The sequence below is a fragment of the Companilactobacillus nantensis DSM 16982 genome (genome assembly GCF_001435815.1).
GTDB classification, from domain to species: Bacteria; Bacillota; Bacilli; order Lactobacillales; family Lactobacillaceae; genus Companilactobacillus; species Companilactobacillus nantensis.
In genome coordinates this window covers 57,672-142,131 of sequence record NZ_AZFV01000002.1, presented here as the reverse complement: position 1 = coordinate 142,131, position 84,460 = coordinate 57,672, and the positions used below count along the sequence as shown (strand labels likewise).

96 protein-coding genes and 2 riboswitches (1 of these 98 running past the window's edge) are annotated in these 84,460 nt (G+C 35.9%); of the genes, 12 read left to right on the top strand and 84 right to left on the bottom strand.

Features of this window, described 5'->3' with window-relative positions:
• Positions 1-84 precede the first annotated feature (84 nt).
• The 4 genes from FD31_RS01695 to parE all read right to left on the bottom strand — a co-directional run bounded on the left by FD31_RS01695 (position 85) and on the right by parE (position 6,561).
• Positions 85-1,020, bottom strand: a complete 936-nt coding sequence (locus tag FD31_RS01695) for a manganese-dependent inorganic pyrophosphatase (RefSeq protein WP_057891036.1) — start codon at positions 1,018-1,020, stop codon at positions 85-87.
• Between the two features lie 31 nt (positions 1,021-1,051).
• Complete coding sequence (locus FD31_RS01690; protein WP_057891042.1) at positions 1,052-2,008, bottom strand: LysR family transcriptional regulator; 957 nt, start codon at positions 2,006-2,008, stop codon at positions 1,052-1,054.
• 97 nt (positions 2,009-2,105) lie between these two features.
• The gene (parC, locus tag FD31_RS01685) at positions 2,106-4,547 is read right to left on the bottom strand and encodes a DNA topoisomerase IV subunit A (RefSeq protein WP_147007262.1); all 2,442 of its coding nucleotides are present in this window, start codon (positions 4,545-4,547) and stop codon (positions 2,106-2,108) included.
• A gap of 10 nt (positions 4,548-4,557) precedes the next feature.
• A complete protein-coding gene (parE, locus tag FD31_RS01680) occupies positions 4,558-6,561 on the bottom strand; it encodes a DNA topoisomerase IV subunit B (RefSeq protein ID WP_057891035.1) in 2,004 nt (667 codons plus the stop codon).
• A gap of 208 nt (positions 6,562-6,769) precedes the next feature.
• On the opposite strand from parE, the gene plsY reads away from it, so the two are divergent.
• From plsY to FD31_RS01660, 4 genes are all read left to right on the top strand, one after another.
• A complete protein-coding gene (plsY, locus tag FD31_RS01675) occupies positions 6,770-7,408 on the top strand; it encodes a glycerol-3-phosphate 1-O-acyltransferase PlsY (RefSeq protein ID WP_057891034.1) in 639 nt (212 codons plus the stop codon).
• A gap of 114 nt (positions 7,409-7,522) precedes the next feature.
• Entirely contained in the window at positions 7,523-8,227 is a 705-nt protein-coding gene (locus FD31_RS01670; RefSeq protein ID WP_057891033.1) for a DUF3862 domain-containing protein, read from the top strand.
• Positions 8,228-8,521: 294 nt separating this feature from the next.
• Entirely contained in the window at positions 8,522-9,172 is a 651-nt protein-coding gene (locus FD31_RS01665; RefSeq protein ID WP_057891032.1) for a hypothetical protein, read from the top strand.
• A gap of 213 nt (positions 9,173-9,385) precedes the next feature.
• Positions 9,386-10,348 (top strand): hypothetical protein, encoded by a 963-nt coding sequence (locus FD31_RS01660; protein ID WP_057891031.1) that lies wholly within the window; start codon positions 9,386-9,388, stop codon positions 10,346-10,348.
• A gap of 72 nt (positions 10,349-10,420) precedes the next feature.
• On the opposite strand, the gene FD31_RS01655 is transcribed toward FD31_RS01660, so the two are convergent.
• From FD31_RS01655 to FD31_RS01600, 12 genes are all read right to left on the bottom strand, one after another.
• The gene (locus FD31_RS01655) at positions 10,421-11,299 is read right to left on the bottom strand and encodes an aldose 1-epimerase family protein (RefSeq protein ID WP_057891030.1); all 879 of its coding nucleotides are present in this window, start codon (positions 11,297-11,299) and stop codon (positions 10,421-10,423) included.
• Positions 11,300-11,309: 10 nt separating this feature from the next.
• Positions 11,310-12,743 (bottom strand): ATP-dependent protease ATPase subunit HslU, encoded by a 1,434-nt coding sequence (gene hslU / locus FD31_RS01650; protein ID WP_057891029.1) that lies wholly within the window; start codon positions 12,741-12,743, stop codon positions 11,310-11,312.
• Positions 12,744-12,762: 19 nt separating this feature from the next.
• A complete protein-coding gene (gene hslV / locus FD31_RS01645) occupies positions 12,763-13,287 on the bottom strand; it encodes an HslVU peptidase proteolytic subunit (protein WP_057891028.1) in 525 nt (174 codons plus the stop codon).
• Between the two features lie 15 nt (positions 13,288-13,302).
• Positions 13,303-14,202, bottom strand: coding sequence for a tyrosine recombinase XerC (gene xerC, locus FD31_RS01640; RefSeq protein WP_057891027.1), 900 nt, complete (start codon positions 14,200-14,202; stop codon positions 13,303-13,305).
• Positions 14,203-16,290 (bottom strand): type I DNA topoisomerase, encoded by a 2,088-nt coding sequence (topA, locus tag FD31_RS01635; RefSeq protein ID WP_057891026.1) that lies wholly within the window; start codon positions 16,288-16,290, stop codon positions 14,203-14,205.
• 113 nt (positions 16,291-16,403) lie between these two features.
• Positions 16,404-17,222 carry a DNA-processing protein DprA gene (dprA, locus tag FD31_RS01630; protein ID WP_057891025.1) on the bottom strand — a complete coding sequence of 273 codons (819 nt, stop codon included), beginning with the start codon at positions 17,220-17,222 and terminating at the stop codon, positions 16,404-16,406.
• A gap of 50 nt (positions 17,223-17,272) precedes the next feature.
• Positions 17,273-18,046: a ribonuclease HII gene (locus FD31_RS01625; protein ID WP_057891024.1), complete on the bottom strand. Its 774-nt coding sequence runs from the start codon at positions 18,044-18,046 to the stop codon at positions 17,273-17,275.
• Entirely contained in the window at positions 18,036-18,890 is an 855-nt protein-coding gene (gene ylqF / locus FD31_RS01620) for a ribosome biogenesis GTPase YlqF (RefSeq protein WP_057891023.1), read from the bottom strand. The genes FD31_RS01625 and ylqF overlap by 11 nt, the downstream gene beginning before the upstream one ends.
• 23 nt (positions 18,891-18,913) lie before the next feature.
• Positions 18,914-19,144 carry a YozE family protein gene (locus FD31_RS01615; RefSeq protein ID WP_147007261.1) on the bottom strand — a complete coding sequence of 77 codons (231 nt, stop codon included), beginning with the start codon at positions 19,142-19,144 and terminating at the stop codon, positions 18,914-18,916.
• A gap of 6 nt (positions 19,145-19,150) precedes the next feature.
• On the bottom strand, positions 19,151-19,762 hold the full coding sequence (locus FD31_RS01610) for a YpmS family protein (protein ID WP_057891021.1): 612 nt from the start codon (positions 19,760-19,762) through the stop codon (positions 19,151-19,153).
• Positions 19,747-20,595 (bottom strand): DUF459 domain-containing protein, encoded by an 849-nt coding sequence (locus FD31_RS01605; protein WP_057891020.1) that lies wholly within the window; start codon positions 20,593-20,595, stop codon positions 19,747-19,749. Before FD31_RS01605 ends, FD31_RS01610 begins: the two co-directional genes overlap by 16 nt.
• 45 nt (positions 20,596-20,640) lie before the next feature.
• Positions 20,641-21,483 (bottom strand): DegV family protein, encoded by an 843-nt coding sequence (locus tag FD31_RS01600; protein ID WP_057891019.1) that lies wholly within the window; start codon positions 21,481-21,483, stop codon positions 20,641-20,643.
• Positions 21,484-21,674: 191 nt separating this feature from the next.
• On the opposite strand from FD31_RS01600, the gene trhA reads away from it, so the two are divergent.
• A complete protein-coding gene (trhA, locus tag FD31_RS01595) occupies positions 21,675-22,325 on the top strand; it encodes a PAQR family membrane homeostasis protein TrhA (RefSeq protein ID WP_057891018.1) in 651 nt (216 codons plus the stop codon).
• A 127-nt stretch (positions 22,326-22,452) separates the two neighbouring features.
• Here the strand turns inward: trhA and FD31_RS01590 are convergent, their stop codons facing one another.
• The 62 genes from FD31_RS01590 to FD31_RS01300 form a co-directional block, all read right to left on the bottom strand.
• Entirely contained in the window at positions 22,453-22,941 is a 489-nt protein-coding gene (locus tag FD31_RS01590) for a dihydrofolate reductase (protein ID WP_057891017.1), read from the bottom strand.
• Positions 22,942-22,955: 14 nt separating this feature from the next.
• Positions 22,956-23,906, bottom strand: a complete 951-nt coding sequence (locus FD31_RS01585; protein WP_057891016.1) for a thymidylate synthase — start codon at positions 23,904-23,906, stop codon at positions 22,956-22,958.
• A 10-nt stretch (positions 23,907-23,916) separates the two neighbouring features.
• Entirely contained in the window at positions 23,917-25,821 is a 1,905-nt protein-coding gene (locus FD31_RS01580; RefSeq protein ID WP_057891015.1) for an ABC-F family ATP-binding cassette domain-containing protein, read from the bottom strand.
• A gap of 85 nt (positions 25,822-25,906) precedes the next feature.
• Positions 25,907-26,077, bottom strand: a complete 171-nt coding sequence (locus tag FD31_RS14270) for a hypothetical protein (protein WP_164480479.1) — start codon at positions 26,075-26,077, stop codon at positions 25,907-25,909.
• Between the two features lie 70 nt (positions 26,078-26,147).
• Positions 26,148-26,612, bottom strand: a complete 465-nt coding sequence (locus FD31_RS01575; protein WP_057891014.1) for a hypothetical protein — start codon at positions 26,610-26,612, stop codon at positions 26,148-26,150.
• 53 nt (positions 26,613-26,665) lie between these two features.
• Complete coding sequence (locus FD31_RS01570) at positions 26,666-27,868, bottom strand: CCA tRNA nucleotidyltransferase (RefSeq protein WP_057891013.1); 1,203 nt, start codon at positions 27,866-27,868, stop codon at positions 26,666-26,668.
• A gap of 460 nt (positions 27,869-28,328) precedes the next feature.
• Positions 28,329-29,165, bottom strand: coding sequence for a metallophosphoesterase family protein (locus tag FD31_RS01565; RefSeq protein WP_057891012.1), 837 nt, complete (start codon positions 29,163-29,165; stop codon positions 28,329-28,331).
• On the bottom strand, positions 29,158-30,249 hold the full coding sequence (locus tag FD31_RS01560) for an ABC transporter ATP-binding protein (protein ID WP_057891011.1): 1,092 nt from the start codon (positions 30,247-30,249) through the stop codon (positions 29,158-29,160). The genes FD31_RS01565 and FD31_RS01560 overlap by 8 nt, the downstream gene beginning before the upstream one ends.
• Positions 30,250-30,258: 9 nt before the next feature.
• The gene (locus FD31_RS01555; protein WP_057891010.1) at positions 30,259-31,077 is read right to left on the bottom strand and encodes a carbohydrate ABC transporter permease; all 819 of its coding nucleotides are present in this window, start codon (positions 31,075-31,077) and stop codon (positions 30,259-30,261) included.
• Positions 31,070-31,954, bottom strand: coding sequence for a carbohydrate ABC transporter permease (locus FD31_RS01550; protein WP_057891009.1), 885 nt, complete (start codon positions 31,952-31,954; stop codon positions 31,070-31,072). The genes FD31_RS01555 and FD31_RS01550 overlap by 8 nt, the downstream gene beginning before the upstream one ends.
• A complete protein-coding gene (locus tag FD31_RS01545; RefSeq protein ID WP_057891008.1) occupies positions 31,938-33,215 on the bottom strand; it encodes an ABC transporter substrate-binding protein in 1,278 nt (425 codons plus the stop codon). Before FD31_RS01545 ends, FD31_RS01550 begins: the two co-directional genes overlap by 17 nt.
• A 198-nt stretch (positions 33,216-33,413) precedes the next feature.
• Positions 33,414-34,835, bottom strand: coding sequence for a Na+/H+ antiporter NhaC (nhaC, locus tag FD31_RS01540; protein WP_057891007.1), 1,422 nt, complete (start codon positions 34,833-34,835; stop codon positions 33,414-33,416).
• Between the two features lie 778 nt (positions 34,836-35,613).
• On the bottom strand, positions 35,614-36,864 hold the full coding sequence (locus FD31_RS01535; protein WP_057891006.1) for a tetratricopeptide repeat protein: 1,251 nt from the start codon (positions 36,862-36,864) through the stop codon (positions 35,614-35,616).
• A gap of 69 nt (positions 36,865-36,933) precedes the next feature.
• Positions 36,934-37,209: an HU family DNA-binding protein gene (locus FD31_RS01530; protein ID WP_010019909.1), complete on the bottom strand. Its 276-nt coding sequence runs from the start codon at positions 37,207-37,209 to the stop codon at positions 36,934-36,936.
• Between the two features lie 189 nt (positions 37,210-37,398).
• A complete protein-coding gene (der, locus tag FD31_RS01525) occupies positions 37,399-38,712 on the bottom strand; it encodes a ribosome biogenesis GTPase Der (RefSeq protein WP_057891005.1) in 1,314 nt (437 codons plus the stop codon).
• Between the two features lie 15 nt (positions 38,713-38,727).
• Positions 38,728-39,387, bottom strand: coding sequence for a (d)CMP kinase (gene cmk / locus FD31_RS01520; protein ID WP_057891004.1), 660 nt, complete (start codon positions 39,385-39,387; stop codon positions 38,728-38,730).
• Between the two features lie 65 nt (positions 39,388-39,452).
• A complete protein-coding gene (locus FD31_RS01515) occupies positions 39,453-40,625 on the bottom strand; it encodes a LysM peptidoglycan-binding domain-containing protein (RefSeq protein ID WP_057891003.1) in 1,173 nt (390 codons plus the stop codon).
• Positions 40,626-40,707: 82 nt separating this feature from the next.
• Positions 40,708-41,259 (bottom strand): ECF transporter S component, encoded by a 552-nt coding sequence (locus tag FD31_RS01510; protein ID WP_057891002.1) that lies wholly within the window; start codon positions 41,257-41,259, stop codon positions 40,708-40,710.
• A 70-nt stretch (positions 41,260-41,329) separates the two neighbouring features.
• A riboswitch (FMN riboswitch) is annotated at positions 41,330-41,450 on the bottom strand.
• Positions 41,451-41,934: 484 nt separating this feature from the next.
• Positions 41,935-43,059, bottom strand: coding sequence for a GH25 family lysozyme (locus FD31_RS01505; RefSeq protein ID WP_235805317.1), 1,125 nt, complete (start codon positions 43,057-43,059; stop codon positions 41,935-41,937).
• Positions 43,040-43,474: a phage holin family protein gene (locus tag FD31_RS01500; RefSeq protein WP_057891000.1), complete on the bottom strand. Its 435-nt coding sequence runs from the start codon at positions 43,472-43,474 to the stop codon at positions 43,040-43,042. The genes FD31_RS01505 and FD31_RS01500 overlap by 20 nt, the downstream gene beginning before the upstream one ends.
• 42 nt (positions 43,475-43,516) lie before the next feature.
• Positions 43,517-43,660 carry an XkdX family protein gene (locus FD31_RS14025; protein ID WP_147007260.1) on the bottom strand — a complete coding sequence of 48 codons (144 nt, stop codon included), beginning with the start codon at positions 43,658-43,660 and terminating at the stop codon, positions 43,517-43,519.
• A 15-nt stretch (positions 43,661-43,675) separates the two neighbouring features.
• On the bottom strand, positions 43,676-44,137 hold the full coding sequence (locus FD31_RS01495) for a hypothetical protein (RefSeq protein ID WP_057890999.1): 462 nt from the start codon (positions 44,135-44,137) through the stop codon (positions 43,676-43,678).
• Positions 44,138-44,150: 13 nt separating this feature from the next.
• Positions 44,151-45,386: a hypothetical protein gene (locus FD31_RS01490; RefSeq protein ID WP_057890998.1), complete on the bottom strand. Its 1,236-nt coding sequence runs from the start codon at positions 45,384-45,386 to the stop codon at positions 44,151-44,153.
• Positions 45,386-46,423 carry a hypothetical protein gene (locus tag FD31_RS01485; protein ID WP_057890997.1) on the bottom strand — a complete coding sequence of 346 codons (1,038 nt, stop codon included), beginning with the start codon at positions 46,421-46,423 and terminating at the stop codon, positions 45,386-45,388. Before FD31_RS01485 ends, FD31_RS01490 begins: the two co-directional genes overlap by 1 nt.
• Entirely contained in the window at positions 46,423-47,097 is a 675-nt protein-coding gene (locus FD31_RS01480) for a hypothetical protein (RefSeq protein WP_057890996.1), read from the bottom strand. The genes FD31_RS01485 and FD31_RS01480 overlap by 1 nt, the downstream gene beginning before the upstream one ends.
• Before the next feature lie 12 nt (positions 47,098-47,109).
• Positions 47,110-49,263 (bottom strand): phage tail protein, encoded by a 2,154-nt coding sequence (locus tag FD31_RS01475; RefSeq protein WP_057890995.1) that lies wholly within the window; start codon positions 49,261-49,263, stop codon positions 47,110-47,112.
• A gap of 9 nt (positions 49,264-49,272) precedes the next feature.
• On the bottom strand, positions 49,273-50,091 hold the full coding sequence (locus FD31_RS01470) for a phage tail domain-containing protein (protein ID WP_057890994.1): 819 nt from the start codon (positions 50,089-50,091) through the stop codon (positions 49,273-49,275).
• Between the two features lies 1 nt (position 50,092).
• A complete protein-coding gene (locus FD31_RS14355; RefSeq protein ID WP_057890993.1) occupies positions 50,093-56,296 on the bottom strand; it encodes a phage tail tape measure protein in 6,204 nt (2,067 codons plus the stop codon).
• A 38-nt stretch (positions 56,297-56,334) separates the two neighbouring features.
• Positions 56,335-56,979 (bottom strand): Gp15 family bacteriophage protein, encoded by a 645-nt coding sequence (locus tag FD31_RS01460; RefSeq protein ID WP_057890992.1) that lies wholly within the window; start codon positions 56,977-56,979, stop codon positions 56,335-56,337.
• Positions 56,924-57,487 (bottom strand): hypothetical protein, encoded by a 564-nt coding sequence (locus FD31_RS01455; protein ID WP_057890991.1) that lies wholly within the window; start codon positions 57,485-57,487, stop codon positions 56,924-56,926. Before FD31_RS01455 ends, FD31_RS01460 begins: the two co-directional genes overlap by 56 nt.
• Before the next feature lie 65 nt (positions 57,488-57,552).
• Positions 57,553-57,834: a hypothetical protein gene (locus FD31_RS01450; RefSeq protein ID WP_057890990.1), complete on the bottom strand. Its 282-nt coding sequence runs from the start codon at positions 57,832-57,834 to the stop codon at positions 57,553-57,555.
• Between the two features lie 23 nt (positions 57,835-57,857).
• Positions 57,858-58,673 (bottom strand): phage tail tube protein, encoded by an 816-nt coding sequence (locus FD31_RS01445; RefSeq protein ID WP_057890989.1) that lies wholly within the window; start codon positions 58,671-58,673, stop codon positions 57,858-57,860.
• A gap of 13 nt (positions 58,674-58,686) precedes the next feature.
• Positions 58,687-59,136, bottom strand: a complete 450-nt coding sequence (locus tag FD31_RS01440; RefSeq protein ID WP_057890988.1) for a hypothetical protein — start codon at positions 59,134-59,136, stop codon at positions 58,687-58,689.
• A complete protein-coding gene (locus FD31_RS01435) occupies positions 59,114-59,479 on the bottom strand; it encodes a minor capsid protein (RefSeq protein WP_057890987.1) in 366 nt (121 codons plus the stop codon). Before FD31_RS01435 ends, FD31_RS01440 begins: the two co-directional genes overlap by 23 nt.
• Positions 59,472-59,828 (bottom strand): putative minor capsid protein, encoded by a 357-nt coding sequence (locus FD31_RS01430; protein WP_057890986.1) that lies wholly within the window; start codon positions 59,826-59,828, stop codon positions 59,472-59,474. Before FD31_RS01430 ends, FD31_RS01435 begins: the two co-directional genes overlap by 8 nt.
• The gene (locus tag FD31_RS01425) at positions 59,822-60,226 is read right to left on the bottom strand and encodes a head-tail connector protein (protein WP_057890985.1); all 405 of its coding nucleotides are present in this window, start codon (positions 60,224-60,226) and stop codon (positions 59,822-59,824) included. The genes FD31_RS01430 and FD31_RS01425 overlap by 7 nt, the downstream gene beginning before the upstream one ends.
• A gap of 16 nt (positions 60,227-60,242) precedes the next feature.
• On the bottom strand, positions 60,243-61,253 hold the full coding sequence (locus FD31_RS01420) for a phage major capsid protein (protein WP_083483553.1): 1,011 nt from the start codon (positions 61,251-61,253) through the stop codon (positions 60,243-60,245).
• Positions 61,254-61,267: 14 nt separating this feature from the next.
• A complete protein-coding gene (locus FD31_RS01415; protein WP_057890984.1) occupies positions 61,268-61,831 on the bottom strand; it encodes a hypothetical protein in 564 nt (187 codons plus the stop codon).
• A 75-nt stretch (positions 61,832-61,906) separates the two neighbouring features.
• On the bottom strand, positions 61,907-63,025 hold the full coding sequence (locus FD31_RS01410) for a phage minor capsid protein (RefSeq protein WP_057890983.1): 1,119 nt from the start codon (positions 63,023-63,025) through the stop codon (positions 61,907-61,909).
• Entirely contained in the window at positions 63,015-64,553 is a 1,539-nt protein-coding gene (locus FD31_RS01405; protein WP_057890982.1) for a phage portal protein, read from the bottom strand. The genes FD31_RS01410 and FD31_RS01405 overlap by 11 nt, the downstream gene beginning before the upstream one ends.
• 50 nt (positions 64,554-64,603) lie before the next feature.
• A complete protein-coding gene (locus tag FD31_RS01400; RefSeq protein ID WP_057890981.1) occupies positions 64,604-65,920 on the bottom strand; it encodes a PBSX family phage terminase large subunit in 1,317 nt (438 codons plus the stop codon).
• Positions 65,904-66,749 (bottom strand): phage terminase small subunit, encoded by an 846-nt coding sequence (gene terS, locus FD31_RS01395; protein WP_057890980.1) that lies wholly within the window; start codon positions 66,747-66,749, stop codon positions 65,904-65,906. The genes FD31_RS01400 and terS overlap by 17 nt, the downstream gene beginning before the upstream one ends.
• A gap of 53 nt (positions 66,750-66,802) precedes the next feature.
• A complete protein-coding gene (locus FD31_RS14445; protein WP_268872406.1) occupies positions 66,803-66,928 on the bottom strand; it encodes a hypothetical protein in 126 nt (41 codons plus the stop codon).
• On the bottom strand, positions 66,925-67,146 hold the full coding sequence (locus FD31_RS01390) for a hypothetical protein (protein WP_157049138.1): 222 nt from the start codon (positions 67,144-67,146) through the stop codon (positions 66,925-66,927). The genes FD31_RS14445 and FD31_RS01390 overlap by 4 nt, the downstream gene beginning before the upstream one ends.
• 434 nt (positions 67,147-67,580) lie before the next feature.
• On the bottom strand, positions 67,581-68,030 hold the full coding sequence (locus FD31_RS01385) for an ArpU family phage packaging/lysis transcriptional regulator (protein WP_057890978.1): 450 nt from the start codon (positions 68,028-68,030) through the stop codon (positions 67,581-67,583).
• A gap of 71 nt (positions 68,031-68,101) precedes the next feature.
• Positions 68,102-68,470, bottom strand: coding sequence for a hypothetical protein (locus tag FD31_RS14520; RefSeq protein ID WP_307724936.1), 369 nt, complete (start codon positions 68,468-68,470; stop codon positions 68,102-68,104).
• Positions 68,467-68,802, bottom strand: coding sequence for a hypothetical protein (locus tag FD31_RS01375; RefSeq protein ID WP_057890977.1), 336 nt, complete (start codon positions 68,800-68,802; stop codon positions 68,467-68,469). The genes FD31_RS14520 and FD31_RS01375 overlap by 4 nt, the downstream gene beginning before the upstream one ends.
• Positions 68,799-69,188 carry a hypothetical protein gene (locus tag FD31_RS01370; RefSeq protein WP_057890976.1) on the bottom strand — a complete coding sequence of 130 codons (390 nt, stop codon included), beginning with the start codon at positions 69,186-69,188 and terminating at the stop codon, positions 68,799-68,801. The genes FD31_RS01375 and FD31_RS01370 overlap by 4 nt, the downstream gene beginning before the upstream one ends.
• The gene (locus tag FD31_RS01365; protein WP_057890975.1) at positions 69,166-69,636 is read right to left on the bottom strand and encodes a site-specific integrase; all 471 of its coding nucleotides are present in this window, start codon (positions 69,634-69,636) and stop codon (positions 69,166-69,168) included. Before FD31_RS01365 ends, FD31_RS01370 begins: the two co-directional genes overlap by 23 nt.
• The gene (locus FD31_RS01360) at positions 69,623-69,829 is read right to left on the bottom strand and encodes a DUF6877 family protein (protein ID WP_201782107.1); all 207 of its coding nucleotides are present in this window, start codon (positions 69,827-69,829) and stop codon (positions 69,623-69,625) included. Before FD31_RS01360 ends, FD31_RS01365 begins: the two co-directional genes overlap by 14 nt.
• Complete coding sequence (locus FD31_RS01355; protein WP_057890973.1) at positions 69,813-70,046, bottom strand: hypothetical protein; 234 nt, start codon at positions 70,044-70,046, stop codon at positions 69,813-69,815. Before FD31_RS01355 ends, FD31_RS01360 begins: the two co-directional genes overlap by 17 nt.
• Before the next feature lie 18 nt (positions 70,047-70,064).
• Complete coding sequence (locus FD31_RS01350; RefSeq protein WP_057890972.1) at positions 70,065-70,304, bottom strand: hypothetical protein; 240 nt, start codon at positions 70,302-70,304, stop codon at positions 70,065-70,067.
• Positions 70,297-70,731 (bottom strand): hypothetical protein, encoded by a 435-nt coding sequence (locus FD31_RS01345; RefSeq protein WP_057890971.1) that lies wholly within the window; start codon positions 70,729-70,731, stop codon positions 70,297-70,299. The genes FD31_RS01350 and FD31_RS01345 overlap by 8 nt, the downstream gene beginning before the upstream one ends.
• 15 nt (positions 70,732-70,746) lie before the next feature.
• The gene (ssb, locus tag FD31_RS01340; RefSeq protein ID WP_057890970.1) at positions 70,747-71,172 is read right to left on the bottom strand and encodes a single-stranded DNA-binding protein; all 426 of its coding nucleotides are present in this window, start codon (positions 71,170-71,172) and stop codon (positions 70,747-70,749) included.
• Complete coding sequence (locus FD31_RS01335; protein ID WP_057890969.1) at positions 71,173-71,928, bottom strand: phage antirepressor KilAC domain-containing protein; 756 nt, start codon at positions 71,926-71,928, stop codon at positions 71,173-71,175.
• A complete protein-coding gene (locus FD31_RS01330; RefSeq protein WP_057890968.1) occupies positions 71,925-72,407 on the bottom strand; it encodes a hypothetical protein in 483 nt (160 codons plus the stop codon). The genes FD31_RS01335 and FD31_RS01330 overlap by 4 nt, the downstream gene beginning before the upstream one ends.
• A 97-nt stretch (positions 72,408-72,504) precedes the next feature.
• The gene (locus FD31_RS01325) at positions 72,505-73,311 is read right to left on the bottom strand and encodes a Lin1244/Lin1753 domain-containing protein (RefSeq protein WP_057890967.1); all 807 of its coding nucleotides are present in this window, start codon (positions 73,309-73,311) and stop codon (positions 72,505-72,507) included.
• 15 nt (positions 73,312-73,326) lie between these two features.
• Positions 73,327-74,118, bottom strand: a complete 792-nt coding sequence (locus FD31_RS01320; protein ID WP_057890966.1) for an ERF family protein — start codon at positions 74,116-74,118, stop codon at positions 73,327-73,329.
• 65 nt (positions 74,119-74,183) lie between these two features.
• Positions 74,184-74,444: a hypothetical protein gene (locus FD31_RS01315; RefSeq protein WP_057890965.1), complete on the bottom strand. Its 261-nt coding sequence runs from the start codon at positions 74,442-74,444 to the stop codon at positions 74,184-74,186.
• 12 nt (positions 74,445-74,456) lie between these two features.
• Complete coding sequence (locus FD31_RS01310; protein ID WP_057890964.1) at positions 74,457-74,732, bottom strand: hypothetical protein; 276 nt, start codon at positions 74,730-74,732, stop codon at positions 74,457-74,459.
• A 13-nt stretch (positions 74,733-74,745) separates the two neighbouring features.
• Complete coding sequence (locus FD31_RS01305; RefSeq protein ID WP_057890963.1) at positions 74,746-75,099, bottom strand: hypothetical protein; 354 nt, start codon at positions 75,097-75,099, stop codon at positions 74,746-74,748.
• Positions 75,100-75,112: 13 nt separating this feature from the next.
• Positions 75,113-75,580 carry a helix-turn-helix domain-containing protein gene (locus FD31_RS01300; protein WP_057890962.1) on the bottom strand — a complete coding sequence of 156 codons (468 nt, stop codon included), beginning with the start codon at positions 75,578-75,580 and terminating at the stop codon, positions 75,113-75,115.
• Between the two features lie 59 nt (positions 75,581-75,639).
• Here FD31_RS01300 and FD31_RS01295 point away from each other — a divergent pair, with 59 nt between their 5' ends.
• Entirely contained in the window at positions 75,640-76,164 is a 525-nt protein-coding gene (locus FD31_RS01295; protein ID WP_057890961.1) for a hypothetical protein, read from the top strand.
• Here FD31_RS01295 and FD31_RS14010 read toward each other — a convergent pair.
• Positions 76,147-76,305, bottom strand: coding sequence for a hypothetical protein (locus FD31_RS14010; RefSeq protein WP_157049137.1), 159 nt, complete (start codon positions 76,303-76,305; stop codon positions 76,147-76,149). The two genes, FD31_RS01295 and FD31_RS14010, sit on opposite strands and share 18 nt — an antisense overlap.
• A gap of 244 nt (positions 76,306-76,549) precedes the next feature.
• A complete protein-coding gene (locus FD31_RS01290; protein ID WP_057890960.1) occupies positions 76,550-76,783 on the bottom strand; it encodes a helix-turn-helix transcriptional regulator in 234 nt (77 codons plus the stop codon).
• A 140-nt stretch (positions 76,784-76,923) separates the two neighbouring features.
• Here FD31_RS01290 and FD31_RS01285 point away from each other — a divergent pair, with 140 nt between their 5' ends.
• From FD31_RS01285 to FD31_RS01260, 6 genes are all read left to right on the top strand, one after another.
• Entirely contained in the window at positions 76,924-77,427 is a 504-nt protein-coding gene (locus tag FD31_RS01285; RefSeq protein ID WP_057890959.1) for a helix-turn-helix domain-containing protein, read from the top strand.
• Between the two features lie 12 nt (positions 77,428-77,439).
• The gene (locus FD31_RS01280) at positions 77,440-77,868 is read left to right on the top strand and encodes an ImmA/IrrE family metallo-endopeptidase (RefSeq protein WP_057890958.1); all 429 of its coding nucleotides are present in this window, start codon (positions 77,440-77,442) and stop codon (positions 77,866-77,868) included.
• 58 nt (positions 77,869-77,926) lie between these two features.
• Positions 77,927-78,886 carry a hypothetical protein gene (locus FD31_RS01275; RefSeq protein WP_057890957.1) on the top strand — a complete coding sequence of 320 codons (960 nt, stop codon included), beginning with the start codon at positions 77,927-77,929 and terminating at the stop codon, positions 78,884-78,886.
• A 148-nt stretch (positions 78,887-79,034) separates the two neighbouring features.
• Positions 79,035-79,514: a DUF6978 family protein gene (locus FD31_RS01270; protein WP_057890956.1), complete on the top strand. Its 480-nt coding sequence runs from the start codon at positions 79,035-79,037 to the stop codon at positions 79,512-79,514.
• A 21-nt stretch (positions 79,515-79,535) separates the two neighbouring features.
• Positions 79,536-80,339: a DUF1828 domain-containing protein gene (locus FD31_RS01265; RefSeq protein ID WP_057890955.1), complete on the top strand. Its 804-nt coding sequence runs from the start codon at positions 79,536-79,538 to the stop codon at positions 80,337-80,339.
• A 155-nt stretch (positions 80,340-80,494) separates the two neighbouring features.
• Entirely contained in the window at positions 80,495-81,622 is a 1,128-nt protein-coding gene (locus FD31_RS01260) for a tyrosine-type recombinase/integrase (protein ID WP_057890954.1), read from the top strand.
• A gap of 121 nt (positions 81,623-81,743) precedes the next feature.
• Positions 81,744-81,884: riboswitch (FMN riboswitch) on the bottom strand.
• 394 nt (positions 81,885-82,278) lie between these two features.
• Here FD31_RS01260 and FD31_RS01255 read toward each other — a convergent pair.
• The 4 genes in view from FD31_RS01255 to FD31_RS01240 are tightly spaced (at most 2 nt apart) and all read right to left on the bottom strand, a layout consistent with a single transcriptional unit that may run on beyond the window.
• Positions 82,279-83,004, bottom strand: coding sequence for a pseudouridine synthase (locus FD31_RS01255; RefSeq protein WP_057890953.1), 726 nt, complete (start codon positions 83,002-83,004; stop codon positions 82,279-82,281).
• A complete protein-coding gene (scpB, locus tag FD31_RS01250) occupies positions 82,991-83,536 on the bottom strand; it encodes an SMC-Scp complex subunit ScpB (protein WP_235805316.1) in 546 nt (181 codons plus the stop codon). The genes FD31_RS01255 and scpB overlap by 14 nt, the downstream gene beginning before the upstream one ends.
• Before the next feature lie 2 nt (positions 83,537-83,538).
• A complete protein-coding gene (locus FD31_RS01245) occupies positions 83,539-84,264 on the bottom strand; it encodes a segregation and condensation protein A (protein ID WP_057890952.1) in 726 nt (241 codons plus the stop codon).
• Positions 84,264-84,460: the 3' portion of a hypothetical protein gene (locus tag FD31_RS01240; protein WP_057890951.1), read on the bottom strand. Its footprint extends 190 nt past the window's final position; 197 of the gene's 387 nt are visible here — the last part of the coding sequence; its start codon lies beyond the right edge, outside the window — the gene reads right to left on this strand; the stop codon is at positions 84,264-84,266. The genes FD31_RS01245 and FD31_RS01240 overlap by 1 nt, the downstream gene beginning before the upstream one ends.

The following is an 84,460-nucleotide window of genomic DNA, read 5'->3' as shown; positions in this document are numbered from 1 at the left end:
GTAACCAAGTTTAAGAAAGAACCTAATTAAAACTGAGGGTTTATTTTCACCACATATGTGAAAGTGGTTTCATAATATTTTTAATTAGAATAATTCGTTTAGTGGAGGAACAACTTGCTTCTTACGTGATACGACACCAGGTAAAGCAGCCTTGTTATCTTCAACCTTAGTATTAAGAGCTTGTTCAAACTTAGCGATTGGATCAGTATCACCGATAATAACACCAGTTGTGTCACTTGTAAGAATGTTTGTAATCAATAGGACAAACAAGTTGTAGCCTTTGTCAGCATTTTCAGCCTTGATATCTTTGATAAAGTCGCTTTCACGCTTCAAAGTATCGTCAACATCAACAGTATTAACTTGGGCAACACGTACACTAGTCCCGTTCATGTCAAAGCTCTTAGCATCCATGTCAATCAATTCTTGAGTTGATTTGCTGTCTAGGTTAGTACCAGCTTTCAACATTTCAAGACCATATGATTCATAATCGATACCAGCAGTTTCAGCTAAGCTCTTCAATGCAACACGATCTTCATCAGTAGTTGTAGGTGATTTCAATAGCAATGTATCAGAAATGATTGATGAAGCCATGATAGCAGCGATTTGACCAGGAATCTCAACATCTTCTTCAAGATACATCTTCCAGATAATTGTACTTACACAGCCAAGTGGTTCAGCACGGTAATACAATGGCAAGCTAGTTTCAAAGTTAGCGATTCTGTGGTGATCAACAACGTGTGTTACTTCAACATCATCGATGTCACTAACACTTTGTTGTCTTTCATTGTGATCAACTAACATAACTTTCTTAACTTCACCGTTAATAGCTGAAATAATACGTGGGTATTTAACGTTGAAATGATCATAAACAAATTTTGTTTCTAGGTTTGGTTCACCTAAAGCAACGGCTTCAGTGTTGTAACCTAGTTGATTTTGTAAATATGAATAAGCAATAGCTGCTGAAACAGCATCTGTATCAGGATTCTTGTGTCCGAAAACTAATTCTTTTTCCTTTGGCATGTGTACTATACCCCTTTATAGTTTATAAAATTTATCTTGAAGATTTAAGACGGTCAATATAGCCCGACTTATCTAAGAAATTATCCCATTCATTCAAGAATTCTTGAATTCGTGGAATCTTTTCTTTATCTTCTCGATATACAAATGATAAATCACTTGATATGGCTGGTTCAAGTGGTGTTTGATAAAGTTTAAACATTGATTGATGTGCAATACAAAAGCTCAATGGCAAAACCGTGAAAACATCCTCTGATTCTTGTGCAAACTTCAATAGTTGATAAGGTGAAGAAAATCTAGCGACAACTTCCGGTGAATCAATTAGTGCATCCCGGAAACGTTCTCTCAACAATTCAGAGAAATAGTAAGTCTTCAAGTAAGTTGCCCAAGGTTTGCTGATAGCATCCTTATAACAAACAGATTTTTTCTTACTAAATTTCTCATTATTGTGAATCAACATAATATTATCACTGATAATTTTTTTCGACTTGTAAATCTTCCAACTTTTGATGTTTTTATCTGGCAAATACATGATTGCCAAATCTATTCGGTTGTTTTGAATATTGTCCCACAGTTCTTTACGTGTCAAAAGATTCAAATCAATTACCACGTTAGGATTAATCCGATTATATTCCACAATAAAATCTTCAATGACGATTGATTCAGCCGTCGACAAGAGTCCGATACTGATTGTACCGCTCTTCTCTGAAGATTCTTGTTGAATTTGATCAGTCACATTATTAATCAAGTCAAACATTTGATGTGTGGCTTTAAGTAATGAATTTCCTGCGTCAGTTAAATAAATCTTCTTTCCTACGCTATAAAACAGTGGTGCTCCGACGACACGTTCGATTTTTTTGATTTGTTGTGTCAGTGCCGGTTGGGTAATGCCTAACAATTGGGCCGTCTTTGTATAGCTCATATTCTTAGTTAATTCATCAAAATAATTTAAAGCTTTGGAGCTAAAGACTCTTCGCGATTTTTCGTCCAGCAATAAAAGAATCCTCCTAAGTATTTATGAAAGTAAAAAATAATGTATTTAATAAGTTAATAATACTATATAAAGATAAACAATGCTGTTCATATCATTATTTTTCTGCAATTTCTTTCACAAATCTGACAGGATTACCGTCAGTTGCTGGATCCATAATGAAGGATCCATTCGAATAACGATCAGTACTCTGATGACTTGCTCGATCAATTTCAATTTTCTTATTAGTATCGGTGATAATTGAGACTTCCATCTCATTAGAAATATTTGTTACTAAGGTAATACGATGTGGCTGACGTTTCAATTCACGTAAGGTCAACACACCACGACGAGCCCGACTAGTTATCGGAATCTCTGACAACTTCATTTGCTTATATGAACCACGTTGCGTTAAGACAATGATCTTATCGTTATCGTCAGTTGCCATAAAGTAACCAGCTATCTCATCATCATCTTTCAAACTAACAAACTTAACACCCATTGCTTTCCCACTGACAACTGGTACTTCCGTAATTGGGAAAGCTGAAGCATATGAATGCTTTGTAAAGACATAAATCAAATTCTTCGCATCAGTAGCAACATAGTAGACATCCATTACGCGAGCTGTGGCAGTTTTCAACTTACAGTACTTCGAAGCACGTGACTTATAAGTCCGACCTGGTAAGAGATCAGTAAACGCCACTTGCTTAATGTAATTTTCAGTCGTTGCTGCCAAGAAATTACCGGTTTCTTTCAAGTCTTTAAAGACAAATGCTTTCAGAATTGATTCATCAGCATCCAAACCAATCTCTTGTGATAGATGTGAACCCATATCTTTCCAGCGACTGTCTTCAATTTCGAAAATCTGACGGTAAATCATATTTCCTTTATCGGTAAAGACAAACAGGTGATCCAATGTATTTACATTTTGGTCGATGATTGGATAATCTTCGTCCTTTAGTCCATTGTCATCCCCAGTAGAAGCCTGATATGAACGTAAGCTACTACGTTTAACGTAACCGTCATGACTGACAAGCAAACGTACATCTTCACTGGCAACCATGACACTCGTATCAACTTCGATTTCTTCAATCTTAGCCTCAATTTTAGTCCGACGATTGTCAGCATAGTTCTTACGGACTTCTAACAATTCCTTCTTGATAACGTTCATCAAAGTCGTGTGATCATCAATAATCTTACTTAGTGAAGTAATCTGAGCTTTTAGACCCTTGTCTTCCTTCTCTAATTCAGTTACATCAGTATTTGTCAAACGATAAAGTTGTAAGGATACGATAGCTTCAGCTTGTTCCTCTGTAAACTTATATTCTTTAACTAAGTTGTTCTTAGCATCTGACTTATTCTTACTGCCACGAATTGTAGCAATAACCTTATCAAGAATTGATAACGCCTTAATTAAACCTTCAACGATGTGCAGACGTTTCTTAGCCTTAGCTAAGTCAAATTGACTACGACGTAAGACGACGTCTTGTTGATGTTTAATATATTCCTGCAGTATTTGAACCAAACCGACCTGTTGAGGACGCATGTCAGCAATGGCAACCATGTTAAAGTTGTATGAAATTTGTAAATCAGTGTTTTTAAACATGTAATTTAAAATTCCGTTAGCGTCAACATCCCGTTTCAATTCAATCACGATTGACAAACCTTGACGGTCACTTTCGTCACGAACTTCGGCGATACCGTCGACTTTTTTCAAGACACGGATCTCGTCCATTTTCTTAACTAATTGTGCTTTGTTAACTTCATACGGAATCTCGGTAATAACAATTTGTGATTTATGACCACGAATTTCTTGAATAGATGTCTTAGAACGTAAGAAGACTTTTCCACGGCCAGTTCGGTAAGCATCTTTAATACCATCTTTACCTTGCAAAATACCACCAGTTGGAAAGTCAGGTCCCTTAACAATCTTCATTAAATCTTCCAGCGTAATATCGGGGTTATCAATCATTTTGATTGTGGCATCAATGACTTCACCTAAGTTGTGAGGTGGAATCTCAGTCGCATAACCCGCTGAAATACCTGTGGCACCATTAACTAATAAGTTAGGGAAACGTGCAGGTAAAACCTTTGGTTCTTTTTCGGTATCATCAAAGTTCCACTCTTCATCAACAGTATCTTTATTGATGTCGCGTAACATTTCACCGGAAATTTTACTTAAACGAGCTTCGGTATAACGCATGGCAGCAGGTGGATCACCATCCATGGAACCATTATTACCGTGCATCTCAATTAATGGATTACGTAGTTTCCAGTCTTGAGATAAACGAACCATGGCTTCATAAATTGATGAATCACCATGGGGATGAAAATTACCCATGACGTTACCAACACCCTTAGCTGACTTACGAAAACCTTTGTCATAAGTGTTGCCATCCAAAAACATTGAGTACAAGATTCTTCGTTGAACCGGTTTTAAACCATCACGAATATCTGGTAAAGCTCTTTCTTGAATAATTGATTTTGAATATCTCGCAAATCGATCTCCCATGATTTTTTCGAGCGAGATATCTTGAATTTTAGGAGAATTTTCAGTCACTATTTATCACCTATTCCTTATTCAATAAATCGTCAACGATTTTACTATCGATGGGATCAGTTTCGTCATCAACCTTTTCCAAAATATTGTCCCCTTCTTCGGTACCATTGAAACGGACATTATTTTCGATCCAGTCACGACGAGGTTTAACTTTGTCGCCCATCAGAGTAGTTACTCGACGTTCAGCCAATGCTGCGTCATCGATATTAACTCTGATCAAAATACGATTTTCAGGGTCCATAGTTGTCTTCCATAATTGGTCGGCATTCATTTCACCTAAACCTTTAAAACGTTGTAAGTCGTAGCCCTTACCCATCTGTTTGATATCTTCTTTTAATTCATCAGGTGTCCAAGCGTATCTAATTTGTGTCTTCGCACCTTTACCCTTTTGTAACTTGTAAAGTGGTGACAAGGCAATATAGACATGACCTGACTCAACTAATGGACGCATGTAGCGATAGAAGAACGTCAACAACAAGATTTGAATATGGGAACCATCATCATCGGCATCGGTCATAATAATGACTTTGTCATAATTCCGATTTTCCAGTTTAAAGTCAGCTCCAACACCAGCACCAATCGTATAGATCATGGTATTGATTTCTTCATTCTTGTAAATATCTTCCAACTTAGCCTTTTGAGTATTCAAAACTTTCCCACGTAAAGGTAGGATTGCTTGGAATTTCCGATCACGACCTTGTTTAGCAGAACCACCGGCAGAATCACCCTCGACTAAGAACAATTCGTTTCGATCCGAGTTTTTAGATTGAGCTGGAGTTAACTTACCAGACAAAAGACCATCAGTCTTCTTATTCTTCTTGCCACTACGAGTGCTTTCACGCGCTTTTCGAGCAGCATCACGAGCCTCACGTGCTTTCAAAGCCTTCTTAACCAACATTTGAGCTTGCTCACCATTTTCAAGCAAATAGAAACTCATTTGTTCGTAAACTAATTGGTCAACTGCTGAACGAGCTTGAGGTGTACCGAGTTTACCCTTCGTTTGACCTTCAAATTGAAGAATCTCTTCAGGGATACGAACAGAAATAATGGCTGACAAACCTTCACGAACATCACTACCCTCTAAGTTCTTGCTGTTCTCTTTTAAGAGACCAACTTTACGGGCATAGTCATTGAACGCTTTTGTTAAACCAGATTTCATTCCGGCTTCATGTGTCCCACCATCAGCGGTACGGACATTATTAACGAAAGAAATAACATTTTCAGAATAACCATCGTTATATTGGCCGGAAAATTCGATTTCAATATCTGAATTTTCACCCTCAACGTAAAAAATACCGCCAAGAGTATCTTTATCTTCATTCAAATACTTAACGAATGATTGAATTCCGTCTTCATAATGGAAAATATCTTGTTTCTCTTCATCACCACGTTTATCAGTGATGGTAAACTTAACACCCTTTAACAAGAAGGCTGATTCACGCAATCGCTCAGCCAACGTATCATAGTTGAACTTAGTTGTTTGAAAAATGGTTGCATCAGGTTTGAAACTAATTGTTGTTCCGTTACCCTCTTTAGTCGTACCAGTCTTCTTCAAGGTTCCAACTGGGTGACCACCATTTTCAAAACGTTCTTCGTAAACTTTTCCATCACGGACAACTCGAACTGTCATCCATTCTGACAAAGCATTCACAACTGATGAACCAACACCGTGCAGGCCACCAGACGTTTTGTAATTATTTTCTGAGAACTTACCACCAGCATGAAGTACTGTTAAGATAACTTCAATTGTTGGCTTACCAGAAGCATGCATTCCTGTTGGCATCCCACGTCCGTGGTCAACTACCGTAATGCTGCTGTCTTTGTTGATTGAGACATTGATTTCTTTACCAAATCCTGATAAAGCTTCATCGACGGCGTTATCAACGATTTCATAGACAAGGTGATGTAATCCACGTGAATCTGTGGAACCTATGTACATACCAGGTCGTTTTCGTACAGCTTCTAATCCTTCAAGGATTTGAATTGACGAATCATCATAAGATGATTTTGGCATTTATATCATTCCTTTTCATTTACTACAAATCCGATATTCTAGTATTATAACACTACTTACGCTACACGAATATATGTTCGTATTCAAGAGAAATCTTTTACTTTTAGGTAAAATAGTGGATAATGTCTAGGTTGGTATTTATAATTCTAGTAAAAACACCATAGAGTTACAATATACCAAAAAATAAAGCTGAGAGAGTGATTTTTTAATGAAACTTCTCATTTCTGCAATTTTAGCCTATCTAATTGGCTCATTTCCGACTGCCTATATCGTCGCCAAAGTTTTCTTTCACAAGAATATCTTTGAATACGGTAGTGGAAACGTCGGAACAACAAATGCTTACCGTGTCCTTGGTAAAGTTGCCGGGACAGTTGTCCTAATAGTCGACATCCTGAAAGGTACTTTGGGTGCCTTGATGCCTGTTTTCTTCGGATTAGATCGACACTTAATCTTGTTTGTCGGTATCTGTGCGGTTATTGGACACTGTTACTCGATTTTCTTGAAATTTCGAGGTGGAAAAGCTGTTGCTACGAGTGCTGGTATCTTACTAGCTTATAATCCATTACTATTCGTAATCTGTTTTATCGTTTTAGCATCAATCGTCTATGTCACAAGTATGGTCAGTGTTGCTAGTTTAACAACTATCCTCTTCTTCACCATCGCGACATTATTCTTACACGATTGGATCTTAACGACTGTCGCTGCCATTGTTACTGTCATTATTTATTATCGTCATATTCCAAACATTAAGCGACTACTCAAAGGTCAAGAAAATCTTGTGCCAATTGGATTGCGATATAAAAAACAACAGCGTGAAAAAGCAGCTCAAGAAAAAAGCAGTAAATAGGTTTTTCAAGCAAAACTAAAATTAGTTTTGCTTTTTTTGTATTAAAAAGCCCTATTATGATTAGTTACTGATAAAATGTATAGTAAAGCGTTATCAATTCGGGGAGGGTCGATTATGGATCACAATGATAATTTGCCTACAAGAGCAGCATATCGTCGGTCTTTGAATCGTCAAAAAAAACATTTTTATAAACGTTGGTGGTTTTGGACACTGATCGTCATCATTGTGTTAGCTGGTGGTGGTGTGGCTGGTATGAAGATGACTGCCACTGGTCCATTTGCTAAGACAAGCAAAGTTTTAAAACAAAAAAAGACTACTAAAAAGAAAAAGGTAGTTAATAAATCAGGCGTTACTTTTGCACAATACAGTGGCATTTTTTTGAATGAGTCAAGCGGTACACCAATTGCCACCGTACAGCGACTACTAGGCAAGCCATCCGCCACTTCTACTTCCAATGCTAATAACGTTAAAACTGAAATCAACACTTGGAATACAGTCGATAATGGCGATTTAGGCTCTAACCTAAAGGTAACTTTTGCTAATGGCCACGCTATCAGCAAAGCCATCAGTGGTCTTAAGGTTGTTCGTTCTGAAAAATTAGGAATGGATGCCTATAGTTCAGTGCAAAACGGTATGCAAGAAAGTACTATCCTTAACAATGTTGGTAAACCCAATGGTTATAGTGAATCATTTAATTCTGACAAGACATCTAAGAGTTATACTTACTCTTCTGGCGTTTCTGGCAGTACTGGAGCCAATTTTGTTGTCAACTTTACTAACGAAACTGTTAGTGGTAAAAGTCAGACAGGGATGAAATAATCAAGGGATTCATATGATGTAATTATTATTAGTTGCTCACTTAGGTGGACGACTATTTTTTTGTCACTAATTTCAAAATTTTTTTATAAGTTTATTAGTTGATTTTATAAGTATTGAATATATTAAAATGAATAAGTTAAACTTCTTAGTTACGACAAGCAAAAACTTCAAATTATTGCTAACAAATTGTAAAAGAACTTGATAAACTTAACGATAACTGCTGACACAATTCAATAATTTTCTCGTCCAAATACTGATGACAAAAAAAGCTGTGCCATAAGGGGAAAATTTATTATGAACATAATTTTAGGAGCATTACTAATAATTACTGGAATAACATTTCTTGTTGTAATCGGATTTGGAATTACTCTGCTTCTAGGAATCACTTCCAAAAAGCAAACCGCCAGATCAGTTGGAAAATTTGGACTATTTATTTCAGGAGGAATTTTTTTAGGAATGCTGCTTGGAACAGGTATCTATAATGGAATATATCATCACCAGCTAAAAGTTGAAGAACAGGAAAGATCCGCCATGAATACAGCTTTTAGAAAAGAATCCAAAGAATATAAAAGTAATTACATTTTAACAGCAATTGAAGCTGAAAACCTCGGCAACAAAGAAAAGAAAAGCTGGGGTAATGCTATAACTAAAAGCTCAAGAAACAATGATGATTTTAATGTTGACCGAACTATTAGTAACATTTTGGATGACAATGCGTCTGCGATTAGACGATGCAAAAATAGTCTCGAAAAGACTAAGAAATTACTAGATAAATTAAGTGAAAATGACACTGGTGAATACTCATATAAGGAATATGCTGATTCATATGCTGAATTACGAAGAATGGTTAACCTTATTACCTCTCCTTCAGGAAGCTATAATACTTTTAGTAATAAATTTTCAGATTTAGACGATAAAGTTAGCGAAGTATACGAATCACTTTAAACTAAACTATATTGAAGGACTCTAACACTAACAAATGTTGGAGTCTTTTTTTTATGGAAAAGTGCGTTTCACCATCCCCTATGATTAAATGTTTCATAATAATCAGAAACGTATCTATTCAAACGTTTTCTATGGGCTTTTGAAGCTTTTAAATTAGACTTGTATAGACCACCTTTTATAAAATGAAACTAGCATATTTGAGGGGGCTTCATCATGGAACAACCATCAGAACCTGAATCACAAATTATTGGAATCTTGAATAACCTGCAAATAATCTTTGATCGTGAACGAACATTTCCAAACTTGTTGAGTAAATCTGAAAACGTCTTACTACCAGTTGATTTTTCATTGAATATTAATGGATTTCTAGCGATTATCGAATATAATGGTGCACAACATTATAAAGCCAAGAACAGCTCCCATGCGGCTCATGAAGCTTTAAGAAGACTAAGTGCCAATGGAACTGCCCGTCTAAACTACTGTAATAAAAACAACATTCCATTATTAATAATTCACTACAAAGATAAAGGAAAACTGATTAAAATCATTTCTTCTTTTATTGAAGATGTGAAAGAAACTCTTCATGAAACCACAAAATCGTACACTGCACATACAAAGGGTTATTTCAAAAATATTCCCTACGCCACTTTTGGAGATGCACCGACCGGTCCAATCAAGCCAATCCAACTGCATGAAAATGAAACTTTAGGCTATATCAACTTAAGTAATGATGCCATCGTCTGGACTAAAAAAGAACTCGATACATTGTTAGCTCGTATTGATTCTTACGAAAAGAAAATTGATGAATATAAAATTGTCACCGCTGATTTAGTCTTGAATATCAATGCATTGCAACACGAACTTGAACTGAAAAACCAAGAATTGAACGAACAGTCTGAAACAATGACAGATGAACCGCAAACAACTGTTATGACTAAAACAGAACCTAAGATAAAGTTAAAATTTGTAAAAGACGTCAAACCTAGTGAAAAGAAAGAATTTAATGGTAACTTTAGGAAGACTAATTCTCCAAGAGGCCAACTCACTTCAGAAGCCAAAGAATTTATCAAATCATTATCCCAAAAGTATGATACTGTTATTAAAATTCAAGAACATCTCAAACAGAACTACCATGAGAACGTATCCTTACCAACGCTTAAAAGATGCCTACTGTGAACTATCGTGTATTTTAAATATATCCACCAAAAAAGCTCAACACCTATTAAAGTGTTGAGCTTTTAAATTTATCTACTTAACGGATATGCTAAAATATGCCTCGAATTGTTCCTTAGGAGCCAATTTGTTAATAGCATATTTGTTCTTAAAGTCATTATCTGAGTCAGTCTTATCTGCAAGTCCCCACCATGGTTCGATACACATAAACTTACCATTATCATCAGGATATGTTGACCACATACCGAAGAACTTAGCGTTACCAGTATCTAGTGTCAACTTGTGATCTGACTTGTCACTTGAGATTGTTACTTCTGCTGGTTCATTCAAACGATAAACTACAGCATCGTCAACAAAGTAATCACGTGACATTGGGAAGTTTTGATTCTCAACTTTCTTTTCGCCATTCAAATTAACTAAATGGTTTTCGATTGGAATGTGAGTTCTTGATTCAGCAGGATCAACTGCCACTTTATAATCTTCGAAGTTAAGTCCTTTATCGAAAGGTACTTCGAAGCCGGGATGTGCACCAATTGAGAAGTACATATCTTCTGATTCTTCCATACTGTCGACTAAGTAAGAAATTTGTACAGTATCCTTAACTAGTTGATAAATGATTCTCAACTTGAAGTGATATGGGTACTTTTCAAGACTTGCTTCACTAGTTGTCAAACTCAAAACTAGTTTTGAATCAGTTTGTGATTCAAGACTAAATTCTTGATCACGGGCAAAACCGTGTTGTGTCATCTTGTATTCTTTACCATCAACAAAGTAATGGTCATCCTTTAAACGTCCAACGATTGGGAACAATACAGGTGCATGGCGACCCCAAACTTTTGGATTTGCTTGCCAGATGAATTCTGAATCTTCGTTATTCACGATGCTGTTCATTTCAGCACCTAGTGAATTAACTTTCAATGTTAAAAAGTCGTTCTTCAATTGATAAACTGTCATGTTTTTCCCCCTAAAGAATATAACGTGAAAGATCTTGATCTGAAGCAATCTTACCAACTTGTTCGTGGACATATTCACGAGTAATGGTAATATCACCCATTTGCATATCAGGTCCTTCGTAAAGAATATCTGCTAAGATTTTTTCCAAGACAGTAGAAAGACGTCTAGCACCGATATTCTGATTACTATTATTCAATTCAAATGCAATTTTTGCAATCTCTTCCACGGATTCTTTAGTAAAAGTTAAATGTATTCCATCCGCTCTTGTAAGCGCTACATATTGTTTTGTCAAAGCATTGTCTGGTTTTGTCAAAATTTGAATGAAATCGTCTTCAGTCAAGTCGTTCAATTCAACACGAATTGGGAAACGGCCTTGAAGTTCAGCAATCAAATCACTTGGCTTACTTTCGGCGAAAGCACCAGATGCAATGAAGAGAATATGATCAGTATCAACTGAACCATACTTAGTGTTAATACGTGAACCTTCAACGATAGGCAAGATATCACGTTGCACACCCTCACGAGAAACTTCACCTGAATTACGTTTGTTACCAGCAGCAATCTTATCAAACTCATCAATAAAGATAATTCCGTTATTTTGAGTTCTTTCGATAGCACGTTGGTAAATTTCGTCATGATCAACACGTTTTTGTGATTCTTGTTGAATCAACAATTCACGAGCTTCCTTAACTGGTAGGGTTCTTGTGATAGTCTTCTTAGGCATCAATGAGTCCATCATACCGGACATATCAATACCCATTTGACCCATTTGATCATCCATTGGACCAACTTTTTTAGATTCTTCAACCTTAATTGTTACTTCTTGGTCTTCAAGCAATCCTTTATCAAGTTGTTCCTTAACGGATAGACGTTGATCACGGACTTCATCAGTTACATCTGAATTAGTATCTGGATCTTCATCAACAGTATCGGCATTACCAAAAATACTACCTAAGTTTTGACCACCATTTTGCATGTTGTTTAGCATGCTCATGAAGTCATTATTATTTTGTTTTTGTTCTTTTTTAACACCAGGAGCGAGCAACTTGACCAATTTCTTATCAACGTCGCGACGAACTTCTGGTCTAATTTCGTCAAATTTTTCTTTTTCGACCATTGAAACGGCAACACTTACCAAATCACGAACCATTGATTCAACGTCACGACCAACATATCCGACTTCAGTAAACTTAGTTGCTTCAACCTTAACGAAAGGTGCGTTGACAACTTTTGCCAAACGACGAGCAATTTCAGTTTTACCAACACCAGTAGGTCCGATCATCATTAAGTTCTTTGGTGTGATTTCTTGTTGTAGCTTCTTAGGTACTTGCATTCGACGGTAACGGTTGTATAAAGCAATCGCTACGGCCTTTTTAGCATCTGTTTGACCAATAATATAATTATCTAGCTGAGCAACAATTTCTTTTGGTGTTAATGTGTCCATTTATTTATTAATCTCCACTCTAAAATTTATCAGAAATAATATTTTCGTTTGTAAAAATATCAATACTTGATGCAATCTTAATTGCTTCGACAGCGATTTGTTCAGCATCCATGTCTTGAGCATGACGTTGCATAGCAATGGCTGCGGCTTGAGCAAAGTTACCACCAGAACCGATGGAAACAACATCTTCATCAGGTTCAATCACTTCACCACTACCTGAGATAAGTAATAAATTATCCTTATCCATAGCAATCAACATTGCTTCGAGTTTTTGTAAAGTTGGATCTTTACGCCAATCTTGAGCTAGTTCAACGGCAGCACGTTTTAAATTACCAGAATATGCTTTAAGTTTCTTTTCTAGCCAATCTTGGAGTGTCATAGCATCAGCTACACCACCGGCGAAACCGATAATGACTTGGTCATTAAAGATTCGTCTAACTTTGTGAGCTGAGCCCTTCATAATATATTTTTCACCTAATGTAACTTGACCATCACCGGCAATTGCAGTGTGGTTGTCATGCTTAACAGCAACTATTGTAGTCATTGATTTACCTTCCTCTTATCTTGGAAAATATTTTTTATAATCTTTTTGTAAATGTTCCATTGTCACATGAGTGTAGATCTGGGTCGTCGAAAGACTAGAGTGTCCTAACAATTCTTGGACCGTTCGTAAATCGGCACCATGATCAAGCATGTGTGTGGCAAATGTATGACGTATCATATGCGGATGTATATCAGATGTCAAGCTTGTTTTCTTGATTATTTGATCCAATATATATTCGATTCCACGACTAGTCAAATTTTTACCACGATTATTTACAAAAACATAGTTATGGTCTTGATGATTTTTCGTCATCAACGTCTGTCTACCTTGATCAAAATAGATTTCCAATGCATTCTTCGCATAACTGCCAAAGGGAACGTATCGATCTTTGTCTCCTTTACCATGAATTAAAACGATTTCATTGGAGAAGTCTAATTGATCTAGTAATAGATTAGCACACTCACTCACTCGCATGCCAGTGGCATAGAGCAATTCTAGTAAAGCTGAATTTCTTTGCGAAAGTGGGTCATCCCCCTTCACGGCATCGAACAATTGTGTCATCTCTTTTTCGTAGAAGAAATGCGGCAGTTTCCGGCCCTTATGGCGCAATTGGACCAAGTCAAAGGGATTTGCCTTGATGAATTTATTTTTTACTAAGAAGGTGTAAAAAGACCGTAAGGCAGAGATTCTACGAGCAATTGTCTCATCAGCATAGTCTTTTTCATCTAAATAAGTTAAATAAGTATCGACATCAATTCGGTTCACTTTCGTAAAGCCGGTAAAACCACCATTTGAGTCTAAAAAAGAAACAAAATTATCTATATCTTCTAAATAAGATTTTTTTGTTTCTTCCGAATAGCGATGATTAACCATTAAATTATCTACAAATTTATCGATTAATTTTTGTTCTTTCATTTACTTTTGAATATCCTCTTCATAATCTCCATTTGGACAGATTACTTGACGACCACCCTTAACCTTCTTTTCAACTAAGTAGTGACCATCCTTTGGACAATCACGTCCAATTGGTTTATCCCATGATACAAAATCACAGTCAGGATATCTGGAACAACCGTAGAAAATACGATTCTTCTTTGATTTACGTTCAATAACTTGTCCCTTCTTACACTTAGGACAAATTACGCCGATTTCCTTAACGATTGGTTTCGTATTACGACAATCTGGGAAACGTGAACATGCATAAAACTTACCATAACGGCCCATCTTGATAACCATTGGTGCACCACAGATATCACAATCCATGCCAGCTGGTTCATCTTTAATTTGGACCTTTTCAATCTTATCTTCAGCTGATTCGAGTTCTTTAGCAAAAGGCTTGTAGTAGTGGTCAACGACTTTGACCCAATCTTCCTTACCTTCTTCAATATTATCAAGTTCGTCCTCAAGATGAGCTGTAAAGTCGATATTAACGATATCTGGGAAGTAATCTTGAATTAAGTTATCAACGATCTCACCAAGTTCAGTTGGTTCAAAACTCTTACCGTTCAATTTAACATAGTAACGACGTTGAATCGTATCAATTGTTGGAGCATAAGTTGAGGGACGACCAACACCATTTTCTTCCAAAGCCTTAACTAAGGAAGCTTCAGTAAATCTTGCAGGTGGCTGTGTGAAATGTTGAGCTGGGTCATTTGTTTGTAACTTAGCTCCATCACCTTCATTTAATTCTGGCAAGATATTATCTTTCTTCGAAGTATCAGAAGTACTTTGGTAAACCTTACGGTAACCTTCAAACTTGATTTTTGAACCATTAGCCCTGAACATTACGCCATTTTGTGACAAATCAACTGTCATTGTATCAAAGACAGCTGGTGTCATTTGACTGGCAACAAATCTTGACCAAATCAAACTGTAAAGTCTGAACTGATCACGACTTAAGATATCTTTCAATGAAGCTGGTGTTCTAAAGACAGAAGATGGACGGATAGCTTCATGGGCATCTTGGGCACCTTCTTGGTTCTTATCTTTACGTTCTTTCACAATCGCGAAAGGTTCACCATATTCTTCATGAATAAATTTCGAAGCTTCAGCTTCAGCAACTTTAGAAATACGTTTAGAATCGGTACGCATATAAGTAATTAAACCAACTGTACCTTCTTTACGTCCCAAATTGATTCCTTCATACAATTGTTGAGCAATCATCATGGTCTTACGTGTCTTAAAGTTTAAACGCTTGTTAGCTTCTTGTTGCAAAGAACTAGTTGTAAACGGTGCAGCAGGCATTCGTTTACGTTCTTTTTTCGTAACTTTATCAATATTGAAATCTTTTTTCTTATCGATCTTGCCCAAAACGTTTTTGACTTGATCATTATTCTTAAGTTCAGCCTTCTTACCATCTAAACCATAGAAGTTAGCCTTGAACTTATCTTTGCCACTCTTGAAGACAGACTCAATGGTCCAATATTCTTCAGGAATAAACTTTTTAATATCATTTTCACGTTCAATCACTAATTTCAAAGCGATTGATTGAACACGTCCAGCACTAAGGCCTTTTTTAACCTTAGCCCAGAGAATTGGAGAAATTGAGTAACCTACTAAACGGTCAAGTACTCGTCGAGCTTGTTGAGCATCAACCAAGTTCATATCGATTGAACGAGGTGATTTGAAAGCTTGTTTAACAGTATCTTTAGTGATTTCGTTAAAGACCACCCGGTTTTTTCCATCATCATCAAGACCAAGTAAATGTGAGACGTGCCAAGCAATGGCTTCTCCTTCACGATCCGGATCGGCTGCCAGATAAACTCGTTTGGCTTTCCTAGCTTCCTTTTTAAGATCTTTGATAACAGGACCTTTACCACGAATAGAGATGTACTTAGGTTCGTAATCATGTTCGATATCGACACCCATTTGACTCTTAGGCAAATCTCGAACGTGACCTAAACTAGCAACTACGTGATAATTACGTCCCAAATATTTTTCAATTGTTTTTGCTTTTGAAGGTGATTCCACAATCACCAAATTTTTTTGTTTAGTTGATGGCACGTAATAGTGCTCCTTTCCAAATGGCTCAATTAAAACTGTCAATATATTAATCACAGATTTTTTATTTTGTCAACTTAAACTCTCGAAAGAATTTTAAAATTAACGATTTAAATTTATACATTATTGAAGTTGATCAATGGCGTGGCCCCTTCTTCGATTAACCGGTTACAACCAACCGACAAAGACCGATCAATGGGACCAGGAATCGCCATAACTTCACGATTATTTTCTAAAGCTAAATCCGTGGTAATCAACGCGCCACTTCTTTTACGAGCTTCGGTAATGATTACTTTTTGACTCAAGCCAGCAATAATTCGATTTCTTTGGGGGAAATGAAATCTTTGGGCCTTAGTCTGCGGCGGATATTCACTGATTACCAAACCATTATTCATAATTTGGTCCTGTAAATCAAGATTTTCTTGGGGGTAAACCAAATCCAGACCACAGGCAGTGACTGCGATTGTTTGTCCATTATTCTTGAGCGTATGTTGATGCGCCCAAGAATCGACACCTTTTGCTAAACCGCTCACAATAGTATAACGATTTACTAAACGTGGGACAAGCCCGCCAATGCAACGATAACTATAATTTGTCGCTTCTCGAGCACCGACGATGGCAATACAATCAGTTTTAAGTAAAGCAATCTTTCCTGAAAAAAACAAGAGTGCCGGTGGATTATAAATAGTTCTTAAGAGTTGTGGATACTCCTCGTCAAGATAATTAATCGCTGCCGGTAACTTTTCAGGTTCGTGTCCTAATAATAGTAGAAACTGATTATATTTTTCAAACCCAAAGGTTTCTTTCAAAAAATAACAAGCCTCAGTCTCTAGACTAGCACTATTTATTGAAATTTTTGTAATTTTTAACATTATCTGATTGGACACCATGCCAGTCATTCTGCATCTGATTAAAAATTCTGTCAATTCATTCATAAGAAAAACATCACTCCCTTAATTAAAAAATACGGAAGTGATGCTTCATTTTAATACAATTTATGAATTTTTTTAACCGGTGCGAAACTCAAACGATGAATTTTTGTCCGACCAACTTTTTCCAATGCTTCTAAATGTTGTTTTGTTCCATAACCATCGTTATTTTCAAAGCCAAATTCAGGATAAAGATGATTGTACATAGTCATCAGTCGATCACGAGCCACTTTAGCAACGATACTGGCCGCACCAATGCTCAATGACTTGGAATCACCTTTAATCAATTTTGTCTGTGGGATGTCAACTGGTATAGTCATCGCATCAACTAAAATATGATCAGGTTTCAAATACAAGCCATTAATGGCATCGCGCATTGTAAGTTCCGTTGCATGATAGATATTTTGCGTGTCGATCAATTCAGGACTACCCACGCCAACACTAATGTCAACCGCTTGGTCGCAAATTTGCTTGTAAAGTTCATCACGTTTAGAACTAGACAATTTTTTCGAATCATCTACTTCATAAAGCGTATTATCGGGTGGCAAAATAACCGCAGCTGTGACAACTGGTCCAGCTAACGGTCCTCTACCAACTTCATCTACTCCAGCGACATCAGCACCATTATCCCAAAATGGTTTTTCCAAGAACTCTTTTTGATGAAAACGGGTAATTAGTTCCTGGTGCTTTTTTTGCTTCTTATAATATTGCTCTAATAACTTTTTAATACCACTCCGAGAATCTTCTGATAACTCAGTTAATAATGATTGACTAACTTCATCATCATTCAGTATTTCTTTAGCATCTTTAATCGTGTATTTATTCTTCATAAAACTCCCCGGGAACGTCAAACGTTAAACGACCCAGTTTCAACTTACGAACATCATCAATGATTCGACGTGAAGCTCGATCATAGTCATCTCTGTAACCAAACTTTTGTGTCAGGTTCATCAACAACTCTGGTGTCGTATGATTGAAGATATCGGCATTAGTCAACCCATAGGCTTCCTGTAATTGGTCCATATAGTGCGTCTCAAGGAAGTTTAAAGCATAAATAGCTACATCATCAGGTGCATAGATTTTATCCTTGATAGCGCCAGATAGAGCCAATTTCATCCCTACCTTAGGATCATCGATCTTAGGCCAAAGTATACCTGGTGTATCCAAAAGATCGATACCGATACTTGTCTTCAACCAATTTTGATTCTTTGTCACACCAGGTTTATTCCCAGTTACGGCAACATTTTTCCCAACAAGACGATTCAAAATAGTCGACTTTCCAACGTTGGGAATCCCGATACACATCGCTTTAATACGGTAATTTTGAACACCATTATTTTCATAGCGTTCGATTTTTTCAGATAACTCTGAACGAATCATACTCTTAATTTGACCAAGGCCCTTGTTGTGCTTAGCATCGAGTTCAATTGAGTTAGTTCCTTCTTGTTGAAAGTTGATTTTCCAGTCACGTGTAACCTTAGGATCAGCCAAATCCGACTTGTTCAAAATAATAATATGCTTCTTTTGGTCGATAATTTGTTCCAATACGGGGTTTCTAGAAGAGAAAGGTAGTCTTGCGTCAACAATTTCCAAAACAATGTCGACTAGTTTTAGTCGATCTTGTACTTGGTTTTTTGCCTTGTTCATATGTCCCGGATACCACTGTAATGCCATTACCATCACCTATTTTCGTCAATTTATTTTTTATCTATTTCTTGATACTTTTGAAAAGCTTCATCAAAAATCGTCATGCTAGGTAAATAACCCGCATTCAATTCCAAATATTCGGATAACTTTTGATAATCCTCTTCCTGTTTTGGAAAAGATGTATCGTGAAAAGCATTATTCGCAAACTCTGCTTCTGGTTCAACACTTTCCGCATTGCGAAGAGTCATTAAAAACTCGTAAAAACTGCGTCTCATATTAATTCCTTCCTACTGATTATCCGTAATTTTACTATTCATTACTTCAAAGGACAATTTGTTATTTTGCAAATCGATTTTCTTAGCACGAATACCATATCCCTCTTTGGTTGTAAACTTAGTAAATTTCAAGAGAATTGTCTTTTGTTTGCCATCGATACTAACCCATTCAGGTGTTTTAAAACTATTCTTAATATAATTCATTACGAAAGAGATTGGCAATGATAAGTCACCGATCTTCATCTCTTTTGCTTTTAAAAGAACATCCCCATTAGTTTTGGCATATGGTTGCATTAAGATTGTAAAATGTATTTTAGCACCTAAAAAGGCAATGGAACCAGTTAATTCAGCATCCTTCTTCAAAATCAATTGATAATCAGTCTTACCATCATTCAAAGTGTTCTTTAAATAATATTGTGCCATTTTATTAGCTTCTTGTTTATCCATATTAACGGTAAAAACTTTGGCATTTTGATTTTTAATTTTTGATGAAACTTGATAACTATCACTTGAAGAACTCAAAACTTTCGTTCCCATATAGCCTAAACCAATGACAATAATTGCTACTAACGCGATAAATGCATATTTCCAATAATTTCTTTTCATGATTACTTGTAAAGCCACTCCTTTGTTGTCCCGTTTACTTTTTCAAAAACCTTGTCTGTCATCATATCATAACCGGTCCCATTTGGATGGAAGTGGTCTTTTGTGTAGAGATAAGGGTTGCTACCTGTTTTCTTAACTTTTTTAGTAATGCCTTTTGACTGATATAAATTATTAATATCAACAAAGTGCACTTCATTAAAGGTGCTAGCAACCTTAGCTGAACCGTTATTCCAATTAATAAAGGCTTTCTTAGCATTTGCAACATTGCTTAAATAAATACTGAACGGATTGTAAATTCCAATTAAATAAATTGGTGCTTTACTATTATAATTTCTAATATCAGTTAACAATTGCGTTAATCGTTTATCAAATTGAACTTGTTCATCGGCAATGTTGCCTTCTGTCAAATCCAAACCTTTTCTTTGTAACAAGTGCATGAAGTCATTACCACCAACTGTTACGGTAATAATATCAGCTTTGGGAAGGTCTTGATGCATCTTATCATCAGACTTGATTCGTGCCATAATTTGTTGACTCGTATCACCAGAAACGCCGTAATTATGTGACTCAGTTTTAACCTTATATTTATCTTGAACTTTCTTAGTTAAACGAGTTACATAGCCACCACCAACTGATTTTGAATCACCGACACCTTGTGTCAATGAATCACCGACAGCAACGATACTAATGTTCGTTTTCTTAGGGATAACTTTTTTCTTCGGTTTTGTTTTTTTAACTGTTTTAGTTTCGGTAACTTGTTGCTGATTATGGTTAACAAAATAATACGTCCCACCACCAACAGCAATCACTAAAACAATCAATAATATGATCCAAATACTTTTCTTTTTCATTGTAATAATCCATCTTTCAAAAAAAAGCTGATGCAATCATCAGCTTTACTCTGTATAAAATTCAATAGCGAAGGCACCTGAACCGGCATGTGTTGCAATAACCGGACTTGTGACACGAATTAGTAATGGTACATTCGGTACAATTTCAGCCAACTTCTCCTTGAGTTCGTTTACGTAATCCATCTTATCAACGTACGAAATACCAATTGCCTTGATATTTTCTAGTTCTTTGATTTCTTCCATAACGTTATTCATATACTTTTCAATTGTCTTGCGACCACGACCACGTTTAGCAATGTCCAAACTATTGTTTTTAACTACTAAAACTAAGTTGATGTTCAACAAGGTTGATAAAGTTCCTGCAAAGCGACTCAAACGGCCACCACGTAAGATGTTTTCAATACTTGTGACACCCATGTATAAGTATGTATGATCTCGAACTTTTTGAATAGCTGCTTTAATTTCTTCAACTGACTTACCCTCTTGAGCTAGTTGGGCAGCTTTAAGGACTTGGAACCCTTGAGCACGATCAGTAAACTCCGTATCGATAACTTCCATGTTACGGTCAGTCATGTCAGCTACTTGGTGAGCGGCATTAATAGTTCCACTAATTGCCGGCGTCATGATCAATGCCAAGATGTCTGTGTAATCTTCAGGAACTTCATCAATAACCTTCATAAAAGTACCGATTGATGGTTGTGACGTCTTTGGTAGGTCTTTAGAAGAATCCATTTCCTCAACGAATTTTTCACGGGTGATATCTACGCCATCAGTGTATGTCTTATCATCAATACTGATTGTTAAAGGAACAATGCCAATGTCATATTTTTCTATTTCCTCTGGTGTTAATTGTACCGATGAATCGGCAAGGATTTTTACTTTACTCATTTTATCCCTCTTTCATAGGGTTTTAATTCTTAATTGTTTCAATTATAACAAACTTATTCTGGGTAAATTAGTATTTATTAAGTATTTTAATTAATAACTATAATTAATTATACAATATTGTCATTGTATGAAAAGTCCCTAGGCAGTTATAATAGGCAAAGAAACTAGTCAAAACAATTGGAGCTTTTAAAATGTCAAAAAAACATACTTTTTCAAAGGCATATTTGATTACAGATCAAGTCTTTAGTGCCGTAACACATGGTATTGGGATTATTTTAGCGATTATCGGATCAGTCTTTTTACTGATCAAAGGCTTTCACCAAGGTAATCCACTCAATATCACCGCTTACTTTATCTATGCGTTTACGTTGTTCTTTTTATATTTGAGTTCAACACTCTTTCACAGTCTTTATTTCACTCGTGCCAAGGGCGTCTTCCAAATCTTTGATCATAGTTCCATTTTCCTCATGATTGCAGGAACGTACACCCCATATTGCCTGGTTGCCTTGCATTCAGCATTCGGTTACAGCATTCTAGCATTCATTTGGGTATTAGCTATCGGCGGAATTCTCTATAAGATTTTCAACGTCGGTCGTTTCAAATACTTCGAAACACTGCTATACGTCCTCATGGGCTGGGCCATTATTATCGCAATGAAACCACTTTATAACGCCATTGGCGCAACCGGCATCGAGCTATTAGTCGCTGGCGGCGTTGCTTTTACCGTCGGGGCTTGTCTGTACTTAATGAAAAACCTCAAATACATTCATGTAATCTGGCACATTTTCGTCATGATCGGTACAGCTTTAATGTACTTCTCTGTTTACTTTTTTGTTAATTAATACGAATGAAGACGATTCTTTTGAATTATCAATAACTACTTCATAGACATATTGAAAAATAATTCAATTAATCAAAATAAAATTTCAAACTACGATAATATACAAATTTAAGGAGACGGCACGTTAATTAAATTTTGTCATAGGTTTTGAAGGTATATGGATAGATGTTTCTCTCATCCACAGTACCTTCTTTTTTTTCGGTTAATTTAAACTTATTGTAGTCAATTTCAACCATTTTGGTATCACCAGCAAAGTCATGATCAATCTCTGTCAGATACAATCGGTCTACATCGTCCACAAACATCTTAAAAATGCCTTCACCACCGATAACCATCGCTTCTTCAGTTGGTTGAACATATTGCGATAATTGGTTCTTATCCGTCAATAAAACAACCGATTCAGGAACTGGATAATCTGGATTACGTGAGATTACAATATTCAAACGATTTGGCAATGGACCATTGGGAAAACTTTCATATGTCTTTCTTCCCATCACAATAGGATGCCCCGTCGTTACATCTTTAAATCGTTTCATATCATTGGGTAACTTCCAAGGTAAATGGCCATCGACACCAATAATGTGATGCTTTGATTCAGCCCAAACAAAACTTATCATTGATAATTTCTCCTTTAAACAGCAATAGGTGCTTTAATTGCAGGTTGTGGATTGTAGTCAGTGACACGAATGTCCTTCGTATCGATTTCAAAAATGCTTTTATCACTTGTAATTTCTAATTGTGGACCGGCTACTGGTTGACGACCCAATTGTGTCTTAACTTGTTCAACGTGGTTTGAATAAATATGGGCATCACCCAAAGTGTGAATGAATTCGCCTACTTCAAGACCAGTCTCACGCGCAATTAAATGCGTCAATAAGGCGTAACTTGCAATATTGAATGGCACACCTAAGAATAGGTCACCACTGCGTTGATACAACTGACAAGAGAGTTTCCCGTCATTAACGTAGAATTGGAATAATGTATGACAAGGGGGCAATGCCATTGTTGGGACGTCTTCTGGATTCCAAGCACTGACAATCAAACGTCTTGAATCAGGCGTTGTTTTAATTTGATGAATAACATTCTTAATTTGGTCAATAATCCCGCCATCCCGTTTTTGCCAATGACGCCATTGTGCACCATAAACATCCCCGAGATTACCAAATTTTTCTGAGAATTGTGGATCATTCAAAATCGCTTCATCAAATTGTTTTTTTTCAAATTTATAAGCTTGGGCAAATTCATCATCAATCAAACTCCGACGCCCAAAGTCAGTCATATCAGGTCCAGTGTATTCAGGACTTTCAATATAATTTTTAAAGGCCCACTCATCCCAAATATGGTTATTGTGTTCCAAGAGATACTTGATATTAGTATCGCCATGCAAAAACCACAACAATTCACTCTTAATTAGACCAAATGGAATCTTTTTAGTCGTCAAAAGTGGGAAGGATTCTTGCAAATCAAAACGCATTTGATATCCGAAGGTACTAATTGTACCAGTTCCGGTGCGATCGCTCTTTTTATGGCCGTTTTCCAAAACATATCTCAATAGATCTAAATATTGTTGTTCGTTATGCATTTATTTTCTCCTAAATAAATTGACCTAAGTATTCCCAACGATCCATTAACTTATCAGACTCAGCTGTCTTTTCGTCAAGTTGTCTTTGGAAATCCATTAATTTTTCATAGTCATTCGATGAATCATTCAACTGTTGTTTTAATTCAGCCATTTCATCATCAATTTTTTCAATTTTAGGTTCAAGCTTGTCAAATTCCATTTGTTCAGCGTAAGTCAATTTCTTCTTAGGCTCAGCCTTTTGTGTTTCTTCAGCTCTTTGTTTAACTTCATCATGTTTTTGAGCTTTATCTTCATGATGCTTGGCTTGTTTAGCTGCTGTCTCTCGTTCCAAATAACCAGAATATGAATCATAGCTTTCTTCAATCTGACCTTGGCCTTCGAATATCAACAATTTGCTGGCAACTTTATCAAGGAAGTATCGATCATGGGAAACAGCCAAGACAGTTCCCTTAAAACTATCCAAATAATTTTCCAAAATCGTCAACGTCTCAATATCCAAATTATTGGTTGGTTCATCCAATAGTAAAACATTTGGTTGATCCATTAGGATAGCCAATAAGTACAAACGACGTTTTTCACCACCGGAGAGTTCACGAATAAAAGCACCTTGCATTTGATGATCAAACTTAAAGGTATCAAGCATTTGTGAAGCTGACATTTGTGTACCGTCATTATTTCTAGCGCCTTGACCGATTGATTCCAAATAACGGATAACTCGTTTATCGGGATCCATATCACGTGTCTGTTGAGTATAGTAGCCCAAACGAACTGTTTGACCAGTTTTGATTTCACCAGAATCAAGTGGCAATTGATGAGCAATTGTATTCAAGAAAGTCGTCTTACCTGATCCATTAGAACCAGTAATTCCAATTCGATCCCCACGAGAAACTAAATAACTAAACTTATTCAAAATAACATGCTTATCGAATTTCAAACTAGCATCCTTGATATCAAAAACATCATTTCCTAAACGTTGTTGTGCAATATCAATTGACATTTCTTTTTGAACATCAGGTTTATTTTGTAAATCTTCTTTCAAGTCAGTAAAACGGTCTTTTCGGGCCTGTTGTTTGGTCCCACGCGCTTTAACACCAGCACGCATCCAATTTAATTCTTGTTTGTAAAGTTGTGTCTTGTGGTGCTGTTCAGATGCATAAATTTCTTCATTATCAGCTTTTTGTTGCAAGTACTTTTCATAGTTACCGTCGTATTCAGTCACATTACGATTTTCCAATTCGAAAATTCGTGTAGCAACTTCATTTAAGAAGTATCGATCATGGGTAACAAAAAGCACTGAACCTTTGTACTTACTCAAATAAGTTTGTAACCAAGCAATCGCTTCGTAATCCAAGTGGTTAGTTGGTTCATCTAGGATTAAAAGATCAGCTTCAGAAATCAAAGTTTCTGCCAAAGCAACACGTCTTTGTTGACCACCAGATAATTCACCAATTTTTTTGTCTAGTTCAGTAATGCCAAGCTTATTCAAAATCGACTTAACATCTGATTCCATTTGCCAAGCTTCAGCCGCATTCATTTTCTCTTGTAATTTAAAAAATTCATTTTGAATTTTCTCGTCAGTTGAATTGGCATTGAATTTGGCTAATGAATTTTCGTATTGACGAATCAATTGGAATTTTTCACCACTACCGTTGAAAACAGCATCAATAACCGTCGAATTGTCATCCAAGTCAGGTTGCTGTTTGAGATAGGAAATTTTATAATCCTTTGGCTTTTCAATATCAATCGTATTGAGATCACTATTATTGACGATACCATCGAGTAACGTCGTTTTTCCGGTTCCGTTTAAGCCAAGCAAACCAATCCGGTCGCCTTCGTTAACTGTAAAAGTTACATCGGTGAAAAGCGTTCTGTCACCGAATGATTTTGAAGCATTTGAGATATTTAAGGTTTTCAATTATTTCACCACTATAAATAAAAAATTCCCCTACCCAATGTAGATAGAGGTATGTCTTTCTTTTCCTTCTTATTATCACATTCTATTAATATTCTTTCAACTGGTCGACAGTATAATACAGCTGCTGTTGACCACCAAATCTAACTAAAACTTTTTCACGCTTTTTGTCATGGTAAACAACTACTCCAAACTGATTTTTCATAGCGTCCGTCTGATCAATCACTGTAACCATTGTCCCAATTTTCAAATTATCCATTGTTTTCCCCCGCCCAAGAAAATACGGGACTTAGTTAACAGCATTAACTAATATCCCGTATTTTTGATTATTAAAGATCCTCTTTATATATGTCGTAAACAGTATTTTCTGGATCGATTGAAATGTAAAGTTCACCATTCTTGCTAGAAACAGCTGAAGATTGATAAGCATTGTCCAATCCTTCGACATCCTTTTGTTTGAATGGGAAGTAAATTTGCATTGGTTCCTTATCTTGATCATCCTCAAAGACAATATCGCATTTTTCAATATCTTGATATTTAATAATACGATTGAACATCCCATCAGCCATAGCTGCTGTTGAAACATCAGTATCCTTAATGTAATCAGCATCTGGCAAAATTTCGATTCGGAAACGCTTGCATGGGTGAATCTCTTGCATACGTCCACCATGAATACGTCCATAACTAGTTGTTACACGAGCAATCCAAATATCTCTCATTTCACTGTGGCTAACTGTCCAAGTATCGTCATTTCTAAAGTAGAATTTAAGTTCTTTAAAAACATGTTTAGTCATATTATCACCCTTTCAAATCCTAAAATACTTACTGTTTTCATGATACCACAGCATTATTGATTACTTAACAAATAATGTCTCAAATCATCGAAATTATTGGAAACGTTTCCTTCCACGACAGCTCGCTCTATTTGGGACATTGATTTTCCAATAATTGGACCTGGTTTCACTCCCAGAATCTTACAAATATCTTTCCCTGTAAGCGCTAAATCATGACTATCTTTTATGGTGATTTGAGCAACTTCTGCTTGTAAATTATCGTAGTCAAACTCAATGAGAAACATCTGGCAAAGTTGAATCGTTCGTGGCAAATTATCAGTGCCTAATTTATAAATATTCCAAAGATCATAATCTTGATTTTCAAATAAATGTAATAAATTCAAAGTATTCAGGCTGGCCTCTCGTGTTTTATTTGAGACCTTCCAGTCACGTAATAATTTATTAAATTCTTGATGATTTAAACTCAAAACATAACCAATTGCACTCCATGCCGCATCTTCACCAGCAAAAGTCTGATTCTTAGGATCAAGCAATTCCTCTAATTCCATTTTTTGTCCTTTAAATTCGGGACAATATTCACTCAAGCCTAATTCTAGAAAGTTTGAAAAACCTGTTTGCCAAGAATTGCTGAGCATTAATTTAACAAATTCTTCACGAATTCTCTCGACAGCAATCTTATCTAACAATGGTGCATTATCAGCAATGGCCTGGGCGGTATTCTTTTCAATTTCAAAATTTAGTTGTGCTTGAAAACGGACTGCACGCATCATACGCAGAGCATCTTCGTGGAATCTGGCCTCTGCAGTCCCAACTGCTCTAATAATATGGTCGTCCAAATCTTTCAAACCATCGAACTTATCAATGACATTTCCATTGCGGTCAACAGCCAATGCATTAATTGTAAAGTCACGACGTTTCAAATCATCAGCTAGTGATCTGACAAAAGTTACTTTATCAGGACGTCGGTAATCTTGATAACCTGATTCTGTTCGAAAGGTCGTAATCTCGTAAGAATCATCCCCCATGAGAACAGTTACAGTCCCATGTTGAATGCCTGTATCAACGGTTCGCTTAAAAATTTCTTTGATTTCTTCTGGATAAGCGCTAGTCGCAATATCGACATCGTGAATCGGTAAACCTAAAATGTGATCGCGCACACTTCCTCCAACAAAATAAGCCTCATATCCGGCTTGTTCAATTTCTTCTAAAACTGGCAGTGCTTCAATAAAATCCGCAGGAAGTTGTTTGATTTGCATATTTTTACCTCACAATTTAAAAAGTGTCTTTTTACATTATATACCAATTAGTAATCATCTTAGAAACTGACCCGATTATTCTCATAATTATAATAATTAAGGATAAGACAATTTCAATAAAACGTTTAAAACTGGCAATTATTTCGGTTAAGACTATATACGATTTATTAAAGATAGATATAATAGAGTCAATAAGGATGTGAAAGAATATCAGATAAGAAAGCGCATAAACTAAATCAGGGGTTCTGATATTCGTTAGATATGGTAAATATTATACTTTTGATTTCATTAATTGGTATTTGGGTTGGTGCTATCTGTGGTCTCGATTGGTTAACTTTTTCTGCACTCCTTCTCAATTCAATAGTCCTTTTGATCAGCATGGTAGCTGGCAAGGATAAAAAATAACTCAATTCGCAAAAAAAACGTACAAACTTCAGGGGAAGTTTGTACGTTTTTTCCTTTAATCAAAGATATCTTCGTTTACAAAATCAGTATCAATTACGTCAACATGATTGATAATATCTTGTCCTTCGTAAAGACACCTAGTCTCTGTACCGATTTCACCATCGGCAATTGTAATGATGTCATAGTACGTGGCATCATAGATCAAATGACGGTGCTCGTCATCACAATCAATGTGATAAGCACTAGAATCTGTCGAATGTAACAAGATTCCGTCTTTGACAAACGAAGTTTCAAAATGAATATGTCCTGAGAAAACAGCCTTAACCGGGCTGTTTTTTATTGTCCGCATTAATTGTTCACTCTCTTGTAAAATACTATAACGCATATGATGCATTGCTGGACCATCAATTGGATGGTGTAGAAAGATAACTGATTGCTTCGAATTGTTACGGAGATTATCTTGTAACCAGTCTAATTGTTCCTGACCAATGTAACCTTGTTCATAGTTATAAAATTTACTATCAAGAAAATATAAATTAGTCTCTTCTGTTTCAAGCAAATAATAATACTTTTCACGTGGAATTTGCTTCAGATAACCCTCAAAAAACTCTGCTGTCCGATCATGATTACCGAGGACTACTTGAATTGGAATATTCAACATTTCATGGTAATGGTCAATTATTTGATAAAGTCGATCGTAATCCTCAGCCGTTCCTTCATGAATCAAATCACCAGTAATGGCGATTAAATCTGGTTTAACTGGCATTTTGGCAACATCCAAGAAAATGTTATCTAACTTAACATATGGATCAACTTTTTGATTATTAGCCATTGCTGCACCATTCGGTGTCAAATGGGTATCTGTAATTTGGATAATTTTATACTTACTCATAGTTCCCCCAATACAAATTCTTTTCAGTCGTTGGATCAAACAGAAGACTTGTTTCTTGTTGCAACGTAACAAATACCTTATCACCAGTTTCAAACGCAAGCTCGTTGACAATGGCTTTCAAGTGACGTCCATCTTCCATTACTAATAGCAACTGTACAAAGCGACCGTAATCTACAATGTCCTCGACCACTACTTCCAAACTTAAATCACTTACTCTTGTTTTTGAACAATGTAAGTTCTCTGGTCTGACTCCAAGATAGTAACTTTGTGATTGTAAATGTACGTCCATTGTTTCAATAACTGTTTTGCCAGCTAATTTTAATTGATTGCCTTGTAATTCCACCTCAATCAGATTGATTTGTGGCGTTCCTATAAACTTAGCAACAAACAAATTAGTCGGCTTATTATAAATATTCTCAGGGATATCAATCATTTGAATAATACCCTGATTCATAACAGCTATCCGATCACCTAGTGCCATTGCTTCTAACTGATCATGCGTCACATACACGATAGTCTGCTGATTCATCACATGTAATTTTTGAATCTCATCACGTGCTTTCTCACGCAACTGAACATCAATGTTGGAAAGTGGTTCATCTAATAGAAAAATCTTACTTTTTTTAACCATACCTCGGCCAACTGCAACACGTTGTTTTTGACCACCAGATAATTGGGATGGTAATCGATCTTTATACTTAACCAGATTCAATGTTTGTAATACATTTTCAATTCGATTCTTTCGTTCTTCCGCTGGAACCTTATGAACTTTTAAAGCATATTCTAAATTTTGATAGACGGTCATATTCGGATAAAGGGCATAATCTTGGAAAACCATTGCAATTGTATGACCATCATCTTTCATTTCCTGAAGATTTTCGTCATCAATCATCACTGCTCCAGAAGTTGGTTCTTCTAAACCAGCAATCATTCGCAATGTTGTTGATTTCCCGCAACCAGATGGTCCGAGTAAAACTAAGAATTCACCAGCTTTAACAGACAGATCTAACCCATCAATAATTGTATTTTTTTTAAATTCTTTAGAAATCTTCTTTAATTCAATTGTTGCATTGCTTTTACTCATATATTTCTCCTACTTCAAACCACTATTACTAATACTGTTTAGAATATATTTTTGAAAAATCAGATAAATAATCAATGGCAAAATTACCATGATAGTTGATAAGGCCATCGCTAACGGAAAATTAGTTCCACCCTCACTTGAGATGTAGTTTTGGAGTGCCAAGGGCAAAGTGAAACTTGCTTTATCTTTCAAGATCAATGTTGGCCAGACGTATTCATTCCAAGAATTAATGAAGAAAATAGCTCCAACACTAACAATACTTGGCTTCAAGATTGGCACAACAATATTGAAGAAAATTCTTCGATTAGGAATATTGTCAATTTTGGCAGCATCAATTAAACTATTAGGAATTTTCTCCATTGTCTTTAAGAAAATCATGATTCCTGTTGCATCACATAATTGAGGTAAAGCAACTCCGATGATATTATTCAATAAATTTAATTTGGCAATTACTAAATAATTCGGAATCATCACAATGGTGAAGGGAACAAAGATAGTTGAAACAAAGATCAAGTAAATCAACATCTTCCCTTTAAATTGATAACTTCTAAAAGCATAGGCTGTTAATAGTCCCGTCAACAATTTTCCAACTGTAACCATCGTTGCCATTAAAAAAGTATTCCATGTTAAACCAAGTAGATTTACTTGTTGATTCAATAGTTGGTAATTCTCCAGCGTCGGGTGTAACGGAATTAGATTTAACATCGTTCCATATGAATCGCGCAACGTTTTAAAGGAGTTAGAAATCATAAAGAGAATTGGTAAAATTGCTCCTAAGATAACTAGTAATAACAGGATGTGCCATAAGTTGATTTTTCTCTTAAGCATAATTTTTAGCCTTCCTCTCTACAAAACGGATCTCAATAAATAGCAAAATTAAAAAGATAACAAAAGTTACAATTGCTAATGCTGATGAGGTTCCTGTTTTATATAAGACAAAAGCATTTAAATATGTTTGGTAAATCATATTGGAAGAACCGTAGTATGGTCCGCCAGTGGTAATGACATTGATTGGTGTGAAGACATACTGCAAACCTTGGACAATGGTCAAAATTAAAACATAAATTCCAATACCACGGTTCATTGGTAAAATAACATTCCAAATCAAACGCCACTTCGGAATACCATCTACTTTGGCAGCATCAATAATATTCTTAGGAATTGAACCCAAACCTGTCAGTAATAAAATGAAATTGTAACCAAAAACTTTCCAATTCGTAATAAAACAAATAACGGTAATGGCTAAAATTCCTGAGTTAGACCAGTTGGGCATTGCGATTCCAAAATTTTTCAAAATATAGGCAATCGGTCCAGACACCGGATTCAAAATCCAAGTAAAGACCATTGCACCAACAACTAGTGAAAATAAACTAGGGATGAAGAATAAAACTTTATATACACCTTGCATCTTGCTGATAAAAAACTTCACGACCAAAGAAATGAAATATGGTACCAAGAAATTCAAAACCACCAAAAAAACAATGTAAATCAACGTATTTAAGATAACTTTTTGATTGACTGGATCAGTAAATACTTCCAGATAATTTCTTAAACCAACAAATTCTTTCGTTGGAGCAATCAAATTCCAATCAAAGAAACTTAAATAGAATGTATATAAAATAGGGATGACCAGAAAGACTACCAACAGAATGGCTGTTGGTAGTAGGTAAAGAAATGGTAAGAAACGTTTATTTTTGTTGTGCATTGATTTTATCCTGTGCTGTCTCCAATGTAGATTTAACGTCACTGCCGGATAAGATTTTATCTCTTGCATCAATCATTGCTTGTTCAGCTTGCAAGCCCTTCTTAGGGAATGATGTCCATGGAACAGCGTTGTCCAAAGTCTTAACGGCTGGGTCAAGCATTGGATTTTCTTTCACGTAATCTTTAAATGCTGATGATTCCAAAGCTACCTTAGTTGGAGGTAAGTAACCTGTTCCCTTGCTCCAAGTAACAGCAGCTTCAGCTTTATACATCCACTTTTCAAATTCCCAAGCAGCTTTTTGTTGTTCTGAATCTTGAGCTGTAATTGCTAGCATTGAACCACCAACTGGAACAACTGTCTTGTGGTCTTTAAAGTGTGGAGCCTCGATTGCAGCTGCATTAAAGCTAGCACTCTTCTTAATATGTGAAGCTTGTGCAATTGTTGTAAAGGCCATTGCTACGTCACCTTTAATGAATGAATCCATTCCTTGTGCCCAAGGTGTGTGTAGTGCTAACTTGTCGTTAACCATTTCTTGGTAGTACTTGTATGCACCAACACCGCCAGCACTGGCAAAAGCTGCTTTACCACCCTTTTGAATATCAGCACCGTTACTTAGCATAATTCCTTGTTGAGCCCATGTATCAGCTGGTTCTTGGATGTAAAGACCATACTTACCTGATTGATCATGGATCTTCTTAGAAGCTTCCTTAATGCCTTCCCAGGTTGCTAATGAATCTTCTTGAATATTGTATTTGCTTAAAATATCTTTATTAATAAATAGTACGGGTGTACTCAAAGAATATGGCAAGCCAACTAGATGACCCTTACTATCTTTCGCAAATGATAAAGTTCTCTTTGTAAAATTAGAATCGATGAATTTACTGTTGCCATCGAATTTCTTAGCAGCATCAGTTGGAGTCATATATTTAAAATTACTTGCAAAGTAATTGTCGTATGCCCAACCAACTTGAGTAATATCAGGAACCTTACCAGATGCTTGAGCTGATTGTAGATTTTGCATCAAACCTTTATACATATCTGGGTTGTATTTAGCAGTTACCTTGATATTTTTGTGTGTATCATTAAACTTCTTAACTAACTCATCAACTGTGGCTCCCCCTTGAGTCTGCGCGTTAACGTGCCAGTACGTGATGTGTTTAACTGATGTTGCGGAAGTCTTTTTACCACAAGCTGTAAATAAAACAGCCATAGCCATAACTCCAAGCATCAATAAAACTCTTTTTAAATTACTATTTTTCACTTTTCTTCCTCCTATTCATAGGAACAATCATATCGATAGACTGTATAAAAAAAGTGTATTTAATGTTTAGAAACGGAAAAGTTTATGTATAATTTCTTTACAAAAAAAGCTAGCAATCCAAATCGGATTACTAGTCTTGTTTAATTTTATGCTCAAAAACTGACGATACCTTGTCACACTCCTATGTAGATTAAATATTTAGTTTATTTGTTCTGACACTTCTCCACTCAAAACTTTTTTAGGAGCTTTGACTTGGTTGTAGTTCTTACCAAAGACGAAGGCAAAAATAACTGTCAATAATGGGTTCATCCAAACGTAGAAGGCACAAGAGATGAAGACTACTGGGCTGACACCAAGAACACCGGAAATGAAGATACCTGTAACGCCCCAAGGAACCAATGCATTAATATCAGCCCCACCACTAGCAAGAACACGTGACAAGTATTCCGGTTTAATTTGTTGTTTGTCAAAATTTTCTTTAAAAGTTGCTCCAGGCAAAATAATTGAGATGTATTGCTCACCAACTAGAAAGTTAACGCCAATGGCACTGATCATTGAAGTAAGAATCAATTTACCCGGTGTATTTACTTGGCTATTTAGTTTACCAATTAAATTGTCGACAACACCGAGTTTTAATAATACGCCTCCAAGTGTCAAGGCAACTAAGATCAATGAGATACTGCTTAGCATACTTGTAATACCACCGCCACTAACTATTAGATTAATTTTTTTGTCCGGTGAATTTAGTTGAAATCCATTCATGATTTGATCACTAACCGTTTTGATTGTGGGATGATCAATAAAAATATGCATAATGATAGCTGTAATCGAACCAGCCAATAAAGTTGGAATGGCTGGAATTTGCATAATGGCACAAAAGATTAAAACGGCAATCGGAATCAACATCAATGGTGAGATAAAGAAATTAGCATTGAGAGCATTGATAATATGATGAACTGAACTCATATCGGGATTAGCTGTTGAATGGCCAAGAACTAAAAAGATAATTGCAGTGACAATAGCTGAAGGAACGGCCGTATGAGAAATGGTTCTAATATGATCAAACACGTTATCAACACCTGCGATACCAGTCGAAAGATTAGTCGTTCCCGAAAGTGGTGACATGTTATTACCAAAGAGTGCTCCAGAAACGATTGAACCAGCTGTTAAGGCAACATTGATACCCATAACATGACCAATACCCATGAAAACGATACCCAACGTACTAATAGTTGTGAAAGAACTACCAACAATAACACCGACCAAACAGCAACTAATAAATACTGTAAATAGAAAGAAACGAACATTCAATAATTCCAAGCCGTAAACCATAATCGTTGGAATAACACCTGACATTGACCAGGCAGAAACTAACACACCAATCATAATAAAAATAATCATTGGAATAATTCCTGGTTTAATACCTTCAGAAATTCCTTCCTGTAACTCATTCCAAGAAAATCCTCGGAAACGTCCGTAAAATAGCAATAAAGTAAATGTTAATAAAATCGGAATTTGTGGTGTCATTTTCCAAGCAATCATCATGGTACCCAACATACCAAACATGACTAACATAATAATTAAACTTTCCCAAAAAGTTAAACGATTTTTCTTTTTCATATCTCTCACCCTAATTATTTTTTAATGGGGAGTTAAACTTCCCCGATTTTGATTTATTTTGTTCATTATTTGCTCCAATAGGGTCTATAAAGATAGTTTTGTTTTGCACTGTTTACTTCATTTTCGTTTAAGATTTGACTAAAAGTAGCTTGCATTCGAAGTTTTTCGATAAATTTCATGTTGTTTCCTCCTCTAATTCGTGTCCAAGAGTATAAAAAAAGCGCCCCTGCAATAATATGCAGGGACGCTAATTTGCGCGGTACCACCCAAAATTCAAATGGATAGATTAGTCCATTTGCTCTTTACTCCCGAAACGTGGGACACGTGATCTTGATTTTGTATTTCATCAAAATACCCTGCATGGCTCGCACCGACCGCCAATTCTCTGAACACCCAGATATTTTATTACTTGCGTTAAAATCAAAATCAATTTATGTAAGTTATATTAGCAGAAGTTATTGAGAATGCAAGCGATAAATTAGAATTAATTAGATTTATTTTAATTTTATTAGTTGTAGAAAGCGCAATCAAGCCTCCAAAATCAATTATTTTAATAAAATAGGATTTTCAATAAAATATATTTCTAACTTAACTATTTATATTAAAAATAACTGTGACCAAACTATTTCGTACTTAAACATGCAGCATAAAAATGTAACAAAACATAACTTTTTTCGCTTAAAACAAAGAAACGAGTAATCCAAAATCGGATTACTCGTTTCTTTGCCTTGATACTCAAAAGCTGACCATGTTTTGTCCCACTCTCGTGTTCCTACGATTAGTCATTCATTTGATCTAAAAGATTTTGCATTGCTTCATTATCTGGATCTTGCTTAAGATAAAGTGCTAGTGCAGGTCTAAGAACGTCATTATTACCAGTACTACGTAAGATTTCAATCAAGTCTGACAAATAGTCCAAATTATCTTTAAAGTCGTCTAAGACTAAGAGAATGTTTTCTTGAGCAGCATTGACATCATCAGTTTCAAACTGTGACTTAGCCAAATTCCAAGTTAACTTAGGATTATTATTGACATCTCGTCCAGCTAAAAGATCCAAGTTGGCCTTGAATTGACCCTTAGTAACATAATAGTCACTCAATTTGACGATTAATGGCAATGGATTTTCAACTTTTTTAATTCCAGTCTCTAAGATTTTCACTGCGCCAGTTGGGTCCTCAGCTGTTCCCGCATCAAAGGCAATTTGATATAGTCGATCATCTAATTCATTCAAATTCAAGCCTAATTGAGCATATTTGAACGCATCAGAGTTCTTTTTAATGTTCAAGTAATCTTCTGCCAAGATTGGATAGGCAGTTGGATAATCACGGTTAGTTTCCAAAAGTTTTTCCAAAATAGCAATTGATTTATTGTAATTTTTAACTTGATTGTACAAAAAGCCTAGTTGGAATTGCGCATCTTCGTTTAATTCCAAGGCATTCAACTTTTCATATTCACTAATGGCAGCTTCATATTGACCATCCCCTGCCAAAGAACTAGCTTTTCTAAAGACAATTGAAATACCAGAATAGTTCTTAATATCCATATCAAGCAACATATCGTAATACGTTAAAGCCTTGCTAAATTTATTTTCATCGAAATAAACTTCAGCTAAAGCAAATTTAAAGACTTCTTCATCGGGGTATTCACGGATACCAGTAAGAAGTTTTTGTTCACTGACCTCATAGAGACCTTGTGATTGATAAATATCTGCAGAAACCAAGAGATTTTCGGCATAAGCAGGCGAATCAGGCGTGATTTGCGAAATATAATCTAAAGCTTGATCACTATCACCGTCAGAAACGGCAATTTCAGCCAATCTGGAGAGGATTTGCCCCTCAGTAGGGTAATTAGTCAAGAGATGGTCATAAATCGTCTTAGCTTGAACAGAGAGACCACGGCTCATCAATGTTTCAGCCAAAGAAAATTGTGTTTGATCGTCATCTTCCAAAAGTGAATCTTGAATTAAACTGTCAACCTGGGAAAAATCACCATCGTCAATTGTTTGAATAACTTCATCTGCTTTACTCAAAGTAATACCTCCAATATTTTTGCGTAAAAAAAGACGGTCATCAGACCGCCCCTTTGATAGTTAAATTAATTATTTAACTGAATCCTTCAAAGCTTTACCAGGCTTGAATGCTGGAACCTTGCTTGCAGGAATCTTAATTTCTTCGCCAGTTTGTGGGTTACGACCCTTACGAGCAGCACGTTGACGAACTTCAAAGTTACCAAAGCCAATTAATTGAACTTTGTTACCTTCTGATAAGTTTTCTTGGATTGTTTCGAAAACAGCGTCAACAGCAGAAGTTGCATCCTTCTTTGTCAAACCTGTTTTACTTGCTACACTATCAATAAGTTCAGCTTTATTTGCCATATGTGAATACCTCCGGAAAATTGTAAAAATTTTTTAGAACACATGAACTTTTATTAATGCGTTCATTATTCTATTTACAAAAATACCATAGCAACGCCGTTGTGACAAGCATTTACCGTTTTTTTTACGATAAATCTTCATAAATATAAATATATTTATAAAAACGGATAAAATACCGTCATTCTAAGGCTATTTTCGTTTTCTAGGAAGAATCTTAATGGGTGTTCCCTCGAAGTCAAAAGTTTCTCTCAATTGGTTTTTCAAGAATCTTTCGTATGAGAAATGCAACAATTCAGTTTCATTAACGAAAACAACAAATGTTGGTGGTTGAACCGCAACTTGTGTCATATAGTAAATTCTTAATCTCTTACCGTTAACTAATGGTGTTGGGGCAATAGAGGTTGCTCTCAACAACAAGTCATTCAAGACAGATGATTGAATACGACGTTCACGGTTATCATACACACGTTCAACAAGTTCAGGGATTTGGTCAAGACGTTGGCCCTTTGTTGCTGATGTGAAGAGGATTGGTGCATAAGCTAAGTATTGGAACTCAACTCTTATTTGGTTTTCAAAGTCCTTCATTGTGTTGGTATCTTTTTTCAAAGTATCCCATTTGTTAACAACAATGATTACACCTTTACCAGCATTGTGCGCATAACCAGCCACACGTTTATCTTGTTCACGAATACCTTCTTCAGCATTCAAGACAACACAGACAACGTCTGACTTATCAATCGCACTCAAAGCACGCAAGACAGAATACTTTTCAGTATTTTCGTAGACCTTACCACGTTTTCTAATACCGGCAGTATCAATCATTGTAAAGTCTTTATCAAGCTTTTCATCGTGATACTTAGTATCAATGGCATCACGTGTTGTACCTTGCATATCAGATACGATAACACGTTCATCCCCAAGGATAGCGTTAACTAGTGATGACTTACCAACATTGGGACGACCGATAAAACTAAATTTAACAGTGTCGTCTTCTTCAGACTTGTCTTCATTTGGAAAAGCCTTAACAATAGCATCCAATAAATCACCTAAACCAGTTCCTTGTGAACCTGAAATAGGATTTGGATCACCGAAACCAAGTGCGTAAAAATCATAAATATTTTGACGTTGTTCCGGATTATCAGCTTTATTAACGGCTAAGATAACTGGTTTGTTTGTCCGATAAAGAATTTTGGCAACATCTTCATCTTCCTTAGTAACTCCATTTTGACCATTAGTAATAAAGACGATAACATCAGCTTCATCAATCGCAATTTCTGCTTGGGTTTTGATTTGAACGGACATTTTTTCGCCACTCATCTCAATACCACCTGTATCGATCAAACGGAACTCTTTACCTAACCAACTAGCACGTGAATAAATCCGGTCACGTGTTACACCGGGTGTATCTTCAACAATCGAAAGTCTTTCATTGATGATTCGATTGAAAATTGTAGATTTCCCAACATTGGGGCGTCCTACTAACGCAACTACTGGAACAGACATATTTTGCCTCCCTACCTACTTGTGTTCATTAACTATTTCAGTTACTCGATCAACCACTTGTTCGATGGTCATATCAGAAGTATCAACTTCAATGGCATCGTTAGCTTTCTTTAATGGTGAAATTTCACGATGTGAGTCCTTGTAATCTCTTGCAGCAATTTCATCTTGCAATTCCTTTAAAGGCGTATTGATACCACGTTCAATATTTTCCTTAAAACGTCTTTGTGCACGGACTTCGACACTCGCAATTAAAAAGATTTTGACTTCGGCATTTGGTAAAACAGTTGTACCGATGTCACGGCCGTCCATGACAATATCAACGTCATTGGCTAAATCTCTTTGCATTTCAACTAATTCAGTTCTAACTTCCTTGATTGCAGAAACTTGTGAGACATTGTTAGTGATCTCTTCAGTTCTAATTGCATCAGAAACATCTTCATCGTCTAAAAGCACATGTTGACCATCTGCTTGGTTAAGAAAATGAATTTTATGTTCTGACATTAATTTTAAAATATTGAGAGTATCACCATAACCTACATTATGCTTTTTTGCAAGTAATGTCACTGTCCGATACATTGCGCCAGTGTCACAATATACAAAATTTAGTTTCTTAGCAATTAGCTTGGCAATCGTACTTTTACCAGCAGAAGCTGGACCATCTATAGCAATTTGCATTAATTTCTCTCCTTAATAAAAGGGCCCAGACAAAATTGTCAGAGACCCTCCACTTAAAATTATAATTATTTAACTCTTAGTGATGTACCAGGTGTTAATGTACCAACATTACCATTCATGCTCTTTAATTGAGCTGTTGTTAGGTTGTTGTTATATGCAATTCTAAACCAGTTATCACCGGCCTTAACAGTGTAATATGATGCATTAGCACTGTTGTCAGTTGATGTGGTTGATGAATTATTGTTTGTAGTACTATCTGAAGCTTGTTGATTATTTTGTGATTGTTGTGAGTTACTATCAGTTGTTGTCGTTGTTGATTGATCTTTATTAGTATTGTCAGAAGCTGTGCTATCTGAAGCATTACTATTAGAATCATTATTCGAACTACTGTTAGAAGTACTCTTTTTACTCTCTGATGCGGCAGCTGCCTTTTTAGCAGCTTCAGCCTTCTTGTCAGCGGCAGCTTTTTTAGCTGCTGCCTCTTTAGCGGCCTTCTTCTTAGCAGCTGCTTTCTTTGCTGCAGCTTGCTTAGCTTTAGTTGCCTTATCTTTGTTCTCAACCGACTTAGTTGATTGAGTACTATCTAAATCACCACTACCACTGCCCTTGACTGCATTGATCACAACTGGTGTGAACATAATAACAATCAAAGCAATAACTAAGGTGACAACTAAAGTATGGTTACCACGTTGCTTCTCTTTCGAAACTGCACGAGAAACATGTCCGTCATCATCAGTATCAGAATCAAAACTCTTTTCCCAAGGCTTAACGTCATCTTTGTCAGCCTCAGGTTCAGCATCGGCATCAGTTGTTTCCTCGGGTTGAGTATCAGCTGTGTCTTTTGCCTCTTCAGTTTTTTCTGCTTGTGATGGCATAACTGGTGGCACTGGAACAAACTTAGCATCATTAGAGTTATCAGGCTCTGTATCCTGTTTTGCTTCGCTTAAATGATCATTGCTTTCTTCAGATTGAAGATGATCTTCTGCAGCGGGTGTAGGTTGACTGTTTTCAGTAACATCAGGTTCGTCACTAGTATCAGTATCTACTGGCTGTTTTGAAGATGCATCATTAGAAGTTTGAGCATCAGAAACAGTATCATTTGTTGGTGTGTTGTCATCACCCGTATTAATTAGATGATATTTTTTCAAATCCTCAAGACTGACTGATCCTTCTAGTCCTTGAGTGGATTTAGGAACACGTGAATCGCCAGACATATTGTTTTTATCATTATCGGCCATTAAAAACCAACCTCCTAATTTCTATCTCTTAAAGCATATCATAAAAGTTTAAAATTTTTCTTTAAAGATTTATAAAGTTTCGCTATTTAATAGCAAAATGTCCTTTAATTCGTGGATAGACGATAATTACGGCCGCTGATAAGATTAAAGCTTTAACAATATTGAATGGAATGACACCTGTAGCAACGTATTGTGCCAAACTCATATTTAATTTCATACCGACAACATTCATATACAATGGCATAACTACTAAATAGTTAAGAATTGACATGATGATAGTCATTGAAGCTGTTCCACCAATAATTGCAAGTGTTCTTTGATCCTTCTTCCAGAAATAATTGAATGGAATCAATAATGATACAGAACCAACAAACGCTGCCCCATTACCAATTAAACCTGCAACACCGCTACCAGTAACAATGACATGGACCATTGATTTGATTAAAGCTATCAAAATTCCCCCAACTGGTCCATATGCAAACGTTCCGATGATTGTTACAACATCGCTCAAGTCAACCTTCAAAAATGGCATCCAAATCAAAATTGGAAATTCGAAGAACATTAAAATCGTCCCCAATGCCGCAAAGATAGAAACCCCTACTATCGCTTGAAATTTGTACGTACTCTTTCCCATTAAAATCAACCTTCCTCAATCGATTTCCAAAGAAAAAAGGCCTATTTTGGGCACACCAAAACAGACCTTACTCTGTTTTCTTCCATCTAGACTTTAACTATCGGTATTGGAATCTAACCAATTCGGCCAACTTACGTTGGGTCGCGGACTATACCGCCGGTCGGGAATCACACCCTGCCCTGAAAACCAATTTATTAAATTTTATACTCTTAATATAGCAGAGATTGGATAAATTACAACTAATCATTATTCATAGTAATTATAACCGGATTGTATACGTTTACAAAAACTTTGCAAATCCCCATATTATAAGGTTAATGGCATATAAATGACTAATCACCCTTTTTTTACTAGTTAAAAATCATTTTACAAATTATCAAGTTATTTTGATGTCATAATGATTTATATTCTCAAACCCATCTATATATGACTATTAATAATAGGTAAACCAATTGAATATTTTCATCAAAATCCGCCCATATTTTAGATATTATTATAGGTAGAATTTATCAAAATGTGCAGAAAATGTGCAAACTTAAAAAAGTGGGAACTGACTATTACGTCAATCCCCACCTTTTTAACTACTACTTAATCTAAAAGTTTACTACAACTTGTCTTTGCTTATGCTCCGACAAGTTTAAAATAACATAATTAAGCAAATAATAATACATAATATTATTTAAATCCTGAACCTTGTGCATATTTAACTGGAATATATTCATCAGTAGCAACTTTATAAGCATACCCAATATTCGGCAAGTTAACTAATTTATCTGCTGTTTTCCAAACTGTTCCACCTTTGAAAATTTTATTTGATCCACCAATTGAATTTCCTTCTGAATTATAGGCAAGTACACCATAATCACTAACATAGTTCACTACAACTGTACCATTAAATGTTGAACTCGACTGTGGAAGCAACGTGTCAACGCCAATAATATAGAAGGGCTTGTCATTAATAACTGAAACCCCTGCTGATTTCCAAGAAGTTCCCGAAATTACATTGGTTCCAATATTTGCTTGGCCAGAATTATTATATGTTGTATACGCCTTGTAGGAATCGCCTTTTACAGAAACGACATTATTAATAGTAGATTTAGGATTTTCTAACGGTGTTTGATTTCCGTAAAAGAAATTATCATAATTTTGAGATACATCAAAATTTCCATACGATCCTTGAAATCGATAAGTTGAACCCCATTGCCATGAATGATGTGCTGAATACCAATTTTTGTCAGCTGCGTTATATGGATATGAAGCAATCCATCCTTTTCCAACATCCATCTTCTGACCAAGCCAAGAACTCATTGTATAAACTGCCGAACGATATCCATATTTAGCAACTTCATTAATGAATGCCTGATTATTTGCATTATTTACTGATCTCGAAAGTCCATTTTGTTCTTGAGCTTCAACATCAGTGATCAATGCAGCTCCAATCGGTAATCCGTCTGCTTTAGCCATGCTTGCTGCGTAATCAGCCTCGTTGATTGCTCCTTGAACTGTTGTATATCTAGCAAAATGATATCCGTTTATATACAGTCCAGCAGATTGAGCAGTTGAAATATTATTAGCTGCCGTATAATCCTTATAATAATTACCTTCTGAAATTTTAGTAACTACAGCTTTAACGCCATAATTATTCAGCATATCCTTAAAATTAGATACGGTCATGTACCCGTTGTGATTGCTGACATAGACCATATCGGTTCTTGCAGCATCAACATCTGTTACGAAAAAAAATAAGCCTGCAATAAGCAGACTTACCATATAAATCAATTTATTTCTTGGTTTCATCATCATTACCTCCAGCACTGAATGATTTTATATCCTCTAATTTTTGAAGGCAGTAGACTACCCAATCCGGAAATTTCACACCCATTACTCCAAAGTTTTCAACAATTGAAAGTCCATAAAACCCAATCAAAAATATCAAAAATGCATTAGCAACATTCGAAATTCCCCATGCCATCGTTAATGGATAAATTGTTGTCATCGCAAACCAGATACAGAAGTTCTTTACTAAGCCATAAATACCCTTTTGACTGCTCAATCTCACTTTTGCATTTGGAAAAACATTTTTTATTGTCCCTGTAAAACAGTCAACAATAATAATGATGGTAATTGTCCACCACCATAAATTTTCTTGTAGATTTGATGCTGCAGCCCAATATTCTAACATTCCCCAATGCACTTGTGGTTGAGGTCCAATCATATAATCATCTCCTAAAATTTTTAAACATAAAAAGGGTAGCCGCTAGGCTGCTCCTTCTTTATATTCTTCACCTGTGATCGTCTTATAATCGTCTGTCGTGAACAATCCCCCTACCACATATTGGACGATGTCTGACGCCTTAAGTGTTTTCCAAATCTGTACTTCTGTCTTTAATAATTCAATCATAATTAAATCCTCCTATTATTTTGCTGTTTCCGTATCGACATTTGATGTATTAGCAGTTGTAACTTGTAACTTCAAGTCCATCATTTCTTTTGTTAAATCGGTAATAGCTTTATGATTTGTATCTCTATCGACTTTAAGTTGCGCATTATCCATAGTCAGTTGTAAGTTTGATTGTGTTAACGCTGTGACAGCTGTCTGTAACTGAACTCCAGTCATTTGATTAGCTAAGTTGCCCTTAGTTAATTCAGTGATATTGTTTCGATCACGTTCCTTAGATGTTCGCATATCAGATAGGTAGACTAACTGATTATCAAATTCACGCACGGTCCAAAGATAGGCTTGACTAGTTAAAAAGGCTGGATCACTTTCTACTAATGTCCAACCTTCATACTTAGATTGATTAATTGCTGCATCTTCGCTTGTATCATTAACGTGGTTAATAGACCCATCGTCATATAATGTAACTGCTATTTTCATGTTCTACCTCCTTTTAATTTTTATATGGTGTGACTTTTGAAATGGTTGGAACAAAGTAATTATTAGTAATCGGACCACTAGTTATTGTCGATGAATAAGTTATTTGAGACGGTAAATCAATAGCAGCAGATTTTATTTCAATGTAGGGATTATTCAACAAATAAAAATAATCATATGCATTAGGATTAGAAGTCCACATTCCAGTATTACTTTTAATATCCTCGGTCATTCTTGTACCCTTTGGTTGTAAAAACGATGACAGATTAAATTTGTAACCGTTAACAAATTTTTCTTTAGGAATTCTAATTTTCAAAGAATTGAATACTGCATTTGAATTTGTTCGTACATTATTATTTGTATTTACAAAGAAATAATTATCAAATGTAATCTCAATACCATCAGATGTATTTTCAAGGAAATCAGTTGTACCGGATAAAGCAATATCCCCACTAGCTGATCCAGTAAAGAAATTAACAGTTTCTGGCATCTGAGACATAGCAGTCTGCACAGAATATGTAGCAATCATATCGACAACTACATCATAATTTGCACCTGTTGCGCCTGTACTATCACCATCGTTATCATATCCAGTTGCAGATTCAATACTCATAGTTTTATCTGCATTGAACGTTAACAATAATTTAGGAGCTTTAACATTCTTGCCTGAAAGGTTTTCCCCAATACCATTAATAGGAACTGAAATTTGCTTCCCCACTCCAAAATCAGCAGTCTTTACATATGCTGGATGTGGTGACGTTGTTGTATAATTACCAGTTTTCACGATATTTTCAGGATCATAATTTAGATAAATGTCAGTTACTTCACCCTTAACTCCATTATCAAACTTGGTCTTTCGCAAATGAATTAAGAATGTAAGACCGTCGCCAACCATATTCATTCTGGAACCAACATCACGTAAAAATGTCACAGTTTTAGTGACTGCTGGTTCTTCATCTACTGTTTCGTCACGTTGATAAAGTAAATATCTTTCGGTAATTTCACCATTTGCAATTGAACCAGCGTAATAATCAACTCCTGCACTAGGATTCTCAGTATCTGTGCCGGTATTACCGCCTGTATTAGCATTCGTTCCGGTTCCTAGCCAATCAGATGGTAATGAAATCTTATTTGTTTTTTTGTTAACAATTGCTGTATGCAAAATCTTTTGATTTTTATCAACAATTTGAATGCCATCAGGCAACTTAGCAAGTAATTTTCGAGCTGTACTGTCTTTAACGTTATCTACCATTATTGATTTGCCCCCTCAATTTCGTTATCTATTCTTTGTAATTGTGTTTCCAAATCAGTATCTGAAGTACCAATGGTCAGGCTGCCACTATCAACTAATGATTCGATAACTGCACCGACGTTGTCTTGCGTCACAAGCTTCTTACCAGTAATATCAACTTGTAGTTGACTCAAGCTATCTTCCGTTGCCTTAGTCTTAGCGTCAGTAGCATCAATTAAATCATCAACACGCTTAGTTTCATCTTTTACTAAAGTATCAATTTTGGTTTTACCATCAGCAATAGTGTCATCAAGCTGCTTCTTGGCATCAGCCATTTGTTCTTGTAGCAAATCAATTTTTCTTTTAACAATTGCAGTGTACATAGCTGCTTGATAAGCTAGTTGATCCTGACCAGCATCCATTAAATACTTAACTGCATAAAGTGAACGTTGAAATTCTGAAATATAGAATTGATATTGTGGTAATACTGGTAAATCTTCACTACTACCAATAATTTCAAGGTCAAAGTCTAATGTGGTGATTGCTTTTGTTCTATCAGGATCCTCAATAACAAAATGTGCCGACTTATAATGTCCGGGAGTTTGTGCAATGACCGGTTCAGGCTTCCATCCGAGCTGGCCCATAGTTGCCTGTGTAACATTAAATCCAACATCAGATCGAATGTATGCACCTCCGGCATCCGTCCCCACAAAGGAAATCAAGCTATCTTTCAACGTGTCCGTGTCAGCAACATATTGTGTAAAGTCTTCCCAGTCACCATTAGGTGTCATAAATTGCATATCAAAGATTTGATTACCAGTTTGACCTTGTTTAATCCAAGCATGTTGCATTTTCCGACCCTCAAATACAAGTTGAGCCCATCCTTGTGGCAATAAGTGACGGTCTTCATCAGTTGTATATTGGGCTGGCAAATATGCACCCTCAGCTAAATTTGTGCAAAAGAAAAGCGCCTGTTCTAAGGGAATAGTCGCTTTTTGTGTTTGATAATCATATTCAGGCGTTGTTGGTGGCGTAGTTGGTTGATTAATTTCTACCATTATTTGTTAGCCTCCTCTATTTCGTTATTCATTCTTTGAAGCTGAGAATCTAAATCTGGATCATCACTATCGTCATTATTACCTGTGTAGTTAGGTGGAAAATATCCGTTAGCAATAGGCTGGTCAGGAAATTTGTTCTCGATATTCTTCATACGTTTTTTAATATCTAATTCAAAATCATCTGTATGCTTTTTGTCATAATAACCATTTATTCCATCTGCAGTAATTTCAGATAAATCAACATCTTTTTCCTTCGCTAATTCATCTAAATATGGACCAATTGCAAGTAAAAAATCCGTTTGATTATTAACCTTATTAGTCATACGTTCCAAGTAACTTCTAATTTCATCCCAATTATGATTAGTTGAATCGAAAATATTTTGGTCATCTAATGCTCCCCAATTACTGATCATATAATCAGCTGATAAGTGAGTATCGTCAGTATATTGTGGTCTTGGAATTGTTTTATTCAAATTCAACAAATTATAGCGAGTTGCTTTTTGTGATTTATCTTTCTGTAGATAAAATTGATTATTATCTTGATCTAGAAAGATGTTAGTTTTGTCAGAATTAACTTGATTCGACATTTTCTGTTGCTGCATTTTCATCCAAATTTGTGGAAATTCTGATTTTAAAATATCTTCCGGTAAATTAGTTAAATTTGCTATCGACATTCAAACACCTCCTTATAAATTATTAATAATTTTGTATGCGCCATTACGGTAAGTTCTATCCAAATTAAATACGGTAGAAGCTAAATCACCCATGATGTTTCCAAACGTCAGCTCAGGTTCCTTATTGGTTGGAGACTGCAGGTAATCGGTCACTTCAATAATCCGCGCTTTGATGTCAACACCGTACCGGTCTTTGATAAATCCAGAATTACCAAGGTCAACATTATTCAAATTGTTCAACAAATTATTCTCTTGAAACTCGTGATAATTAAGGGTGATTTGAGTCAATGGATAATCCTGCAGCTTGTTTTTCAAATGCTGGATCAGTTCTTCTTTTGTCGTTGCATCCTCATCGGTAAAATATTCATCATCAATCGGACCATATATATCAACATTGGGTGATGTGTACTCCGCAGTAATAGTTGTCGTCTGATCACTTGAATCACCGTCAGTACCATCAGAAGATGCATTTTTTAAAGTAAACTCACCTTCAATATGAGTTTTAATGCTGCTGTCATCATTTGTTGATTCAATAGCATTCACATTGCCATTATCGATAAAAACAAATGAATTATCCTGGCCAATCTTCTTATACAAGTTGATGTGGTAGTTGTAGCATTGATACTCATACCCGTAATCTTGGACTCCATCGTTTAAAAATAAGTCCAAAGCATTACCTTCAGGCAAATCATCAAACTTATGTGGCAAGAAATCGTCAAAAATTGTGTAAGAAAAAGGCGTACCTGCAGTGAGATATGCCATAAATTGACCTAATGTCCATGAAAACGATGTATCAGTGGGATCTTCATCATCAGAAATTTCTTTGATAGCAACATCAGTTTTGCCAGAAAAATCAAAATCATCAGCTGAAACCCAACCATTACTAGAAACACGATACCAAGTTTTTCCACCGGCACCGTCTGTAACCTCTCCATTAATGCGCCAAGAACTACCATTATTCAAAACTTGGCCAGTTTCTTTTTGAGGTGATGTTGGTGAATCATAGACTTTAGATGATGTTGGTGTTTCAGTATCTGATTCAGTCTCAGTTGGAGAAACATCAGTCTCACCATCAAATCCAATATCAGTACCTGAAATCCATTCATTGTTTCCGATTTGATACCACTTTTTCCCATCGGCACCTTTAGTAACCTGACGATTAACCTTAAATTGACCACTAGCAATAGTAGTAACTTGATTTTGAGGTAGCCAGGGAGAATCATAGACTTTTGCCGGTTTCTTACTCTTAACAGAACCTTGACCATCAACATTAGAAGTTGTAAAAATCTCTGGCTTAATATCACCAGGCTTATCAAATGGTAAATACTTTTCCGAAATCCACTGATTAGTAGAGATTCGATACCATTTAATACCATCAATTGTTTTGGTTAAATCAATCTGATATGCTCCACCATTTGCAACATTTTTTACCAATGTGGTTTCATCCCCTGGAGTGCTGTAAGTAGGTGCCCCCTCAGCATCCATAGTTGAGACCGTACCGGTAGCATGACCCGTAGATGCTTCCTCTGTATTATTCTTATCAACTTTAATTTCAGCAGCTTTAATCGTACCTTGGCCAAGAACGTTAGTTACCTTGGTATTTTCAGGCTTAGAATCACCATCTTTATCAAACACCAGGTACTTTTCATTGACCCAACCATTTGTAGATACTCGATACCAAGTTGACCCATTAACAGTAACTGATTTATCAATTCGCCAATCTGTTCCGTTAGCCAACTTCTGGCCAACTAGCGAACCACCAACAGGATAAGAGTAAACTGGTGCACCGTCATCAACCATCGTTGAAACAGTTCCGACTGTTTTAGTCCCAGTCGATACTTCCGTTGTATTGACTGTTTCCTGTGCCTTGGCTTTATGAATTTCACGATCACCAAGGTCATGCAAAACATGATAAGCTGTCACATCTTTAGTAGGTGTATCGCCAGTTCGGTAACCATGCCGATTCAATACTCTATACTGTTGACCATCCTCAGGAAGTTCGACAATGCTACGCTCCTGAATATTATCAAAACCTGCAGCATTTCTATCGAACCGGTACGTAGTAAAGTCAATCTGAGATACAGCATTGATCTTACGATTACGTTTGATTTCAGTAATATCAGTCAGTGGTGCTGCTTGATGTTTCAAGTCATAAACTGTTAACAAATTAACCTCCTAATAATAAAAGCGGGTATCAAATAGGATTGTAAAGTTCCCTTGATAACCGTTTATTTTTATATGGTTCCAGCCTTTGGCCAAATCAATTAACTCGTGATTGCCCGAGTCGTAAATCATGCTGCCATTCAAAAATGGCAATGGTCCGTTTAACACGAACTCATCACCATCCCTAATACTGGTATTTAATTCAAATGTCTGATCAGTCGTCTCGTTGTAAATAGTCAGGTTACTTGCCTGGCCATGAAAGACAATCTTATATGGTTTTTCCTCGGCCATAATATCAATATTTGAAGCATTATAAATATCAAACTCTGGGACACTGTATTCATACTTGAGCCTCTTATTTAATGGAAGATTCATCCCTCCCACTGATGACCATTTAGACAAATCATCAATATGAGCAGTTGTATCAATACTTTCAGCATATCCTTCAATACAATTGAGATTGAACGATATATCACCACCCATATGCCAATTGTCGTAGAATTTGAAAGGCTGTTGATCAGCTCTAACTTTCCAACGAATTGTCGGAATCCGTGCATCGATAATATAGAAGTCTTCCATAGAATCGAAAATCCGAAAAAACTCATTCCGCTTTGAAATAATCGTTAAATTACTGGAAGCAAACACATCCATTGAAATAGGTATGACTCGTGGACCCACAGTAACACCTGTGACCTTTTCACCATACTTACCTACCTGAACCGAATTAACAGTGAAATTGGCTGAAGGTGGCGAAAATTCAATTATTTTAATATCCAATTTGTTTAGATCATAGGTAGTCCCATCCAATCTTTGAACAATTAATGTTTTCAAATTAACGCCCCTTTCGTGTCATTTCAGCTCGAATATAGTCATTTAGCATTAGTTTTGTCTTAGGGAATGTGGCGGTGGCCAAAGTCGAACCATCAATGTTGACCTCGATAGTAGCATCCCCAGACATGGCATCAATAAGACTATTCATCTTATCAATAACGCCGGCAATCATATTCTGACTGTCGGCGTTATTTGATGTGCTGTTTGTATTTTGTTGCTGTACTGCCTGTGCTTGAGTCATTGGTTGTGCCTTAAATCCACTGATGGATTCAGGAGTGACACCAGCACCAGGTAGAACAATCTTCTCAAAAGCAGTTGGATTAACATCTGAGATACGTTTAAGCAAGTCAGACGTTAATTTTGAAGCTGTTGACTGATGTGGATTGATAACAAATTCATCTTGTCCCTCTTCAGCAACATCAATTGTTTCAGGCTGATATACATGGCCACCAGTATTCATACGTCTGTGACCTTGAGGGCCGGAATGTAACCAATCAATCTTAGGAACGCCCCAGATAACTGTTGGACCAATAGAATTTTGCCAATCAGAGTTATTAAAGAATGCTAATAACTCATCAAAAGGATTCATTCTATTAGTGTGACCAGGCATGGCAAATGCTCTGAAAGTTCCAGGAGTATATTGCAGAATACCGGCAGCTTCATTACCACCAGAATTCTGATCATGCACAGTCTGTACAACACTCTTGCCACCAGATTCAGATTGGATAACGCCCTGCAACATCTTTATAAAACTGTCAGAGGGATGAACGCCCATAACTGCAGCAGCTTTAAGAATCATTGCAGGATCATAGCTACCACCAGTTGACATCAAATCCTTAACTAGTTTATCTAACCAACCAGTTTGTTTCTTTTCAGTCTCTTTGGCACCACTACCGATACCAGCTGAGTTACCAGTAAATGACGACATATCAAATTGATTATCGACCAGCTTAGACCAAGTCTCTTTGGGATGCGAAATCCAATCAATTAGATCGCCCACACTATTTTTAATCCAATCCCATGAAGTCTTAGCAGTATTAGAAATCCATTCGCCAACGTCACTACCAGAACCTTGAGCAAACATAGGGATGCCAAACGCATCCATGGCACTTTTAATTGTCTTTGTATCTCGACCAGAAAATACTTGAGCACCAGGATTCAACATTCTGAATGTTGGAACTGCAGGCGAAAGTTCAAGTTGGCCATTCCCATAATCGATTAATTCTGGTTCATATCCATCCCCGACGATTGATGGTGTTTGAGACGTTAACTTTCCATTAGTACCGGTTTTATAAGGAATACCTCCATTTATAATAGTTCCCATGGAGGTAGTTGTTTTACTTGTGTGTTTTTTATAATTAGACTTACCGTCTAATTGAGTATTTATATTTATCGCACTATCAATACCATCATTAAAATTATTATTAACACCTGTATCAATGGCAGCAGATGCTTTTAGAGGAATACCTCCATTGGTGATAATCCCATCACCAAAAGCTTGACTCAAACTTTTACCATGACCATTAGCAACACTTGTTGGAGAAAATTGAGCAACAGATTGATCATGAACTGTAGTTGCTGAGGATAAGGGACTATTTATGATAGACATAATACCATCAGAAAACCCTTGTGTTACACCTGAACCATGATTATATGGTTGACCGGTTGGTGTTAAATTGGCTTCTGTTTTACTTCGAGCATTATCAGCGGCAGAAATAGCAGCCTCCGTGTTGTTACTAATTCCAGTTCCATAACTTCCAATAGTTCTGCTACCTTCACCATTTAAATTAAGCTCGGCAGACTTCTTAACTAGTTTTTGAAGTTTACTCATAAAGGTAGAGACAGAAATATTCCCTTGTTCAAATCCTTGGACCAAACCGTCAATGTTAACTTTCCCTTTACCCTTTAAGTCAACAGTAGCACCTTTATTGATGGCGGTTTGAAGCCGTTTCATTTCATCCTGTGCCTCAGGAATCCCTAGTCTTAATCCATTGGTTAAAGTCTTGATTTGGTTCTTACCAATACCAGTAAGGTTTTGATCATAGATCGAGTCTAGTTGTGCTTTATACTTATTCTCAATTTCTTGAGGATTAGTAATACCTGCTTTAATAGCTTTTCTTAGGGTGGCCATATTGGCATTACTAATATCATTTAGTTTTGGAGTTTGATTATAAATTCTATCTAAAGTAGCACTAAACTTCTGTTTTATTTCGTCAGGATTAGTTAATCCTACCGCAACAGCATTATGTAAGGTTTCAAGGTCTGATTTACCGACATCGCTTAAATCTTTAGTAAAGATACTTTGCAATTGAGCGCCATACTTGGCCTTTAGCTCATCAGATTTAATCGAATTATTCTTTAATCCGTCTTCAAGCGTAGATACTTCTTGCTTACCCAATTTAGATAAATCATCTGGGAATAATTGATAAATTTTATCACCAAAATGCTTCTTTAATGAATCAAGGCTAACAATTTTATTTTGATATGCAGACTTCAAAGATTTAATTTCTTGATCAGGAATTTGTGACATATCCGTTGGAAATAGTTCCAGAACAGTCTTATGAAATTGTCCTTTTAAATCCTTGAGACTAATCATCCCTGATTCAAGTCCAGCACGAAGTTCATTCTTATCAGGGTCCGATAAATCCCTAATATGAGTCTTATTATCATTCTCTAAATCCTTGAAGAAGCCTTGGAAGTAAACTTCTGCTTCTCTTTTACCTTTGGCACTTCCAGAATTGAAGTCATCCCAAAACTCTTGTGCTGACTTTGTACCATACTTCCCTAGATTAATGTTCTTAACATTGTTGGATAAATCAAGCCCCCATTGTTTAGCAACCTGAGCAGTTGACCCAAATTTATTGGATTGGAGACCTTTGAAGTACGATTCTTGAATCTTCTCGGAATCGGCTGCCATATTAGAAGCTTGTTTGTCAGTCTCATTTTCTAATTCTTTTCGATCAACCTCAGCTTGAACAATGGCTTCTTCTCGAGACAATCCCATCTTTTTATAGAATTTAACACTATTTTTATAGAATTTCTCTTGATTATCCTTAACAGTACCATGAGCATTCTTCTGTTCAGCAATGTATCTCTTGTTAGCGTCCTTAGTCTGATTTATCCATTGTTCACGGGTTACGTATTGATCATTGGTTACAGACTTGTAAACTTTTTGACCATACTCATCAAGTTTAGTAGACACTTCATTAATACTTTTCTTGTCTTTAAGAAATTCAGTCCCAGTATTCTTGAAATGTTTATATAATTCATCCTGAGAATTGGCATAAGAAATATTAGACTTGGCAATCTCATTGTTATATTTGAATTGAGCCACTGAACTCTCTTGATGATACTGTTCGTCGGTAATCAGATGTTCGCGATGAGATTTCTTTAGGGATGCTAACTCTTTATTGCGTTCTTTTTCGGCAGTACCAGCAGTCTCACTATAAGCTTTCTTTTGGGCTTTAACGTCTTCAAGATACATTTGACCAGTAATGTTACCATGTTGTGACTTATAGACATTCAGTAATGCTTGCTGGTCCTTCAAAGAAATGGCAAAGGCAGATGTTTGTTCAGCAATGTAATTCTGTGCATCCTCAAATTGGCTACGTTGCAAGGCAGACATTTGAGATAAATCGCCATTAACATCGGTATAAATCTTATGAATAGTAGCTTTTGCTGCTTTGACCTTGGCAGTTGATGAATTAGTAACTTTATCAACATGGTTCAAAACTGTATTAGTTAAATTGTCTCCAATAGCACCTAGATCAGAATTTAATGACTTGATGGATTTTTCACTATCGTTCTTCATCTTGTCAAAACCAGATGTAACCATCTTGACCATCTTGTCATACTTATTTACGACAGACGTTGACAACTTCAAGGATTGGTCCTTTGTTGAATTATCAAGCTTCATCATGTCATTAGTTGCGGACTGACGAAGATTATTGAACGACTTCATCACTTTTTGAGTATTAGCACTGACATTAACGCCAAACTCATTAAGTGTTTTCTTATATTCAGCTAATTTTTTCTCATGTTCATTATGTGCTTTGACTGCAAAATAAATTCCAGCACCCAACGCAACAATACCCGCGGTAGCTAAAGCAGTTGGAACAATAAATGTTCCCATACCTGCACCCGCTGCTCCAAGTCCCGGAATCAGCTTAGTTAATGCACTTTTTAATAGTCCAGTCTTATTGGCTCCCTGCATGGTCTTCTCGGCCATGACTTCAGCACCCTCGCCAACGGCCTTAGTTCCAAGATTCATTTTATTAGTAACTAAAAGTGCAGCTTTTTCCGCTGCACTCATTCCCAAGGTACCTTCCTTAGCATCATTGATAAACTTAAGGATATTAGGACCGGTCATTAAGAAACTACCAATACCACTATTCAACTTACCCAAAATTGATAGACCAGGTCCAATTGTTGCAAATAATGCTGCAGAGGTAATAATTTGCTTCTGTGTACCGGCGTCTAGTTCTGAAAACTTGTTGATTATGCCCGTCAAATCTTTGATTATTGGTGTAAGCGTTGGCAAGAGTTTTTGGCCAAACTCAACTTCTAACGCATGCAATGAAGAAACAAATTGCTGTTGTGAAAATTGAGCAGTATCACGCATGGTGTTGTTGTACTTGTTAACAGTACCGTTAGAATGTTCAATTTCATCAGACAAGCTTCTGTAACGACCTAGTTCAGCATTCATCAAAGTCATACCGACTTTCATGTTTTCTTGGCCAACTACGTCATACATGAATTTCTGTTGTTCTTTTTCATTCATCCCTTGATATGCTTTTTGCATTTGTCCAAGGATGTTGAACATTGACTTCATCTTGCCATTAGAATCAAATACTTGAATATTGTATTTCTTTAAGTCGTCTGCAGCTTGACCAGTACCAGTTCCGATTCTAGTCATCAATGATGATAATCCCGTACCAACTGATGATGCATCGATACCAGCTGACTTCAAACGTCCAGCAATTGCCAAGAAATCTGCAGTAGAAATACCCATAGCATGCATGGCAGCACCAGCATTACCAGAAATCTGTTGTAGGTCTCCAAGTGACATGGCACTCTTGTGAGTTGCTTCGGTCATTTGGTTCATCAGCTTGTTACCATTTTTGATAACTTGACCATTAGATCCTAGGTTCATACCAAATTGTTCGAGCATTGAAGCTGTTAACTTGATAGAAGTACCAGTCTTATCACTATTGGCAGTCATTGTCTTCAGCAATTCAGGCATCATACCCATGGCTTGCTTGACATTGTAACCATTGGAAACCAGCTCAAACATACCTTCGTTGATTTCTTTAGTTCCAACACCAAACTGCTTTGACCATTTAAGTGTCTCAGTTGATAGCTGTGACATGATAGATGTAACTTCTTGGCTAGAATAGCCTTGAGCAACAACTTCCTTACGGATATCTTGTAATTGATACTGATAATCCATGGCAGCCTTAGTAGCTAATCCCATGCCGGTCACAATTGGCAATGTAAATCTGGTACTCATTGAGTTACCAACTGAAGTCATATTATCACCGATACTCTTATACTTCTTACCGGTGATATTGGCTTGGTCTGCCACTTTGGCCATCTCTGGTGTCAAACTACCGTACTTTTTGTACAAAGCTTGGGCAGATGCTACCAATTTCTGTTGGTTTGCGTCCAAACTTTGTAATTTAACACTGGCCATCTTGGCTTGATCAGAATTTTCACCATATGCTTTGGTTACTTCGTCTAATTGTGTACGTTGTTTAGCCATAGCCTTTTTAGTAGCTTCAAGTTGAGTCTTATAACTGTCTAACTTGTTCAAACTTGATTGATATTTATTACCAAGTTTTTCATTAGCTTCAGACAAAGTCTTATAAGATGCTGCAGTTAGCTTTAATCTACTTTGAAGCTTCTCATATTCTTTAGCTTCTTTTTCTTTGGACTTGGAATCATTGTCACTAGAACGAGACGAATCATCAGCTGACTTCTTTTCCTTATCTAATGCCTTACCAGTATTCTTAACAGAATCAGTTAATTTATCCGCGGATTTAGCGGCATTAGAAGTGGATTTATCCAGTCCATCAATTTGCTTATCAACGTTTTCGCTAATACCAATATTCTTAGTTAATTCATCAATCTTTTTAAGGTCAGCCGTAGCATTCTTAAGTAAAAGTTGGACATCAATAACAACTCTACCATCAGCATCATTTGACATATATTTTTATTCCTCCTTTCCTCAAAATTTGTAAAGCTTTAAATCTTACCTTCATCCCTTAGTTGCTTCCGTTTTAGCATCTTGTGGTTCATATCCAACGGAGCTAAGATTGCAGCTAATTCAGTCTTAGAAAGTTTTCCGTCCTTAGATGTGCTCTCAAGGGCATACATCAACTTCATTTGATTCAAGAAATTCTTCTCATCGTCACTCATGTCATCGGTAATCTTCTGTTGCCGGTACGAGGTGACCTTTCTAAAGAACGTTTGATTGTTCAATCCATCAAGCAGCGCATTAAATTTTTTCCAACTCAAGGTTTCAAAAACTTTTGGATCAGATAAATCAATTCCGTACTGTTGCATGAATGCTGAATAAATCAGATTGAAATCTTGCTCATAATCAAATGACTTAGATTGATGTTTCATCAAATCCGCCCGCTGTTTATCTTTCTCGGTAAAAATAAAAGAGCTGTAGATTTTCTCTACAAGCTCTGATTTTTCGTTAATATTTAACTTTATTGTTGATTCTTGGACAAAAGAAAAGAGCGCTAGATTTAAGCGTTCTTCAACAGATAGATGGTCAGAATCATTAATGTACTTGAAGTATTCAATAACTAATGGAAATGATGTGTTAATGTGATACGTCTGATTCTTGAATGTCAGTTTGTTCTTGGTCAGTAGATTCATCTGGCTTCATCTCTTCAATCTTTTGCTTATATGAGTCATAAAAATCGGTTGCACTAGTTTCCTTATCAATCTCGTTATTGATCATGATGATTACTTTATTGAATACTACTGATGAGCCATCACACATTTCATAAATTTTCTTGGCCGAACCTTGTCCAAAACATGTATCGAGATACTCACACTCTAATTCAAGTAAGCGCTTATTTCGATTAGCATCATTTTTCTTCATCATCTTTGAAAATTTATTCGATAAAGAAACACTTGCCTCTTTGTAACTAACCTCAGTCATGTTTTCATCAGTAGCAGCACGTGCTTTCAAATTGGCTTGTTCTTGATTATATTGAGTGATTTCAATATCACGCTTATTGATATTTTCAACTTCTTTGGCAGAAATCTTGTCGAATACTTCAAGACACTTACCACGTGATTTATCTTCAAGTGACAACACAAAATTAGTTCCACCAATTTCAAAATCAATTTTTGACTTGGGTATATCAATTTTAATCATCTATCTTGTCCTCCTTTATGTATTCCAACCACCACCACTACCAGTAAGGGAGCATGCTTTATTTATTATTCAGCAGAAATAGTAGCGCCGTCATTAGTTGCATCAGATGATTCATTTACTGGTGCATCTGGAACTGGTGTTTTGACTGTGAAGCCTTTGACATCAGACTTACCTGATTCTTGACCAGTTGTTGCATCCTTAAATGTATTTTGATACTCACCATCGGCAACTACAGTACCTGGAGCCAACCCAGTGATTTTTGCCTTCTTAGTGCCTTTTTCACCTTCGGCAACCTTAGCACTGGTTTTATCATAAATAATCATTGTTTCATTGGTACGATCAGACATATTCATTACCTCTTAGTTTTAAATTATTTTGCTGAAACATCAGCACCATTATTGGTTGCCTCTGACTTATTATCAGTTGGGTTTGCCGGTTGAGTAGTATCAGGTTCGACATTATCATCGCTTAGCACAGGGCTAGTTACTGAGTTAGCGATTTTACGTGCATCGTCAATCAATGCAACCGTAGAATCAGAAACATTTACGTCTGATGTTTCTGTCAAATCAGGCTTGTAGATAGCAATCTTGCCATCAGCTTGAGGTTGTTCAACGTTTGCACCAATAATTGTGGCGTTTTGACATGGTGTTTGATGAAGAATATTGTCCAATTGTTGTAAGTCCTTTGCGTCAACAAGTTTAGGTGTTTGCAAATATTGAATAGTTACTTTGAAACCACCATTATCATCTGCTGCACCACCACCATCATCAATATCTGAATAACTGGCTTTACCATATTCAGATGATACCAATGTGAATGAACCATCTGGATTTTCCATATAACTATTTTTACGGAAGAATAAATTACGTGATGATCCTGTCTTATATTTCAGATTTGCAATCAAATCTTGTGTAGGATTACCTTTAGAACGATCACCAGTTACGTCATATGATGAAGTAACACCAGTAACAACGTTTTGTTCAGTACCTCCACCATCCATGTACGCTGCGGTTTTCTTTTTGTCAGTATACTTTGGCGTAACATTGGTAATTCCATCTGCTAAATATAACCACAATAATTTACTATCAAGAATCGGACCTACCCAATATTCATCATGAAAGTTTTCTGTAATCTTTCCTTTAAAGTCCACATTAGTTGTGGGTGTTAATACTTTATCATCAGCCATTTAGTTGGCCTCCTTATCTATTAATAATTGCTTCTACTTCGAAAGAGACATCGTAAACACAAAAGACGTTATCGCCGGAGATTTTTTCTCCAGTAACAACGTCTAAATTATCTGTAACATTTGCTATAAAACTTGGGGGTTGCTTCATTGAGGCCTTAGAAAATTCAAAGCTACCGTTTTGCGACTTTAATTGACTTGAACGTACTCTATTCATTAAATCAGCAATACGATTCAACGTATTGGTAGCCTCTAACCAAGAAGGACACTTAGCCTGAATATCAAAGCTAAATGTCCTTTTTTGTCTACCATCACGGTAGTTCGTATATTTTTGAAGTGAACGCATTAAATAAGCAAAAGATGTTCCATGTGTTGACGGTTGGCCAATCACCAACTCAACTGGTAAATCAGCATTTTCATCAATGTATTCCGCAATAACTTTATCAAGATCCAAGACCTGTACCATGAAGAATAGCCTCCTTAGTGAATGAAGTGATTTTATTCATTGCATCCCTCTTAACTGGCTCAATCCAATTAGGACCGGCCAAGGGATGATGAGTTGTTGTATAGTGCAACGGATTACCATTTTTGCTAAAGCCATTATATTGATAATGGCCATATTTTTCACCATAAATAATATGTGCACCAGTATCATCATGATTAACACTTACATGCCCAGCTAAATTACCACTGAGAAAGGGAACGTACGGATCAGATAGCTCACGTATTTTATACGCTAAAGCCATCTCAAGCCCCTCTTTGTTTGCTAACCGTTGTGACCAAAAGCCCCAATCTACTTTATTATTCAAGATTTACCTCCCAATGATGAACATGGTCTGGATTCAGTCCATACAATGCTGATATCCCAATAACTTTACGACTTGTTCCATTCCAAATCACTTTATCACCAGGTTTAATTACATAGTCGCCAACATTAACTGAGTTCAAGTAGTCAATGAATAGCAAATATGAACCTTTGGTCTCAGGACCGGTACTGCCATTAGATGATGTATCTTTAGGCTGTACTCTAACACGTTTGAACACATGACCCTTTTCATCTTCAGATGGATGTAATGAACCAACATTTGACTCACGTTCAGGAATCACTTCAATGTTGTGTATCAGTACATTCAGTGGGATTGGATAGTCATTTACCATTGGCCAACACCTCGATATAGCAATCCAGTAGGTCTAAGATACTGCAATGCCTTTTCTGATCTAACAGCTCTCATACCTGTGCTATTAGATTTCATACCAGACATCTGAAAATTGCCAACCTGAACGCCTGTCGGAGCATTTTGACCAGTTAACTCAGTGTTACCACCCAACTCAAATAAATGCTCCAGTTGAGCACACAAGGCCTTCTTTACATTAGTCTTGTCTTGTTCAAGCGGCAGGTCATCAATTGAATGATAGTCAAAATAAAAATTGCAGAATTGATTGATTAAATCAGCTGCTTGTTTCAGATTCTTATCGATAAAATCTTTATCCAATTCAATCGTCCCACCGTAATCAGTATTATAGAAATCTAAATCAACAGCTTTATGTAATTCCACAATTATCATCCCCTAACTATTTTGTTGTGCCGGTTCCAGAATCACCTGCAGGCGTATTTGAGGTTGTCTCTTCATCATTATTCTTTTTGTTTACTTTTTGACGTGCATTTTGCTTATTCTTTTCTGGAGTAACGCCACTAGGTACGATAGCTGACACCGCTTCATCTTGGAATACCATGAAAGCTGGCGTAAATGTTGCTTTGATAGCAGCCATATCACGTTCAGCCAGGTTAATTGGGTGTCCATCTTCATCATTAATGGATAAAGTTGCCTCAGTCAAAATTTCATACTTAATACCACCTAGAATTCCATAACGCACTTTATCCCAGTCAGCCAAGATTTCTGTAGCTTTTGTCTTATCCCATGAACCACGTGAAGCCCATCCAATAGGCAATCCAAGTAAATCAGCTGTAGAACTACCGTGAGCATCATTAAAAATAGGATTTCCATTGCCATCTTTAGTTGCACGATATTTTACCTTTTGTGATCGTGGTGCAGCAATTGCATTAGCATCCAAGTCTTGTCCTTCCAAAAATGCCAAAGCTCCAGAAACATCATCATATTTATTCTTCGTTTCACTCGTTACTTGCTCAGCAAGCGCAGCAGAACCAAGAACTGATTGTGGAAATGGCGAATCGGTTCCAAAGAGTGCTGATTGGTCAAATTTTTTAGCAAAAGATTCTGCAATTTCAGCCTTCATCAATTCAAAGAAGTTAGTAACCGTGTAATTTAAATTTTCTTTTGTGGTTGGGATAATAACACCCATCTTATGAGCTTCAATCCATGCCTCTAAAAATGTAGGCTTACTTGTTTGAATTTTTTGCCCTTCTTCAACCCAATATGCACCAACGCCTGTCATGAACGTAAAACGTTCTTTGGGTTTAGTCATTGGGATTGCTTTGGCCAATTGCATAATTGCAGAACCAGTTTTAACACTAGTAATGATTTCATCAGTTAGATTTGCTGGAACCTCGCCAGTCTTCGCATCTTGCATTGTTACATTGTCTGGATCAAATGTTACTGCCATTTAAAATAGCCTCCTTATTTAATAATTCTAAATTGATTTAACTTATCAATCTGATCTTGAATAGTTGTTTTAGTTTGTTTTTTACCTTGGATGTTCTCCTTAGTAATAGCCGTACCATCAGGACCAGTCTTTACATCCCCAGTAAATTGAGGATTGGATTTTAATACGTCCTTAATGGCCTTGCCGAAGTCCTTTGCAGTTCCGTTAGCCACCTTTGCCTGAGCAAGAATAGTAGCATCTTCAACGTGATCTGAAACCACTCCAGCCTTGAGAACTGCGTTAGTAGCTTCTAGGGATGTAACCTTAGCAGCTAAAGTTTCCTTTTCCTCGTTAGATTTCTTTAAATCTGATTGGGAATTCTCTAAATCGGTTTGATTAGCTTTTGTTGCATCGTTTTGCGCCTTGACTACATTCTTTAATTCATCCACAGAATCAAGACCTGCATCTTTAAGTAAGTCAGTGATTGCTGATTGCTTAGCTGATTCAATATCTTCAGTAGAAACATTTGTACCAGTTTCAACTTGAGTATCTGATTCTGTATTTGTATCTTCTGTACCTGTATCAGTTGTTTCTGACATAAAATATTGCTCCTTTCTAAATTTGGGTATAAAAAATAAGCAGTTTCATGACTTACTTAGGTCAAATACAACTTGTTACCGTTCACGATAGGTCTCACGTGTTAAATTATTTGAAGAAACAAAATCACGCAATCTCTTACTACGCTGATTTGTTAACTTCTTGCATTGATCAATCTGTTTTTGATCACCCATAGCCTTAGCTGACTTTAGTCTACGCTTAGCTTCTCTCAATTTATTTTCATATCCCCGTTGCTGTTGAGCAATCTTGTAATTACGGCTGTTTTCGGCAGCGTCTATTTTTTTATCCTCGAAAGCATCCCCAGTTTCAGGAATATAAGGCATTAAGTGATGTCTGCAGTTAATACCACATAAACCACCACCATATCCATAATTGGTTGAATCATAGAGATTAGGGTACTTGTCTGTCTTACCTGCAAGACTGTAAATCTTATCCTGATATTTCAAGTGAGTTGGCCGACAGTCAGCATGGCTTGATATCTTAACTAAATTGCCACCGTATTCTTTGAAACGCGCTGCTTCAACGTCATTGTATAAATCATTGATTGAATTACTCATGACTAACCTAACGTATACATCAGGTGCCCAGTGTTTCCCAGCAGAATCAATTAATGCTGGTATTCCTTGGTCAGCCCATTTGTATGAAGCCCTTGTTATAGCCTGTTGTGTAGTTAAACCTCCACGTAAGTATTGAGTAATAGCATCCCTGATTATTCCCTTGAACGTTTTAAATGCATTCTCGGTCATGTTATTCATAGCTAATGCAAGGTACTTAATATCATCTCTCTTATGTTGATTAATTACTTTCTTGACTTTAATCGATTTATTTATCGCTGGGGCTGGAGTTAAAAGTTTCTTTTTAACCTGATCAGCAAGCCAAGTCTCTTCAACATCCATGTTCAAGTTAGACTGGTCGTCCATCTGATTCTGTAACTTTTTGATGGCCTCATTGAAAGCAAATCGTATCGGTGGGGATGTTTTATCCTTCAAAAGGTTTCTGTACTCAAGTAGTTCATTTAACCACTCCTGTGTTGAACTAGAATCTTCCAAACTATTTTTATCAATTGCATTAGACAAAACTTTGACGATAATGCCCCAGACTTCATCTTCTACTACTTTTATCTTTTCAGTAGATGACGCTGCTAAAAGTTCTAACTCCCAGGCATCAAGCTTCATGATCATTCTCGTTAGTATCTTCATAGTGATTATTATCTAAAACATCATCCATGCTGCCCTGAGACTCTTCTTCATTAAGACGGTCCAAATAGTCTTGTGCTTGGTCCTCAGTTAATCCAAAGGCCTGCATGATTGCATCTTTACGTGGCATAAGAGGCTTGTTACCTGTTATCAATTCGTAGTAGTTAGCATTTTCTGTTCTGTCCTTAGCAATTGAATCATCAAAGTTAACTGATACATCAATATCAGTTGTTCCAGTATAGATTTTTGAAGCTTTACCAAGTTCAAGAATCGTCTGACACATCTTCTTAAATGCATCTTCTAGGATAGTTTCATGACTATTCTTGGATTGATATGTATCTGAATTACGGCTGATAACGCCTGTGGCTGTTTCTAACCCTTGAGTATTTGAATAACTGAATGAACCAGCACTAAAGCCCGTTTGTGCAGCCAAGATATCAAGAAGTGAATTGATTGTCTCAATAATTTCCTGATTTCTCAGTGGCAAGGTAATGTCTTTAGGGGCTGGTGGCGAATCTGCACCTGCAGTTCCATTAAATGTGAATCCCTGGTAAACCTGCTCATCATAATTCATGAAGTATTCAGGGATGCCTGTATATGGATTAACACGTCTTTCCATTAGCTGGTCCGGAACAATAATACGACGTCTGCCCATTTCCATTTCTTGGTTCAGCATGTCATAGGCTTGATCAAGCTGTTTCAATGTATCAATGGCATTAGCATAAATGGATATCCCCAATGGACTGTTATAGCTAAAATTATTAGCCAAATTAGGCTTCAAATAAATGAACGTAGGACGTGTGTAAAGTAACTTGGGGTAATTAGACTCATCATTTACTGAAGTCCCATACACAGTCTTCAGTGGAACCCTAGTACCCAAATCATCAGAATTAGCATCAATTGATTGGTACAAATCATTTCTAACAATGTAATTCTTATCGTCTTCAAGATGCCATTCAAGTAGTGTGTAATACTTACCTGATTTAACAAACTTCGAGGCGATAACACACTCAGTTACACCATTTTCGTCTTGTGAGATTGGATAGAATGAATCAGCTGTCGCAAATCTAATCTTAACTTTACCATTGGCAACATAGAAACGCATTACCATCCCTCCAGTACCAAACATGTACTCAAGGTATCGCTCACAGTTGTTATAGAAATAGTTATCATCCAAAGTCGACTGAATAAAGTTGTTTGCTTCATTGTCGCTTTGGTCATCATCAGTTGCTGAATCATCTTTATTATCAGTATGCTCAGTCACAAGAATATTAACTTTCTTACTGAATACTAGGCTGGCCATCTTCTTAGATAAGATTTTAGGCATGTTCAATGACTTCTGCTTATATGAATGTGGATTGTTTAAGGCTGAAGTCCATTTTTTATGAATCCACTTTGGGTCTCCTTTATACGCAGCATCCCATAAATCAATTTGTTTCACCTGGTCATCATCAATCAGTAAATTACTGACATCTGACACACTTTCAATCGACTTGATCAGTCCCATTTTTGCTAACACCACCTTTATCTTTGACCATAAATTATTAAACACTCGCATCACCTACCATACTTTTGATAGAAATAATTAACTGAATAACGAAACTCATCCATTGCATGGTTATTAGCATCTACTGGATAACCACTATTGTCATCCCTGACATACGTTCCAATCTCTCGAATGAAATTGTAATGGTCATACTTCATAGGGATGCCACTGTCTGGAGTTTCAACCAATTTAAATTGACCATTGGACATTAAGTTCTGTGACCTTTCGATACCAACTTCAATACCTTTACGACCACCGGCTACTTCATGAGCATTGTTGTTTGCTCCTTGAGTAGCTAATCCAACTCGTTTTAGTTCTTCACGTAATGAACGTGCTGCAGGATCAACTAGGATTATATTTGAATACATCTGATACGTTTTGTGACACCAATTGACAAACCTTAGTAGTTCTTCAGCATACTTGCTCATTGCTTTCACATTGTGTGTATCTCGTCCCGAATGGTAGTAGTTGGCCACTCGATTCAATACGAACTTAAAACGACCACTGTCATCTCTTACTTGAGTAATAATGTTACAGCTCATTGTTGTAGCATCCTCTTGACCTGCATCGGTGCTGAAGAACATCTCCACAGGTTTGCCCATCAATGTTTTATCAGTCATGTTATCTTTATCAAACATGGAATAGATAACACCTTCAGGCATTACACGTTCGCCTAACCAGTCACGCTTATATAAATAAGGATTGGCACTGAATTCTGCTTTAAGCTCATCCAATCTGCTTGGTGTCATGACTGGATTATCTCTCATAGTCCAGTGTTGCCATTTTGCTCGGTGCTCCTTAAAGAAATCTATGATGGGATGATTTGGTGCTGGTGGGTTTAAATCTCCCAAATGGTAACGAATATAGGCATTGGCAGTACGTCTGAATGTTTCCTTAAGAAATTCTTGATTAAGCAAATCAATTTCTGTGTACGCCACTGATCCTAATGACATCCCTCGAATACTATTAGCCGAGTTAGACTTCCCGCCACCTTTGAAGTAAATCTTCTTTTGGCCACTCGGCAAATCAATCGTTAAATTATCACCACCACGATCACGCTGTAAATGTGACATTCCATCAAATATGTAGGCCAGTCCAAGTCCATCACCCTCGATATAAATCTTGTAGGCAATCTCCTGATTAAAGCCTGACACTAAATGTGATTCGTCCGGAGACAACATATAAAACATAGCCAATCGCATACATGCTGCAGCAGACTTTCCGGAACGGATAGCGCCCTCATTTACTTCAAAGGTATGATCAAATGGAGCTGTAATAAACTCTTCTTGCAACGGTGAAAATTTAATATCTTTAATCGGAGTCTGCATTAGCATCACCTCTGTTTTGCTTCTTCAAAATTGCTGACATAGCCTTGATGATTGGATTATCAGCACCATTATTTGTAAGTTTGTCAGCATTATATTTAAGAATCCTAGCCTGTTGCTTAGTAAGTTCTGCACGTCCTTGAAGTAACTCTTGGTCCATAGGGATGTTCATTATCTTGGCTTTCTCTTTGACTGCCTTTTGTAATGAATTTCCAACTGCAGTTAGTGCATCTTCAAGTTTTAATAAGTCATCAAACTTCCTATAAGATTGTGTCATTGAACCTGTCGGAGTTACTTCATTTACTTTGGTGACTATTCGATTACCGTTATCATCATTAAATGAACGACGTTTCTGTTTAATTTTGTTATAAGTTTGAACTTCAATATCATCCATCCCTTGGACAACACCATTGATACGTTTGGTAATCCGATACTGTCGAACTTTCAGCTGGCGTATTTCGGTATTAATGGTTATCAATGGATCATCAGTCACACCTTCAAATATTGCCTGCTCATCATCAGATAACTGATCAAGAATGATGGTTTCATACTGACCTGTTGTCAGTGCATTCTTATTCCCAGGCGGTGCTGAACCACCAGAATTACCGACAGCATTCTTATTATTTTTAAGTGAACGAAAGGGAGCGCTCCTTTTGGATATCGGAGCGCTCCCTTTCAATTTATCAGCCCATTTGTCTTGAGACTTCCATTTTCGGATAGTAGATGCTGATACTTCTAACTGTTTGGCAATGTCAACAAGTGGTTTGTCTCCCTTAGAATCCAGCCATATTTTCATTGCCTTATCACGGTCAGGATTTCTAGGTCTAACCACTCATATTCACCACCTCCCCTAGTAAATGCTATCCGTGTTTGTTTCAGAATTTTTTAACGATTTGATTTGATATCAATCTTCTCATTCTGCTTTTTTACTTTGGCTTCTTTATCAATGTCACCAATCATCTTAGCTTCTAAAGGTGTCATTAATCCAAAACTTGTTTTAACTAATTTCATTGAAGCGCCTCCAACAATTTTTCGGCAGTAATTCTTTCAACAAAATACTCAACCCCACTTGTCATGATAATAATCATAAGATTCTCATATTCACTACTACTTTCTATTGAACAGATTTCTTTTGTACTAATCCAGACAATACTTGAGTAGACGTCTGTTGAATCATCACTTAAATAATAATTCTGAATTTTAATCATGATAATATCTCCATTAGGCAAAATAAAAAGACCACTCGTGTGAGTGATCTAATAAAATAATGGCAGCCTCCTACAGCATCCATCATCTAAACGGATATCTGGACTCGAACCAGAATATTAAATTGATTGATATTTTTATGACCAAATCAGTATGCAATATATTTGTTAAATTCTTGTATTCAAGTATGAAAGAAGGAGGATTCAATCTAATACATCCCTTGATTATCCGTATAATGCAGTCAGCTATTAAACTAACTGCAAATGTCATTTAAAAGTGTCTAGTTTTAATGACTTTCTTTGTCAAATTGCTCCTTTTTGGCGGCAGAGTAACCGCAGTCGTTACCATATGACACTTATTTTTAATCTTTCGACAATACCAATATACATCCCCAAAGCGAACTTTTTGCCCCAAAATATGGACAAAAATGCGACATAATATAGACAAAAGTGCGTCACTAAACAGATACATTATCTTTTTTCTTTTTCTTGTATACCAGCAACTCACCAAACCTATAGGATTCACAGAATTGTAACAGCGCCTCGCTTTGCCTTCGTTCGACCGTTTTTCTAGCCGTAAGGCTTCCAAAAACCAAACTAGCTATTTCTACTCTTGTGTGAAATTCCTTTGACATATACCTGAAGTAGATTACTTCAAAACATTCTTTGGATAACGTTGCCGCAGCTCTTTCAATTTCTTCAACTTCCCATCTTGCTGAACTAACATCAGCAGTCATATTTTCCTGAGAATTACCGAATGAAGATCCTTTAGGCATGTCTGTTATTACTGGTGACTTTATATCAGTAAGTGACCGCCCAGCAACTCTGGATAATCGACGATACTGAGCTAAAACTTTTCTAGCGTTTTTTCTACTTTCGTTTCGATTAATTTCTGGCAATAAAAACAAATCGGCCGCCCCCGTGATATAATTGATTTTGACTAGAAACCAATTAGCTGCTCACCTTGTGAGTGGCTTTTTTATTTGTCTTCGTTTAAAACATCCAAAATAGCAGATGCAAGTTCATCACAATCCATAATCCCTTGACTAAACAAATATTTGGACAACTTTTTTTGACGATTGTAGTAATAAATAATTCCTTTAGGAATCGTTTCTTCGTAAGTTTTTTTGAATATGTCATCCCTGATTGCCCAATGTTCTCCGTTTATACCTGTTGCAATCCAATCGCCGGGCTTAACATGCATGATACCTTCAATAGTTTTGAGTGCAGCTTCATCAGTAAACATTGTGTCCTCGTTGTGATAAAGATGATACTTTATAGCCATTGCTTTTGAATTGTCGAATTGTTCTGCTTTTATATTCGTCACTTTTCGATATTCCTTAATCATTTACGCTCACCATCTAAAATATTTAATATTTGTACTGCTAATTTATCGTTATCCATTGTTTTATCATGACTGTCTAAAAAATCTTCTAAACGATCATGACGGTCTGTATATCCTTCCATAAATTCTTCATACAATGTTCTAGGACCATCCTTACTAAGACGTTGACTAATGACGCCTGAAATATCGTCCATACAGTCAACCGTTAAATCCAACTGTTCGTTTTTAACATTTGTATTATCAAAAATATCTTGTTTATTATCGCAAAGCATTTTAATAGCAAAATTTAAAGATTGTACCGTTGCTTTGAGATTATTTCTTTTTGAAAACTTCATTTTTCCACCTCATAACTCATAACGGATAAACTTGTTAAAAGACATTCCTCTGAACAAAAAATATTGTCACTTCCGTCTTGCTCTTCAAAATATCTAGTTTTCAAGAAATCGTCTCCAACTGTGTAATAATCATCTTCTATTTCAATTCCACATTCCGCACAATATATTTTTTTAACTTCTTTGAAATCTGCACGAAAGTGTATAAAGTCATCAATATCTTTCAAGATTTGAGCACGTTTAGAAGGATGTTCATTGATATAAATATCTAAATAAACGAACTCCTGACCAAACCATTTTGTTGTAACATCTGGCATTTTCCCAAACTCAAATCTTAAACGCTTGAGATCACTTCTCTCATATAGGTCATACCCTTTTAATATTCTCATGCCCATCTATCTCCTTAACTGAATCTCTTAAAGTTCTGAACAATACACGTTGATTTGTGTTTAATGAATCAGAAATAAACTTTTCCAGACTTACAACTGTGGGCCTATGCATTCTTTTGTTGATGAATACGTAATTGGTTTCAGGAACATATCCATGTTTTGCATAGTTAATACGTTGTTCCTTTTTTAAGTCTTCAAGTTTAAACATGACCATACTATCAACGGGGATTTTTTTTGTAGATACTTTGCTAACGATACGAACACTGTTATTAACCAGATCAATATCTTCCCAGGTCAATCCACTAATTTCCTTAAATCTCATCCCTGTGTATAGAGCTAATAAAACTTCTAGTCCTGCAGTATTAGCTAATGAGCCATAAACTCGAGCATAATTATCAATAATTTCTAATTCGTACTTGGTTAAATTACTCGTTCTAATCTTCTTCATTACTATTTCCTCCATTAAAAATTAACCAATTTTCAGCAAACTTAACTTGTTGCCACATGTAAGAATCATCTTTCTTACCGCCAGACAACATCCAATCTCCCATTCGACTCTTAATATCAGCTAATACAGTAATAGGCAATCTATCAGATATTTCTAACAATCTTTCAATTGGATCATTATTCAAATTCATCATCCCCATAAATTGTAAAATGACTTGGTTTAAATATTTTGAATTGATTTAAAGCTTTATTAAATTCTTCTTCTGTCAAAAATAAATATTTATCTTCATCTTTTTCGACATATTCAACTGAAAACAACCCATACCCATCATCGCTATCAGAATACTTTCCAACATACAATTCGTTTTCGTAGTTACCAGTTATATCAGTCAACATATATACATGTTTCATTTTTGAAACCTCCTATTGCTACCACAAACTCGTTTCGACAGCTCTGTTTGGATAAAGAACTGGCTGATATTCAACTGCTTTGGTCTTAATCTCCACCAACAAACTATTCGTATCTGGATAATATATGTATTCATGCTTATTAGTTTTTAAATGAACCATTTTATGGTCAGATGATCTATGAATTTCTTGAATATCTTCACTGCCGGACTTGAGCCAATCTTTCAATTCATCTAAAACATGATTTTCAACATCATTCATGTTTTTCACCTTCAACCTTGAACCCATTGTTAATTGCATCAACACATTTTTCATATGCAGCATAATCAAAGTGATTACCTTCAAAAATCCATTCTCTTAGTGCTACTTCGTAGTCCTTTTCATTAGAATCGCTAAGAATTAAAGAGCTTAGACTAAAAATTAATTCCATTTTAGGGACAAGCAAGGAGGTTTTTGATTGCTTCCAATACCAAACATCAAACACTTTAGGCATTATTACCTTTTGATATTCCTTCTGAATAATGCTATTGGCCACGGATGATATCTTGTCTAACTTGTCCAATGCGTATAAGTCAGCATAGCCTCTTAATTGCTTATCTTTAGTTATTTTTCTAATAGCATCAGCCATCTGGATAACATCAAATTTATGCTTTGGAAAATCCAATATTGTATATCCATTTGCTTCCATAATTCGTTCTCCTTTTTAAAATGGTAAATCGTCATCAGAGATATCTATTGGCCGACTATTATCCTCAAAAGGATCAGGCGTACTTTTCTGTTGGTTATCTGCAGGTTTACTGTCAGTATTCTTTTTTGATTCAAGTAATGAGAAGTTTTCAACGATTACATCTGTTCGATAGACTCGCTGGCCTTGCTTATTATCATAAGAACTAGTTTGAATGCGTCCATCAATGCCAACTAATACACCTTTATGAGTATATTTAACGAAATTTTCTGCACCTTTTTGCCAAATAGTACAACCGATAAAGTCAGCATCACGTTCGCCCTGAGAATTAGTAAATTGTCTATTAACAGCTACTGTAAACTGAGCAACAGCTTTGCCACTTGATGTATACTGCAACTCTGTATCACGTGTCAGACGTCCTACTAAAACTACTCTGTTAATCATCTAAGCTTCCACCTTTCGATTAGCTGATAAAAATTTATTAATAAAGTATTGCTGTCCTTTTGTGGTGACCAACGTTGTAAAGCTAATCGTAGGCTGAGTATATTGATGTAATATCGGTGTTTCTCTGACTTCCATAACTTTTAAAGCAACGGCCCTTTGTGTCGGTATATAACCATTGGATTTTCTTATCAGATAATTCTTTTCTACTAACCATCTGAATAATTCCTTTTGTCCAATGGCAATCCCATTTTTATAAAGTAATTTGGCCAGGTCGCGAACTAAAATTGTGTCATTGCTTTTAGAAATCTGATCAGCAAATTGAGCTTTTGGTGTTAGCTCTGAAATTTGAGCATCTTTAATTTTCAATTGTTCACCGGCTTGGAGTAGTAGGTCTCCCAATGCTCCCGGATTATGAGTGATGTCATAGGCCTTTTGATTGGTCATGTATACACCGTTCTTACGAATTGAAGGTAAAACTTCATGTGTTATCCAATATTTAAATGGTTTTGTATTGGGTAACTTACTTCCAATAATCGAAGTATATAATCCACTCTCATTTATCAAAATCGACTTCATATTCATACCCGACAATTTGGCGGATATGAAATCTTCGTCATCAAGTCTCTTGGTCAGTGCATTAGTCTCGGAATATCCGAGAACATCTGCAACGTCTTTAGCAACAAAATATGGCTCTCCGTCAATTACACTTGTTCGAATATCAATACCTGCAAAACTAAAACTCCTTAAATTATTCATTCACCTGTACCCCCAACCATTCTTCTGATTCTTTGTTTTAATTCCTCAGGCATTGAATTAAAGAAATCATTGCTTTCTAAGTTTTTTGGATTTGAAACATCAATGGCAATTGCTGCAGCATGTTTCTTCGGATTAACTTTGATTACATTAACTGGATTGCCATTGTCTACCGTCTTACCAAGTTCTCGTAGTTTCCTCAAAGCAATTTTATTGCTGGATTTAATGACATCCTTTGCAAACTCAGCTACATCTTCCTTACCTGGTTCAATTAGTTCACCTAGTTGCTCACGCCTAAAAATATTTCGTAGACATGTTTCAATCAAAATGGCATTAACAAGATCCATATTCTCTGAATTAGACATGAAATTCATTCCATTAACATCGATATTCCCATTTCCAACTAATCCGATAAAGATTGAATCATCAGAATCGAGTGCATTTCTTACATCGCTTAACATTTTTTGATTTTCAGTATTCATAATTTAATATCCTCATTTTTAGTCTTTATTTAATAAAAATTGAACAGCCACCATTATGGCCATAATCAAAATCAGAATTTTCATACATCACTTCTCCTTAAACTGATTGTTTTTTATGCTTAGGAACATCTGCAGATGATCTAATGCCAATCTTGTACCAGTTCTTTAAAATTCCTTTAACATATTCCCAAGTAAGTGCATTGCTTTGAATTGCTATTTGAGTTGCTAATTTCATTAATTTGCTTAGTTCTTCAACATTGATACCTCGATTTAGAAAAGGAATAGCTGCAGAAATAACTTGAGTTTGTCTGATTTGTCTGTCTGAGATAGCGAAGCGATTATAGTAATCCATAAATGAACTTTCTCCCTTCAAAAGCGGGGCAAGCTCATTTTCTTTATTTTGATTTAATATAATCTCCTCTCCTTTACTCTCGTTTTCTTTAGTTTCCTTTTCTTTACTTTGCGTACTGTCGTTGTCATTAATGGAGTTTCCGGTGTCGGAAACTTTTTTTTCGGTATCAGAAATAAGACAATACTTTGAATCGATTGAACTATCTTTCTTTTTATACGCTGCTTGTTGATATCGAGTTTGTATTCCATGTGACGTTAAAATTTTATGATCATCAAACATTTTCTTATTGAAAAAATCGACTTTAAGAGCTTTGTTAACCAATTCATCTACTGCCGATTCACTGGCGCCAACATCGTCAGCCACCAGGAACCGGACATCATCATCCCACTTCATGTAATACCCCTCATCTTGATAGATAGTACCGAGCAGGTAGATGAGCATTGTAATTGCTGTATCTCCACAAGCCTTTCTTATTTTCCTGATCTTCATATCCCGTAAAAACGTCACATCTAGCGGAAAGTAATCAATACCTTTTTTAATAGGTCGTGCCATCACTACCCTCCCCCATCAACTGTTATTAGATGCACTAACACTTTGCTTTTTCCGTTCATCCCTGATAGCTTTACTCAAGTAAGTTAAAATTTGTGCTGCCAAAACATTAGTAATTTGATTCAAATCGGTATAGTGAAATTTATTTTTCAACGTAACTGATATGTCATCAGAGGTCAGACGATATATTCCTGCTGCCTCACGTATTTTGTCACGAACCTGATCAAACATTTTGTTATTAATCTGAGTTTCAGCTTGCTTCCTTTGATTATTTCCATTGTATTGATTTCTATTACTAGGTTGTCTTTGATTGCTTGAGCGATAGCCAGTATTACGGTAATTATTGTTATTTGAATATTGATTCTTACTTTGGCCATTCGGTGTATCATCTCTTTCAGGATCGTCACCAGTTGAAATCATAAACAGTTGCATAAGATAATTCTTTTGTGCACCTGTTTCAGCTTTATATATGGCTTTGTCAGACATATCCATCCCCGTACCGAGCATTGAGCCTATGATTGATTCATTGCCGTCCCTTAATTCAAACGTCCCTTGAACAGATGCATAGTGCATTTGACCACCTTTTTTAGTAGTCTCAGTCCATTCGTTAGTAACTTCATACTTTGGAACAATAATTACTCCCAACACTGCTAATGGATTTCGAACCAGCTTTTTAACCTGGGCTTCAGTTACATAATGGAAACCTTGTTTTGCGTTATATCCCTCCTTCTTTATTTCTGGAGGCAATCCAGCTTGTACTTGAGCTATTTTTTGCACAAGATTGAGTTGTTCATGTTGATTTGCGGTCATTCTAATCACTCCAATGTGCTATAATTTATGTACAAATGTTTTTGAAATATTTTTGATTTAAGACACTATTTTGCGGATAGTGTCTTATTTTTTTTGGCCAAAATCTCTGGCGTATGGTCAGTTAAATTAATTACTTTGTTTTTGTCGGTATCACTACCAAAGAATTTATTACCTAATTCATGCCAAAACTTATTAACTTTCATACTTGTTGACTGACTTAAATCGAACAAATTAATGAATCCTTTAGATTCACCTGCAGCATGACCAATCGCATACCCAACCAAGCTGGTTAGCATGCAAGCAAATGTGACGTCTATTGATGTCATTACTAATACCTCCTAAATTTGAAATACATATAAATATTGCAAATTATTGTCTTCCTCATTACCCGATTTAAAAAACTCAACCGTGACACCGCATTTTCTTAGATATTCAATTGAGTAATCAGATAATGGTCTGCCAAACTTTCTGTTTAACAGGTTCTTAGATTGCGCTGCTAATCTATTCAATTCATCCAAAATCGGTGAAACTTCCTTTTCTACAATCTGATTGATCTTCCCGATTTCTTTAGAATAACCGAGGCGTTGCTTTTGAACTTCTGATGAACCTAACATAATAATTTCTCCTTTAAATTAGACTTGCTTTATAGGCAACCTTATCTTTTTCAAATTCCTTCATATCAATGGTGATTATGTCTATCCAATGGTCATACATCCATTGATCAAAATCTTTTCTTCTAAATTGATAGGCTTGACCTGGTCTTGGGTAGTAAACACAACCACCGTTTTCTTCATCCAACCAGTTCCTATAAATGAACAAAACGGCATATAACCTACGACCACTAAACGGCACATAAGATATCATCTGTTTAGTATTCATTACTGGTGGCCACAATGGCATTTTCCTGATGACTGCGTTAATTCTTGATTCAATTTTTTCATCAATTTCAGCATCATCAATTTCAATTTTTGCGATGGCCATATAAACTGCCTCCTTAAAAAATTTGCTGTACTGGTATGTTTTGTTCAGTAGCAATCTTCTTTACTGAAGAAAGCATCATACCGATTGTTTCAATAATTTGTTTCAAATAGCCTTTAACAATTGATTTGTCCGGATTTTTCTTACTCAATTCTTCAATCAATCCTTTTATGGCACTGTCACTATCCAAATCTTCCTTTTGGGTTCCAATAAGTAGTGATAGATCATCTCCTCGATATCTATCTAGCATATTTAAGAAAATAGCTTGGTAGCCATAAGAATAACAAACGACCGCTAAACTAAATCTTTCATCATCAAATGCATTAGCTATTTGAAATAATCGTTTATCTTCAATTTTTCGAGCTTTACGCCAATCTTTGACTGCAGAACGTGAAACTCCTGTTACCGCAGCAATGTCAGCATTATTCAAATCCTGACGTTTCATCATATCTTCAAACTCCTGATAAATGTTTACGTTATTCAAATTGATCACCTCCCCATGATGCCTTTCATCTATAATTAATTTGAAAGGTGGTATTTAAAATGGCATTAACCGATTGGATCCAATCCGTATCAGCAATTGTTGCATTAATAATTTCAACAATTGCCATTGTTCAGACGAATAGAACCATTTATGATTCAAACAAACCCTATATTTCATTTTTCTTTGACTACATTCAGGTGCTTGATGATGTTCATCAATATATTGTGGTTAAAAACTTTGGAAAAACACGTGCAACAATAAAAAAAGTCACTCTTAATCCCAAAGTACAAAATGAGATGACAAAAGATATTGTGTTTTCACACTTAGAAGGAACTTCATTAGCTCCAGGTCAATCATTTACAGCCACATTTTCTTCCAATGCATTCACAAACACTGATAGAAATCATTTAGATTTCACAATTCACGTTGAATATGAAGATGAATTGCATAAACTTATAAAGGATGACTTTTTTATGACTCAACGTAATAAGAAAGACATGTTTTTTACAAAGTCCACTACCAATATTGCTATGAATGAAACAGTTTCCAGAACCGCTGAAGAATTGTTAAGAAAGCGGATTTGATATTATAGAGTTTTTCAAAATACGTCTCTTTAAAACATCATCTAAATCCAAAGCTTCTTCTGTTGTTAAATTATTATTTTGAAAAATAACTAATATTTCAGCAATTATTTTCTCTTGTTTTTCTAATTGACTACCATCCATATCAATTTACCCTCCCTCATTAATTCATTTTTAGAGTGAACTCATTAGTTCACTCTTTTTTTGCTTTAAATGAGTCCAATGAACCAGCACATAGCCAATCCAATCAATACACCAATAACAATTCCACGTGTGACTTCTGCCATGCTAGGCTGTTGTTTACGATTCATTGAATTACCATCCCTTTTGATTTACGAAACTAACTGTCTATGTAAATCGATTATTTTGTAAAATTAAGATATAAAAATCATTTATGTAAAACTTTTGTGGACATTGAGAGTACAAAAATATCCTTGAAATCAACGTTTAAAACATCACAGATTTTCTTTGCAGTTCTATTTCCTACTGGTGTACTTCTATTCGCAATAGCTGACATATATGTACGTCCGATACCTACTGCCGCAGCTAAATCCTTTTGTGTTAATCCATTAATTATTAAATGTTCGTCTAATTGTCTTTTACTCTTTATGTATGTTGACATTTAAATCATCTCCTTTTGGGTACAAATAGATAATAACATTTGTACAACTTTTGTCAACGATTTTTGTACACAAATATTCTACAAACGTTCTAATATTGTTATACTTTTGTTATACTTTTGTCGATGAAAGGGTTGATGTTATGCCAAACAAAGTAACTAACAAAGAATTTGGTAATATGCTAAAAAAACTACGCGAAGAACACCACTATTCTTTACGTCAAGTATCATACCAATCAAAAACTGACACTCAACCTGCAGTGTCACCTTCGTACTGGTCTTTAATTGAACGTGGTGAGAGAAACATTCCAAAACAAGAAACGCTCAAACGAATGGCTAAGGGTCTTAAAGTCCCTGCCAAAACAATTCTAAAAATGGCTGGCTATACTGAGATTATTGAAGACGATGAGAAAAATAATTATTATGATCTATCAGGAAAAGAAAAATTGGATCTTGGTAAACTTGCCGATAAATTATTAGATGGCTCTGATACAGATGCCGAATCTGATTATTATGGTGAGCCATCCACCCCAGAGCAAAAAGCCAACTTACGCTCGGCTATTTTAACTGCCCTTGAAATTAATAAGAGACAAGCTAAAAAGAAATTTACTCCAAAAAAATATCGCAACGATGACGAAAATAAATAAGTAGGTGTTTACATGGCAACATGTTCTATCGAAGATTTGCTTAATAAAGTGTATAAAAAGGCAAATAGTTTTGATCCAGCGATAATAGCAAAAACTTACAATTATAATGTTATCTATTGTCCGATTGGTCCTGATACATTGGGAACACGGATAACAAATAGCCGGCGTACTACCATTATCCTGGATGATAATTTAAATGAAATCGAATCTATATTAGTACCACTTCACGAGATTAAACATTGTTTAACCGATAAGGGAGTTGGTACGCCTTTTTTGAGGAGACATAGTGCAGGTTCTACAATTACCAAACGGGAGTTTGAAGCTAACGCTTTTGCTATGGCTGCGATGATAAAAGAACATGATTATGATTTGAGAAATATGACTAAGTATCAAATATGTGACTACTTTGGTTTGGATTACTTTTGGTCACGCTTTATATGATTCATGTTGTCCAAAATCTGATGACATTAAAAGCTGACGGTTATAGGGGGGAAACATAATGAAAAAAAGAATGTTGCTACTAATCTCATTCTTAGGAATATTTGCAATCATGCTTTCTGCATGTTCTTCAAATAAGATGAGCAAAAGTGAATTAGAGGATTCATTTAACAATAGTAATAATTCCGTACTAAGCACCTTAAAAGTGGCTAAAGAGTCTAACAGCAACTCTAAGGTGATCAAACAAGCAAATAAAGGTATTAAAGTACTGGATACTGAAGATAAAAAATTACAATCCAATAAATCTAATAAGGGCCTAACTAAGGACCTTGTTTCATTCAACAAGAAATGTAGAAGAACTCTAAATGGAATTAAGAGCGGTAATGGAAAGGACTATTTTTCCGCAACTGCTAAAAAAATTGCTGATGAATACTTCGAAGGTTCAGATACTAAATCAATAAAAGATTACAATAAATGGAACAAAAAACAGTCAAGTACCGATGATACTGAATCTGACTCCACTGATACAGATGATTCAGATTCATCTTCTGACACGACTTCTAGTGATGAAGCAAAAGTTGATAAGATTAAAAGACATGATGTTACCTGGTCTGACAATTCTTGGGCTGGCGTTAAAGTAAGTATTGATTACGCTAATGTTGGTACTTTCAAAAACGCAGTTGAGGACAGTGATGGAAACACATTCCAAGGAGCTATTGTTGTAAACTTTAAAGTAGAAACTCCTGAACGTGATATATCTATTTATCCAAATCAAGCTACATTGACAACTAATGATGGTCAACAAATAGATGCTAGTCTTATGGACAGTGACGATATTGGTGGTGATCTTATGAAAGGTGCTAACAAAGAAGGAAATGTTGTATTTTACGTTCCTACCCTTTCCAGCCCATCAGATATTACATCAATAAGATTAAAATTCTCAGGCAGTTACGATACCGATGATTATAGTGATGATAATGCATACCATGATTTCGATACTGGTGTAATAAATCTTAATTAATTTAAAAGCCCTTCAGAGGGCTTTTTATCTATAGAGGTCTATCAATCCGGCGAAGGGGTCACACCCGACCAAGCTAATTACGCTATTCAGCATTTGAACGACTAAAAAAGCCATACCCGCAGGTATGACAAAAATTAAAGGAGAAAACATGGAATCTTTAGATTTAACTGATGCTGATGCATATAAGCTCATTAGTATATTTAAAAAAACAATTTCAAAAAATAAATACGTCCTTACTGAAGGATCTAAAGGTAAAATTAAAATATCTGGATTGCTAGATGGAACCGAACGTCAGTTTGTATTATATTATATGTATGCAATTGATAATATTCATTTAAACTTTTCAGATGCCTCTACTCGTTACACATTAGTTAGAATAAACTTAGATAGTAGCTTTCATAAAAATTCCGATGGAAAGGTTTATGGACATCGTGTAGAAATTTTCTCCGAAGAAGAATATAGAGCTAAGAATGATACTTTTACACATTACAAAGCCTATCCTTTGCCCCACAATAGTTTTAAAGATTGCGATGATTTCTTCACCGCACTACAGCAAATGTTTGATTATACTAATGTTAAGAATCATAGTAGTATATCTTTTATAGAGGACAATATATTATCAATCTAATTCATGAAAGGAGGTATTAAAATGTCAGATGTAATTGATTCAGTAGCCATTGCAAACGAATGGTTGGAAAAAATAAACAACCAATCAAATTTCATTCCACTTGATGGTAATAAAATTAGATTTAATACCCCTTTTGTGGATCCGTTTGGTGACCAAATCTCGTTACTAATTACATCAAATCATAATTCAACATATACCGTTTCTGACCAGGGCTACACTATTTGGAATATTGAATCTCGTGGAACTAACCTAACAAAAAATGGTTCGGTTAGACTTAAATTGATTCAAAGTATCCTAAATACTAACAGAGCTTCGTTGGGTAGTAACTATGATATATACAAAACAACTGCGTCTCGTCAGGAAGTTGCTCAAATAATCAACGATATATTGGACAGTGTAATTAAGATATCAGATTTAGCCTTTGGGTCCAGAAATAATGCCAGAGGAATGTTTAAGGATGATGTTTTAGACTATATTACTGAAAATAATAAACAGTTTAGCTTTGATATCGGATTTTCTGTAAAAGGTAAATCTAATCTAGCATACGATTTAGATTTTGTATTCCATCAGAAAATTAAAGACACAAAATGGACAAAACTATATACATCTTTGAACAAAAACGTATCCGAAATGGTAATGGGGATTTGGCTAGATACAGAATTATACAGGCAAAATAATCCTGGTAATGATATTTCATTCAACGTTCTGGTGAAAGGTCTGGATGACAGGTCAGTTCAATTCAAAGATAGTTTAATTCAGCATAATATAAACGTTGTTTCATTTGATGATAAAGATGATTTTAAAAGTAATTTTGCCATTGCATAAAAGGCCAACTGTGGCTTTTTATTTTTATCGCCAAAAGAACATATGTACCCCTTTGATTTACAATTTATCAAATATTGTAAATTAATAATCAATACTGCCCATAGATACATACAATTATTAACTTAGAACTTTACATCGAAAGGACTTTTGTAAACATGGCTCAAATATATAAAAAAGAAAATGGTGAATGGGCTTATCGTGTATTCTACCGAGACGAGTTTGGAAAACGTCGCTCAGTAAACAACAGCCACTTTAAAAAGAAATCCGATGCACAAAATGCTGCTAGAGAAATTGAAATGAAAAAGACACAAGTTGGAATTTCTCAGCAAAAAGAAAACATCACTTTCGATGATTATTTTAAACAATGGATCAAGACTTATAAAGCAGGCCGCTTTAGTAAAAGCACTCAAACAAAATATGATTTAATACAAAAATTTGTACATGATTCATTCGGTAACACTAAGCTAAAAAAGGTCACCAAATTTGAATATCAACAGGCTCTTGATAAATATGCAGAAGATCATGTTAAAACAACCGTTGCAATGTTTAACAGTGCAATCAAGGCTTCGCTAAAAGATGCTCTCGAACAACAAATTATTCACTTGGACTTCACCCGTAATGCAATAATATCAGGTGAAAAAAAATCAAAGGAAATAAAATATTTCGAAATTGACGAAGCAAATAAACTCAGAGATTATTGTTTAAAAAACTCAAATATCTATAAAATAACTAGGTATGCGATTGCTTTATCAATGGCCACCGGTCTTAGATATGCTGAAGTTGTTGGCCTGACTTGGAATGATATAGATTTCGATAACAACACAATTAATGTGAATAAAACTTATGATTATAAAAATAGAACCGGATTTAAACCTACTAAAACGCCCTCCTCTGTTCGACTTTTAGATGTCGATATAAAAACTATGAAGTTAATGAAGCATCTCAAACTCGAGCAAGCTGCACTATTTTTAAAGCAAAATTACAAAAATACAGATAATTTGGTTTTCATAAACAATCTTCACCAAACTCCAGGAGATGCTGCAGCTAACAAAGCCCTAGGAGTCCTTCAGAACAATTTAAAGATAAAAAAGGATAATCACTTAACATTCCATGCTCTACGTCACACGCATGCCTCTATTTTGTTTTCCAGAGGTGTTAGCCTTGAATATGTGTCAGCACGTTTAGGACATTCAAGCACCCTCATCACTTCCAAGATATACATACATCTTCTTAAAGATCAAAAGAAACATGATGCCAAAAAAGCAGTTGCCATATTCAGCTAATCCTTATGTGCAGAAAATGTGCACACATTCAATTTGTGCTTAAAAATGTGCATATTTTAGAAGTTATTTACAATGATATATAACACGCAAAAAATCCCCGAATACTGATTTAACAGTATTCGGGGATTTTCTTACATTTTTGGCTATCAAGCATGCTTGGGGTAAAGATTCCCGGTATTGGAATCTAACCAATTCGGCCAACTTACGTTGGGTCGCGGACTATACCGCCGGTCGGGAATCTCACCCTGCCCTGAAAACCAATTTATTAAATTTTATACTTTTAATATAGCAGATATTGTTTAAAATTCAACTAATCTTTACTTATGGCATGTATAACCGTAATGTATACGGTTACATCAGGAGAATTAATTCCTATTTTATCAAGGTTTATGTACTTTTCCATTAACAAATCGCCATCAGATTGGTTAATATTTTTTCTTAATTCTTTGTTTTTGGAGAATAAATATAATCCAATATTAATCATTTTCTCATTAACTAAGTAATTTAAACAAAAATTAATCCAAATAAATTGACTGATATATGTAACTCAACTTTCGATAAATGTTCCCTAAACATAGTTCATCCTTGCTTAAATGTGCAGACTTAAAAAATCACAAAAAAAAAGCCCTTTTTCGTCAGGCTCAAGACGTTTATATCTACTTATTAGTTTTCTTCAATTCAGCAACTTCTTGACGTGTCAAATCACGGTACTTACCTGATACTAGACCTTCAAGTGTCAAGAAAGCATAACTCTCACGAGCTAGTTTTTCAACTTTGTGACCAACAGCATCAAACATATTCTTAACTTGGTGATTGTGGCCTTCATGGATCGTAATTCTAACAATTGAGGAGTTCTTTTTCTTGTCTTTTGACATTACTTTAACTCTAGCTTTAGAAGTTGTGTATCCCTTTAACTTGATGCCGCCTTCCAACTTTCTAATTTCTTCAGTTGATAAGACGCCCTCAATTTTAGCCACATAAGTTTTTTCAACGTGGTAACGGGGGTGCATCAAATGGTTGGCAAAATCGCCATCATTCGTCAACAATAATAAACCAGAAGTATCGTAATCAAGACGACCAATTGGATAAACTCGTTCACGAACATCGTCTTCGAGCAAGTCAGTAACAACCTTACGATCTTTATCATCCTTTACAGCTGTGATAACACCACGAGGTTTGTACATCAAAATGTAGCGTTTCTTTTCTTCTTGTAGTGGCATCCCATCAACTTCAATTTTGTCACTGTTGTCGACTTTGATTCCCATTTCAGTAACGACTTTATTATTAACTCGAACATGACCAGAAGCAATCATTTCTTCTGATTTACGACGTGAGGCAACCCCAGCGTCAGCCATATATTTTTGTAATCTAACTTTCTCCATTAATATCTCCTATGTCTGAAGTATCTTCAAATTTCTCTATTTTTGGTAGTTCATCTATGCTCTTAATACCGAAGTAATCAAAAAACTCATCTGTCACAATATACAAATTGGGATGACCAGGAACATTTTTCTTACCATTTTCCTTAATCAACCTTCGCATCAACAAGGTATTTAAACTACCTGAGCTTTGTACTCCTCGAATCTCATCAATTTCAATTCTAGTGATTGGTTGACGATATGCAACAATTGATAATACTTCTAAAGCTGCTTGACTCAATTTTGAACCCAAACCAGCCTTGAAATACTTTGTTAACAAATCGGCAAATTCATTTTTGGTAACTATTTTATAAACACCATTATAGTCGACCAATTGAATCCCTGAATCAACATCTGTCATTAATTTAATTTTTAATTCTTCAATATTTTGACGCAACGCAGCACTGTCAATTTCCAACAATCCCGCAAGGTCTTTTTCTTTAATTCCTTGATCACCGGCAACGAACAATAGTGCCATTATTTTTGCTTGATACACGTTTAATTCCTCAATTCAATAAATAATTCACTTTTAAAATCAGCTTGTTGAACCGAAACCAATTGTTTACTAGCTAATTCCAAAATAGCCATGAAATCCGTCACGATTTCTTCAATATTATCATGTAACTTCAACAACGCTTTAAAAGTCGTCTTTCGAACTGACTGTAATTCACTCATAATATTTTTCGTTGCATCCTCGATTGACAAGGTTTCATTTTCAATCGTTTCTGTTTCCGGTATCCGATTCTTCTTTTCCCTTAACAATTCAGCATAAGTTGAAGCTAAATCATCCAAAACGACTGATCCGGGTTCGAGAAATTGTTCCAATTGCTTGGTAGGTAAACTTACTTCCTTATCAAATTGTTGTTTTCTAACTTGTTCTTTTTCTTCAAAGTAGGCCGCAACGCGCTTATAAGTTTGGTATGTCAACAATTGTGAAACCAATTCATCACGTGGATCATCTGCCTCGAACTCATCATCAATTTCGTCTGGAGCTTGTGGTAACAGCATTTTACTCTTAATTGACATTAACGTCGAAGCCATCACTAAATAGTCACCCGCAATATCCAACTCTAAAACTTTCATACTGTTCAAGTAGTCAATGTATTGCTGAGTAATTTGAGCGATAGGAATATCGTAAATATCTACTTTTGATTCTTTGATCAAATGCAACAACAAATCGATTGGACCTTCAAAATCTGTTAAGACTAAATTTAATTTTTGCATTAATCTGTTTCTTCCATATCTTTTTCAAGTTTCTCTTTATTTTTACGCCACAGAGCCAGCTCAGAATTCAAATTAAAGTTAGCTAAAATAACCCGCTTAGGAAACTTTTGTTGAATGTCATCAAAAATCTTAAAAATATTGCTCTGAGAACGATATGACGGATTGAGAGAAATATATTCAATAAAGACTGTTTGAT

Coding starts and splice junctions, on each gene's coding strand:
- FD31_RS01695 (WP_057891036.1), bottom strand. CDS start 1,020: ATGCCAAAGGAAAAAGAATTAGTTTTCGGACACAAGAATCCTGATACA.
- parE (WP_057891035.1), bottom strand. CDS start 6,561: ATGCCAAAATCATCTTATGATGATTCGTCAATTCAAATCCTTGAAGGA.
- plsY (WP_057891034.1), top strand. CDS start 6,770: ATGAAACTTCTCATTTCTGCAATTTTAGCCTATCTAATTGGCTCATTT.
- FD31_RS01670 (WP_057891033.1), top strand. CDS start 7,523: ATGGATCACAATGATAATTTGCCTACAAGAGCAGCATATCGTCGGTCT.
- FD31_RS01665 (WP_057891032.1), top strand. CDS start 8,522: ATGAACATAATTTTAGGAGCATTACTAATAATTACTGGAATAACATTT.
- FD31_RS01660 (WP_057891031.1), top strand. CDS start 9,386: ATGGAACAACCATCAGAACCTGAATCACAAATTATTGGAATCTTGAAT.
- FD31_RS01655 (WP_057891030.1), bottom strand. CDS start 11,299: ATGACAGTTTATCAATTGAAGAACGACTTTTTAACATTGAAAGTTAAT.
- hslU (WP_057891029.1), bottom strand. CDS start 12,743: ATGGACACATTAACACCAAAAGAAATTGTTGCTCAGCTAGATAATTAT.
- hslV (WP_057891028.1), bottom strand. CDS start 13,287: ATGACTACAATAGTTGCTGTTAAGCATGACAACCACACTGCAATTGCC.
- xerC (WP_057891027.1), bottom strand. CDS start 14,202: ATGAAAGAACAAAAATTAATCGATAAATTTGTAGATAATTTAATGGTT.
- dprA (WP_057891025.1), bottom strand. CDS start 17,222: ATGAATGAATTGACAGAATTTTTAATCAGATGCAGAATGACTGGCATG.
- FD31_RS01625 (WP_057891024.1), bottom strand. CDS start 18,046: ATGAAGAATAAATACACGATTAAAGATGCTAAAGAAATACTGAATGAT.
- ylqF (WP_057891023.1), bottom strand. CDS start 18,890: ATGGCATTACAGTGGTATCCGGGACATATGAACAAGGCAAAAAACCAA.
- FD31_RS01605 (WP_057891020.1), bottom strand. CDS start 20,595: ATGAAAAAGAAAAGTATTTGGATCATATTATTGATTGTTTTAGTGATT.
- FD31_RS01600 (WP_057891019.1), bottom strand. CDS start 21,483: ATGAGTAAAGTAAAAATCCTTGCCGATTCATCGGTACAATTAACACCA.
- trhA (WP_057891018.1), top strand. CDS start 21,675: ATGTCAAAAAAACATACTTTTTCAAAGGCATATTTGATTACAGATCAA.
- FD31_RS01590 (WP_057891017.1), bottom strand. CDS start 22,941: ATGATAAGTTTTGTTTGGGCTGAATCAAAGCATCACATTATTGGTGTC.
- FD31_RS01585 (WP_057891016.1), bottom strand. CDS start 23,906: ATGCATAACGAACAACAATATTTAGATCTATTGAGATATGTTTTGGAA.
- FD31_RS14270 (WP_164480479.1), bottom strand. CDS start 26,077: ATGGATAATTTGAAAATTGGGACAATGGTTACAGTGATTGATCAGACG.
- FD31_RS01575 (WP_057891014.1), bottom strand. CDS start 26,612: ATGACTAAACATGTTTTTAAAGAACTTAAATTCTACTTTAGAAATGAC.
- FD31_RS01570 (WP_057891013.1), bottom strand. CDS start 27,868: ATGCAAATCAAACAACTTCCTGCGGATTTTATTGAAGCACTGCCAGTT.
- FD31_RS01565 (WP_057891012.1), bottom strand. CDS start 29,165: ATGAGTAAGTATAAAATTATCCAAATTACAGATACCCATTTGACACCG.
- FD31_RS01560 (WP_057891011.1), bottom strand. CDS start 30,249: ATGAGTAAAAGCAATGCAACAATTGAATTAAAGAAGATTTCTAAAGAA.
- FD31_RS01555 (WP_057891010.1), bottom strand. CDS start 31,077: ATGCTTAAGAGAAAAATCAACTTATGGCACATCCTGTTATTACTAGTT.
- FD31_RS01550 (WP_057891009.1), bottom strand. CDS start 31,954: ATGCACAACAAAAATAAACGTTTCTTACCATTTCTTTACCTACTACCA.
- nhaC (WP_057891007.1), bottom strand. CDS start 34,835: ATGAAAAAGAAAAATCGTTTAACTTTTTGGGAAAGTTTAATTATTATG.
- FD31_RS01530 (WP_010019909.1), bottom strand. CDS start 37,209: ATGGCAAATAAAGCTGAACTTATTGATAGTGTAGCAAGTAAAACAGGT.
- der (WP_057891005.1), bottom strand. CDS start 38,712: ATGTCTGTTCCAGTAGTTGCGTTAGTAGGACGCCCCAATGTTGGGAAA.
- cmk (WP_057891004.1), bottom strand. CDS start 39,387: ATGCAAATTGCTATAGATGGTCCAGCTTCTGCTGGTAAAAGTACGATT.
- FD31_RS01515 (WP_057891003.1), bottom strand. CDS start 40,625: ATGGCCGATAATGATAAAAACAATATGTCTGGCGATTCACGTGTTCCT.
- FD31_RS01510 (WP_057891002.1), bottom strand. CDS start 41,259: ATGGGAAAGAGTACGTACAAATTTCAAGCGATAGTAGGGGTTTCTATC.
- FD31_RS01505 (WP_235805317.1), bottom strand. CDS start 43,059: ATGATGAAACCAAGAAATAAATTGATTTATATGGTAAGTCTGCTTATT.
- FD31_RS01500 (WP_057891000.1), bottom strand. CDS start 43,474: ATGATTGGACCTCAACCACAAGTGCATTGGGGAATGTTAGAATATTGG.
- FD31_RS14025 (WP_147007260.1), bottom strand. CDS start 43,660: ATGATTGAATTATTAAAGACAGAAGTACAGATTTGGAAAACACTTAAG.
- FD31_RS01495 (WP_057890999.1), bottom strand. CDS start 44,137: ATGAAAATAGCAGTTACATTATATGACGATGGGTCTATTAACCACGTT.
- FD31_RS01490 (WP_057890998.1), bottom strand. CDS start 45,386: ATGGTAGATAACGTTAAAGACAGTACAGCTCGAAAATTACTTGCTAAG.
- FD31_RS01485 (WP_057890997.1), bottom strand. CDS start 46,423: ATGGTAGAAATTAATCAACCAACTACGCCACCAACAACGCCTGAATAT.
- FD31_RS01480 (WP_057890996.1), bottom strand. CDS start 47,097: ATGTCGATAGCAAATTTAACTAATTTACCGGAAGATATTTTAAAATCA.
- FD31_RS14355 (WP_057890993.1), bottom strand. CDS start 56,296: ATGTCAAATGATGCTGATGGTAGAGTTGTTATTGATGTCCAACTTTTA.
- FD31_RS01460 (WP_057890992.1), bottom strand. CDS start 56,979: ATGAATCTACTGACCAAGAACAAACTGACATTCAAGAATCAGACGTAT.
- FD31_RS01455 (WP_057890991.1), bottom strand. CDS start 57,487: ATGATTAAAATTGATATACCCAAGTCAAAAATTGATTTTGAAATTGGT.
- FD31_RS01450 (WP_057890990.1), bottom strand. CDS start 57,834: ATGTCTGATCGTACCAATGAAACAATGATTATTTATGATAAAACCAGT.
- FD31_RS01445 (WP_057890989.1), bottom strand. CDS start 58,673: ATGGCTGATGATAAAGTATTAACACCCACAACTAATGTGGACTTTAAA.
- FD31_RS01440 (WP_057890988.1), bottom strand. CDS start 59,136: ATGGTACAGGTCTTGGATCTTGATAAAGTTATTGCGGAATACATTGAT.
- FD31_RS01430 (WP_057890986.1), bottom strand. CDS start 59,828: ATGGTAAATGACTATCCAATCCCACTGAATGTACTGATACACAACATT.
- FD31_RS01420 (WP_083483553.1), bottom strand. CDS start 61,253: ATGGCAGTAACATTTGATCCAGACAATGTAACAATGCAAGATGCGAAG.
- FD31_RS01415 (WP_057890984.1), bottom strand. CDS start 61,831: ATGTCAGAAACAACTGATACAGGTACAGAAGATACAAATACAGAATCA.
- FD31_RS01410 (WP_057890983.1), bottom strand. CDS start 63,025: ATGAAGCTTGATGCCTGGGAGTTAGAACTTTTAGCAGCGTCATCTACT.
- FD31_RS01405 (WP_057890982.1), bottom strand. CDS start 64,553: ATGGGACTGATCAAGTCGATTGAAAGTGTGTCAGATGTCAGTAATTTA.
- FD31_RS01400 (WP_057890981.1), bottom strand. CDS start 65,920: ATGCAGACTCCGATTAAAGATATTAAATTTTCACCGTTGCAAGAAGAG.
- FD31_RS14445 (WP_268872406.1), bottom strand. CDS start 66,928: ATGAAATTAGTTAAAACAAGTTTTGGATTAATGACACCTTTAGAAGCT.
- FD31_RS14520 (WP_307724936.1), bottom strand. CDS start 68,470: ATGATTAAGGAATATCGAAAAGTGACGAATATAAAAGCAGAACAATTC.
- FD31_RS01375 (WP_057890977.1), bottom strand. CDS start 68,802: ATGAAGTTTTCAAAAAGAAATAATCTCAAAGCAACGGTACAATCTTTA.
- FD31_RS01370 (WP_057890976.1), bottom strand. CDS start 69,188: ATGAGAATATTAAAAGGGTATGACCTATATGAGAGAAGTGATCTCAAG.
- FD31_RS01365 (WP_057890975.1), bottom strand. CDS start 69,636: ATGAAGAAGATTAGAACGAGTAATTTAACCAAGTACGAATTAGAAATT.
- FD31_RS01360 (WP_201782107.1), bottom strand. CDS start 69,829: ATGATGAATTTGAATAATGATCCAATTGAAAGATTGTTAGAAATATCT.
- FD31_RS01355 (WP_057890973.1), bottom strand. CDS start 70,046: ATGAAACATGTATATATGTTGACTGATATAACTGGTAACTACGAAAAC.
- FD31_RS01350 (WP_057890972.1), bottom strand. CDS start 70,304: ATGAATGATGTTGAAAATCATGTTTTAGATGAATTGAAAGATTGGCTC.
- FD31_RS01345 (WP_057890971.1), bottom strand. CDS start 70,731: ATGGAAGCAAATGGATATACAATATTGGATTTTCCAAAGCATAAATTT.
- ssb (WP_057890970.1), bottom strand. CDS start 71,172: ATGATTAACAGAGTAGTTTTAGTAGGACGTCTGACACGTGATACAGAG.
- FD31_RS01335 (WP_057890969.1), bottom strand. CDS start 71,928: ATGAATAATTTAAGGAGTTTTAGTTTTGCAGGTATTGATATTCGAACA.
- FD31_RS01330 (WP_057890968.1), bottom strand. CDS start 72,407: ATGAATACTGAAAATCAAAAAATGTTAAGCGATGTAAGAAATGCACTC.
- FD31_RS01325 (WP_057890967.1), bottom strand. CDS start 73,311: ATGGCACGACCTATTAAAAAAGGTATTGATTACTTTCCGCTAGATGTG.
- FD31_RS01320 (WP_057890966.1), bottom strand. CDS start 74,118: ATGACCGCAAATCAACATGAACAACTCAATCTTGTGCAAAAAATAGCT.
- FD31_RS01315 (WP_057890965.1), bottom strand. CDS start 74,444: ATGACATCAATAGACGTCACATTTGCTTGCATGCTAACCAGCTTGGTT.
- FD31_RS01310 (WP_057890964.1), bottom strand. CDS start 74,732: ATGTTAGGTTCATCAGAAGTTCAAAAGCAACGCCTCGGTTATTCTAAA.
- FD31_RS01305 (WP_057890963.1), bottom strand. CDS start 75,099: ATGGCCATCGCAAAAATTGAAATTGATGATGCTGAAATTGATGAAAAA.
- FD31_RS01295 (WP_057890961.1), top strand. CDS start 75,640: ATGGCATTAACCGATTGGATCCAATCCGTATCAGCAATTGTTGCATTA.
- FD31_RS14010 (WP_157049137.1), bottom strand. CDS start 76,305: ATGGATGGTAGTCAATTAGAAAAACAAGAGAAAATAATTGCTGAAATA.
- FD31_RS01290 (WP_057890960.1), bottom strand. CDS start 76,783: ATGTCAACATACATAAAGAGTAAAAGACAATTAGACGAACATTTAATA.
- FD31_RS01285 (WP_057890959.1), top strand. CDS start 76,924: ATGCCAAACAAAGTAACTAACAAAGAATTTGGTAATATGCTAAAAAAA.
- FD31_RS01280 (WP_057890958.1), top strand. CDS start 77,440: ATGGCAACATGTTCTATCGAAGATTTGCTTAATAAAGTGTATAAAAAG.
- FD31_RS01275 (WP_057890957.1), top strand. CDS start 77,927: ATGAAAAAAAGAATGTTGCTACTAATCTCATTCTTAGGAATATTTGCA.
- FD31_RS01270 (WP_057890956.1), top strand. CDS start 79,035: ATGGAATCTTTAGATTTAACTGATGCTGATGCATATAAGCTCATTAGT.
- FD31_RS01265 (WP_057890955.1), top strand. CDS start 79,536: ATGTCAGATGTAATTGATTCAGTAGCCATTGCAAACGAATGGTTGGAA.
- FD31_RS01260 (WP_057890954.1), top strand. CDS start 80,495: ATGGCTCAAATATATAAAAAAGAAAATGGTGAATGGGCTTATCGTGTA.
- FD31_RS01255 (WP_057890953.1), bottom strand. CDS start 83,004: ATGGAGAAAGTTAGATTACAAAAATATATGGCTGACGCTGGGGTTGCC.
- FD31_RS01245 (WP_057890952.1), bottom strand. CDS start 84,264: ATGCAAAAATTAAATTTAGTCTTAACAGATTTTGAAGGTCCAATCGAT.